The sequence below is a fragment of the Exiguobacterium sp. s64 genome (assembly GCF_018618035.1).
In the GTDB taxonomy this organism is placed as follows: domain Bacteria; phylum Bacillota; class Bacilli; order Exiguobacteriales; family Exiguobacteriaceae; genus Exiguobacterium; species Exiguobacterium mexicanum_A.
On the sequence record NZ_JACSLH010000002.1, the window covers coordinates 1 to 113704 of the forward strand.

The following is a 113704-nucleotide window of genomic DNA, read 5'->3' on the forward strand; positions in this document are numbered from 1 at the left end:
AAACGGCCTGAGTCCTGTCGAATACAGGTCTCAAGCCGCCTAGGTTGGTTTTCATTATTTACACTGTCTACTTGACGGGGAGCAGTTCATAGTGCGATTGGGCTTGTCTTTTTTTGTCGTCTTCATGCAATCGCACGAACATGAGCTTGAAGTTAATCATCTTTTGCGTGAGCACAAAAAAAGCATAGCGCGTGTAGGTCACACGGGCCATGCTTTCTCATGGACAGCATTGGGAGAGACTTTTGGGAGAATGATTGTGAACGTCGTTTCTCTTGGTTGGCTCGTCACGTGAATCTCACCCTCATGTAAATCGATGATGGACTTGGCGATGGCAAGACCGAGACCTGATCCACCAGTGTAATGCGCGCGTGACTGTTCCACTCTAAAAAATCGCTCAAACACGTAAGGAATGTCACGGGAGGGGATGGCATCCTCGCCGTAGTTCGTCATGTTGATAAGGACCGCTTCATCCGTATCGTCGATGAACATATCGATATACGTTCCGTCACGCCCGTAACGAATCGCATTCTCGAGTATATTCTCAAACACACGAACTAGCTTCAACGCATCCCCTTCCACGATGGGACGTTCGGCTGAAGAGCTGAATCGAGCTTCCATTCCAACTTCCGAGAGACGTAACGTCGACTGCATGATGAGCTGATTGAGCAATTCATCGAGACGGACCTCGCTTGTCTGGAGGGCGATCCGGTCGTTTTGTAGAAACGTATAGTCAAAGATATCGTTAATCAAGCCTTTCAGATGGGTCGCGTTCTCATGAATGACGTGAATGTAATGACGCAACTCCACCTCGTCCCGGTAACGGTCGCTGTGAATCAAGTCAAGATAACCCGTGATCGACGTGAGCGGGGAGCGCAAGTCGTGGGCGACGTTCGTCACGAGCTCATGTTTCAAGCGATCCGCTTGAAGCACTTCCTGCTCCGCTTTTGCCGCACTGTCCGAGATGGCGCGAACGGTTGCCATCAACCGGTCTAGCTCTGGCGGAACAGATCGTTCATCCGAATCACGGTCGAAGTGGAGTTCTTCGACAAGTGACGTCATCCGTTCAATGTGAAACTGTAAATATCGTTTGCGCTCATATTGATAAATCAACACGAGACAAACGATAACCACCAGACTGTAAAACATGACGATGACACCTTCGCGAAAATACGACAACACGATGATCAGACTCTCCACAAATCGTGATGACTCTTCAAAGTACCAGACGACAGGCAGCAACAGCATACCGCTCAGGGTGGCGACCCCGAAAGCAATCAATACATACATCAGACGTTTCCACATCGGGATGAACGTTATGACGCGCCATATATTATGTCTCAATTTTATATCCCACTCCCCACACCGTATGAATGATGACCTCATGTGGCACGACGGCATGTAATTTCTCACGGATGTTACTGATATGAACCATCACCGTCTGATTCGACCCGACACCATGCTCTTGCCAGACCGTCTCAAATATCTCTTCAGAGCGGAACACCCGGCCTTTATGTTTCGCCAGTAAATACAAGATCTCAAATTCACGTGCCGTCAATCGAATCGTCTGATCTTGCATCGTGACAGTGTGACTGGCTCGATTGATCAGGAAGGGGCCAGCTTGCACACTTGAGGACTCGCTTGGTCGGTTATAGTTTGAACGGCGCAGCAATGCTTTGACACGTGCCATCAACTCGAGCGGATTGAACGGCTTGATGATGTAATCATCGACCCCTGTCGTCAATCCCAATATCTTATCCAGGTCACCCACTTTGGCACTGACCATTAAAATCGGGATTTGGCTCGTCTGACGCACCCGCTTACAAAATTCAAGCCCATCCATCCGAGGCATCATCCAATCTAAGATGATTAAGTCAAACGGCTCTCGGTTGAACAAGGCAAGCGCCATTTCCCCATCGGTTGCCAGCGTCGTGAGATACCCGTCATTCTTTACATACACATCAATTAGTTCTGCGATTTGGACATCATCATCCACTAACAAGATTTTTGTCATGCCTGAAACTCCCTTACGAATTAAAGTTGGAAATTCTGATATAAACGTCGGAACGGGGCAAATTGGACGACGAAACGAACGAGTAGGAACCCTAAAAGTGCGCCGAGCGCATTTGCCAATAAGTCATTCACATCTGTGCTTCGTCCACTGCCTAGTGTCGTACGTACCAATAATTGAGTCAGTTCAAGGATCAGACTAAACTGAAATCCTAATTTAAGTACTTCTTTTTTCGTGATCGACGGTTTCAAAAATGGAAGATAACAGCCGAACGGGAGGAACATCACGACATTCAGCACAAATGAATACACATCGATGGTCAAAATCGGAATAAAATTAATCGTTCTCCACCACGGAACTTGATTCGCATACTTTCCTAAATTGACGTCAATCGGGAAAAACACGAAGTGAAGGACACCTAATAAGTATATCCCGAATGATAGAAGCAAAATAGTTTGTGCGGCTTTTACATGTTTCTTGCGAAACGACCAGACGAGTAACGTGATGAGTCCGAGGATGGCGAGTGGGATGAGAACGACTCCTGATTCGATTGTGAACATAACTGAATAATTCTGATTATACATGGGAATAAACCTCCTAAGAATTTGAACTGTCTTCAGTGTAGATGGCAGATTTAAAGAATTCTTAAAGGAGTCATAAATGAAATCTAAAAAAAGCAAAGCGCTTTGCTCTGCCTCGAACTGTTGAACAATCAATCAAGAAGCTTGCTCTCGGATCGATGTCTGGCGCCCAGATATCATTCGTCACGTCAACTTCACCGTTTTCGTGTTTCTGTTACTGAAAAATGGGAACAAGTATGGTATGATGCAAGTAGAAAGAGACCGGTGCTGGACACACCGGCCTCTGGCGTACAGGTTACCACTTTAAGAGTGGCCCAGCCGCCACAATGGTTAGTGAATCAGAAAGTGACCCATCTCATTGCGCCGAGGGGGTCATTTTTTTGTGCGTTCAGACGTTGCACGATCGGATGTTTGGTGTAACACCAAGTGAACGATAATCGGAGCGAGGATCGGGACGATCACATAATCGCCGACCCAGGTCCATAGTTGTTCCATCCGCACCACCGCCTTCCTCCATTGTGGACTTGGCGGCTGACCCCACTATTGCTGCGTTAACCTGCCTCTTCATTATAGCAGATTCTTGTCAAAAAAGATGATAAAAACAGGAACGTTTGTTCTTATTTTATAAAATGAACCTTTCGTCCGAATGGGTCTCATGACTGGGTCCAAAGATGGATTTGAACCAATAATAGCTTGTATGTCAGAGGTCAGACAGGATATAATCAATCTCGTGTGTATAACCACATGGGTGGGTGAGGGTGCCAATAAAGGATTGATTCCTATGGCAAAACAAACAGAATGGAAAACAGAAACATACGGGGGCGTGCTGAACTTTCTGGCGACAGCATACATCCCGGCCGTTCACGCGGCAATCTTGACACAAGCCGGACTCCCGTTCGAGGGAGCGCTCGTCGGAGCGATTTTGACAAGCATCATCGGAACGTTCATCGCAGGGCTGTTCAACTTGCCGCTGCTCCTGTTACCAGGGATGGGCATCAACGCGCTGTTCACGTACACGCTCGTCCTGCAGATGGGGCTGAGCTGGCAAGGCGCGCTCGCCGTCTCGTTCGTCTCAGGAGCGCTCGTCGTCCTATTGACGGTAACGAAAGTGGCGAGGAAACTGGCAAACGCTTTTCCGCCGATCATTCATGACGGATTGACGGTCGGGCTCGGCCTGTTCCTTATCTTGATCGGACTCGAGGCGGCGGGGATCGTCTCGGGCGGTGGCGGGGCACTGCTTCACATCGGAGACCTCGGGGAACGGCCGGTACAGGTCGCGTTCCTGTCGCTCTTTGTGGCCATCCTTCTCTTCTTGAAGATGGGACCGAGCAGTTTCCTATGGACGATTGCGTTCGGGGTCGGCTTGAGCGCCGTCATGGGAACGCTCGACTGGACCGGTGAGTTCGCGCTCATGCCGTTCTTCGAGTCGTTCGGCACCGTGTTCGGAAATGTCTCGTTCGCCGAGTCGGCGTCACCGATCTTCCTTGTCGCCGTCGGTGTATTGACGCTCGTCTTGCTGATCGAGAACATCAGCCTGATCCAGAATCAGACGCGCGCCATCGGCAAGGATGCGGATGCCCCGAAAGGGCTCGTCGCCCAAGGGTTATCGACGATGGCCGGTGCCCTATTCGGCTCGAGCCCGACCGTCTCGACGGTCGAGGTCGCGGCCGGCATCTCGGTCGGCGCTCGGGGCGGCATCGCCTCGTTCGTGACGTCAGGCCTGTACGTCGTCTCGCTCTTATTGTTGCCGCTGTTCGCGATCATTCCGGTGACGGCAATCGCGCCAGTGTTGATCATCATCGGCATGATGATGTTCCAGAACGTGAAGCATCTCCCACTCGACAATTGGGAGCATGCCTTCCCGGCGATTCTCGTCATCATCATGATTCCGTTCACGTATTCCATCGTCGATGGCATCGGGCTCGGATTCATCGCCTACACGATGATCGTCTTGTTCAAGAAGGGCTATCGGTCGCTCAGTCCAGTCGTCGGTGTCTTGACCGTATTGTTCTTAGTTTTCTTTTCTTTACCAGTCTGGCTATAAGATAGGGCGGTACCGTGTATACGGTACCGCTTTTTTGTATGATGAAACAAAGGAGGTGTTTGAATGGACCAAGCAGGCGGATTCATTTCCATCGGGATGGCATATCCGAGCCATTATCCGTTACTTGAACTTGCTCAAAATGTATGTGCGGAATTGTTAAGTAGCGGTGGGGAAATCATAAACGTGATATACAGTCAGGATGAGGCGGGCACTAGTTGGACGACAACGACAGATCCCGACTTTGCTCAGGTTGGGCATTACGGATCTATCCATTTACGAAGCAACTATTTTAGAGACGTGGACATGACGATGACCGTGTCCCTTCAAGAGATGGACACCTATGTCGGGATTCTCATCGATGTAAAGTGGAATGATGTCGTTTTACATCCTGCATCGAGAACTGCGTTCACACAGCAAATCGAACGACTGCTCGTTGACGTGTATCGCCATATGCCATTCTCGTACGCGCTTGCCGGGCACGAACTTGAGCTCGACTGGACACCTGATGCGTTTCCGACATCAGCGGACTGGTTGGATGCGTTTCCCCTTTCTATGGTCCCGTCACCACAAGGCGTGATGGTAACTTACGGTTCAATTTCAATCGACGGGATGACTCCTCAAACCAATAAAAAGAGGTCTATCCCTTTAAATGCATAAGTGAGGCTCAATCACCCCCACCAAGTATTCCTTGATTGACGAAGCTCAGAGATAAGCTGCCGGAACATGATACAATTTTCTTAGCTTATAACCGAAGGAGGACACTTTCATGACGAACACTTCAAACGTCATCGACGAGTTTGCATCCTATACAAAATGGCTTAACACGCTAACGGAATTGGATGAAACGACGTGGGAGAACTCGATTTCGACCAACAAATGGTCAATCAAAACGATCGTACTTCACATCGCCCATTGGGACAACCATCTGTTGAACGTCATCATCCCGGCCGTCAAGAACGGGGAAGGGATGATCTTCCCTGAGTTCGACTCGTTTAACGCGCGAGCAACCCAAAAATCAAAACGTCTCTCGGTAGAAAACGTGCTCCAATTAGCCAAAACAAGTCGGAGTTCGCTCGTAGAAGCGCTAACGTCACTTCGTCAAGAGACGCTGACTTCGCAGACGACGGCGAACGGAGCGACTCATTGCCCGCATCAAGGTGTCCCGTATACGCTTGCCTACATCGTCACCGAGTTCATCGAACATGACCGGCACCACCAGCAACAAGTCGACGCCATCTTAGGAAGAACATCTTGAAAAGACGAGCGAAAGTACGCGGTGTTAGACGAAGACTGAAACGGTTGCGCATGTATGTCGACGAACAGACCCATTCGTTCCCGACGACGTTCCACGACGGGTATTGGCATAACAAAATCCCAATCGATCAACCGTTCTTACTATCGGTAGAGGAGAACAGCCGAATTCAGAAAGCAATCATCGAAGCGATGGTTGAGGGTTCTTCACGTCTCGTACGTCTCCGAGAAGAGGAGCGGTTCCGGGTAGTCGTCTTGATCGACCTACCGTCGCTTTGGCAGTCCGAACTTCTCGTATTTGAGAACGATGCACGACTAAAGGCATTCATGGAACGAAATACGTCTGAGCAGACGTGGACGCCATTGTCCAAAGATTATATACTTCTGCAAAGACTCAACCTTCCGGAGGACGTCGACGTGCATCGGTTTCACGAGCTGATTCAAGATGAAGATTATATGCGTAGTGGGGAAGTCTGGTTGCTCGTTCAATGAACGGGGAATTTTTTTGTGATTAATTATTAAAAATGAGTACGACACTCAAGGTAAACGAAAAAAACGATTATGGCAGTCTCGAGTTACCATATAAGCATTCAGAAGGTGAATCGATAGAAAATATGGTACAATTTAACATATATGAGAAGAGTTATTTATATAACAAAACTACTTCTTACGGAGAGCAAAAAGCATCAACATGATAAAAACTTGATGGTTTAAAAAGAGACGGAGGCCGTTCAATTGAAAAAATTGACTATCATTTTACTTTGTATTCCTTTAATTCTGTTATCAGCATGTGTGGGTGATGAAGAAAATATAGAAATTGATAAAGAACGTATTGATATGCAACCTGAGACCATGAAAATCAACCAGGATAGTGAATTGAAAATTGTGCCACTTTACACACAATATCAAAAATATTTGGAAGCATCACTTGAGACGAATGATCCAGAACAGAAAAGAAAATTTTTTAGAGAATTCGTTCTTGATTACATAGAGGAGATTGGAGAAAAGGAGAAGTTCGGAACAGCGGATTTGAAAGGTAACTTTTTGATGAAATCGACATCCTATGAGCAAGAACTCCTAAATCGAATCGATATATTGATGGGCAAACATGATGAAATTGAAGAAACGATTATAAAAACCTACCTCGCTTCACATAAGGTACTTCCTAAAAAGAAAAGTACGATTTTCCTCGTACCAATCAATTCAGAATTTGCCTTTATCGGTGAGTCACTGGGTGGGGTTAGTGGAAATGCATATAAAGACTCTTTTGTCTTTTATCTGAATGAAGACTTCGATAAAAATATTCTTGCTTATGCGACTGCACATGAATATCATCACTTGATTCTTCGGGACACACCAAACTTTATGATTAGTTCGGTTTTAAATTCTGTCATATTAGAAGGGAAGGCAGATGCTTTTGCAGATCGAATTGTCAAAGGCGTATCACCTCCTTGGCATGAACCAATAGATGAGAAGACAAAGGAACATGTAGCGAGTCTTGTTAATAATTATGAAACAACATTTAACGATTTTATTGTCGGTAATGAGCAAAAGAATCTTCCTCGCTGGAGTAACTATATCTTAGGAAAAGACATCCTCAACCATTACTTAGAATCAAATCCAGAGCTTTCGATTCAAGATTGGACATTCAAAGAAGATCATGAAATCTTAGAAGGCTACAAATATCAAGAGATTCTTCAACAATGACGAAACAAGTTACATACTTTTCGAGCATCGCAGTTGTGATACCTGGTCCCCAATCAATTCGTTTTATTGGTTGGGGCTTTTGTTTGAAGTAAGGATAACTGAGGTGTGCTTATGAAGAGGGATGAGAGGAAGGGAGCAGAGATTGGCTTCTTATGAATCCGAATTCAATTGCGCTTGAAGTGAAAGCATGATCAACTTAAGAGCTGCCGAGCTCCACTGTTCATATTTACCAATTCAGGATTCAGGTGCTGTTTTGGCAAGTCTCGAAGCGTTTATTGCTCGGACTCCTTTAAGATAGGGCTGCTTAGCGGAATAACGACCTCTTCCTTCGCACCCATGAAATAGAGAAATAGTCGTTTCTTGTCTTCGCCTATGTTTTCAATCAAATCCCAAGCTCCGTGAGTGTCTCTTTTCATTACACGACTAACGGAATGGATATCGAGTCTGGTCTCATGAAAGTGCAACGTGACGTCTTTGGGCAATATGTTTTTCCTGCAATGAATATTACCTGACGTAAAACCTTGTTTGACTTGCATTTCCGATATGCTATAATCCTCCCAAACACTTTTTCCAAAAAAAGGATTAAATGGAATCGATGAATGAAAGGAGCCGTTGAATGGGATGCAGTCGAATCTACATATTCACATACGGGTCGTTACATGAGAAAAGCCAAAGTTCTGTTTGTATCAGCAGTCTTGATTTCTTTACTGGTTGTCGCACTTATTTCATTTTCAGGTCAACTTGCTTATACCTACTTCAAAGGGTTGGACATCTCTGGAAGCCCCATCACGAGTTGGGTCACGGACTGTCATGACAAGCGAAAGTTGTTTGGAATCATTGAGGTCGTCGATACGGATTTTTGGTGTGGAGATGGTAGTGACGTAGATTCCGGGCCCGGTATTTCTGAAGCAGGGGCGGTTGTTGGGCCATCAGATGATGAAGGCGGCACACCAAGGGAAGATGAGAATGACTCGTCTCCGTCATACGGCAAACCATCCACAAGTGAATCCGATCGCCTTTCCCTGTTACCTTACATCTTCAGCGCAATCCTTCTCTTGATTGGTGTATGGATGTGGCGTAGACCCTTCCACAAAAAGGGGAGGGAAGCCGTTCCGATAGACGAGAGGCTCCACTCAAGGCAAGAGACAGACGAAACGTTCGAAGAGGCAAAACGCTCCGCTCATCCGCTACCAGATTCCCCGTTGCGGCAACATTTGATTCAATTCGAACAAGCGCTACCGCCAGAAAAACGTCGACGGACGTTCGAGACGTTATCCGCCTGGGCGCGCCGTATCCAACTCGATGCTTCACTGCTGAGCTATTTAGAGACCCGTTACGACCAAGTCAAGGTCACGCCACATCGGGAAGAAGCGTTCAAGCAACAGCTTGATGCCTATTTACTTCGTTTAGAAAAGGAGACACCCTCATGACCATCAAACGTGTATTGGAACAATTGGACCAAATCTATCTCGGAAAACCTGAAATCACGCGCCTCTGCTGCACGGCGCTACTCGCGAACGGGCACATCTTGTTAGAGGACGTCCCGGGTACCGGGAAGACGCTACTCGCCAAAAGTATCGCCAAGAGCTTTGAAGCTGATTTCACGCGCATCCAATTCACGGCCGATTTGCTTCCGACCGATATCATCGGTTCTGACTTCTTCAACATGCAGACACAGACGTTCGAAAATCGGACGGGACCGATCTTTACCAACATCTTATTGATTGATGAAGTGAACCGAGCCGTCCCCCGGACACAATCCGCCTTGCTCGAGGCGATGGAAGAGCGGCAAGTCTCGATCGGCGGAGTCACGTATCAACTGCCGGAACCGTTCTTCGTTATCGCGACACAAAACCCGATCGAGTCGGCAGGGACGTTCGCCTTGCCCGACGCTCAACTCGACCGGTTCTTGATGTCCCTTCAAGTCGGATATCCTGAAGCAGGGGAGGAGCGACAGTTGATTCTTCAGACAATTTCTAAGACACGCCACATCGTTCATGCCCTCATGTCGTCCGAGACGTTTTTAGCAGCGCAGCGAGCAGTTGAGGAGGTCCGTATCCATGACGACGTCGTCACCTATCTGCTCGCCCTCATCCAAGAGACACGACATCATCCGCTCGTCGAAGTCGGAGCCAGTCCTCGCGCGACGCTCGCCCTCGTCAAGGCGTCTCAAGCTTACGCTTATATAGAAGACCGTCAATTCGTGACCCCGGAAGATGTCCAAGCCGTCGCGACGCATGTTCTGGCACACCGCTTGACGCTCACGCTCGAAGGGGACGTGAAATCGACGAAACGGGAAGTTCTCGCTGACATTTTGGAGCGAGTTGATGTACCGGTCGAGAAGGTGTGAAGATGCGACAAGTCGAAGTGAGCACACCGTCACTTTTAGACGACAAGCTATGGCCGGCCTATACCGGAATCCTACTTCTGTTCATATGGTTCCCATATGTGTGGCCGCTCGCTTATCTGTCTGGAGCAATTCTAGGATTGATGCTGATTCGGAAATGGCTGACGCAGAAAATTGTCGAAGGGACACGTTTATCGTTCCACCAGAAAGAGCAGTTGTTGTTCGTAAATGACCGTGTCTCGCTAAGAATGGAGGTGACAGGTGTCGAATGTCTCCAAGAACTCGGAATCCCGACATCGGTCCGCCTGGTCACGGGACACGGCTTGACGTTTGACGAAGATCAGCGCGTACATGTCATTCAACTTCGTGAGGAATCGACCTATTCGCTTCCAATCCATGCGAAACAGCGCGGGCCCGTCCAAGTCAATGAATGTACACTTCAGTTCAGGCTCCCGTTTTGGCTTGGCACCATCTTCGTCACAGATCATACGCTTCCATCCTGGATCATACTCCCATCCATCACGAGACAGAACAGATTTGACTCACGCCTGGTACGGATGGGGGACCGACTCGTCAAACATTCACCGCTCAACGACCCGTTGATGATTCAAAGCACAAAACGGTATGAGCAAGAGCCGGTCAAACAGATTGACTGGGTCGCTACAGCCAAGACAGGAAAACTTCAGGCGAGAGTGTATCAACGCCAAAACCTCGATACGTTCACGCTCGTGCTCGACTTGAGCGGTCCGCTAGGGAATGGCCTCCATGCACGTTACGAAGAGTTGATTCAACAGGCCGCATATCTGGTATCCTATTTAGTGAAGGAAGATTGTAAAGTCGAGCTGTTCATTAATCGGCTCGATGCTGATAATCATATCGACCACCTACGGATGAGTGACGGTCGCAAGCAGTTGCGGCTTGCGCTTGTGCGCCTCGCCTGGATTCATGAATCCGATCGATTCGTCGCTTCGAAACGGTTCAATCAAATCATCGAGCGACAGAAGCATCCGCATGCGGAACTGATTCGGATTGACGCGTCACTGCTCAAGCAGATGTCTGTCGGTTGAAAGGAGTAAAGATATGTTCCGCCTGATCAAAACATTCGCTTTAGCCGGGATCTTCACGTTCGGTGCTACGTCAGCAGCTGCCGCGCCGACTGAACGATCCGCGGAGCGTTTTGCTGAAAAACATTTCGAGTCAATCGTCCTCGACCATATCGAAGGTGACGACCCGAGTAACTATCATTTGACGGAAAGTCGCGCCATCTCGTTCGGTTCGCTCCATGAAGTGATGATTGCCGCGCAATCCTGTTATTCGTCGGACGAAATGTGTACGTTTGTCTCGAGCAAGGAGTACGTATCAGCCGTCCTACAAGATGGGGAGCCGAGAAATGTCATCGGCACGTACGAGCAAGAGCCGGGTGTCTTCGCCTTCTCCACGTTCGGGTATGGCGACGAGTTGGCCATTGCCTTAGCTGATGTGTCCGGTACATTGGTCCATTCCGCGCGAGAGAATGCCTGGTTTGACTATGATGGAAAGACGTTGACCGCCTTGACGACCGATGCGAAACGGTTCATCGGCGGAGACACGATCACGCTCGAGATGTATCAGAAACGCTTGGTCGAGACACGTTCAAACACTCAAAGTTCCGCGGAGGATGCCCTTACTAGTGGTTCTAGTGATGTTCAGACGAAAGAGCCGAAATCCTATTGGATGCTCGGACTCGCGTTGTTGGCGGTGCTCCCGCTCGCTTATCTTTTTTACCGAAGGCGATGGAGAAAGTGAAATGTAAACGTCAGTGATTGATTTAAAGCGAAAACCGCTCGTCTGAGCCATACAAAAACACCGCTCCACGCAAATCGCGTAGAGCGGTGTTTTCACATGTATGGTCCGTTCGCCTGAACGACGAACTGGGAGTGCTCGTAATGATACGTGATGCGTGAATAGTCGAACGGCTTTCCATTCGATAGATGGAAGATCGTCTCGATGCGGAGCGTCGGGTCCTCCGTCTGTAAACCTAGATAGCCGGCTTCCGTCTCGGTCAGTCGACCGACCTGCATGTACATGTCCGAAAAGCCGATCGTGACGCCGAGTGCGCCCTGTACGTAATCGAAGATCGAGTCGGCGACGATCTCTCGGTTCAAATACGGCACGATCGCCTTCACATAGTACGACTCCTCGTAACAGAACACCTCGCCGTCGACGAAGCGGACCCGCTCGACGCGATAGACGTCATCCGTCACGTCGATGCTAAGGTTCTGTGCGACCATCGCGTCCGGTTTCGTGACCGAGACGTCGAGCACGTCCGACGTCAACACCCGGTCACCAAGGTTGCTCTTGAACCCTTGTGTCGAGAACAGGCTCATATAGCCCGGACGGTTGTGGCGCCGGACGAAGATGCCGCTCCCCCGCAATTGAAAGATGACCCCTTTCCGCTCCAACAATTCGAGTGCTTTCGTGATCGTGCTCTTGCTGACGGCATATTGGCTCATCAACTGCTCGAGGACGGGCAGTTTATCTCCTTGCTTCAAATCATGTTGATTGATGTACTGTTCAATCTCTGCTGCCACTTGTTGATATTTAAGCACGCTCATCCCTCATCTACTTGAAAATGTTGCCTTCATTATACCACACACATGTCTACGAAACGTTCACAAACTATTTATTGTATCGCTATTGATTAATTGTACCGGTACAATTATAGTAAGAGTGTACAAAATGTAAGCGTTACATCAAAGGAGGGTGTTCAGTTGAGTAAAGTTCGGGATTATTCAAAATTGGCTCGGGATATTTTAGAGGCCGTCGGAGGGGAAGACAACGTCATCAATGCGGCGCGCTGTGCGACGCGACTCCGTCTCGTCTTGAAGCGGTCGAATCCGCAGGCGAAAGAACAAGTCATGGCGATGCCGGGGGTCATCACGGTCGTCGAAACGGGTGGCCAGTTCCAGGTCGTCATCGGGCAGCATGTCGGGGAAGTGTTCGATGAGTTCACGAAACTGGTGCAAATCGAAGGGACTGAGGTCGAAGACGGAAACAAGGGGACCGTCTTGAACCGCATCATCGCTACGATGTCCGCCGTATTCGCACCGTTCATCTATATCTTGGCCGCAGCCGGGATTTTGCAAGGGATACTCATCATCACGACATTGTTGTTCGACGGTTTCGCCGAGACGGGGACGTACGAAGTGTTCAGCTTCATCTCATGGGCACCGTTCACGTTCTTACCGATTTTCATCGCCATCACGGCATCGAAACACTTTAAGACGAACACGTTCATCTCCGTCGCAGCCAGTGCGGCCTTGGTCAGTCCGACATGGGCCGAGATGGCGGCTCGCATCACGTCAGGGGAGACGATCAGTTTCCTTGGTCTCGCCTTGACAGGTACGACGTATACGTCATCGGTATTACCACCGCTCTTCCTCGTCTGGATCTTATCCTACGTCGAGCGGTTCTTGAACCGACACATGAACGAGGTCATTCGTCCTTTGTTCGTACCGTTCTTCAGTTTGGTGCTCATGGTGCCGCTCACGATTCTCGTCATCGGACCAATCACGACGATGGGTGCGGTCGGGATTGCCAACGGCTACAACTTCTTAGCGGAGAACGCCCCGATGCTCGCTGGCGCAATTATCGGTGGTCTCTGGCAAGTCATCGTCATCTTCGGGGTCCATTGGGGTGTGACGCCGATGGTGCTCGCAAACTTCGACTTGTATGGCCGTGACTCATTCCAGGCATATCAGACGATTGCCGTCATCGCCCAAGTCGGCGCCGTTCTCGGTGTCATCTTGAAAGCGAAGAGCCAAGAAATCAAAAAAGTCGGTGTCTCGGCTGGGATTACTGGACTATTCGGAATCACAGAGCCTGCCATTTACGGGGTGACACTCCGCTTCAAGAAACCGTTCATCTTTGGATGTATCTCGGGGGCCGTCGGAGCCATCGTGGCCAGTTTCTTCAACCCGTATTACTTCGCTTACGCTGGTCTCCCGGGTCCGCTCACCCTTGTGAACGGAATCAGTGAAGACGTGCCGACCTCGATTTGGGGACTGTTGATCGGGACAGCGATTGCCATCATCCTTCCGGTCGTCTTGATTCAAATCTTCGGTTTCGGAGAAGACACGGCCAAACAAGTGACAGAAGTGACGGAAACACCTGCGACGGCAGAAGCGAGTGCGACGCTCGTCCAGGAAGAGACGATTGCTTCACCGCTCTCTGGAAAAGTCATCGCCTTGAGCGATGTTCCGGACGATGTATTCGCCTCCGGGGCGATGGGTAAAGGTTATGCCGTCGAGCCAGACGGGAATAAGGTCATTGCACCGTTTGACGGGACGGTCGTCATGGTCGCACCGACGAAACATGCGATCGGTCTCCGTTCGAACACGGGAATCGAGTTGTTGATTCACGTCGGTCTCGATACGGTGACGCTCGATGGGAAACCGTTCACCGTACACGTCAAAGACGGGGACAGCTTTAAAGCGGGCGATGTGTTGACGACGTTCGACCGCGACATGATTGCCGCATATAATATTTCAAGCATCACACCTGTCATCGTGACGAACAGCGCGACATACGCTGACGTACTCGTCCAAGCAAGTAATCATACAGACACGACGACACCAATGCTCACGATTGTTAATCAATAAGGAGGAACTACGATGAAGACATTACCAAAAGACTTTCTATGGGGCGGCGCCCTCGCCGCGCATCAATTTGAAGGCGGCTGGGACGCCGACGGCAAAGGGCCGAGCGTCGTCGACGTGTTGACGGCCGGCGCTCACGGCGTCGCGCGTCGCATCACGGACAAGGTCGAGCCGGACGAATTTTATCCGAACCATGAAGCAATCGACTTCTATCACCGTTATAAAGAGGACGTCGCGCTCTTTGCCGAGATGGGCTTGAAGTGTCTCCGCACGTCGATCGGTTGGAGCCGGATCTTCCCGAACGGGGACGATGCTGAACCGAACGAGGCAGGACTCCAATTTTATGACGACTTGTTCGACGAGCTGTTAAAGCACGACATCGAGCCGATCATCACGTTGTCCCACTTCGAGATGCCGCTTCACCTCGCACGTGAGTACGGCGGGTTCCGCAACCGTGCCGTCGTCGACCATTTCGTCCGCTTCGCCGAGGTGTGTTTCGACCGCTACAAAGACAAGGTCAAATATTGGATGACATTCAACGAGATCAACAACAAGATGGACGTCAACAACCCGCTCTTCCTCTGGACGAACTCCGGCGTCATCGTCGAAGAAGGGGAGAACGCCCGTGAAATCATGTATCAGACGGGCCATCACGAGTTGATTGCGAGCGCCCTCGCTGTTTCGAAAGGGAAAGCCATCAACCCAGACTTCGAAATCGGGGCGATGGTATCACACGTTCCGATTTATCCGTACTCGTCGAACCCGGACGATGTCATGCTCGCTGAAGAAATGATGCGTCAGCGTTACTTCTTCCCGGACGTGCAAGTGCGCGGGGTCTATCCGAGCTACGCCTTGAACGAATTTGAACGTGAAGGCTATTCAATCCCGTTCCTCGATGGGGACGAAGAGATTTTGAAGAATGGGACCGTCGATTACCTCGGTTTCAGTTACTATATGTCGACGACCGTGAAGAGTGATGTCATCGCCGATAACAGCGGCGACATCGTCAACGGTGGTCTGCCGAACGGCGTCGAGAACCCGTACATCAAGTCGAGCGACTGGGGCTGGTCGATCGACCCGGTCGGTCTCCGTTATGTGCTCAACCGATTGTACGACCGCTATCAAATCCCGCTCTTCATCGTCGAGAATGGATTCGGTGCTGTCGATGAGATCGTCGACGGGAAGATTCATGATGCGGCCCGCATCGACTACTTGAAGGCGCATATTGAGCAGTTGAAACAAGCGGTCGTCTATGACGGCGTCGACTTGATTGGTTACACGCCATGGGGCATCATCGACATCGTCTCGTTCACGACGGGCGAGATGAAGAAACGGTACGGCATGATTTATGTCGACCGTGACAATGAAGGCAACGGCTCGATGGAGCGGATGAAGAAAGACTCGTTCGATTGGTATAAGCATGTGATCGAAACGAACGGGGAAGCGCTCGCGTACGAGCCTTCGAAGTAAACGAAAATACCTCTTGAAGACAATTGTCTTCAAGAGGTATTTTTCTGTGCTTACGTCGTTTTCGGTTTGACCGCCACCCACACTTCGCTATAGACGTTGTCCGATGGGCCATCATGCTTCGTGAACGAGATGCTCGGTAAGTCTGCCAGTTCGTAGCCCGACGTCGGCAGCCATTCGGCATACGTCTTGGCCATCGTCTCCTGGAGCGTCTCCGGGAACGGGCCGGCATTCGGGAAAACGGCCCACAGGTTCGACTCGATTGTAATCTGTTCAAGGTCTGCATACGGATTATCTTGCGTCGTCGCGAAGCCAATCATGTGCGTGAGTGAACCCGTTTCGTCCAAATAGCCTTCATCGAAGTCGTACGACACGTTGAGCACTTGATTTGGATAAAGGTCCGCCAACTGATGCATCTCGCTTCGTTGTTCCTCCGTGATTGACTGCGCCAACTCGACGATTGCATTGTTCACACCTTCAAATTGAATCGGGACGTGTTTGGACACGCCGACGACGTTGAATGAAGGTTTATGTTCTAATTTGAATTCCATTGAAATTCCTCCTTTGATGTCGATGTAGAAAGTGAATTTCGGGAATGACTTTTGAATCTTGTTCTTGATCACTTCAGACGGTAAAAAGCCACACCAGTCTCGAAACGCTCGCGAGAACCCGTCGACGGATTGGTATCCATACGTATACGCCACGTCCGTGACCGATTTCCCATGAATCAAGTCCTTGTTCGCTTCTGACAGCCGACGATTTCGGATATATTCATTGAGCGTCATCCCGGCCATGTAGGAAAACATGCGTCGAAAATGATAGTCGGATACCCCGACGATGCGTGTGATATCCTCACTCGTGATGTCTTCTGTTAAATGTTGATCGATGTGGTCCATCAATCGGTTCAGTGATTCAAGCATCAGCATTCCCTCCTTTCTGCATTCATCATACTTCGAACATGGTAAGGGGACTCGATGATTTCGATACGGATGTCATCGGATAGCAGACGTCACTGGTTGTAGCCGATGAACGTTGTGAATAGGATCAGGATGACCGACGACGTCATGAGGAGGAATGCGAGAGAGCTCGCGAACACGAGAAATGCTTTGGAGAAGTGAAGACGTCGTTTCCAAATCGCGATGACAAACACCACGTTCAGCATGAGAAACAGTGCGAGCAACAGTAGCGGGAGGGCCCGGTCCTGCATCAATATAAGTAAGTCCATAACTAATTCCCTTTCTTTGCGGGTTTGTTAACAATGAAATCAGTGATGCTCGGTAAAGACGAGATACCAACAGTCGTGTCCTTGCCAGACGCGTATCGTCCAACAAGATCCGTTCGGAAAGTCGTCAAGAGAAAACGCATGATCAAAGGTGATCTGGTGTTTGAATGTCTTGTCCCACAATGTCTGTAGTTGGTCGAGTGGCTGTTCTTCTAACTGGATCCGCCGCGAAGAATGGTGTCGGGTGATCAAACACTTGATGGCCTCAGGACCAAACACCAACCGTTCGATGAACTCCAAAGTAAGCGGTTCAACTATCTCGTGTTCCGAAACAAGCAAATTCCCTTGATAAAGTTGTTCATTATTATTGTCGATATGAAACGGTGATAAGGTCAATGTGATGGTCCTTTCATTTGAACATTTTATAAATCAGGTTAGTTATCCTAATCCCTCCTATAATGAACGAGAATGGTAACGCATATCGTTTGTTACCTAGGAGGAAAACTATGAAAAAGCTACTTCGCGCGACCATCGCCGGCATCGCGTTGTTCACGCTGAGCGTCGCGCCGTCAGAAACCGTGGACGCCGCACCTAAAAAATTTAAGAATTGCACAGAACTGAATAAGACGTACAAGGGCGGGGTCGCCAAGACGAAGACGACGAAAAACAAAGGCGGCAAGACGAAGTACAAGCCGTATGTCAGCGCCACGCTGTATGAAGCAAACAAATCGAAAGACCGCGACAAAGACTTTATCGCCTGCGAACGCTAAGAGATGAGAGGACAGCGGTCCTCCGTCTCTTTTTTTAGTTGTTGAAGCGGTACGATATATCCCCTTCAGCATCGTAGCCAGTGATTGACTCAATCGACTCGATTTGGTCGACGAGCACGAACCAGACATCATTCCCGGCCTTTGTCTTCAACAGTTCCGGTTCGAATTTGTCTCCGTTCAACTCGACGACGACCCGGGTCGTCTCGCCGTGGTTCATCCCGTAAAGGATGTCGTATGGGGCACATGCTGACGTATCTCCGCACGATTGGCCGAAAGTCGACCACGTGAGACCTTCCTCGGACAGCGATTCAGATGTAATCGACTGAACCCGGTCGTCGACAGTAAGTTCAAGTCCTATGCCTTGCGCCACCGGTTCTTCACTCCATTCCTCGACGATGTAACTGTTCATGAAAAAGCGGAGACTCATGTCACGGTCATCGAGGGGGTAGGTGAGAATCGGTTCCGCTCCCTCGGGCAACTGTGGCTGCTTCGTCGAATCAAATGCCCAGACAACTCCGGATGATACCAAAAACATGAACACGAGAATGAGGACAATCTTTTGCTGACGGTTCATTAGAGACCGCTCGCTTTCTCAGTTTGTAAGAACTGTCGCACTTGTTCGATCGGGAACGCCGGATTCCAATGGACGAAGTGGCCGCCTGTCATGCGTATGTAAGTGATTGGCAACTCATGCCGTTGCAGCTCCGTGATGGCCGAACGCGTCAATCGAGCTTCTTTGTCGTCTAATCCGACAAAATCGCCGTAAATAAGCAAGGTTGAAACTTGCAGTGAACGCATGAGCTGCGGCATGTCAAGCTGATAAAAGCCGAACAACAGATTCAATCCGCCTCGTCCGAGCTTAGCCGGGTCGTCCAACGCGCGCCGAATCTCGTCTCGTTCAGAGAGGCCTGTCTGTGCGCAGAAAGTCTTAACCTGTTCCGCTGTAACTGGAGATGTACCTTCATCTGAAATGACCTTCGTCTCGATTTTCGGGACGAGTCGAGGTCCGAACAGACGATAAAGTCCGCTCAGGAGCGGGACGGCAAGGCCGAACACGCCATACTCTCTCAACGGAACGCGAGGGAACGCCTTATGGCCTTGATCGAGCAAGACGAGCCGCTCCACGTGCTCGGGATAACGCGTGGCGAAAGCGAGAGCGATCGCACCTCCAAGTGAATGCCCGATCACATGGACGGGTCCGATTCGATGTGTGACGACGTAGTCGTTGACCCAATCCGCCAACTGTTCGGACGTCACGACCTGCTTAATCCCTTCACTTCGCCCGAACCCTGGCAAATCCAGCAAATGCACCTCGAAGTCGTCGCATAGCACCTCAGCGAGTGAACGACCTTCTTCTCCGGTGAATCCTCCAGCCGGTAAAAATATAACGGGTGTCCCGCTTCCCATCACTTCTGCATGATAACGATTCAATTGAATCCCACCTTCCAACTCCCAATATCTGTATCTTTCCATTGTACGTGACTAGTGATTGGAACAGAAGCAGATTCTTTCAAACGGAGATACGTTTTCACCCAAATCCAGGTATAGACTAATGACACGTGAGCAGGTTGCACTTGTCGTTTTCTCTGTCGCTCTTGAGTTGTCTCAACAAGGAGGAATGCGGTGTGAAATTATCGGGTAGAACGGCAATTGTCACCGGGGCCGGGTCAGGGATGGGTCGGGCCATCGCCAAACTGTTTGCTGAGGAAGGGGGCACGCGTCGTCGCCATCGACATGAACGGGGACTCGGTCGAAGCGGTCGCCTCAGAGATTAAAGCGAGCGGCGGGGAAGCCGTCGGCGTCTCGGGGAACGTCACGAAACAAGAAGATATCGACAAGATGGTCGAGACGGCGACGAGCACGTTCGGCTCGCTCGACATCTTGGTCAACAACGCGGGCATCATGGACAACTTTTTGACCGTCGGCGAAGTGACGGACGAGATGTGGGACCGGGTCATCGCCGTCAACTTGACCGGACCGATGAAACTGGCACGGGCCGCGATCAACATCATGGACAAGCAAGAAACGGGTGGCGTCATCATCAATAACGCCTCGGTCGGTGGCCTGTTCGGGACACGCGGCGGTGCCTCGTACGTCGCCTCGAAGCACGCACTTATCGGCTTGACGAAAAATATCGCCGCCACGTACGGTACGTTCAACAAGATTCGGGCCAACGCCATCGCACCGGGCGGGGTCAATACGAATATCGGCGCCACCATCACCGCGCCGAGCGAACTCGGGATGCGAGCCATCCAAGGGGCAGGGGAGGCTCCGATGGGTGAACCGGAGCAGATCGCCAAGGTCGCGTTGTTCCTCGCCTCCGATGATTCGAGTTTCGTCAATGGCGACGTCTTGAAAGCGGACGGCGGGTGGACCGCCCGTTAACGAGAAAAAGCCGACACGATTGTCGGCTTTTGTTATGTCTGTCGCTTTCGGTACGCCAATGGTGTCACCGCATGGACTTTTTTAAACGATTGCACGAAATGGCTCACGCTCGTGTAGCCGAGACGATGCGCTAGATCGGCGATCGGTTCCTTCGACTCCTCGACGAGGCGCGCCGCACGATGCATGCGGACGTTCTGGACGTAAGCGAGCGGCGATGTGTCGCCCCATTTTGTAAAGTAGCGGCAACATTCCGCCCGGCTCAGACCACCCGTTGCTGCGATGTCTTCGAGCGTCAGTTTCATCGTGTCATGGTCATGTATGTAGGCGAGCATGAGACGCATCCGTTCCTGAACATGATGTTTCGTTCTGCTTTGCGGCTGTTGAATCCAATAGCGCCAAATGACTGCGAGCTGTAAGCTCGCATCGAGCAACGCGAACGAGGACTTCTTCTTCAGGCTGCGAATCACTTTGTCGATTATGTCGAGGACGGGCTTATCTCCTGGTTCACCGGGATGCAACACTTTACTACGCGACGTCTCGGCGTGCGGTGTCACGTACAACTCCGCAAGCGACGGAGAGAATAGGTCAAACGGCTCGACGGAGATCACGACCAAACGAAATGGCTCTCCTTTCGGTTCAACTTTCACGATTTGTCCACGGTCTAAGATCAACGCCATCCCGGAGCGGAGCCGAGACCGTGTCCCATTGACGAGCAGGTCGAGTTGTCCGTTCGTGATTAACCAGATTTGAAACAGCGGATTCACTTTGATCGTCGTCTCAATCGTCGTTTCAGTCCACTCTTGGATATCAATCAGATTTCCTTCAACCTTCATCCGAACACCTCAATAATTGAACATTTATTTCGTTTTAACACCGGATGGACACACTTCTTTTTCACCACGAAGCGTCTATCAAGACATTTTATCGGAATTTTCTACGTGGCGATTGAACAAGTTCCTTCTATATAATGGCGTCAAAAGATGAACCAACCGGTGACACCCGCATGCACTAAGATGGCGATTGGAACACCAATGCGGAATTTCGGTTTCAATGTCTTATGACGGAAGAACCGCATCGCGAGATAGGCCCCGAATGCGCCACCGATCCAAACGAGAATGAGTAACGTTTGTTCCGAAATGCGCCATTCCCCAGATTTAGCACGACGTTTATCGAGGTAAAATGACATAAACGCTAGGAAATTAGTCACAATGTAATATAGCAGTAATAGTTCCAAAGACTAAAACCTCCTTTCTCTTCTCTTTAGTATAGCTGAAATTGGCTCAACTAAGCCATTTGTATTTGGATTGTAAAAATTCAGATTCCTCTCATCTCGCTGAAAGCTTCTGTAACTGAACTGATATCACTCTCATATCAGCCTGTAACGGCAGTGAAATATACAGGTGTTACAGTAAGGGGGCGTTAGAAAAGGGAGGAATATTCTTATGAAAAAACCACTATTGACACTAACGGCACTCGCTGGCCTTAGTTTAGGAGTCGCTGCTCCAGCTTCGGCAGCATCAACACACACAGTTCAGTCTGGAGATACACTTTACCGTATCGCCGTGAACAACGGTGTATCAGTTAATGACATCAAACAAGCGAACGGCTTAAACTCTAATATGATTTATCCAAACCAAGTATTGAAGCTTGCGAAGTCAGAAGCTAAAGCTTCAAGCGCTTCAAAAACGTATACAGTAAAATCAGGTGACACGTTGTATCGCATCGCGACAAACAACGGCGTATCTGTCAAACAGTTGATGACATGGAACGGTCTTAATTCAGATCTCATTTTCCCTGGTCAACAATTCTCTGTAAAAGGTGCTAAAGCAGCATCGGTTGCGAACAGCGCACCAGCCGCTAAACCAAAAGCATCAACATCTGCACCAGTGACGAAACAGTCTACGTCTACAACGCAAACCCAAGCTCCGGCTTCAGGTAAGACGATGACTGTGGAAGCAACGGCTTACACACCATACTGTGCAGGATGCTCAGGAATCACGGCAACAGGAATCGACGTCCGCTCGAACCCGAACCAAAAAGTCATCGCGGTTGACCCTTCAGTCATCCCACTCGGCTCTAAAGTATGGGTTGAAGGCTACGGCGAAGCAATCGCTGGAGATACTGGTGGCGCCATCAAAGGTAACAAAATCGATATCTTGATGCCGACACGAGAGCAAGCGCTCAACTTTGGTCGTAAATCAATCACAATCAAAGTCTTAAACTAATCGATTTACCCTAAAAACACCGCAGGCGCGGTGTTTTTTTGTGTGTCTATCCCTTTACCTGTAAACGAGCATTTCATTCTTACGAAGAATGGGTAAACAAGAGACAAAAGGAGGAAATCGAGATGGTCACGACAGAATTCATTCTAGGCATACTCGGTATCGTATTGGTCATCCTCAACGTGACGTTTGCGGTCACCATCATCTTCTTCGAACGGCGCGATATCGGGTCGACGTGGGCCTGGCTACTTGTTCTATTCTTCGTGCCGCTGCTCGGATTCTTCATCTATATCTTCTTCGGACGCTTGATCAAATCGAATAACTTCTACCAAGTCGACGAGGAACGACGGCATGAATACGCGGAACACGTCCATAACCAGTTAACTGAGCTCGACGCCCATGGCGGCTTGTTCGCCAGTGATCCGCTCTTATCCAAGTATCGTCGCCTCGCCCGCTTGAACTTATCCTCCACGAATGCGCTCGTGACGTATCATAATGCAATTCAAGTCATCCATGACGGCGAGCAGAAGTTCGAGGCGTTGTTCCATGACATCGAGGTGGCAACAAAGGAAATCAACATCCAATACTATATCATCCAAAACGACTCGCTCGGTCAGGCGCTCATCTCGGCCTTGACGCGACGGGCCAAGGAAGGGGTCAAGGTCCGTCTGCTCTATGACGCCGTCGGCTCCCGCGGATTGCGACGTTCCCATTTTAAACAACTGCTCGCGCACGGCGGCGAGGTCAAATCGTTCTTCCCGTCACGCCTCGGTATCAACTTCCGCGTCAACAACCGGAATCACCGAAAGCTATGTATCATCGATGGGGAGATCGGCTATATCGGTGGTTTCAACGTCGGGAATGAATACCTCGGGACGAACCGTCAGTTCGGTTATTGGCGCGACGTGCATCTACGGATGAGAGGGGAGGCGGTCCGAGAACTGCTCGAGCGTTTCCTCCTCGATTGGAACCGTGCCGTACCGACGAAGCATCGAGCCGAGAAAGAGGATTTCATTTGGCCGTCCATCCTTATTGAGACGGCCCAATCACCGGTGCAAATCGTCACATCGGGTCCGAACTCATCGACCGAGCACTTGAAAAACATGCTCGTCAAGATGATCACCGAGGCGAAAGAGACGATTTACATCCAGACCCCTTATTTCATCCCTGACGCCAGCTTCCTCGACGCCTGCCGCAATGCGCTCATGTCCGGGACGAAAATCCGCCTGATGATCCCGAACAAGCCGGATCACATGTTTGTCTACTGGGCGACGTATACGAATGCGGCCGAGCTCGTCCGCTACGGGGCCGAGGTATATACGTATGAAGGCGGCTTTTTACACGCGAAGACGCTCGTCATCGATGGCGAGGTCGCCTCGATCGGCACGACGAACATCGACGCCCGCAGTTTCCGACTCAATTTCGAGATCTCGGCGCTCGTCTATGATGAGGTCGTGGCCCAGTCTGTCATCGATGCATTCGATCGCGACCTCGCATGTGCCGACAGGTTAACGATTGAGCGTTATGAGACACGAACGAAATGGATCCGTTTCAAAGAGAGCGTGTCACGCTTGCTCAGCCCAATTCTTTAAAAAAGACCAGTCAGACCGTCCGGGAGTGCCCGGCGAACTGACTGGTCTCTTATTTTTTGAGCGTCTGGGTGACATGTCGTTCGAACGCCTCGACGATTGGAGCCGGCGCTTCTTTCTCTCCGTACTCGGCCGCCTCCAGCCATGTGGCAAAGCGACTTCCTTCGGTAAATCCGATTCGTTCGAACCATTCCGAAACAGTCTCTTCGCGCTGGCGGGGATGGGCCTGTTCGAGACGTCTCCCGGCATCAAGCAGACGGACGTGCCGTGGGGCCCGTGTCGAGCGGCGAACCGAAGCGGCCGCTTGATGGCGTTGCTTCGGCACCGTCACATCCTCATGGATTTCTTTTCGGCGTTGCACATAGATGAATAAAGCGATGACGCTGACGAGAACGACGAGAAACGTGACGACCAAGAATAGCGATTGGTTCGTCGCCGATTCGAGTAACGTCTCGTTTGAAATCGTCTCGGCATCGATGTTCGGATTGTCCGGGACGAGGATACGGTTGACACGGTCGGACGGATCCAAGTTGAACCCATCGAACCAGCCCCCGATCCACACGAAGATGGGACGAATCCAGGCGACGAGGTTACCGAACAATAACTCTTTAATCGTCCGGATGATCACGGCCAGGCCGAGACCGATTGCGAGGGCGACGACGAGTGTCGACAGCATCCGTTTATAGTCACGGCGATAATACAGGCTCCGTTGCCAAAACAAGAACAAGAACGGGAAGACGATCATAGCCAGCGGCTGAGACGCCGGCGGGAACAACCAATCGACAATGAGGAAGAGCACACTTGCGATCGCGTAACGGTCCGTCCAATCGAGAGTTCGGATAAAGGCGTGGATGTACGTGAACAACAGTAGCGTGATGCTCATCTCATACGAGAACAAGAGCGCGGCGATGCTCAGGGCCGTCTGCACCCCGAGCTGCCAGTTGCGCGGCAAACGGAGCGTCAGCAGAAAGACGAGCGGAAACACGTGACCGACATAGAACGCGGCGAACACCCACCAGAGTAGTCTCATCGTCCGTCACCTCCCAGTCGTAAAATGGATTGGCTGCCGCCGTATTTGGCGACCTTCCGTTCGAATAGCGACCGGGCGAGTGGGAAATCCCGTTCCGACAGGCAGGCGAGCGTCGTCATGACCTTGCGGAAATGCGTCTCACCGCTTCCCGGGGCGAGGTCATAAGTGATGCCTTCCTTCGTCAGGGTCGGGACGATCAGCCCATAGCTCGCGTTCTCTTTCTCGAAGTCGCGGCATAGCGCCGCCGCCTGCGAGATCAACCGTTCCATCTGATGGGTGAGGGCGCGCCCGTCTTTCGTCAACAAGTCGAGCACGACGACATATTCGTTCGCCTGGACAGGTTGCTCGGTACGGGCGAGCAGTTCACCTGTCTTCGCGTAGGCCGACCAATACAGTTGCCGCATCGGCTGTCCGTGATACGGCGCCACCGACTGGAACGTCTCCGGGTCACGGTAGGCGCTATGACGGACCATCTCTTCGCCTGGTAACGTCGGCGGACGTTTCGGGATCGGATAAGGCAGGAATTCAGGGAACACATACCCGATACGGTCGAGCGGATCTTCTTTATAGAGTGAGAACATACGGAGCGGGTCCCGGATCTCCATGCCGATCGCCTCCATGCGGATCGGACCACGCTTGATTGCCTTGAGTGGAAGCGTGTAGGCGACGGCCGCCTCACGACCGACAAAGTTCTCTTGGCGCCAGAAGGCGTGCGCCTCCGACTCGACGGTCGGATGGAGATAACCCGACAATCGGACGACGCCAAGGGGCACGGGCGCCGTCGAAATCAATTTGAGCGTATATGTCTCTTCATCGTTCGGGAACAGCTTCAGTTCGTCAGTCACTTCGACGTGGACGTACTCAGCGAGTCGGAATAATAATTCCGGCATGATGAGCGCATACAGGCTGAACCCGATAATCACACTTGCGAGGAAGACGTTTCCGTATAGGGCGGTGAACACCCCGACGACGAACAAGAGCCACATATACCCGGACTCGAGGTAGCGAGGGCTGACGAGTTGCATGTCACACCTCTGACGGGACCGGGATGGTCTCCAGAACGGACTTGATCAATTTGGACGGCTTCGTCTTGAGCGACGCCTCGACCGTCAAGACGATCCGGTGGCCGAGGATGGGCAGGGCGAGCGCGCGAATGTCTTCAGGCGTGACGTAATCCCGTCCGTCCATATAGGCATGCGCCCGAGCTGCCATCGTGTAGGCGAGCGTCGCCCGCGGGCTCGGTCCGACCTCGATGTCCCGGTGATGACGGAGCGCCTCGACGAAATCGAGCAGATAATCTTCCATCGCATCGTGAAACAAGACGTCACGGACGGTTTGCTGCATCTCGACAAGCTCGGTCTGTTGCAACGTGAACGGAGCCGCACTCAAATGCTCATTACGCAGCAACCGGCGTTCCGACTCTCGTGACAGCGGGGCGAGTGACAGTTTGAATAAGAAGCGGTCAAGCTGCGCCTGAGGCAGCGGGAACGTCCCTTGCCCGTCGAACGGGTTTTGCGTCGCGATGACGAAGAACGGGTCTGGTAAACGAAGCGACACCTCGCCGAGCGTCACTTGCCGCTCCTGCATCGCCTCTAACAAAGCCGACTGCGTCCGTGGTGTCGTCCGGTTGATCTCATCGACGAGTAAAATCGACGTGAAGATTGGGCCCGTTCTCCGTTCGAACGTGCCTGTCGTCGGATTGAACAGTTCCATCCCTAAAATGTCACTCGGTAACGTGTCCGGCGTACACTGTACCCGTTGGAATGCGGCCGAGACCGAGGTGGCCAGGCTACGTGCGAGCGTCGTCTTTCCTGTCCCCGGTCGGTCCTCGAGCAGGACGTGTCCCCCAGAGAGGAGGGCAATCGTCGACAGCTTGATCGCCTTTGACTGCCCGATCACTTGATCGTTTAAATGTGTCGTCCATTGTTGCACCATAATAAAATTCCCCCGTCTATTTTCTGATAATTAAGAAAATCATAGCACACTCGCGGTCCGAGATGGAACGCTAAAGACCAGCGCTTCAAAATATGTACGTCACGTGTGGTCAATTTGAAGAGGCCGCCTTCGCTCTTTTCCGGCTCGGGAACTTAAAAACCAAGTAATAAAGGACAATCATACTCGTGTATGGGTTTAAGGCACTGACCCATGCCGGTCCATCGAACAAAATATACGTGAGTGTGATGAGGCCGGATGCGACGAATAATAGCTTTGAGAACATAGGTGATGTGTCTCCTTTGAAGCGAAATATAGAATAAGTTGACTATACCATGTCACTTTCGCGATAACCGCCCGACAAAAAAACTGACCTGCCTGTAGGAGGCAAGTCAGTCATCGCTTCGGTGTATCCAAATAGCGTTCAAAATGCCGTTCGAGCCAATCTTGGAAGAACGACATGAACGTACAGATGCCCCAGTAGATGAGGGCGACGACCAGATAGACGGTCATATAGTCGAACTCCCGGCCCCCGACGATCTTCGCCTTGTTGAAAATCTCCGGGACGGTGATCATGGCGGCGAGCGAACTCGCTTTAATCAAATCGAGGAACACGTTCGAAAGCGGGGGGAGCGCGATTCGCGTCGCCTGCGGCAAGATGACCCCTTTGAGCGTCAGCCACTTGTTCATCCCGAGCGAGCGGGCCGCCTCGACCTGTCCCGGATCGACGGCACGGATCGCCGACCGGATAATCTCAGCGATATAGGCCGCCGAGTTCAGACTGAACCCGATGACCGCCGCCGTCAGCGCCGCGAACTCGATGCCGATGAATGGAAACCCTGAATATAAGATGAACAGGATAATCAAAATCGGCACGCCCCGCATGAACGAGATATAGAACGTCGACGGGAACCGCAGCATCCGGGACGGTGACAGTTTCCCAAGGGCAAGCACGAGACCGAGCAACAAGCCGAAGAGCATGCTGACGAATGAGATCCAAAGCGTGTTCGGCAAACCGCCTAGCAGATAAGGGAACGAGCGCACAGCCAGGTCGACGTCAAAGATTGCTTCCCATTTCACACCCTCGAACATGACCGCTTAGTCCAATTCGACGATCGTCGCGTCGACGTCCGGTTCTACCGAGACATCGGCTCCGTTATAGAACGTTTCCGACAATTCTTTCACCGTACCGTCTTCAAGCATCTCGCCAAGGACGCGGTCGATGTTCTCTTGGAGCTCTGCATTCTCTTTGTCCATCAAGAACGCGACTTCCTGTGGGTTATAGGCGATATCCGGGTGGATCGTGATATCGAAGTCCGGGAAGAAGGCGAGGGCGAGTGTCTGAAGATAGTAGTCGTTCAAGATGACGTCGGTCCGTCCTGTCGAGACGTCACGAAGGTACTGGTCGTTCGTGGCGTTGTCATAGATGACTTCCTCCGCCCCGTATTGACGTGCTACGTCCATAAAGACGGTCGTCGCTTCTCCGGCGGCCTTTTTGCCTTTCAAGTCCTCAAGTGACTCGATGCCAGACAAATCGCTCTTGCGAACGATGGCCGTCCCGTACGTGTACTTGTATGGCGTCGAGAAGGAGAACTTCTCTTTACGGTCGTCTGTGACCGAGATATCGTTTGCGGCGACGTCAACTTGTCCGTTTTGAACGCTCGTCAACATGTTGTCGAACGCCATCTCTTTGAATTGGACCTCGAGGTCAAGGCGTTTCCCGATCTCTTTCATGAGCTCGACGTCAAACCCAGTCAATGTATCGCTATCTTCTTCACGGAACGAGGCCGGATAGAGCGTACCGGCCGTACCGACCGTGAGCGTACCGTCTTCTTTGATTTCGTCCCAGCGCGAAGTTTCGGCCTGATCGGTGCTAGAATCACCACACGCCGCGAGCGGGACAGCCAGTAATAGGGATGCTGCCAAACCTTTTGTCATACGTTTCATTCAAGTTCCTCCTTAAGTTATCATCTGTCTAAAAATAGCATGACATACGCTTACAGGCAACTCCTAAGAGCGGATGAACAGCGTTAAAGTTATTTTCGAAACATAAATCCATTAAGCGCTAACATATTGATGAATGAAGGATTCAATCGAATGACACAGTTTATTAATTGTGATGAAACAGATGAATGGATGTCGGTTTGAACAATACGGTTTAAGCGAAGATATCATCGTGTTGATCAGCCGATTCCCACGCATGTGAACGTCATTAATTAACGTATGATAGATAGTGAAGGATTATTTGGAACATATCAAAATGAGGAGAGGAGGGCACACATGGAGAAATGGGAAAGATGGACCGCCAATCCAGAGATACCGGATAAACTATATCTGCAGGCGCTAATTGATGATAAAGACGGATTAAGACTCATGTTTACCGATGCGCATGAAAAAATGCTATGTAGTTATTGGATGGAGCGGTCATTACATATGAAGGGAGAAAGATGCAATGGAAGAAGCCCCGAACATCTCGATCAAACCGTTAGATGAGTATTCCATCAGCGTCGTGAACGAAGCCAATAATCCGTTTCCAATCATCGGGAAAATCATTCCGAGCTTTTGTGACGGAGTTTGGACGTATGAGGAACAGTTATATGAGAAAGCCCGTGTGACAAGCTTTCCAGACGATTTGCTGGACTGGCATGAATACATCAACAGTGAAGACAAACAAGTATTCTTGGCGTTCGACGAGACGACATGTATCGGACAAATCCGTGTGGTGAAAGACTGGAACCGTTTTGCGTATATCGAGAACATCGCGGTCCGTAATAGCGATCGACACAGCGGGATTGGCCATTTGCTGATGCAAGTTGCAGAGACGTGGGCAAACGAGCACTCGTTGCTTGGATTGTCACTTGAAGCGCAGAACGATAACGTGATCGCGTGTCGATTTTATGCGAAAGAAGGGTTCGCGCTCGGCGGTGTCGATACGCTCAAACAGACCGGAAATCCGAACATCGATATGACGTTGTATTGGTACAAGCTATTCTGATTTTCTCGAGAGGAGAGACGTCACATCTGACATCGATTTTCTCTATTTTTTCTCTTAGTTAACATAACATATATTATCAGTAAAAATAAAACTCCGTCTCAATTCTTTAGTATACTTAAAGTAGTGAGACGGAATGTGAAATTTGACGAAAGGGATTCAAGTTCGCGTAAAACGGATCAATGTGACGCCCGGTTCGGGTTCAAACTCGGCACTCGGTTCGAACCCGAGCTTCGTGTACAGTTTCTTGGCCGGTCCGTTATGTTTGCCGGTGTGCACATAGACGAGTTTGTCCTCGTGCAAGCTGAGCACGTGTTCGAGCAACGTCGTCGCGAGCCTCGCCCTGAAATATCTAGGATCGATGCACAGTTTTGTGACCTCGACCGTGTTCTCAGCCGCTTCAATCGTGATAAAGCCAATCAACCGCCCGTCGTTATACAAACCGTAGCTCGTACCGGGCAGATTCTGGATCACCTCGACCGTCTCATAACGCGCTGGGATCTCATCGAAGCCGATTAGCTCGGCCTCGACCGCATAAGCGTTTCGTTGAATCTCGAGCATTTGCTCGGCCAGTTGATAATCTGTCGTCTGAATCTCGCGTAATTCCACCTGTGAGCACCCCCGGATTATCGTAAAAATAGACGTGCTTGCTTGCGTTTGGCCCGCTTCAGTGCCAAATAGAGCCGATGTGTCCCGGCGACTGGTTGTCCATGGCCGACGAACGTACGTTGCGGTGCGAGATCGAGCAACTTCTCCGCATGCTCTAACGCTGCACGCTTATCCCATGTCGCGATACCCGGCAGCGGGAACAACGGACGGACGTCCCCTGCCACGGCGACTCCCCCACGCGTCTGAAATGCATCTCCCGCAAACAAAATCCGCTCTTTCTCATCGAAAAAAGCAATCGAACCAGGGGTATGACCCGCTGCCGGATAGACCCGTAAGCCGAACAGCCGCTCACCTGGGTCAAGCAATTTATCCGGCAAGGAGTGGATTTTCGGGAGAGAACCCTTCAGTTTGAGAGCCCGCTCGTCCGAGTCAGTCGTCCGGTCCCCTTCAAGGAGACGGGCGTCGCGCCTCGAGACGTACAGCTCGGCATGAGGATGGGCTTTCAAAATCGTATCGACACCGCCGACATGATCTCCATGGGCATGCGTCAACAAGATAGCGAGAAGCGGGCGTTCGAACGTCTCGATATACGCTAAAATCGATTCCGCGTTCTGCGCGAGCCCTGTATCGATCAAGACAAGCCCGAGCTCACGTTCAATCAGTTGGACGTTGATTGGTAAGATGGGTGCGAAAAACGTCAGTTGATGGACGTGATCAAAACGTGTGACTTTCATGGAATCCCCTCCCCTTAATCGAATAACGTGGTCCAATCTTCTTGCCAACGGGCCTCAAAACACATATAGAGCTGCTCTCGCGTGTTCCGCGCAAGTGACAAAGGTGGTAAGGCGTCTCGTGTAAAGAACGCAACCTCGCTCGTCTCATGACTAATTTGCGCCTCTCCACCAATCAACTCGCATTCGATAAACAGTTTATAGTAATGCTGCGACAACGGCGGATGGTCGTGATGATGCATATCGAACAAGGCAAGCAGCCGAATCGGTGCGACGTCGAAACCGGCCTCTTCCTCGATCTCTTTGATGATGTTCTCTGCCGGGGACAGTCCGATCTCACAAAAGCCACCCGGAAGCGTCCAAAGTCCGTCTGACCTTTCCTTGACGAGTAACACTGCGTCATCCTTGAAGACGACGCCTCGGACGTCGAGCTTCGGTGTCGGATAACCATCGACGTGGGTCAATTCGGTGATTTCATGCAAAGCAAGATTAGATTGTTGCTCGAACATCTCGGTCGCGATTCGTTGGAGTTCGAGGTAACGTTCTCGATCGAACTCGTCTTTCGTAAACGTCAAGCCAGCCTGTGACAGCGCCTGTAGCCGCTTGGCCCAATCGAGCCACTGTGACATACGTATCCCCCCATGATTTGTCCTCCTGTCCCATTCGCCAAAAGGGATCGTTGTTCCTTTTAGAAATACCCGCTCCTAAGAGAAACTAATGTGACATGGAGTTGAAAAAATCAGCTGATGCCCCCGTGTTATACTGGATAGAGAATCAAATCGAAGGAGGTTGGACATGCCGATTTCACTGTTATCCCAGTTCAAAGCAGACTTGGACGGCTATACCGAGCGGCAGCTCCGTTATCAGGCAGCAGCAGACGTCTGGTCAATCGGACAGATGTACGACCATATCATCGTGGTGGCCGAGGAATATGCGGACGAGATTGACCGGTGTCTCGCTTCCACTGAAGAACAACCGCTCGGGAAGACCGAGTTCGGTGAACGATTGTTCCGGATGGGTGGTTTCCCACCGGTCAAAATCCGCTTACCTGATGAGATGAACCAACCCCCGAACAACACGGACAAGCGCGAGACGCTCGAAGGACGAATCGACGAGTTATCTGCACGCTTGAACCGCCTTGAACCGCTCGCCCGCGCGGCAAACCCTGACGTCAAAGCCCGACATGGCGGTTTCGGTTGGCTGAACGCCCAGGAATGGTACGACCTCATCGAGATGCATAGCCGTCATCATTTGCGCCAACAGGCCGATTTGGAGCGCTATCTGATAAAGGCGGAGCTTTGAATCCATAAGAAAAACCCTGTAGCAAAGACAACCGTCTCTGGTACAGGGTTTTGTTCGATCTCAATCGAGGTACACGTCCTCAATCTCACCGAACGTCTCTTCATCAAACACGAATGAGCCGTTGGCGTAGCGGTCCAAGAGCGTCAATTGCTTCGTCTTGACCGTCTTCGCTTTCTCTTTCCCAATGATGTGGAGCGTTTCATCGTCATGCACCGGGAGCACACGACGAATCTGGTGCGGTTTCGATTTGACTTCGCGGATGAGCATCGTCCCGCGCAAGTTGCGGTTCGTGCAGTCGAACTGATCCTCGAGCTTCATCTTCTTGACCGCTCCACGTTGCGTCACGAGGACGAACAGCGGCGGTGTGAAGAAGGCAAAGGCATCGGCGACCACATCGCCATCTTTCAAGTTCATCGCTTTGACGCCGGCGGCACGTTGGCCGACGACCGGAACGTCGTCTTCTTTGAACCAGAGGCCATAGCCGCGCTCAGAGACGAGGAACAGTTGTCCTGGACCGTCACTGATGCCCGCGAAGACGACCTCGTCGTCACCTTTTAACTTGAGCGCCATGAGCGCTTTCGACTTGCGTTGGGCGTCATAGTCACGGAGCGGCGTCCGTTTGACCATGCCTTCACGCGTGACGAACAGGCAATGCGCGTCGGTCTCGAACGTCGAGACGACATCGGCCGAGACGACTTGTTCGCCTTCGATCGGCACAAGGTTGGCGACATGCTGACCGGCGTCTTTCCATTTCGACTCTGGAATCTGATGGACCGGGATGAGCAAGTAACTGCCTTTGTTCGTCCAGACGAGCAAGTGGTCCGTCGTCATCGCCTGGGTGACGAGGACGGGACGGTCTTTCTGCTTCATCTCCGGCATCTCGTCGCTCGAGGCGCCATATGAGCGCATCGATGAACGTTTGACGTAACCGTCGCGGCTGACGAACACCATCGTCTCTTCGACGGCGATCATGACCTCTGTCTTCAGTTTCAACTCTTCGACCTCGGACTCGATGACCGAGCGCCGTGCGTCGCCGAACTCGTCACGGAGTGCGGTCAACTCTTTCGAGATGAGCTTCCGTTTCGTCGCGTCGACGTTCAAGATGTTGGCGAGGCGAGCAATCTCTTTTTGGAGCGCCTTCGCCTCTTTTTGGAGCTCGACGATATCCGTGTTCGTCAACCGATACAGTTGGAGCATGACGACCGCTTCGGCTTGACGGTCCGTGAACGAGAACCGCTCCATGAGCTTCTGTTTCGCCTCGGACTTGTCTTTGGCCGAACGGATGAGTTCGAGCGTCTCGTCTAGGACCGAGATGGCCTGTTCGAGCGCGTCGACGATTTCGGCGCGTTTCTTCGCCTGATCGAGTTCGAACGTCGTGCGACGGGTGACGACCTCTTCGACGTGCTTCAAGTACGCGTCGATGATCGACAAGAGTCCCATCTGTTTCGGTGTCCGGTTGACGATGGCGACCATGTTGTAGTTGTAGGCGAGCTGCAGATCGGTATGCTTCAAGAAGAAATGGAGCACACCTTCCGCATCGGCTTCCTTCTTCAACTCGATGACGACGCGGACGCCGGTCCGGTCGGTCTCGTCACGGACTTCGGCGACACCTTCAACTTTGCGGTCGAGACGGAGCTCTTCCATCTTCTTGACGAGGTTCGCCTTGTTCACCTCATACGGGAGCTCGGTGATTGTGATCTGTTCACGGCCGCCCTTAAGTGGCTCGATGACCGATTTGGCACGGATGATGACCTTGCCTTTGCCGGTCTCGAACGCCTTCAAGATGCCGTCTTTGCCCATGACGATCCCGCCAGACGGGAAGTCAGGTCCTTGCATATAACGGAATGCGTCATTCGTCGTCTCGACCTCACCTTTCAAGCGGGCGATGGCGAGGTTGAGCACCTCGGTCAAGTTATGCGGCGGAATCTCGGTCGCATAACCGGCAGAGATCCCCGTCGTCCCGTTCATGAGCAGGTTCGGGAGGAGTGACGGCAAAACGAGCGGCTCTTCGGTCGAATCGTCAAAGTTCGGCGTATAGTCGACCGTGTTCTTCGAGATCGACGTCAGCATGACGCCGGCAATCTTCGACAGACGGGCCTCGGTATATCGCATCGCGGCGGCCGAGTCGCCGTCCATCGAGCCGTTGTTCCCGTGCATGTCGATGAGCGGGTAACGCAACTTCCAGTCCTGCGATAGGCGTACCATCGCCTCATAGACGGAACTGTCACCGTGCGGGTGATAGTTACCGATGACGTTCCCGACCGTCTTCGCCGATTTGCGGTACGGTTTCTCGTTCGTGTTGCCTTCATGGTGCATCGCATACAGGATGCGGCGCTGAACGGGTTTGAGGCCGTCGCGTGCGTCCGGGAGGGCCCGGTCCTGGATGATATATTTCGAGTAACGCCCGAAGCGGTCACCAACGACCTGTTCGAGCGACAAGTTTAAAATGTGTTGAATCGTCGACATCGTTACATCACTTCCTCAATCGCTTTAGTCACGTGTTCATTGGCGATGATCGAATCATCTTCCTGGAGGCCGAAGGCGACGTTCTCCTCGATCCACTCCCGGCGATGGACGACATTGTCCCCCATGAGCACCGAGACACGCTTGTCGGCGACGGCAGCATCGTCGACCGTGACACGGATGAGCGTCCGTGTGTCGGGGTTCATCGTCGTCTCCCATAGCTGGTCGGCGTTCATCTCACCGAGACCTTTGTAGCGCTGGAGGATATAGCCCTTCTTATACACTTTGACGAGCTTCTCGAGCGCCTCTTCGTCCCAAGCGTACTCGAACTGTTCCGACTTGCCTTTCCCTTTCGAAATCCGATAGAGCGGCGGCAAGGCGACGAACACTTTGCCAGCCTCGACGAGAGGGCGCATATAACGGAAGAAGAACGTCAACAGGAGCACTTGGATGTGGGCCCCGTCCGTATCGGCATCGGTCATGATGATGATTTTGTCGAAATTGCAGTCCTCAAGGTCGAAGTCGTGGCCGACCCCGGCCCCGATCGCGTGGATGATCGTATTGATTTCCTCATTCTTCATGATGTCCTGAAGTTTCGACTTCTCCGAGTTGATGACCTTCCCGCGCAGCGGCAGGATGGCCTGGAACGTCCGGTCACGGCCCTGTTTAGCCGAACCGCCGGCCGAGTCACCCTCGACGAGGAACAGTTCGTTCTTGGCGGCGTTCTTCGACGTCGCCGGCGTCAGTTTTCCGTTCAAGATGCTCGAACGTTTCTTCTTCTTGCCGTTGCGCGCCTCTTCCCGGGCTTTCCGGGCGGCTTCGCGGGCCTGGGCGGCGCGGATCGCCTTCTTGATGAGCATCGTCGCCATCTGCGGGTTCTCCTCGAGGAAAATCGTCAGTTGTTTGGCCATGACACCATCAGCGCTCGTACGTGCCTCGGGCGAACCGAGTTTCGATTTCGTCTGTCCCTCGAACTGGAGGAACTCTTCCGGGATCCGTACCGAGACGATGAGCGTCAAGCCTTCGCGGACATCACCGCCGTCGAGGTTCTTGTCTTTTTCTTTCAACAATCCGTTCTTACGGGCGTATTCATTCACGATGCGGGTCATCGCCGTCTTGGCGCCGACCTCGTGCGTGCCGCCGTCACGAGTCCGGACGTTGTTGACGAACGAGAGGACGTTCTCAGAATAGGCGTCCGTGAACTGGAAGGCGAGCTCTAGCTCGATATCGTTCTCCGTCCCTTCGAAGTAGACGATCGGATGAAGCGTCGCCTTGTCGTCGTTCAAATATTGGACGAACTCGGCAATCCCTTCCTCGTAATGGAACGTCTCTTCTTTATCCGAACGCTCGTCCGTCAACGTGATCGTCAATCCTTTTAACAGGAATGCCGATTCACGGAGCCGTTCAGCGAGCGTGTCGTAGTTATATGTCGTCGTCGAGAAGATCGAGGCGTCCGGTTTGAAGTAGACGCTCGTCCCCGTCTGACGCGTCTTTCCGGTCTCGAGGAGCGTCGTCTGCGGAATCCCGCCGTCGGCAAACGTCTGCTCGAACACTTTGCCGTCGCGATAAATCGTGACGAGGACCTTGCTCGAGAGTGCGTTCACGACCGAGGCGCCGACCCCGTGGAGTCCACCTGACGTCTTGTAGCCACCTTGGCCGAACTTACCGCCGGCGTGGAGGACCGTGAAGATGACCTCTGGCGTTGGTTTCCCGGAGGCGTGCATCCCGGTCGGCATACCACGCCCGTGGTCGCGTACCGTGATCGCGTCATCTTTATGGATGGTCACGTCGATTTGGCCACCGAATCCGGCGAGCGCCTCATCGATCGCGTTATCGACGATCTCATAGACGAGATGGTGCAAGCCGCGATGGTCGGTCGAACCGATATACATCCCCGGACGTTTCCGGACAGCAGTCAGTCCTTCGAGCACCTGGATGGCGTCTTCATTGTAATTAAATAAGTCTGTTGACATCTTCGTCACCTCAATTTCGAACACACGTTCGTTTTTCTATCCTATTGTATAGCTGTTTTTAGATTCTGGCAAGCCTCCCTCCGCGAGCGGGGCTCGTGAAAAAAAGGAGACCTACCAAGGAGGTAGGTCTTAACCGAGAAGGCGGGCGTGCTCGACATAGATGCATCGATTTTCGATGTAGTCGAGTCCGGCATCGCGAGCGATCCGCTCGGCGTCCGGGCTGGTGAGCCCGAGCTGGTTGAAGACGAGACCGACATCCCCATGTCGGACGGCATCTTCGGCCACGCCGGCCAAATACTCATTGCGTCGGAAGACGTCGACGATATCGACGCGCCCCGGGATGCTCTCGACCGTCGGATAGACTTTGCGTCCGTTCCACGTCTCGAGCGTTGGATTGACAGGGATGACTGTGTAACCTTGCAAGATCAAATAGTCTGCGATTTGGTTCGCGGTCTTGTTCGGGTTCGCTGACACGCCGACGACAGCAATCGTCTTCGCCTCGGTGAGCCATTGTTTCAAACGTTGATCGTCCATCCTGAAATCCCCCTTTTGTTTACGTTCTCAGTGTACCTTTACCTGAATCACCGTTTCAAGCTTTATTTTCTTTTATCATACAACTGTAACTCTTTCAAATTTTTAAAACAAATCAATTGGTTCACCATAACTTATTATGTAAACCGGATTATATGACGTTATTTCTCCGGATCACAGGTCGATGTGTGTCTCGGATGAAAATGAAGTGTGAGCGAACGTTGCGTGAAATATCTATTTCACGCAACTATACGTGCGATTTAAAGGCGTTTGTGCGTGTCAATTTTAATCGATTGTTGGATAGGCATGGGCAAATGAGGATGGGTTCGGTATACTGAAAAAAGGAGGTGTTCGCGTGGGAACAGCTTATGAGGAACGTCGCGGTACACTATATAATTACCGCATCACTTTTTATGGGAACGTGTTCGCTTGGCTCATCCATGTCGTGTTCTTGATCACGTTTTGGCGACTTGACGTAACCGTCCTTGCCTGGTCGAACGTACTCAGCGTTCTCTATTACACATTGTCTTTTTATTTTGTACATAAACGATATTATCGGACGTTCTTCATCGGTCTCTTCGTCGAAGTCGTCTACAACGCCATCATCTCGACAATCGTCCTCGGCTGGGGCGCGAACGTCCACTACTTTATCCTCACGGTCGCCTATGGCGTGTTCTTCATGCCGAACGTGAGCCGGGCCATCCGAATCGCCTCGACGATGCTCGCCATGGGAATCTATGGCTATTTATATGTGAACGTGACGGACGGGACATCGCCGCTCGGCCCGACTTTCGAGCAAGTCATCGGGGTAACATGTTTACTCGCGACCATCGCCTTGATCGCCGGGCTGTCATTCATCTTCGAAGGGGCGGTCGTCGAGGTGACGTCCGAACTCGAACAGACGAACGAACGGCTACATACCCTCGCCTCGCGGGACGGTCTGACCGGTCTCTATAATCGTACGACCGGATACCGTTTAATCGAAGAGGCGATCCGTGAAGCGGTCTTGTCGGGACGCCCGTATGCGGTCGTCTTGGCCGACATCGACCATTTCAAGTCGTTCAATGAACGGCATGGTCACGACTGCGGCGACCTCGTGCTCAAACAAGTCGCCTCTGCGCTCACGCGGACCGACGGCATTGCCGTCCGTTGGGGCGGCGAGGAGTTCCTCTTGTTCTTGACGAACCAGTCAGAGGATGAGGCGGCGCAAGCAATCGACCACCTGAGACAGCAAATCAAATCTCTCGAGACGATTTATGAGGGACGACGGCTCAGCGTGACAATGACATTCGGTGTCACGACACACCGTGGGTTCAAGCCTGTCGACACGCTCGTCAAAGAGGCGGACGACCGGCTCCGGGCCGGGAAACAGGCCGGGAAAGACCGCATCGTCACGTCAATCCATCATTAAGCGAGGAGCGATTTTTTGAGTATATTCCGCCAGCTCGGCCAATCACCGACGAAAGTCGACGCGAGACGTTTCAACTTGAATGGCTATGAGCGCATGCCGGGCTTCATCCAACGGTTCTTGAACCACTTGGCCGCCAAACACTACTCGGAGCAGACCGCGCAGCGCTATCTGTATGATTTTTTGGATTTCTTCCGCTGGGTCGAGACCGCGAGTGCATCCGAGGTCGACCCGTCATCGGTCGAAATCGAATCGTTCGTCGAGTTCGACCATGCCGGGGCCGAGGCGTACGCGACGTACCTCGCCCTCGAGCTCGACAACGCACCGAGCGTGATCAACCGCAAACTGTCATCGATGCAGTCGTTGTTCAACCATCTGATCGAGACGGGCATCACGGCGCACAACCCGTTCCAGGCCGTCGAGCGACCGAAGCGCGCCAAGCGCAACCCGGTCTATTTGACCGAACAGGAATGGCTCGACTTCTCGACGCTCGTCCGCAGCAACGTCGGCATGTCCGACCGCGAAGCGAGCTGGTACGAACGCAATCGGGACCGGGACTTCCTGATGATCCAACTGCTCGGGTTGACCGGGATGCGTGTCTCTGAACTTGTCGGCCTTGATTGGAACGACATCGACCGAGAAAACGGGACAATCCGTGTCATCGGGAAAGGGAACAAGGAACGCGTCATCCCGATCGCCTCCCCGCTCGAGCCGCTCCTTGACGGATATCGTGGTCAAGGCGCAGGTCCCTTGTTCTGCTCCGAGAAAGGCAAACGAATCTCGGTCCGCACGGTGCAGCATGCGTTGAAAGGGCACATCGACCGCCTGAAGCCATATCTGCCATTTTTGACGCACAAGCAGGTCACGCCGCATAAATTGCGACACACGTTCGCCTCTCGTCTCGCCATGAGCGGGGTCGACGTCTTAACGATCCAACAACTGCTCGGACACGAGTCGGTGGCGACGACGCAAGTATATGCCCATATCGGTGACGAGAAGAAAAAACAAGCGTTAACCGGTTTACGATAACTTATTATGTAAACCAAGCTAAAACACCCGAATCTATCAACAGGATAGGCTCGGGTATTTTTGTCATAACTGTTTTGTCGAGAGGATGACAATCGTCTCATCGAGCACTGTATAGTAGGCGTCCTCGAACGTTTGACGTTCGTTCGTCTCGAGGTTGAAGATGCTCACGCCGCTCCCTCCTTCAGCCGATTCATGGATGAAATAGGTCGAAGCGAGTACGCGCTCGAACGGAGCCGTATCGAGGAAGCGGGCACCGGTCGTCGCGTCAATCAGTTCGGTGTGATCTTCTGATTCCTCGACTTTGATAAAGACCGTCGAACTGACATCATCATAAGTGAAGTCGATCGGTTCATAGGCCCCCCAGTCGACGACCGTGACCTCCCGGAGCACGTCCGGTGCCGCCAACTCATAAATCGTCTCCTCATTCGCTGCATCGACGAACGCAGAGAACCGCAGTTTCGCGTCCCGTTCCCCGAGATATTGGACCGTGTCCCCTTCCCCATGGAGCCGAATCAAGTCCTCGAACGGAATCTCCCCTTTTCGGTCCCGGATAGCCTCGACCGCCTCGTCGAGCGAACAGATGAGGATCGCTTCGGAGTGGTCGATCGCATCGTCTGGCGAGACCCGTCCGTCCTCGAGCGCCTCGTAATAGGCGAACTCGTCCAATCGGGCGTTACATACGATATAAGGAACCCCGTCCAGCTCGGTCGTGAACAGATACAGCTCGCGGAACTTACCGGCATGGCCGACGAGCCGTTCATCACGGATCCGTTCTTGGAACGACGTCTCGGCATCATACAACCATGCCTCGTCCGCATCTCCGAAACTCGTCAAGAACAGGAAATAACGATCGGCGAGTACCCAATAGAGCGTGCTGTTGCCTCGCTTCTCGAATGTCGCGAGCACAACCTCCTCTCCAGAGCGGTAATCGAAGGCGATCAGTTCCGTTCGGACGACCCCGGTCCGGTCCGGCGTCTCGTTCAAGAAATAGACGCGGTCCTTACTGACGAACAGCTTCGAGATCCCGTAGTCTTCATACACACGACGGCCGACCGGAGTGACGGAACCGTCTTCTTCGTCATAGCGGAAGATCGAGAAACTTGTCTCACTCGACTTTTCGCGGTAATAGACGGACGTCTCGGTGACCGCGATCAAGTCCTCATGGCTGATTGACATGGCACGTGCATCAACGATTCTCATAGCGCACCTCTCTCATAAGAAGATTCGACCGGTTCGACGGTGACGATACCGGGTGGTCGTTTCGGGAATGAAATCCGCAGATGTGCGAATTCGATGACAGACTGGCGAGGGTCGGCCTTCTCGATCCAGCGAATTCGTTGCCGGTTCGCCAAGGCATGACCGATTTTTTCTTCGATTTGGAACTGCGAGATGCCGCGATAGGCGACTTCCTGGATATATGTCGTCTCGTCGGCTTCGAACTGTTGCCAAATGCCCATGACGAGCTGCCCGAGTGCCGAGACGCGCTGTTCCGGTAATCGGACCGTCCGTAACGTCTGTTCGACTTCTTTCAAACAATCGAGAGGATCGTCAGCCACCGCGAACAATCGCTTCGCCGAGTTGTTCATGACCCGATAACGTCGTTTCCCGCTCTCCAGCCGGAGTACTTGCGCGTATGGCTCGACCGGTACCCCGTGAAAGAACGTGTCCACTCCACCCCAAGAAAATCCGAAGGCTGGATCGAACTTTTGGATCGTCTTCATGAAGGCGATCATGAAATCCTCGACCTCTCGACGCTCGAGCCGTAACCATTCGGCGAGCGCGAGCGTGCCTCGGTCTTTCTGAATCCGGTGCACCGGGAAGAACAAGTCACCCTCCGCCAGACGATGCGGTTTGAGTTCGGTCCCGTCGGCGCGATAGTCCGTCGCCGGACGGCCGCTCCGGCCCGCATAGACAATCCATTCGTCTTCGGTGCTCTCAAACGCGTAGGCTTGGTGCGCCCATGGCGGCGTCACGTATAATGCCGGATACTCTTCATACGTCTCTAGGTGCAGGTAAGAGCGGTCGGTCCACAGTTGTGCGAGCAAGCGGACGATTTCTCCGGTCTCCGAGTCCTTCGGTGCGATATAGTTGCCCGTGTTACCGATGTACGTCAAGACATGGAAGTCATAGGCGTGATACAGATGGCGGACGATGCGCTCGAACACGGCGGCGATCATGCGCTCGAACAGCGGATGGTCCTCGTTCCGGTCGACCGAGGTCGCATCGACGGTGCACATGAGCCATCCCATACGCACGTACAGCCGAATCCGGAGCGGATACGAGATCAACGGGGACGAAGATGCATGAATCTCCGTCAGACCAAGGTTGGCCATGTTCTCGACCTGTAACGTGAATCCGCTACGCCTCAGTTGTTCTTCCATCTTCTTTTTCCAATTGATCGTCTCCATCGCATTCACTCGCTTTCTGTTGCCATGTCAGCTTTGTGGCTCATTGTGAAATTTTTCCCGTTTCTTGATTCATACAAACGCTTTTCCACCGGCGTGTTCTGTCAGACGCTTGAGTGCTTCGTCAAGCACTGGTCGTGCCGTCCCGAAATTGAGCCGTTCGAACGTCCTCCCTGACGCACCGAACGGGAGGCCTGGTGACAAGAACAGACGGACTTGCTCGTGCAGCCACTTCTTCCGCGCTTCCGGTTCAAGACCGAGCCCCGCGAAGTCGATCCAGAGGAGATAACTCGCCTCGGGCATGAACGTCTTCAATTGTGGTAGTTCTTCCTGAAGCCGCTCGACGAGGTACGTCGCCTGCTCTTCGAGTTCGGCCGTCAACTGGTCAAGCCAACGCTCGGCGCGCGAATCCGTGTAGGCGGCAATGATGGCCGTGTTCGCGAACGGTGTCGGCAGGACGTGATGTTTGTTCTGGACTTGTATGATTCGTTTACGCATCGCATCATCCGGACAGATGATGTAAGAAGCGAACAGTCCAGCGATATTAAACGCCTTCGACGGCGCACTCACCGTGATGACCGAGTCATCGAGTCGATTGAGGGCAGTGTGCCGTTGTGACGGGTACGTCAAATCAGCATGGATCTCATCAGTGACGAGGATAACGTCATGGCGACGTGCCAGCTCGACGACTTGCTTCAGCTCGGACTCGGTCCATACCCGTCCGACCGGGTTGTGCGGCGAGCAGAGCAAGAACAGCTTCGCCTTGCGCATCTGTGTCTCGAGTGCATCAAAGTCCATCTCGTAGCGACCATCGACTTGACGAAGCGGGGCGTCGAGCAACTCCCGTTTCAACCCGGTGACCAGTTCATGAAATGGCGGATAGACGGGCGACTGGATGACGACCCCGTCCCCTTCCTCCGTCAACGCCTCGACGATATGTGTCAATCCTGGTACGACACCGTTCGAGAACAGGACGTGATCGGCATCGACCTTCAGCTTGTGACGGCGCCCATACCAGGAACTCACGGCAGCCTGCGCGTCTCTCGAGAACAGCGTATACCCGAACTCCCCGGTCGCGGCCCGTGCCGCGAGCGCCTCTGAGATGGACGGTGCCGTGCGGATATCGATGTCAGCGACCCAGAGCGGTAAGACGTCGTCCTTTAGACGGAACCAACGGTCGAGACCGTCCCATTTCACTGAATCCGTTCCCGTCCGATCAAGCGATTGATGTAAGATTGATTTCATGTTCATCCCTCCTATCTCTACTGTAACAAAAAAAGAGCGTGCGAGTCCGCAAAACGGTGGCGGATTCGGGACGCGTCAGCTATAATCGACCGAGATACTTCAAGGAGGTGAATCCGATGACCGTGACCGTCATCCGCCATAAACGCCGGAAACGGGCAGCCTTTTTCGTCACACCGGACGGGATCGAGCTGCGGATTCCGGCAAGGCTCCCGAACCGGGTCGTCGAGGCGATTTTAACAGATCATGCCGAGTGGATTGCGGAACGCATCGCGACATTACCGAAGCGTGACCTCTTGCCCGACGACAGGTTGCTCCTGTACGGGGAAACGTTGCCGCTTGTGAAACGCGATGCTGAGACCGGATTTCGCTTCGATGGGGAAAAATTCTATTGTCCGCTCGCGTGGGGCGAGTCGTCGCTACGGGAAGCGTACGAGGCTTGGCTCCGAGAGCATGCGCTCGCCCACGTCACCGAACGTGCACCCCACTACGAACGATTGCTCGGTGTGAGGGCGAAGCGGATTCGCATCGGTAACCAAAAGACGCGTTGGGGGTCGTGCAGTTCAACTGGGACGATTTCCATCAACGTCCGGCTCATGCTCGCCCCGAAAGAAGTGATGGATTACGTCATCGCCCACGAATGGACCCACCTCGTCCACTTTGACCACTCGAACGCGTTCTGGTCGACGCTCGCTTCGGTCTATCCGGATGTCACCGGCGCGATGGCCTGGTTGAGACAGCATGGCCATACGCTGCAAATCAAAAAAACCAATTGAACGTGTCCCTCGTACAGGGCACGTCCGATTGGTTTTTTTAGATGGCGGACGTGAACCGCTCGGCTGTTCCGTTCAGCGATTCGGCCGACTGTTCGATATGCACGAACCGCTCGAGCGTCTGTTCCATGATGCGCACACTCTCTTGAATATCCGTACTGGAGCGAGAGACACCGTCAACAATCGAGACGAGTTCTTTATTCATCCCGTCCGTGTTCGCGCGCACTTCGATGACGGCACGTTCGACGAGACGTGACAAGTTCCGCACCTCGGTCGCGACGACGTTGAAACCGAGACCATGTTCACCTGCTCGCGCGGCCTCGATGGCGGCGTTGAGCGACAACAGGTTCGTCTGGGCGGCGATCTCTTTGATTGTACTGGCGATCTTCGTGATCTCGGCAGCCTGCTCCTGCAAGTTAGCGAGCGTCTTTAAATTCTGATTTGAGTCCGCGTCGAGGCGTTCGATTGTCCGCTTCAACTGTTGACTCTCCTCCATGCCACGCCGGGCACGGTCGTCAAGGTTTTCTGCCATGTCACGGAACGAGCGCGCATATTCCTCGATCGTCTGTTGCCGACTCGTGATATCGGAGGCGATTTTGACGACGCCGACGACCTCGTCCTGTTCATAGATCGGCATATACGTCGCCTCGAGCCATATCGAATCACCCCGGGCGTCGATTCGCTCGATTTTGTCGGCCGAACTGAAGCCGTCGAACAGCTTGTTCCAAAATGCTTGATAGTCTGGGCTGCTGACGAAATTTGGCGTGCAGAACACAAGTGATGGTGCATCCCGATCATTTCGTCACACTTATATTTCATCACCTTGGCGAATAGGTCGTTCACATCGACGACGCGTCGTTGACGGTCGAATCGGATCATCGCCACGTTGGCCTCGAGGGCACGGAGCACGTCAGGGAATGAGAGGCTAGCGGTCTTTGTCAGTTCCATTCCGATTATTCCTACCTTCTTTTCTCGATTTCCTTTAGTGCTTTATTCCTGGAATGTAGCGGAGTTCTAGTGTACCCTGTGTGAAAAGTCCTGAATAGCGTCGGTTTTTGAAATCGAGTCAATATCTTGAATTTGAAGTGTTTTCCAATTGTTCTCTCTGACGCTGGTCATCAAAAAAAGGCCCATGCCAGGCACGGACCCTTGATTATTCCGATTCCTTGAAAATGGCTTGCAACAACGTGACTTGTGCGGCGTTAAGTTCACCGCGGCTATCCTTTGGATTGATGCCACCCATCATCTGTTCTTCGTACCAAATCCCGAAGTCGAGCGAACGCTCGGGCGCATCGTCCGGCGTATAGACGAACGTCGCTCTCACATCCGGGTCCCGCTCGATTGGAACGGGTTGGTCTTCCCATTCAACCTCATCCGTCGTTCGATCAAGCTGAGTAATCGTCTCAGCGTCGGTAATGGTGCGTATGGGTCCATAGGCACCATCCGTGTTTAACGTCTGATAGTCGATGCGAGACGGATCCAAGTCTTCCTCGCTACTGGCACAACCGCCAAGAAGCAGTCCCATACAGATGACACATCCTGACAACATGCGTTTCAACAGGGCATCCCTCCTCGATTTACGTCCAATCCATTCATTCGAACGCCTGCGGGAACAGCTGTTGGAACGTCTCCGCCCCGGCGCTCGACAGTTTGAACACTTTCCCGGTCTTCACGTCCTTCACATAGACATCGACTTTTTTCGACCGTTGCTGATAACTGACTTCGAACTGTTGACCGAGATTCCCACGCCACAGCGTCAAATACTTATAGTCTTTCGTCTCACCACTCTTCGTCGACGGGCGCGCGGTCTCGATGGCTTCGACCAACTGGTCATAAGCTTTGCCGCTCACGTTTACAGCATCAGGGTAAGGGAGCGGGACTTCCCGGTGATACGGATACTGATGGAGGTAAGCGACCGCTATCTCGTCTTGATCTGCAGAAACGGTCAAGAGAGGGCTCGTTCGATAGCGCATCGACACGGTTTTTGTTACGTTTTGTCCGTCCACGTCAATCGTGACGTCATATAGCGGATAGGCTGTCATCGGTTCCATCGTGCCACCGTTATGGATTCGACGGAAGGTTAAACTGTCAGCCCCGTTGAGCAAATCGGCATCTTGTAAAATGGAGGAGGAATAGCGAGCCTTGTCTCCACCATAAGACTGGAGCAGATGAGGCATGTTAGTGGCCTTATCTCGTCCTAATGCGATAAACACATCGGACGGTCTAAGGTTCGGCAAAAAGTGGAAAGATGGGGTAAAGTAGCCCCCTTCTTCAATCCCAATCTCGACCGTGCCACTAAATCCAGGCGAAATCCTCATAAGTGTGACCGGATACGGTTCGATGTCTTGTTCATTGTCATAGAAGGCGTCCGGCTTATGTAACGCAGCCCGTTCATTTTCGGTCGCGATATAGACGGTCGGAAGAGCAGACATTTCAGTTCCGACCTCGTCTTTCAAGTAGGCAGGTCTTTCTGCAAGCTCGACGGCCCGATACCCTTCCATCCCGTCCATCCGGTCTGATTTACAGAGCGCATAGATTGTATCCCCCTCGACATAGGTCACTTCATTAAAACTATATCCATAATAGTCATCTTTCATAAGCGGGGCCCGGGTCGCATACGCCATTCCAAGCACGGAAAACGTCTCTCCATTCAGTTCGGACAGGGGTTCACCGTCTTCACATTGGTTCAATATGGCTTCGGCATCCACTACAGGCTCCTGACTGTTCATCGTAACCCGCTCGGCCTGCCAATGTTCCTCGATATGACCATAACGGACGACGTCAATATCTTCCGAGCAGCCTGCCGTCAACCACAACAGTGACAATGTCATTAGCGTTCGTTTCTTCATGTTCAAGCCACTCATTTCTTCTTCAAATCCGGGAAATAGGACAAGAACGTCTCGGCCCCTTCGCTCGTCAGTTTGTACGTCTCCTCAGTCACTCGGTCGGTCACGTAAACGTCCAGCTTCTTCGAGCGCTGTTTATATGTCACCTCAAATTCTTGACCTTTAAGCCCGTCGACGATTGTGAGGTACGGATACTCCCCTGCATCGCCCGAGCGGTTGGTCGGCTCAGCGCCGTCGATTGCTTGAATCAGGTCGTCCATCTCGTTCCCAGACGCACGCAACACGGTCGGATACGTCAAAATCGATTCGTTGTTGAACGGTTTCTCGTGTAGGTAAATCAGTGGACCGCTCACAGTCGGCATATACTGCTCGTCCGGATTGTCCTTGAGCGCCTTTTGTTCGGAAGTCGTCAACAGTTCCTTGGCACGATATGTGATGGTCACCATCTCGGTCACCGGCTTTCCTTCACGGGTATAATTGAACTCGTACAGTGGATAGGACTTGTCGGGCAACAGTTCCGATTGGAGCGGCAGGCGTTTGACTGTCAACTCCTCATATAACCGTTCTTCATTCAACGGGTCGACGATTTCATCTATCGGACTCACCGAGAAAAACAGGTCCGCGAGATTCATCAACACATATGGTTTCTGTTCTTCAGGATGATATCCGATTGCGACTTTAATCTCGTCCATATGCGCCATCGTCGGGTCGAACATCACCAACGGAAATTGGACCGGTCGATCTCCAATCGTCAATTCCATCTCGCCGTGGACGGCCGGTGTGAACGTGACGAGGGTATCAAGAAAAGGTTCGACAGCATTGCTCGGATCCATTAATTCATCCGCATCGAGGAATGTTGCTTCGGCGCTCTCACCAGCAGGTTCGATGAACGGGATTCGCTGTATGTGGTTCCCTTTCTCAGTATTGACGAAGTGAGGGAACGCATCGATGACCTCGGCTTGGAAACGTTCCGAGAGCACGTCACGACAAAGCACATAATGCTCATCCCCTTTTATGTAGGTCACCGCTTTATAGGCATACTCTTCGCCGGTGTCTGTCATCGGATGGCGATTCGCAATGACCGTATCGTAAACCGTCAAGTCTCCCTTCAATTCAGTCGTCAATTTCCCGGTACAGGCCTGTAGCGTCTCACCGACCGCCTCAATCTCCTCAGGTTGTTCGAGTGAATACTTACTGACAGTCCAATGTGCGTTGACGTACGACAAGTTGACGACGTCTGGCTTTTCCTCCCTGCATCCGACCAATAACCCGGTGGATAACACAAGTAAACCGACTAACTTTTTCAAAACATCCGCCCCTTACCATCTGTTTGTACCAATTTTACCATTATATGACTTTAGGTGGGAATACGAAAAACCCGTCCACTTTCATGGACGGGATACGTGTATCAATTAGACGGCTTGATCAATCGCACGCGTCAATCGCGTCTCGACGTCACGGGCCACAGTTTGAAGCGATTCATCCTCAATCAGTTCGATCAGTTTCGTCGGCTTCGGCATCCCGACATGGGTCGCCCCGTCCTTTGTGAACACGGCAAGCTTACATGGGAGGAAATACCCGCCTTCTCGGTGCGCCGTGATGACTTTCTTCGCCTCTTTCGGATTGCATACCTCAAGGATACGATAGTCCCCCTCAATTGGCTGGCCTTTCTCTTCAAGCGTCTCACTCAAATTGAAGTCCCAGAGCACCCCGAACTCTTCTTCTTTGAGCGTCGTTTTCAGCTTCTCGACGACCGCTTCGACCGTCTGATCGGTCTTGACCGTATAATCAAACATGTGAATCCCTCCTCGATTGTAGTCTCTCTCGTCATGTACCCGAACTGAGGATCAACAAATCGTGAAAAAAGTATATGTGATTTGAAACATATTCGACGTCCATTACGTATGGATGAGAGAAAATAAAGAAGTCCATACTTACGTAAAGGAGAAGTGGTTGCCGTGACGGTCACCGTATTCACACATACAAGCTGCAGTTCTTCCCGTAAGACGATTGATTGGTTACGCGAACAGAACATCCCATTCATCGAGAAAAAATTGACCGATCAAGGGATGTCGTTCACCGAGTTCAAAGACATGCTCCGCCTCACCGAGAACGGGACGACCGACCTGTTGTCCATCCAAAAGAGCGTGTACAAACAAGCGGCGGACCAACTTGACGAGATGTCGCTCCGTGAGCTGTACAGCTTTGTGGCGTCGCACCCCCAAATCTTGAAGAGTCCGATCGTCGTCGACGACAATCGGATTCAAATCGGGTTCAGCGAGAAAGAGATTCGTACGTTCATCCCGCGCCATGACCGAATCGCCGAATTGAAACGATTGCTCGACAACAAATAAGAGCCCTGCCGAAGCAGAGCTCTTTTCTTATGCCTTCTTGAGTCGGGCCGCCAAGCGGTTACCGAACGATTGAATCGATTGGACGAGCAGGATCAAGACGAAGATGGTCACGTACATGACCTCCGGCTCGAATCGGAGATGCCCGTATTGATAGGCGATATCGCCGAGTCCGCCTGCCCCGACGAGTCCTGCCATCGCGGTCGCCCCGATCAAACCGATCGTCGCAATCGTCAGACCGAGCACGATCGAAGAGCGGGCCTCACGGATCAACACGTACCAGATGATTTTCCGGGTCGAGATGCCCATCGCCTCATACGCCTCGACGACCCCACGGTCGACCTCGAGTAGCGCCGACTCCATGAGTCGGGCGATATACGGTGCCGTGAACACGATGAGCGGCAACAGGACGCCTTGGACGCCAATCGTCGTGCCCATGATGAAGCGGGTGAACGGGAGGATGAAGAATAAGAGAATGATGAACGGGATGGAACGGACGACGTTGATGACACTTGATAACGCCCCGTAGAAATAACGATTGGCGAGCCGGCCGTTCGGTCGCGTCAAGACGAGAAGCGTCCCGAGCGGCAGTCCAATCAACGTCGAGATGACGAGCGCGATGCCGGTCATCGTGAGCGTCTGAATCGTCCCCGTCCAAATCAAGTCACCCCAATTTTCCCAAAACTGAAGCATGGTTCGTCACCTCCTTCACTTTCACACCGCTCGCCTCTAAGAAGCGGACGGCTTGATCGGTCTGGGCCTTATCGCCGTCCAAATGGACGAGCAGATTGCCGACGAGACCGCCTTTTAGCTTTTTGATGCCACCCCCGATGATATTCGGGAGCAAGCCGAACCGTTTCGTCAACTGGGCGAGCACAGCCTGTTCACTCTGATGGCCGATGAACGACAAGTTGACGAGCATCCCGTGCGTGCTCAACTCAACGACGACCTCTTTCGGGACATCGAGGTTCGTCTTCAAGAACTTGCGTGTCGTCGCATGCTGCGGGTCCGAGAACACGTCGAGCACGTCCCCTTTTTCGATGATCCGGCCGGCCTCGATGACCGCGACCCGGTCACAGATGCGCTCGATGACTTCCATCTCGTGCGTGATCAAGAAAATCGTCAGCCCGAGCTCGCGGTTGATGTCGAGCAAGAGGTCGAGGATCGACTCGGTCGTCTCCGGGTCGAGCGCGCTCGTCGCCTCGTCGCTAAGCAGGATGTCCGGCTCGTGCGCGAGGGCCCGGGCGATGGCGACACGTTGCTTCTGTCCGCCCGAGAGTTGCTCGGGATAATGTTTTCGATGGTCCGTCAAGCCGACGATGTCGAGGTATTTGTCGACGCGAGCGCGGATCGTTGCCTTGTCGAGACCTTCAAGCCGGAGCGGGATGGCGACGTTATCTTCGACGGTCGCCGTCTTGAGCAGGTTGTAATGTTGGAAGATCATTCCGATTCGATGGCGGAGTTTTGAGAGCCCACGTTTGTCGAGCTTCGTGATGTCCTGTCCTTCGATCTCGACCTGGCCCGACGTCGGGCGTTCGAGCAGGTTGATCATGCGGATGAGCGTGCTCTTGCCGGCCCCGCTTCGACCGATGATGCCGAAGATTTCGCCTTTCTCGATCGTGAGCGAGACGTCATCGAGTGCGGTGACGGCACCTTTGTTCACCGTGAACGTCTTCGTGATTCCTTTAAGTGCGATCATAGGTCCTCCTTAAAACGCCGGGACGATTGAGCCGTTGAACGTCTCTTCGATGAACGTCCGGACCTCGTCCGAGTGATAGTACGATTTGAGTGTCTCGACGACTTCGTCATCCTTGTTATCGGTGCGGACGACGACGTAGTTCGGATACGGGTTGTCGACCGTGTCTTCGTGGAACAAGGCGTCCTCATTGATCGACAGGCCGGCACCCATCGCGAAGTTCGTGTTGATGGCAGCGAGTGCGACTTCCGGGAGCTGGGTCGGGAGCTGCGACGCCTCGAGTTCGATGAATTCAAGGTTGAGCGGGTTCTCGGCGATATCACGTTTCGTCGCCTTGTCCGTCAATCCTTCCTTCAGCGTGATTAGTCCCGCTGTCTCATACAGACGGAGCGCGCGTAGCTCGTTCGCCGGGTCGTTCGGGACGGCGACCTTGTCACCTTCTTTCAAGTCCTCGATGTCGGTCAATTTCTCTGAGTAGAGACCCATCGGGAAAGCGACGGTCTTGAACACGTCGTCGATTTTATAGCCTTTATCGGACTTTTGCAGTTCTAGGAATGAGAGCGTCTGATAACTGTTCACGTCGAGGCTACCCTCGGCGAGCGCCGTGTTCGGCGTATTATAGTCGTTGAACACTTTGATATCGAGTTCGAGGCCGTCTTCGGCCGCGAGTTCTTTCACTTTCTCGGCGATCTGTTGGTGCGGCCCGCCCGTGACGCCGATCGTGAGCGACTCCGTGCTGAGCGACTCGCTCGCGTCCGATTGTCCGCATGCCGAGAGCGAGATGGCGGCGAGTAGTGACGTTCCTGCAAGTACTGTTTTCTGTTTGATGTTCATTTGTTTTCCTCCTCCAAAATGAAAGCCCGCTACTCATTCAGAGTGGCGGGCACGACAAGTCAAAGTCGGACACGCTCATCTCCCAAACGATATCGTCTGTTGGAATTAGCACCATGATCATTACGATCTGGTTGCCGGGTTTCACAGGGCCAGTCCCTCCACCACTCTTGATAAGCAATCGGTCTATTAAATTGTTATCATCTTACTTTTAATTCTTTTAATTGTAAATAGAAAATTGTAAATTTTCAAAAATTATTTTCAAAAAGTCTTTATCGAGTGGTTCCGGCAACTGTTGCAGTTCGGTTTCCGTCATGACGGAGTCGACCAGTACCGGGATGTCGCCCGACCCGACCCCGAGCGCCTCGAGCGTCGTCGGTGCACCGAACCGTTTCAACCAGGCCTCCAAATACGGAGCATCGGCCGAGCGACGCAACCGCTCCTGGACGATTAGGCCGAAGCCGACCTTGTCTCCATGCAAGAAAGAGTGGGTCGACTCGAAGCGGCTGAGCGCATTATGGACCGCATGGCCCACGGCGACGCGTGTCCCGGCGTCACCAAATCCACCGACGGCGCCGCCGATGGCGAGCACGTGATCGACCGCGAAGCGGACGTCGTCACTATACGACTCAAAAGCGTGCTCGCTCAATTCAAGTTCGACGAGACGCCCGCACTGCTCGGCCAAGACGAGTCCGGTGTTGACGCCGGCGTCAGCTGAGCTGTCACCACTCAAATAACGGGCCTCGTAAAACTTCGCGACCGTGTCGATGACACCGGCCCGAAAGTATTCATATGGTGAGCGCGAGATGACCCGTGAGTCAACGATGACCCGTTCGATGACGACGCGGAACATGTCGTAGCGGTCGTAGCTCCCGTCCTCCTGATAGACGACGCTGAGCGGTGTGAACGCCGCACAGTTCGAGGCGAGCGTTGGGACGACGATGAGCGGGACGTTCCGTTGATAGGCGACGAGTTTGGCCGTATCGACGAGCTTGCCGCCTCCGACGGCGATTAACACGTCGGCGTCCAACGGTTTGAGCCGTTTGACTTCCGAGTCCGTGCACTCCCCGCTGAACCTTGTTGCCGGATAGTCCGCGATGGCCGGAAAGATGGCTCGGACGACGTCATACCCGTTCTGACCGTGCAGGACGTGGGCACGTCGGCCGTCGACTAAGTCATCCAGACGGTCGAGCGCGTCATCGGCGTGGTCATATTCAAGGACGGCCTGACGAATCATGCGCGCACCTCCTCATAGGCGGCAAACAACCGCTCGATTCGTTCGACCGCCTCGTCAATCTTCGGTTCCGGTGAGACGAGACCGAAGCGGACGTATCCGTTCCCTTCCGAACCGAAGAAATAGCCCGGGGTGACGGCGACTCCTGCCTCGTACAATAACTTACGCGAGAACGATTTGGCATCGCCCTCGGGCACTTTCGCCCAGACGAAGAACGAACCCTCCGGCGGCTCGACGGCCCACCCGGCCCGGTTCAACCCATCGATCAGGCGATCGCGTCGCGCCTCATAGAGTCGGGCCAAATCGTCCCGGATGGAGCGTGGGGCCTCGAGCGCGGCGACAGCCGCCGCCTGGATGGCCGAGAACACGCTGACGTGGACGTGGTCCTGATACGTGTTGATCGCCTCGATGATGTCCGCGTTCCCGACGGCGAAGGCGACGCGCCAACCGGACATGTTGAACGCTTTCGACATCGTATATACCTCGATGCCGACTTCTTTCGCCCCTTCCGCCTGCAGGAAGCTAGGCGGGACGTGGCCATCGAATCCGATGCTGCCGTATGCGAAATCGTGGACGACCATCAAGTCCCGCTCCCGGGCGAACCGAACGGTGTCGTCAAAGAAGGCTGGCGTGGCAACGGCCCCCGTCGGATTGCTCGGGTAGTTCAAATACATGAGTTTTGCATTTTGCGTATCGAGCGTCTCATAGTCCGGCAAGAAGCCGTTCTCTTCCCGGAGGACGAGGTCACGGACGACGGCACCGGCGAGGCGTGCCCCCGAGATGTAATCAGGATAGCCGGGATTCGGTAGCAAGATCCCGTCGCCAGGTTCGAGTACGCATTGCGGCAACGTGATGAGTCCGGACTTGGAACCGATGAGGATCGCGACTTCCGTCTCGGGATCGACTTCGACGCCGTACTCATTCAAGTAAAACGTCGCCACCGCTTGTTTCAGACGGGCCTGACCGCGGAACGGACCGTATTGATGGGTCGAGGCATCAAGGAGCGCCGTCTGAAGTGCGTCGCAGATTGGGGCGGGCGTTGGCAAATCCGGCGTCCCTTGACCGAGTCTGATGATATCGCGACCGGCCTGTTCAAGTGCTGCGACTTCATCGGCGAGTCCGACAAAATGTTGGGGTGGTAAAGTTTTAAGTAAGTGTGAGCGTCTGTCAGTCATGAATAGTCCTCCTATGCAAAAAACACCCCTTTCCGCGGAAAGGGGTGTCGAGATACGGATGTATTCAAACAACCACCTTTCCATCTCTCAAGGTCACCTTGCTGGAATTAGCACAGTATTGAATCAATCTGTTGCTGAAGCTTCATCGGGCCAGTCCCTCCGCTTCTCTTGATAGAAAGTGTTTTATATGCGATTTGTCTTTTTGTAATATGTCACTTAGTTAACCAAACGTTACCAATCTTGTCAATCCTTTTTCGAAAATAGGTGTGGCCTATTGAATCCCGATAAAAAAAAGGTCATAGTACAAAGTGAACGTTATTCTACAAAATTTAAAAGATGAGGGGATGGACCTTTGGAATTAAATCGTCAATTGATTTGGAAGTTGAGCGTGATCGGATTGATTCTGCTCGTCCTATGGAAAGTCATCAGTGAACCGGACACGATTTCTAGTGTGTTGCACTACACGTTCCAGTTGCTGACACCGATTATCATGGGAATTGCCATCGCGCTGCTCCTGAATACCGTCCTGTCCTATATAGAAGAACGGTTTCAATTAAAACGCTATCAAGGTTTGCTGATCGTCTATATCGTCTTCATCGGGATTCTCGTCATCTCTGCGGTGACGCTGTTCCCACGCATTTATTCGAGCCTCGCCTCACTCATCGAAGAGCTCCCGTTCTACATCCGACAGATTGACGGGTTCCTCGCCCAGTTGAACACGTACTTGAAAGAGTACAACGCGACGATTGCCCAAGCCATCGATTTCAGCCGCTTCGAGGAACGTTACTCGGGCTGGGTCGAGACCGCCGTCTTGTCGTCGGTCAGCTACGTGTCGAGCTTCACGATGACGCTCATCAATTTCTTGATTGGGATCGTCATCTCGATCTATCTGTTGAAAGACAAAGAGGTTTTTGCCCGCATGTTCAAGCGTCTGTTGTATGCGATGTTCCCGGTCGCGTCGGCTAAGACGACGATCGACATCTTTCAAGAGATGGATTACATCTTCAAACGCTATATTATCGGGAAGTCGATCGACTGCCTCATCATCGGGGTGTTGGCCGTCGCCGGTCTGTTGATCATCGGGGCACCTTACGCGCTTCTACTCGGCGTCATCGTCGGCGTCTTGAATTTTATCCCGTACGTCGGTCCGCTGCTCGGGATGATTCCGGCGTTCATCATCACCTACTTCTATGACCCGTTCACGGCGCTCATCGTCCTCTTGTTCATCTTCTTGTTGCAACAATTCGACGGACTTTGGCTCGGCCCGAAGATTCTCGGCGACAGCGTCGGCATCACCCCGTTTTGGGTCATCACCTCGATCATCATCGGAGGTAGCCTGTTCGGTCTCGTCGGGATGTTCATCAGTGTCCCGGTCACGGCGATGATTCAAGTCGTGTTCTCTCGGTTGATCGACTACCGGCTCAGCCGAAAGAATTTGAACGAATTATTATGACACATTGACGATTTAGGTTGACACATTTCACGGAAATATCATAATCTTGAAGAGAAGACAGTCCAATGCAGAAAGGAGAGGTACCGATGTCAGTCATTCAACGCTCGCACGTCCAAGTTCATATTGACCGGCAGGCGCCTCTCCGTGATTTGAATCCGTGATGTCGCCTGCCTTCCGAGGCATGCCTAAGATCTTAGGGACGCGTATGCCTTTGAGCATGCTGCGTCCCTTTTCTTATTCTATCAACTAAAGCAGGTGACCTTAATGATTCAATCACTCAAACAGCTCGACCGTAACATTTGGATCCGCTTCCTCGGAGAGACGATCACCGGTGTCATGATGTTCATGATCGCACCGTTCCTCGTCCTATACTATAGCGACAAGCTCGACAGTTATATCCAGGTCGGGGTCATCATGGCGACCGGACCAATCATGGCGCTCATCGGATCGGTCGTCGGTGGACGGCTCGCAGACCTGTATGGCCGCAAACCAATCATGATGGCTGCCATTCTTGGCGACGCCCTTGCCCTCGTCGGTTTCGCCTTCGCCGAAACGTTTTGGCCGCTCCTTCTCTTGAACGCCATGCTCGGTTTGACGAACTCATTGTTCCACCCGGCCGCAAGCGCGATGGTAGCCGATGTGACCGAGCCCGAACAGATGAACGAGGCGTTCGGTCTGTTGCGGATGGGGCACAATATCGGGGCTGCATTCGGCCCGCTCCTCGGGAGTGCCGTCCTCTTTATCGACCGGCAGTATATCTTCTACTCGGCCGCTCTCGTCTTCGTCTTGTACGCACTCGTCCTCGGTCGCTTCATCCGGGAGTCGCTCCCAGAGACGACCGATGTCGACACGCCATCGAACCGGGATGTCCTGCGCGTGTTCTACAATGACAAGGTGTTCCTCGTGTTCATCTTTGCCGGTGTCTTCATCTCGATGGGCTTCTCGCTCATCGAGAGCATGCTGCCCCTCTTCTTGAGAGAGTCGATGCCATCGTACACCGATCGTGAGAACCCGTTCGCCTATATGCTCGCCTTGAACGGCATCATGGTCGTGTTGTTCCAGTTTCCGATCGCTTCGAAACTCGGCCGCAAGTCGTTCGGCAACGTCATGCTCGCCGGGGCGACCATCTTCGGGGTCGGCATGATTCTGATCGCCGTCATGCCGCGTCTCCTCTATTCACTCGGGACACCGTACCTCGTTCTCGTCAGCGTCTTGCTCGCGGTGTACGCCTTCTATACGCTCGGCGAGATGATCATGTCCCCGGTCCAACAGACGTTCATCGCCTTGATCGCTCCGGAGAACATGCGCGGTGCCTACAACGGGGCCGCCAGCATCCAATGGTTGATCGGCGGGGTGACCGCACCGATCATGGCAAGCTTGTTCTTCGACCAACGCGCCGGACATATCGCGTTGATCCTCGTCGGGGCGGCCAGTTGCGTGTCGGGACTCATCTATTGGCAACTTGGACGCCGCGTCAGCGCAGCCGAAGCGAAACAAAAGACAGCTTGACTTATAAAACCACACTGAACCTAGTCGTTTAGTGTGGTTTTTTATTTCGTTCGAATATCATTAAATTTTGAATTTTTCATTCGTTTATTCTTTACAAACATAATGATTCTTTTTTATGATGATACGGTTAAGGAGGGATCTTTCATGGAAAGGATCGATAAACAGAAAATTGTGGACAGCGTGCCACAAAAAGGTTTTTTCGGACAGCCTAAAGGCTTGTTCACGCTATTCTTCACTGAGTTTTGGGAACGGTTCTCGTATTACGGGATGCGCGCCATCCTCGTGTTCTACATGTACTACGAGGTATCTGAGGGCGGTCTCGGTCTCGACCAGAATGTCGCCTTGTCAATCATGTCGGTATACGGCGCACTCGTCTACATGTCGGGGGTCATTGGGGGATGGCTCGCCGACCGTGTCTTCGGGACGTCTCGGGCCGTCTTCTTTGGCGGAGTGTTCATCATGCTCGGGCATATCGTCTTGTCGATTCCAGGCAGCCTGACGTTCTTGTTCATCTCGATGGCACTGATTGTCATCGGTACGGGCTTGTTGAAACCGAACGTTTCAAGCATCGTCGGTGACCTGTATCACGAGACGGACCGTCGTCGTGACGCCGGGTTCAGCATCTTCTATATGGGGATCAACCTCGGTGCCTTCATTTCACCTTTGATTGTCGGTGGAGTCCAAAAGAGCTACGGCTTCCATTGGGGCTTCGCACTCGCCGCGGTCGGGATGTTCATCGGTCTCGTCGTCTTCCTCGTCACGAAGAAAGGCAACCTCGGTCTTGCCGGTTCATATGTGCCGAACCCGTTGACGCCGTCTGAGAAGAGAAACGCGATCAAGTATACGACGATCGCGGTCATCCTCATCGGTGGCCTGTTGGCCGTGCTCATCCCGCAAGGTTTGTTCACGATCAACACGTTCATCGGCCTCGTCGGTGTGTTCGGGATCGCCATTCCGACGATTTACTTCATTATCATGTATCGCAGTCCGAAAACGACGGAAGTCGAACGGTCACGGATCATCGCCTACATCCCGCTCTTCATCGCCTCGGTCATGTTCTGGGCGATTCAAGAGCAAGGGGCGACGATTTTGGCCAGCTATGCCGATAAGCGGACCGATCTTGAATTTTTAGGGATCACGCTCTCACCGGCCTGGTTCCAGTCGCTCAACCCGCTGTTCATCATCATGCTCGCACCGGTCTTCGCATGGCTTTGGGTCCGACTCGGTGACCGTGCGCCGAGCATCCCGACGAAATTCGCGTTCGGGATCTTGTTCGCAGGGTTAAGTTTCTTGGTGATCTTGCTCCCGGCCTATTTCGGAGGCCCGGACACGCTCGTCAACCCGCTCTGGCTCGTCCTTAGCTACTTCATCGTCGTGCTCGGTGAGCTCAGCCTGTCGCCGGTCGGTCTGTCGGCGACGACGAAACTCGCCCCGGCCGCTTTCTCGGCCCAGACGATGTCGCTCTGGTTCTTGTCGAACGCTGCGGCGCAAGGGATCAACGCTCAACTCGTCCGTTTCTATTCACCGGAGAACGAGATGCTTTACTTCGGGATTATCGGTGGCGCGGCCATCGTCCTCAGTCTGATCCTGTTCGCACTCGCCCCGGTCATCAAAAAGTATATGCGCGGCATTCATTAATCGTAAAAGCCCATTCCTCGGCCGAGGAATGGGCTTTTGTATGCTTTGCTTATTTACGGACTTGGATGAGCGACAAGTAGCGGTCGATCAAGTCATGGTTGAAGTAATCGTGGAACCGGTCCGACTTGAGCGATTGAATCGACTCATGGAAGGTCGCCGGGAGTGACGAGATGCCTTGACTCTCGATTTGTTTGGCCGAGTACTCAAACAAGTCGTCCTCGTTCGGTGATGACGGCTCAAGCTGTTGCTCAATCCCTTCGAGTCCAGCGTAAATCAGGGCCGCGAGGGCGAGATATGGGTTGGCGCTCGGGTCTGGGTTACGGACTTCGACGCGTGTCGCACTGCCGCGTGACGCCGGGATTCGAATCATCGAACTGCGGTTCGACGGGCTCCAACAGATGTTGACCGGTGCCTCGAAGCCTGGAACGAGACGTTCATATGACTCTGGGAGCGGGTTCGTGAAGATGGCCGTCGCACGGGCATGCTTCAAGATGCCTTCGATGAAATGACGGGCTGTGACCGACAGGCCGTAATCCGACTCCGGCTCTTCGAACGCGTTGACCGTCGGATTGCCGTCCTTGTCGTTCTTCCAGACCGAGATGTTGAGGTGCATTCCCGAACCGTTCACGTCGCGGAGCGGTTTCGGCAAGAACGACACTTTCGCGTTTTTCTCTTGGGCTGCCAACGTGACGATTTCTTTGAAGAACTGGATGTTGTCGGCCGTATGCAACGCGTCATCGTACTTGATGCCAATCTCGTGCTGGGCTGGTGCCACTTCATGGTGGACCGCTTCGATGTTGAAGCCGACATCGCTCAACCGGTTGGCGATATGTTGACGTACCTCATAGCCTTTGTCTTCTGAACGTGTCGAGAAGTATCCGGCCTCGTCATAGAACTCTCCATTCTCGTCGAAGATGAAGAATTCCGGCTCGGCACCGACGAAAATCGAGTATCCGTCACGAGCAGCGCGCTCGAGGGCATCCTTCAAGACGTTGCGCGGGTCGAACTCATACCGTTCCCCGTCTGGCGTGCAGACGTCACAGAAGAACGCGAGGATGCTCTCGTCCCCGTCCTGTTCGTAGCGTGGACGATCTAAATCCGGTCTCAAGAATAGGTCTGAGTTTTTGATGGAAGAAAAACCAGCGATGGATGAACCGTCAAACATCGTCTTCCCTTCAAAAACTTCCGGCAACAATTTTGCAGAGAGAGTCAATAGCTTCAAGTCTCCAAGCACGTCGGAGAAGTACATATGGATTTGAGTGATCCCTTTCTCCTGAGCCGTTTTTTCAATCTCTTCTTGCCTCTTCCTGTTGCCATCCTTGTCAGTTCCGAATAGATTAGCCATGATTCTAAAAAACCTCACTTAAGTTATTTGACAGATCAACACTGTCATGACGTACCTTGCGTACGCTTCTCCTTAAGTCATAACCCACTTTAAAAAATGTTAAACCCCTAATTTGAAACATCAGGCTGATAGTGGCTCATTCCGCCGTCGCTTGTTATGATGGGGAGAGACTGAAAAGAGAGGAAGAACGCTGTGAACATTTTTATGACCGGTGCGACCGGATTTTTAGGAGGACGGCTCGCCCGCGAGTTGATTCATCGAGGCCACACGTTATGTGTCCTCGCCCGCACGCCTGAAAAAGTGGAGGCGATGTTCTCGCAGGACGAACGCCGCTCGATGACAGTGCTGGCCGGGGATTTGACCGCCCCGTTCCTTGGAGCGGACGATGAGTTTATCAAAAAACATGAGTGGAGCTTCGACTTGGTGCTCCACATGGCCGCGCTCGTCAAATTTGACGAGGAGCTCCGCGATGAGCTGTTCGAGACGAACTTGACGGGGACGCAGCAAGCGCTTAACCTCGCGAAAGCTTTGCACTGCCCCCGCTTCTTCCACGTCAGTACGGCCTATACGCTCGGGGCACGCGAGATCGGAGATGAGACGCTGTATGCGACCGATCAGACGTTCCATAACCCGTACGAGGAGAGCAAGGCCCATGCCGAACAAGCCGTCTGGGAAGCCCGGCATGACCTGGCCGTCTCCATTTTCCGGCCCGCCATCATCGTCGGTGACTCGAAGACCGGCGAAGCCGATTCGAAGTTCACGATGTACGGCTATATGCGGGCCCTGGAAGTGTTCAAGCGTCGACTCGAACGTAAAGGCGCGCCTGTCGGTCCGATCCGACTCCTCGGCTCTGAGACGGGCACGTCAAACCTCGTCCCGGTCGACTATGTCGCCGACGTGCTGCTCGCGGCCATCGAACACGCCAAGCCGGATACCATCTATAACGTGACGAACGATGCCCCGCCGCGCAACGAGACGATGCTCGAATATATGAAGCAGGCGCTCGAGTTCCCACATTTGAAAATCACCGAGACGGCGACGTCCTCGTTGAGCAACGTCGAGCAGACGTTCAACGAGATGGTAAAAGTGTTCAACCCGTACTTGAACCGCAACATCTCATTCCAGGATGCGAACACGAAACGCCTGTTGCAGGACGCCGGGTTCAAACCGCTCGATTTGAACGAGCGCTCGCTGCGCCGGATCGTGAACGCCTATTACGAGACGAAATGACAACAGCCGGGACTGATCCGTATCAGTTCCGGCTGTTTTTATGATTTGTCGCAAACGAGGACGATCTTCCCGGCTTGGATTTCACCTTCGAGGGACTCGACCATCTCTTTCGTCAGACCGAGGCTCTCAAGCTGATCGATGCGGTCATCCGAGTTTTTCGTGAACTTCGACATGAGCGATTCCCACAATCCTTTTTCAGTGATGCGGTATGGTTGTACACCTGCTTCTGCGGCAAGACGCACCGTCAATTCTTCATCTTTGGCAAATAAGTAAATGTTCTCGTTGACACATCCGCCTGACACCATTCCATTCACTTCATGGTCGACCGAGGTCATATCCCGTACGATTCTTGTTTCTAACATATTCATCCTCCTAAACGTCCGCTGTTCTAAAATCGAATAATATACTATTCCCGAAAAATGAGTCGTAAAACCCATTTTCCGTCAGCGATTTGAAAAAGAGGGACTCAAGAAAACGTGGCGGTCCAGTCATCGATTCCAAAATGATCGACGATGCCTTGGATTCGTGCCCGTTCCTCCGGTTCAGACGAGACCCCTTCACGGCTGAGACGGACGATATTGACCCCGGTCTGCCAATCGATCTTCCCCGCCCGATAACCGGCCTGTTGCAACAGGCCGGCGACGATCTCGAGCTTCTCGCGCTCCACCGATTTCAATGTATGGCTCACTCTCACATGCGACACTCCTTCCCGTTCCAAGCCGTATTGTATCATAGGGACGGCAGACAGGTGCGACAGCGATTTCAATGATGCTATACTACTTATAATGAGACAAGGAGTGATGTAGATGCCGAGACAGGATATGAATACGATCATGCTCGACTATATGAATGAGAAAGAGGATTACGAGGCGTTCGCCGCCAAACTGAAGTCGCTTCTCAGTGAACTATTGAATGACGCCGGGATTCAGTTCCACTCGATCGTCGCCCGGGCCAAGGAAGCGGAGAGTCTATATGCCAAACTGTCCCGCAAACCGTACCAATACCGGTCATTGCGCGACGTCCAAGACTTGGCGGGGATTCGGATCGTGACCTATTTCCATGACGACGTCCGGGCCGTGGCCCAAATCCTTGAGGACGAGTTCCGAATCGACCGTGAACAGTCGATTGATAAATCCACCCTGCTCGACCCGAACGAGTTCGGCTACCTCTCGGTCCATTACGTCGTCGGTTTGAGTGACAAGCGGCTCGCCCTCGGAGAGTATCGCCGCTTCGAGGAGAAAGAGGCCGAGATTCAAGTCCGGTCCATCTTGCAACACGCTTGGGCCGAGATTGAGCACGACCTAGGCTATAAAAACCCGAACGCCGTCCCGCCGGAGATCAAACGCAGCTTCAGCCGTGTCGCGGGACTGCTCGAAATCGCTGATTCCGAGTTCGTCAACATCCGCAAGCAACTGCGGACGTTCGAGCAGGAGACGGTCGAACGGATCGTCGAGTCACCGGACAAAGTGACCATCACCCGGGACAACTTGAATTATTATATCGCCAATGACGTCACTGTCGAGAAGCTCGATAACGCCATCTTCCAGAGCGACTGGTTGCTCGACACCGACCTGTCGACGATCATCGAACTGACGCGCATGTTCCATTACGCCGAGATTCGCACGTTCCAGGACTTGAGTGACACGCTCGATCGTTATTTCAACCGGGCCATCCAATGCGCGACGCTCTTACCGTCGTCATTATTGCCGCGGCAAGGGATGGGCGTCGTCTACGCAGTCCTCGCCAAGCTGCTCGCCGAAGGGGATGACCAGCAGATCGAGTTCTTCTTCCGCCGCTTCTATCCGGACTTGAAACATTACGATGAAGTCATCCAAGAACTTCGCATCCGTGAAGAGCCATCATAACTTTACAGACTTCATGTTTTTGTTGTAGAATGTTTTTATGTTCTGAAATATATGCAAATAATGATATTTACCTAGGAGGTGCGCTTGAGGATGACAACGCCTGTACAAACAGCATCCCGCCGTCAGCTCGTCGCTGATGCTGAGCGAGGGATTCGCATGAACTATCGCGGAGTGAAGAAAAACCTCCGGTCGATGTTCTCTCAATACTTGACGCGCAACGAATTCTTCATCCTTCGTTCGCTTTGTCAAAATAGTCCTCAAATCGCCTCGGCCTTATCGAACGAGTTTCAGTTCTCGGCTTCGATGATTACGGCCCTCGCAGATGAGCTCACGAAAAAAGGGTTGATCTCACGCGAACGTAGCGAACGCGACCGTCGCGTCGTCGAGTTACAGGCGACCGAGGAAGGTCGTGCCTTGTTCGAGACGTTAGAAGATATGAAAATCGAGTACTTGATGGACGTGTTCGAAGACTTTTCAGATGACGAATTGATTCTTCTGTCCAAATTGCTTGATCGAATGGACGCATAAAAACGACTGGGCCCGATTCATTTCGGCCACAGTCGTTTTTCTTGTGTCGTCCTACAAACGAAGAACCCTCGGTCAAGGCAGTTGCCTTGTTCGAGGGTTCTTCGTTTATGCTTTGGCGATTGCCGTGACGACGATCCGGTCACGATATCCGTGTTCCGGGTCATACGGGCCCGCACATGTGATGAGCTGAAGCCGTGTCGCTTGGGTCGCCGCAAAGATCGAGGCGAGCGGAACGTCTTCGAGTCGGTACCGTTCGACGGAGACGACTTCATATTCGATCACCTTTTTGCTACGCTGGAGCGTCACCGATTCTCCGAGGCGCAGTTCGCCAAGGCTTGCGAAGATGGCCGGTCCGCGAAGGTCATCGAGATGACCGGATAGTACGACGTTACCCGTCGCACCCGCTTTGGCCCCGTAACGATACCATCCGACCTCATCAGCGTCTGTCGGCGTATCCATCCGGTCGAGTCGGTCTTTCCCGACCGGTTGGATGACAGCATCGACATCAATTGACGGAATCTTCAGTCGTTTTGGGACGAACGTCTCTGTGTGAAAAGATTGACGATCGATCTCGGTCGCTGACAAGACGAGCGGTTCGGCGAAACCGACGGTCGTCAGTTTCGAGTCCGCGTCCGGTGCGTCCGCGCCCGGTGCGATCATAAGGAACGATAGCGTTCCAATCAAGAGAAGCTTAAGCGTCTTGCTTCTGACGACGAAAGACGTAGAAGCCAGCTGCTGCTGCACCAAGGACCGCTGCTGCGAGCAACCAGTTCATTGATGCTGTCTGAGCGAGACCGCCTTGTCCTGTTTCTGGAGCTCCGGCCATTTCACCGCCGTCTGCTGCAAGGAGGACTTCAAACGCTGGTTCGCCTTCAAGGAGTCCGATGGCGAACGCCGTATAGTTTTTGCCGCCTTCGAGGGCAACACCGTCAAGTGCCTTCACGACGTCAGTCGCGCCGGCCGGACGAACTTCGAGGTCATACGTGCCAGCGTCGAGTGTGCCATAGTCGCTGACTGCTTTGAACTCAAGGTTCGAGAAGAGCGGGTCGCCACCTTTAGGGGCTACATCGACTGCCGGTGCGTCAGGTGAGAAGTGAGCGACACGGACTTTCGATTTACCGTCTTCAAAGTTCGCATCGTCTTCCATTGCTGCGATCTCGATGTTTTCAAGTTGGCCGATTGCTGCCGCTGTGTAGAACTTGCCTGCTTCGATCGAGAGGTCTGCCGCAACGACGACCGTCTCGGCATCACCTGCCGGCTTGATCTCAACATTGTAATCTCCAGCCGGGAGTGTCAAATAGTCGGTGAGCGCTTTGAACTCTGCGCCTTCGACTGCGACTTCACCGTTGACGTAGACATCTACCGCCGGTGCATCAGGTGAAGCATGGAGTACACGTACCATCGCGTTCTCGTGTCCATCCGCACTGACCGGTACGATGAGTGCAAACGCCAAGGCGAGTGTACCAAGTAAAGACATCAATTTCTTCATGTGAAATTTCCTCCTTTTTCTGCTTGGGTTGACCGATTGACTGCATACGACAAGTTTGATACGTGCTACAAAGTGTGCTACATCTGATTGCTATGTAGCTGGTGACATCTTAAATTTAAGACAACGGAGCAATGGCGTAAAGGTGACGGTGTGCTCTGAATATGCCGCTGGGCACATCGAGAAGAAACCGCTCTCTTTACATTACCCGCACTTCCCCTTCACCTTAATGTAAAAACCCCGCAACGCGTAACGTTACGGGGTTGAATGTGCTTTGGCCCAGTCGATGTCGTTTACGAACACCGCATCGACCCCGAGCCGGCGAAACCGTTCGAGGTCATGCACCGTCTTGACGGTATAGGGACGCACGGCGAGCCCTTTTGCTTGCAGCTGTAGGATTTCCTCATCGGTCATCGTCCGGACGTTCGGATGCACGGCGGTCGCCCCGACCTTCGCACAGTACGCCACAAGGTCATAGAGAGGTTGGGCCAAGAGCACCGCACACTCGATATCTGGCGCCAACCGTTTCAAACGTTTGAGCGTCGCATGATTGAATGAAGAGAACACGACTTGTTCAACAGGGACACGTCGGTTACGGATCGTGTCGACCAGGCGCTGCTCAATCCCGGGATACCGTTCGATATCGGTCTTGACCTCGAGGTTCAGTACCACCGACGTCCCTTGACACAAATCGAACAGTTCATCTAACGTCGGAATCTGCTCGTGGACCGCGAACGTGACGCCCGCGTTGACCGCTCGCAGTTCTGATAGCGTCATATCGGCGATCCGCCCTTGACCATCTGTCGTCCGATTGATCGTCTCGTCATGGATGAGGACGAGACGTCCATCTTTCGTCATATGAACGTCCGCTTCAACCCCATCTGCCCCGGCCTCGAGTGCAGCCCGGAACGCTGTCATCGTATTTTCGGGATGGCGGGCCATCACTCCTCGATGCGCGAAGAATCTCATCTGTATTCGCCTCAGTTCGTTTTATATTTGCTCGTCAAGTAGCGGACGAGCGGACGTACCGAGATGTCTTCCCCGGTCACTTGTTTGATCAATTCGTTCGGGGTGAGCGCCTTCCCATGACGATGGACATTGTCTTCGAGCCACTGTTTGATCGGGCCGAACTCGCCACTGCTGACGAGCGATTCAAACTCTGGATGGGCATCACGAAGCGCCTCTGTCAATTGGGCGGCATAGACCAAGCCGAGTGCATAGCTTGGGAAGTAACCGAATGAACCGCCGGCCCAGTGCACGTCTTGCAGGACGCCTTTCGCATCACTCGGGACATCGACACCGAGATATTCCTTATACAGCGCGTTCCATGCCTCTGGTAATTCCTCGACCGAAAGATCGCCTTGGATCAGTTTCTTTTCGAGCTCATAGCGGATGATGATGTGCAGACTATACGTCAACTCGTCCGCTTCGATTCGAATGAGAGAGGGTTTCGCCTCGTTCACCCCGGCATAAAACGTCTCGAAAGAAACGTCCTGAAGCGCAGGGTGTTCTGTTTGAAGACGCGGATAGACGCTCTTCAGGAACGCTTCGCTTCGCCCGACAAAATTCTCGAAAAAGAGCGACTGTGATTCATGGATTCCCATCGAGGCCCCGCCTCCGAGCCCGAGCTCGTCGAGTTCCGAGTCGATTTGTTGCTCATACGTGGCATGGCCCGCTTCGTGCATCGTCCCGAACAAGGCGTTGCGGAAGTCGGCCTCGTCATATTTTGTCGTAATGCGCACGTCGCGCCGGTTGATCGTAATCTCGAACGGATGGACCGTCGCGTCGAGTCGGCCCCGTGTCAAATCGTAGTCGACGACACGCATCCAATCCTCGCACAACCGCTGTTGGACCGACTTGTCCATCGCCCAGTCGAGTCCTTGTACAGGTTCCGGCAATTCGCGGATGAGCGGGACGAGTTCGTCCCGGAGCGTCTGGAACAATGCATCGAGTTGTTCGACCGTCATGCCAGGTTCATAGTCGTACAGCAAAGCATCATACGGGTGAGACTCGTAGCCGAAATACTCCGCGAACTTGCGTTGGAACCCGATGATCTTCTCGAGATATGGGGCGAACATGTGCCAGTCATCCTGGTCCTTCGCTTTCTCCCATGCCGTCTCGGCTTCAGAGACGAGCGTCACGTACGCCTGATATTCCGATGAAGGAATTTTAGCGTTCCGCTCATACTGTGTCTTGGCGACGGCGACCGACCGGACTTCAATCGGCGTCAATTCCTCGGTCTCGGTCATTTGCGCGAGCAAGTCTTTGAACGACTCGCTCGTCTGGCGCTTGAACGCCTCGGTCGACAGATAGCCGATCGTCTCGGCCCGAAGCGGTGCCGATTGTTCCGGCATCTGAGTGCGCATGTCCCAGTATAGTAAAGAAATTGCCTCATCGAAGGCACGCAATTGTTTGAAATGGTCACGCCACTGCTTTGTTAGTTCCATTCTGATTCCACCCCTATGACAGTTATATCGTTACTTCTTTACTTTAATATAAACGAAGGAAGTTGCCTATTCTTTCGACACATCGGTTTTCCGTTCATATGAGAGCGGCTTCGTCGCCGGCCCCTCCAATACGTTCCCTTTCGTATCGAATCGTGACCCGTGGCAAGGGCAATCCCACGAGCGTTCGGCGTCGTTCCAATTGACCGCGCAGCCCATATGCGTGCACCGTGTCGAGACGAGATGGCATTCGTTGTCGAGGTCTCGATAGGCACCGACCTTCTTTCCGTCGACTTGGACGATGCCTCCTTCGTCCAGTTGCAGGTCGTCGAGCGAACCGGGTTTCTCGAGTGAACCTTTGACGAACTGGGTCGCCGTGTCGAGGTTCGTTTTCAAGAACTGACCGACATCCGCCGACTTGAACTTGGAACGGAGTGGATTTAATAGTTCTCGGAAGCGATTGTCCTGACCGGTCAACAGATCAGCCAAGAGGAGCCCCGAGGCGATCCCGTTCGTCATCCCCCACTTGGCGAATCCCGTCGCGACGAACACATCCGGCTCCCGGCTAAACATCTGTCCGACATAGGGGAGATGGTCGAGTGTGATCAAGTCTTGTGAGGACCAACGGAAGCTGGCCTTCTTCGTTTCGAACACGTCATGGGCGAACCGCTCGAGCCGGTCATAACGCGAGCGTGTCTCCGTCACGTGACCACTCAAGTGACCCTCCCCTCCGACGAGCATGTACGTCTTCTCCCCTTCCTGAAACGTACGGAACGACCGACTCGGTGAATCGACGCTCAAATACATCCCCTCAGGCACGCTTTGCTCGGTCTCGCAAGCGACGATATAAGAGCGTTCGACCTCGAACTTCGAGAAATAAAGTCCCCGGATATCATTGAACGGGTAATGGGTGGCGACGACGACTTGGTTCGCCTGGACCCGCCGCCCCGTCGATGTCGTGACGATCGGTCGGGGTCCGGAGCTGATCTCAGTCGCCCGCGTCTTCTCATGGAGTCGACCGCCCGCCTCAACGAAACGATTGGCTAGCTCGTTCAAGTACTTGACCGGGTGGAATTGGCCTTGGTCCCGGATGACAAGGGCCTGTTTCACTTGGAGCGGTAGCGCGGCATTCACTTCCTCCTTCGCGTCCCCGCCTGCGAGGTCGAGCTGCTCATACGCCTCCCGTTCGGCGACGAGTTGGCTCGATCCGTCGATAGAATATAAGTAAGAATCTTTCGTCTCGTAATCGATGTCGAAACCGTCCGCGACCTGGTCCTGCAAATAGCGAAGGGCCTCTTGATTGAACTCATAATAAAGTCGGGCCGTCTCATGATTGAACGTTCGAATCAATTTGGAGTAAACGGTCCCGTGCTGCACGGAACATTTCGCCGTCGTATGACCGGTCGTCCCCCGTCCGACCTCGGCCGCCTCGAGCAGGACGACTTGTTTACCGCGTCGCTGTAGTTCGTAGGCTGTCACGAGCCCGGCGATGCCCGCTCCAATGACGACGACGTCACATGAGACCGAGCTTTCTAACTTTGGATACGGGACGGTCTCGTCGTGTTGACGCCACAGGGAATTGGTGAATGGATAACGATGCATGAAGGTGCCTCCTTTAGTGGGTTGAGTGTCTGTTATTGTGTATACCCATTACACTTCATTTCATACGCGTCAATTATTGACCTGATTCTTTATTTTGATGACGATTTCAATAGGCTCCATCCATTATGGTAGAAAAGTAAACAATGAAGGAGCGATTACATAGTGAAACGAAACCGAAGACACCGTAGAAAGACGTACATCATGAGGCGATTGACCGTCGGCCTCGCCCTGATCGGACTACTCGCCATCATCCCTGCCCTAATCGGCTTCAAGCAAGACTCAGAACCAAAAGCAGAACCATCCGCTCCGGTAGCCGTCCCCGTCAAATCCGGACCAACTTTCCCGGAGATTCCAATCAAGGAATGGACACATCAACCGATTGCAGCAGCCGATACACCGGATCTGCTCGTCGGGTCGATGGCGTTCGTCAATTTGACGGACGGTCAGATTTTAGTGGATAAGAACGCATCGGAACGCGTCTTTCCCGCTAGTACGACAAAACTGATGACCGCCCTCCTCGCGTATGAGACGGCAGTCGAAAAAGACGAGCTCGACAAAGACGTGGTCACCGTGAAACAGTCGACACTCGATATCCCGTGGGACAGTCACATCGTCCATCTCGCAGTCGGTGACCGACTCACTGTCCGCCAGGCGCTCTATGCGACGTTACTCGAGTCGGGGAATGACGCCGCCAATAGCCTCGCAGAATACGTAAGCGGTTCGACATCCGAGTTCGTCGACTTGATGAACGCCCGTTCGAAAGTACTCGGGTTGACCGGGACCCAATTTCGGAATGCGCACGGCTACTCCGACCCGGAACACTTTACGACTGCACTCGACATGGCTAAAATCACTTACGCGTTCGGCACGTATCCAGAGCTAGTCGACATCGCCGGGACGTACGAATACGAGGCGAAGTTTGTCGATCAGGACGGAGATTTGAAACGACGTTGGTGGTATCATCTCGGATCAGCCATCAACGAGCGGAGCATCCACTATTCAAAGCTTGTCACCGCAACGAAAACCGGATATACGGACGAATCAGGCTACACGATGGTGTTCTTGATGGAACGCGACGGCAAACAATACGCTTTGGTAACCATGCAGGCCAAGTCAGGACAGACGTTCCCGACGATGCGTACGGTTGAACAGATTGCTTTCGGCATTACTTATGAATAAATGGACATCAACCACCCGCTCTTCCCTGTACAGGGAAGAGCGGGTGGTTGTGTTAAAACATCAGAAAATAGACGAGTTATATGACAATCAGATGACACAGGGATAACACCTATATGACTAATTGTCAGAATATTTAAGCTTTAACCGTGAAAAATATCGGCCTTATCCATTGATACAATGCGCTTTAGAGCCATTTTTATGAAAAGATGCCAGTTTGCAATGATTGAGTAGGTCCGTTATGGTTAGTCACAAGTTCGCCGAGTCATTCAAGTTTGACGCATTTGTGTGAGATTCACACATGGTTGGACTACGATTGATAAAACGACAACAATTGAACACGTACAGGAGGTAATCAAATGTTATGGCAAGAATGGGTATCCATCGCGCTTTATCTCGTGATGATGCTCCTCATCGGATACGTCGCCTATAAGCGAACGACCGATTCATCAGATTATATGTTAGGTGGCCGTAAAATGGGGCCAGGTGTTACCGCCATGTCAGCCGGAGCTTCGGATATGAGTGGTTGGATGTTAATGGGACTTCCGGGCGCAATGTACGCTACGGGATTATCAGCGATTTGGTTAGCCGTTGGATTGGTCATCGGAGCTTACTTGAACTACTTGTTAGTCGCTCCCCGTCTACGCGTCTTCACGGAGATGGCAAATGACTCGATCACGATTCCTGACTTTTTAGAGAATCGGTTCCGAGATCACTCGAACTGGCTACGGATCCTGTCTGCATCCGTTATCATCATCTTCTTCACGTTCTACACGTCAGCCGGACTTGTGTCTGGTGGGAAGTTGTTCGCAAGCTCGTTCGGGCTTGACTATCAGATGGGCGTCATCGTGACGATTAGCGTCGTCATTCTTTATACGCTCTTCGGTGGTTTTACAGCCGTTAGTTGGACGGACTTTGCACAAGGTGTCATCATGTTTCTTGCGCTCGTCCTCGTCCCAATCGTCGCTTTGACAGACGTCGGTGGTGTTTCTAACGCCGTCAACACGGCCACGACGCTCAACACGGATTTGTTCGACCTCTTTAAAGGGACGTCGACGCTCGGGATTATCGGTCTCCTCGCTTGGGGACTTGGTTACTTCGGTCAACCGCACATCATCGTCCGCTTTATGGCGATCCGTGATGTGAAATCATTGAAGACGGCACGCCGTATCGGTATGGGCTGGATGACAGTCTCGATCATCGGTGCCGTTATGACAGGTCTCGTCGGAATCGCCTACTTCCGTGGTCAAGGGAATGCCCTGGCTGACCCGGAAACGGTATTCATCCGCTTCTCAGAAGTATTGTTCCACCCGTTCATCACTGGATTCTTGCTCGCTGCGATTCTAGCAGCGGTCATGTCGACCGTATCGTCACAGCTTCTCGTGACATCGTCAGCGTTGACAGAAGACTTCTATCGCAAGTTCTTCAATAAAGAAGCAAGTGAGAAGACGATGGTTCTCGCCGGTCGAATCGGTGTCTTAACGGTCGGAGTTGTCGCGACTCTCATGTCGCTCAGCCCGTCGAACACGATTTTGACGCTCGTCGGCTATGCATGGGCAGGCTTCGGTTCAGCCTTTGGTCCAGCGATTCTGTTGTCGCTCTATTGGAACAAGATGACGCGTCAAGGTGCCCTCGCCGGAATCCTTGTCGGTGCCATTACGGTCATCCTTTGGATCGTGACTGGACTCTCGAGCGTGATTTATGAGATGGTGCCAGGCTTCTTCCTCAGTATGCTTGCCATCGTTCTCGTCAGCACGTTCACGAGCCAACGTGAACAAAAACGAATCAACCGTGAATTCAGTGAAATGGAAGCTGAACTCGCCGTTGCGAAAAAAGAATAACATCAATCAAAAACGCGGGCCGAACGGCTCGCGTTTTTTTTGTTGCGCACGGTCACGTATCTTTACTCTAACGCGGCTTGTTTTATAGAACACCGTGAACAATGCATTAAAGAAAAGCCCGCAGATATCATATCTGCGGGCTTGAGACTCGATTACATCGCTCTCGCCATGAACCATAATTGAATGAAAAATGGTACCAACACAAGGACGAGCATTGCATTGCGCATCCATCGGTTACGGTTCCAATAGTACGCCATCAAGACGAACGGATGTAGCGCCGTCAGCTGATATGGGTTGAACCAGAACCAGGTGAGCATCAAGACGATAAAAAAATATAACACAGAGCGTTGTTTCGTGGTGCGCCATTCGCGCCACATGTCGAACGCCCCTTTGAAGAATACGATAAACGTCACGATCCAAAACACCATCACAATGATACTATTCAATGACTAGACCACCTTCATGAGACATTTTCAATATAGAACCCGCCCCAGTAAATATGTCGATACGTGTATTCTTTACCACTCTCTGCCGTGATGATGATTTCATCCTCTGTCAATACGAGCACATGGACTGGAATCTCACCTTTTCGTAACATCGGGCTAAACAGTTGAAACTGTTTGTTCAACCATTTCCGCTCCGAGAAGTCACGGTAATGATGCAAGGCGAGCGACGGATGAACCAAGAACACACCAATGATCAAAGCGATGGCTCCCGGTGAGGCGGCCACTTCAAGCATTAACGAGAGGACGAGCAGAAGCGATAAGACCGCATAACCGAACTCAAGGAGCTCCATCAAAGAGGCTCGACCGGCAATCACGTACTGCATGACGCGGAAGGCAACGTACAGTAACAGACTGACCATCACATACTGGGTGAACGGAGCGCTACTCATCTCAACGTCCAAATAGAACAAGATCGGCAGTAACATGACCCACTTCCATAATTGTAAGGCGAGGTAAAACAATGTTTGATCGATGAAACGACGATTGTGTACGAGCCGTTGCATATCCATGTTTCCCACCTCCGATTAAAAGATGTGATCTTATCGATATCATTCCCTGAATCAAAGATTGATAACAACGATTTACACGTCAACCGGATATTTCTTTTTGTTCGATGAGCGTGGCGTTCAGGAGTCCCCCGAGAAGGATGACCGAGGCCGCCAGGTAAAACCAGATCAACAAGATGATAAAGGCACCGAGCTGACCGTAAAACTGTTCATAGTTTGCATACTGTGAATAGTAGCTGAATACGTTCGAAACTGTCAAGATGCCGATTGTCGCAAAAGCCGCCCCGGCCCAGCTGTCTCGGAATGTACCGCGATGGCTCGGCAACCACTTATAGACGAGCAGGAAGACACTGAACAGGATGAGTGTCCCGATGATCCAACGGAAGTAGAACCAAATCTGGGCATATCGGGCGACGATGTCATCGATAAAGATGATATGGGTCGCCAACTCTCGTAGCGCCGTCTCGATGACCGGGACGAGCAACGAGAACGGCAAAACGAACATGAGCGCGAGCGTCACGGCGATGTCTTGCAACACCCCGCGCCAGAACGCTTTGTTTCGGATCAGTCGATAGGCGTCGTTTAAGGAGCGAACGAGCGATTGGACGGCCATCGAAGAGATCCAAAGTGCCGGTAAGATGCTGAGCGAGGCCAAGCGTAGTCTCGAATCATCAAAAATGGCCTCGATGTTCCCTTGTAACAATCGATAACTCGCCTCGGGCATCACCAAAGACAACGCCGAGATGACGTCTCCGCTCGAGAACGGCAGCCACCCGACGATACCGAGGACGAACAATAGAAATGGGAATGTGGACAGGATGAAATAGTAAGCCAACATCGCGGCTTGATCGAAGAATCGTTCGGCAAAAAATCGTTTGAATGTGTGAAGAAAGGGTTGTATCATGTCGTGCGCTCTTTTCTATTTTTATTATATAAATGCGGTACGTGAAATAAAAAGATTCAACAAGCAAAGGCAAGGCTGGCGCTGTACGTCAATCCTTGCCTTACGCTCAACTAATATTCTCTCGTTTCGCTTCCCATGCTTCGACGTGCTCTTTCCCTGGTAGCTCGACGTCGTCCCGATTGAACACCGGATCGCGCCCTGCTCGTTTCTGGGCCACGTAATCATCAAGCAACAGTTTTGCGACTTTACTGAGCCGGAAGATGGCGTACATGTTGACGAGTGCCATCAGACCCATGAAGATGTCGGCGATCGACCAGACAAGCCCGGCCGAACGGACCGAACCGAACAACACCATCCCGATGACGGCGATCCGGTAAATGACGAGATACACTTTCCGTTCCGAGATGAACTCGATGTTCGTCTCCCCGTAATAATAGTTTGCCAAGATCGAGCTGAAGGCGAACAATAAAATCGCGATCGTCATGAGCGATGTCGCGACCGGCCCGATCTCGGTGAGGAGCGCCTCTTGGGCAAGTTCGATGCCTTGGAAATCTTCTGAACCCGGCACGCCGGAGATGAGGACGATCATCGCCGTCGCCGTACAGATAAAGAGCGTATCGACGAACACGCTGAGTGACTGAATGAGACCTTGCTTGACCGGGTGACTGACCTCGGCGGTCGCAGCCGCGTTCGGGGCCGACCCCATCCCCGCCTCGTTCGAGAACAAGCCTCGGCGAATCCCTTGCAAGACGGCCGCACCGACCGCTCCGCCAAGCAGTTGTCGGAACCCGAGCACACCTTCTGAGAAAATGGCCGAGAATACGGCCGGGACGACCTCCAAATTCGTCAAGACGACCCACAGGGCGAGCAAGATATAACCGCCAGCCATGATTGGGACGATAATCCCTGACAGCGTCGAGATGGACCGGATCCCACCGAAGATGACGATCCCCGTCACGACAGCCAAAATAATTCCGATCCAAAGCGTATCGATCTCGAAGACGTTGTTGACCGACAAGGCGATCGTGTTGGCCTGGACCGAGTTGAATGCAAATCCAAACGCGAACGTGATCAGAATGGCGAAAACGACGCCGAGCCATCGCTGGCCGAGCGCCCGTTCGATATAGTAGGCCGGTCCGCCGCGCCACGCCTTGCCGTCATGCACTTTGTACACTTGGGCGAGCGTGCTCTCGACGAACGCTGACGCCGAACCAATCAACGCGATGAGCCACATCCAAAACACGGCACCCGGTCCCCCGAGTGCGATCGCGGTCGAGACGCCGGCGATATTCCCGGTCCCGACCCGTGCTGCCGTCCCGATGGCGAACGCCTGGAACGACGATACTTGTCCTTTTTCGTGCTTGATCCCTTTGACGAATAACAGCTTGAACATCTCAGGCAGCATCCGGAACTGGACGAACCCCATCCGAATCGTGAAATAAAGCCCACCGGCAATCAATACAAAAATAAGTACGTACGTCCATAACAAATCATTCGCCTGCATGACGAGCTCGCGAATGTCCATGCGCATCCCCTCCTTTTACGGAGTTATTACCCGCTCGACGGACCGCAGAAACGAGACGGTCAGCGCGAAGCCTCTTCTAGTATGCGTTCACAGAGCGCATGCGTCGTCAGACTATCAGCAGCGAGCACCGACTCGTTCGGTTCGCCGTTCAGTAACTTGATGAACGCATCGATCATCGTCGTGAAGCCGCGACGCATAAGGTTCGACTCCCACGGACTCAGAGCCCGCTCGAGCATGCCGTCGCGCGTGAAGTCATACACGCGCTCGACGTCGCGGGACACCCGCTTCAGACGCGGAGACATCACTTCCATCACTTCTTCCGTACAACCGTTGTCGCGGTTCATGATCCCGAGCGCTTCGATCCCACCCGCCGTGAATTGAATCTGCAACTGTTTCAGCGTCTCTCCTTCATAGCGCGTCCGCACCGACAAATTCTCAACCGGTGCGAGCCTCGTCAAGTAACGGAGCGTGTCGACGACGTGGACGAAATCCTCGATGATGAACTCTCGGAGCGTCGCCGGTTGATACGTGCGATTCTTTTGAATGAGGACGAGGTTTTGGTCCGTGACTTCCTTCAAGGCCGCCGTCGCCGTCGCGAAACGACGATTGAAGCCGGTGACGAGTTCGACCCCGTTGTCTGCCGCGAGCCGCACGAGCCGCTCCGTCTCGTCGAGCGAGAACGTGACCGGCTTATCGATGAACACATGGACGCCCCGCTCGAGCACGTAGCCGACCTGGTCCGCGTGGGCCGACGTCGTCGAATGGATCAACACGCCATCCACCTCATCGAGCGGCACGTCTTGTAACGACCGGTAATGGCCGCTGAATCGGTATTTGTCGACGAGCTGCCCCGCTTTCGCCTCATCTCTCGAGACGAGATAGACGTCCACCCCTTCTAATCCGGCATAAACCGGTAAATACGCTTTTTTCGCGACATCCCCTAACCCAACAACCACGATCTTCATTTCAACTTCTCTCCTCTTCGATGGACTGAACAAAACCCCATGGCGTACGCCCGGGGTCGATGGTTCACTTAATGGACGGCAAGAATCTCAAAACTCGTGATCGGCTTGCGAATCGCATCCGACACGATTTGATATAGGTCGGCGAGTTGCTCATTATCCTTTAAATCTGGCGTCCGGTCGAGCTCGACTTCACACGTTCGTGTCGTCTGTTCCTTATCTTGAAACGCATATTCAATCGTATATGTCTGCATGATATGTCTCCTCTCAAGCGATGTATACGTATGTATAGCCTGAAACGAAATGATTGAAACGCCTCGGGTGTGCGACTCAAATCGCTCGAGAGCCCCCTGTTCGACCCGTTCTCCCCCACTGTACCATTCTTACCTAGGGCGACGCCTCCCCCATCTGTGACAAAATCTGTCTCGTTTGTCGGAAGCACGATTAAAACCGCCTCCAATCCGTTTGCTTGAAAATGTGGGCGAAGATTCCTAGAATGGACAAGTATGCATCAAAGACATAGGAGTTTTAACATGAAAAACAATCTTACTTATCTTGCCTTCCCGCTGGCCATGCTGTTGTTGGCCGGTTGCACGAACGAGACAGAACCGAATCCCGAGTCGAAGACGGAATCTCAGGAACAGGTTACCGTTGAGACGGAGCCCCCTGACCAGACCGAAACGAACGATCACTTCACGGGCTACGACTTGATTGAAGTCGAGGGTGGAGATTTGTCAGGCGACCGCGAGCATAATGTCGTCGTCGATATCGGATACGGGGAACGCGAGTACTGGGCGTTCACGAACGAGCACGGACAACTCGTGAAAGTGCTCGCCGACGAGATCGTCTTGCAAGATGATGAGCTCGAGGACGTCACGTCTTCGGGTCGCTATTATTCAGACGAGGCGAAAGTGCCTGGTGTCGAGCATCGCGACCTCGACGAAGGGCACGTCATCGCCGATTCGCTCGGCGGCGTCTCGAACGCCTTCAACATCACTCCGCAAGACAGCACGCTCAACCGCCACGGGGACCAGGCGTACATGGAGAGCGTGATCCGGAGCGCAGGCGGCGCGACCGACTTCGAGGCCATCATCACCTATCCGGATACGGAGACGCAAATCCCTTCACACTATGAGTACACATACACTGTCAAAGGAAATGTTATTACCGATTCGTTCGACAACGTGAACCCGGACGAGGTGAACGAGTCGCTCGGGCTGACCGAGAGTGCGACTGAAGCCGAGTCCGTGTCTGAAGACGGTGACGTCGCGAGCATCGATATGAATGGGAACGGCCAAGTGACGATCCAAGAAGCAAAAGATGCCGGGTTCAGCATGCCGATCACAAGCGATCATTGGCTCTATCCTTACATGCATGACAATGATGGCGACGGGATGGTCGGAGAATAAGCTATCGGGATCACCCACAACGATATGAAAGAATCATCGACGTCACGCTCTTCCTGATCAAAGGGAGAGCGTTTTTTTATGGCGCGTCGATATGAGATTGAATTGTCGGCCCTTCGATATTGTAAAACATAAAATCAAGCAAAAAAAGGACCATAGACGAGTGTCTACGATCCTTCGACCAATTGTTATTTTGAGTCAGCCGACTCAACAGGACGTCTCGGCGGACGCTTGCCGAAAAACTGGTAGTACTGTTTATAACATTCCATCCGTTATCAATCACCATCTCTTGATATCCATACGAAGTAAAATGATTGGGTTGACACCATTAATTATCCACCTAGTCTGCAATGCAGTGTGCAATGCAATATAAATACGATTCTGTGCAATATGGTTTATATAATTTAATAAAACAAATCATTATCCTGTATTATAATAGTAACTCTATACTTAAACGATGCCTTTATACATAAACGCTAAATATCTTGGGTATTCGGATTTCATGGTGGAAAAGGGCTTATAAATCACCCTTCTCCAAATTCTTAATAAGTGTGGAAAAATTGACACCAAAGTTGTCTGTAATGTCGTGATCATTCACTTCATACCAATTGAAAGTATCGTATAACATAGCTTTATTGAAAGCACTTGAATTAAATTGTGGCTTACGCTTTTTATGGAGCTTCTCATTGAAAAGGATTTTGGCTCGTAAGGCATCAAACGAGTAACCTCTACCCATTCGCTCTACCTGCCTAATAATGCTGTTAATTGACTCCGTATAAGCATTAGTGAGCCTTTTATCAAAGTAGTTGAATATTTCGACATGCCAGTTGTCTACGGCTCTCACGAGGTCTTTCTATGCGTCTTTAGAGTTGCTGGACATGCAACGGTGTCTCCATTGACTATAACGAAGATGACCTTCATCTGGATCAGGAGTATCCCATATCCAGTAAAACTCTTCTTTGAGTTCATAGGCTTCTTTTAAAGCAGGAAGATTACCTAACCAAGTATCTAAGAGGAATGATTCACGTTCATTTAGATCGTGTTTACGCTTTAGAAGGATAAACCTTTCACGCATAAGGGTACGTCTTTCTTTTTGGCTTATATGGGCTTTCAAAGACTTTCTGACGTTATCTAAGGCTTGATTAGCCATTCTAACTACATGAAACTTATCTACGACAACTTTAGCGTGTGGAAGGATAGTGTTCACTGCGTCTTTGTAGGGCTTCCACATATCCATTGTGACGTACTCAATGTAAGTCCTGTCACTGATTTCTGAAAGACGTTGGATGACTGTTTCCTTGTTACGGTTAGGCTTGATGTCATAAATAGTCCTGCGTTCAATATTAGTCAATACAAGCCGAGGTCTACGGATAATATGTATCTCGTCTATCCCAAGCCACTTAGGAGTTTCAAACTGGTATTCACGTTCTTTGAGTGCCACATAGTCCTTAAAAACGTTCCTAATGGTTTTCTCGTCAACACCAACGCTTTCTGCGACTTCTACAAAGGTCTTAGACATGGATTGCTCTTGAATGGACTTTAAAAGCCTTTTGGTCATACTACGCTTTTCATCTACAGATATTAGGCGTTCCCAGAAGGTAGATCCGCATTCACGACACTTGTATCGTCTACGGTTCAATTGTAAGCCCACTCGCTTTTAACGAATGGGCAAATCCATAATTAGTTGATTTCTTGAACTGTGTTTGTACAACTTGTCAAAACCACATTCAGGACAACGTTCAGGTGGTCCGACTGCTTCAACTTTAAACATCATATCGGTTTCATTTTCTTGTGGCGGTTCTATTGTTTTAATGTCTGGTAGGGATAATAAGTCTGACATATTATTCATCCTTTATTACTCTGCGGTGTTAAGGTATCAATTATAGATTTGATGTCGAAATCATCAGTGTTAAATTATTTTTGTGACCACAAATGCACTTAGAAAATCCCTTAAAGCATTAGCTGGTTCACTTGAATAGGGAGTTGTAAAAAAGTTCCCTTAGCCTGCACAACAAGATAATTTCGAAATATCTTTATCGAACGTAAGTGCAGCTAATTTTAGCCCTTCAGCCATTGTTAAATATGGTGCTAGGGTTTCTGTTAAATCTTCTATCGTTAAGCCAAATTTAACAGCTAATGATGCTGCATAGATGACATCTCCTGCATTCTCAGATACAATATGAACCCCTAATACTTTTAGTGTTTCTGCATCTGCTACTAGTTTAAATACACCGGTTGTTTCACGGTTTACAATTGCTCTTGGAACAGCATCTAAAGGTAATACAGATGTCTTCACATCATACCCTTTCTCTTTTGCTTGTTCTTCTGTTAAACCAACCGTTGCAACCGTCGGATTCGTAAACGTAACAGCAGGAACTACCGATAAATCTATTTTTTTGTTTAATCCACCAATAGCATTATCAGTAATAATTCCACCTTCATAGGCTGCTACATATACAAATTGTGGTCCTAAAGTCACATCTCCTGCTGCATAAATCTTTTCATTACTTGTTTGACCAAAATCATTGATCAGGATTTCATTATTTTTTCCAGTTTCAACACCTGCTGCACTTAAATTTAAAGAATCCGTATTTGGTTTTCTTCCAGTGGCAACAAGTAACTGATCTGATTCAATGACTTCTCTACTGCCATTTACTGTTACGTAAACCCTTTTTATCTCTCCACTTTGTTCAACACGCTCAAAAGTTGCCCCTTTGACAAGGTTTATACCCTGTTCAATTAACGCTTTTTCAACTGACTCTGAAATCTCAGGATCATACTCCTTTAAAAGTCGCTCACTTCTTTGCATAAGCGTTATTTCTGAACCTAAATGATGAAATAGTTGTCCAAGCTCCATTCCAATGTATCCTGAACCAATTACAGTTAATCGTTTTGGTATTTTCTTTAACTCAAGAAGTGTTGTACTAGTTAAATAGTCCATTTTTTCAAGTCCTGAAATTTGGGGCAACGAAGGCGATGCACCTGTTGCAATTAAAAAGCGTTTTGCAGATAACTTTGCCCCATTGACCTCAACCGTACTAGCATCAACGAATTTTGCTTCACCTTTAATTAAATCAAAATTATATTCATCAATTAAATCCATATATTTTTGATTCCGAAGTTCGCTCACCAATTTATCCTTTTGCGTGATTAAACTAGCTAAATCCACTTCTCCAGCGGATGTTTGTAAACCTATAAACGGATTGTCTTTTGATAAATGATTGATTTCCCCTGCCCTAAGAAGAGTTTTTGACGGAACACAGCCAATATTCACACAGGTTCCCCCAACCGTTCCACGCTCAATCATTCCAACTTTTGCACCGTATTCTATAGCTTTAATTGCCGAAGAAAAGGCAGCAGCACCAGAACCAATAATAAGAAGGTCATAATTGTCTTCATTAATTAACGCCACGTTTTCTAGTGATGATACTTCTTCAATTTCTCCGGCTTGGTAATTTGCTTCATCAATCGCCTTTATTGCACTTTCAACCTCAATATCATCGGGCAGTTCAAATACTGCTTCACCACGACGATAACTAGACTCAATATTTTTAGCACCTATCTTTTCAAGTGCTGATTCTACGTGTTTTTCACAACCCGTACAAGTCATTCCTGAAATGTTTACCTTAAATTTATTCATAAAAAAGCTCCTTTCGTTAATTAATCTCTCATGTTAATGTTTTTATTATTGGACACGAATGTAATTGCTTTTCATCTGGACATCGTTGTTTTAAGTCGTCTAACATAGTTTCAATTCGTTTTAAATCCTCTATTTGTTTTTGCACTTCTTTTTGTTTTTTAGAAACAAATTCGAACATATCTTGACAACGAACTTCATCTTTATCTACAACACCAAGTAATTTATAAATCTCGCTTAAAGAAAAACCAAGTTCCTGTATTCGTTTAATAAACCCAACACGCTTAACGTCATCATATGAATATATCCGATAACCAGCTTCCGTTCGGTGAGGTTCTTGTAATAAATTTTTTCGCTCGTAATATCTGATCGTTTCTTTATTAACTCCACATTTATCTGCAAACTCACTAATGCGATAAATCATCTTATTTCACCCCATGAATATTATAAACCGTGTACCATAGTACACGGTCAAGTAAATTGGACTATTTTATTTTTTTCCCAAAGTATCACTCGTATGTGATTGATACTTTTATATAATATTATTGATTATCCTAACATCCCACCAGAAAATCCGATTTAAACACCAGTTGTTTTTAAACTATTAAGAAAGTAATTCCACTATATATTCCGAAGACCCCTTATTCCAAAGGAGTGAACATCATGGCAAACAGCAAGAAGAACGAGAAGACCGGCAAATGGGAGGTTCGACTCTCTCTGGGGTTCAACGAGGAAGGCAAGCGCGTGCAGCGCTACTTCTCCGACGAGCGAAAGAAGACGGTCGAATATTAGGTCGCCGACCAAATCCGAGCGCAGAAGGAAGGCGAGTTCGTCAAGGTACGTCCGAAAGGACGGGTCGGCGAGGTGCTCGATGACTGGCTCGAGTTTTACATCAAGACGACGATGGCCAAGACGACGTACCACTCATACACGAGTTTCGTCGAGAACGTGCCGGGTTGGTTCAAGCGCCTGAACATGGACAACGTGAAACCGCAGCACTGCCTACGTTTACTCCGTGAATACCTCGACTCTGGCTTACAGCCGAACACCGTCAACATTCGCCGGAGCGTCTATGTCGGCTTCTTCTCCTGGGCGCGCCGTCTGGGCTATTATAAAGGTGACAACCCGATGGCTGCCGTCGAGAAACTGTCGGAGGGCTTGAAAGAATACAAGACGCTCACGCCTGATGAGCTGAGACGTTACCTCGAGACGGCGGATGAGACGATGGCGAATGGTTATCGTACAGCGGTCCACCTGATCGCCTATACCGGCATGCGTGCCCGCGAGGCGACGTCCCTCCGTTGGTCCGACATCGACTTCGACCGGAAACAGATCACGATTGCCCGTACCGCCATCGAGACGAAGGGCGGCTATTCGTTCGAGCAGACCAAAGGGAAAAAGGTGCGGGTCGTCACCATCCCCGACCAGTTGATCCGCTTCCTCGAGAAGTCGCGGCTTCGTCAGAAGTATGACATGGTCAAGTTCGGATGGCGCAACGACGAGGACCTTGTCTGCCTCGGCATCAAGGGCGCCTATGTCTGGTATTCCGGATTGCGACGACGCCATACCCTGACCGTCAAAACGGCCGAGATTCCTGAGATCACGATGCGTGAGTTACGACATACCCATGCGACGCTGCTCATCAAGGCCGGTGTCCATGCGAAGGTCATCCAAGAACGTCTGGGGCATGCCGATGCCAAGACGACGGATATCTACGCTCACGTATTGCACACTACTCAGGGAGATACGGCCGAGCTCTTCTCCACCATGATCGAGGACGTAAAAAAACCGCTCTAGGGAGCGGTTTTCGTGTGTCTGCGGCAGAAAAAAAAAAAGTGTGCAATTAGTGTGCAATGGGTGATTACTTACCCTCTACAAACGTCTCTGTTGAGCGTCTTTTTGGACGTAAACCATAATACTGGTAGTATTGCGTCTCAATATTTCCGTTGTACAGCTTACGGCGTTTCGTCGCTGGACGGCCGTACGCTTTCTCGAAGTCCTCATAGCTCGTCAACATATAGACGCTGTAACCCGGATACTTGGCGAACTGTTGCCCGATCCGCTCGTACAGGTCGATAATCTCTTCTTCGGTCTGCAACCGTTCCCCATATGGCGGGTTCCCGATGATGACGCCGTACTCTTCTTTCGGCTTCAAGGCAGCCGCGTCACTGTGGACGAACGTGATCGCGTCACGGACGTCAGCGAGCTCGGCGTTGTCCTTGGCGAGCTTGACCATACGTGGGTCGAGGTCGATGCCGTAGATTTTGAGCGGTTTGTCCCACTCCGCTTTCTCGTTCGCTTCATTGATTGCCTCATACCAAGCTTTCTTCGGTACGCACGGCCAGTCTTGTGAACAGAACTCACGGTTGAGACCAGGTGCGATGTTGCGACCGATGAGCGCCGCCTCGATGGCGAGCGTCCCAGAACCGGTGAAGACGTCATAGAACGGCATGTCCGGCTTCCAGTTCGTCAGCTGGATCATCGCCGCGGCCATCGTCTCTTTGAGCGGTGCCTGTGAGTGAAGCTCACGGTACCCGCGACGGTGAAGCGCGTCACCTGACGTGTCGATCGTGATCGTCGCCACATCTTTCAACAAGGCGACTTCGATTGGATAGTACGCGCCTGTCTTCGGAAGCCACTCGCCCGGCTTGTCGTATCCGCGTTGCATCGCGTCGACAATCGCCTTCTCCGTGATCTTCTGACAGTCGCGGATCGAGAACAACTTCGACTTGACCGAGCGGCCGTCGACGATGAACCGGGCGTCCCACGGCATGAGATCCGTCCAAGGCAGTTCGACCACACCGTCGAACAGTTCCGTGAACGTCGTCGCTTTGAACTCGGCGACGACGAGCTTGACGCGGTCGGCCGTCCGGAGCCAAAGGTTGAGACGTGGAATGTCCTCCATCTCCGCGTCGATATAGACACGTCCGTTCTCGACCTCACACGTGTAGCCGAGGTCACGTACTTCTTTGGCGACGAGAGCCTCGATGCCCATCGCCGCGGTGGCGATCAGTTTACGTTTTGCCATACTATCCCTACTTTCTATAGTGTAACTCCTAAAATGGTCATGTAAAAAGGAGCTCAAGTAGGATTGCTTGAACTCCTGGTCAATGTTAAGTGAGAGACTATGCTGTCCTGTAAGCCATGTTCTGTACTCCGGTGCTCATAACGGTCTCCCTGGCACGATGGAGTGACAATCATCTATCTGCGCCGATTGGCGCCTTCCGTCCCGTTCGGTTCCAGTCAGGAAGTTCCCCTACCATAGTTTGGGTTTCTCGCTCGTGGGGTTTACCTCGTTCCACTCTGAACGTTTCCGATCAGACTCCGTCACTGTGGCACTTTCAAGAAGCTTGCACCATATCCGAGGACTTAGGTGCTTCTTCTGCCGTCAACTTGCGTTGCCTACACTTATCTTTTCGTGTAGCACGATCACTACAGCCATCACAGGCTGTGCGAGCATGGACTTTCCTCAAGACTTGCGTCCCGCGATTGCCCAGACCTCATAGTCACTTTACCCATTGTAGCGGATAACCCGCGAAATGACAACCGAGAACCTGAACTTGATTTTCATGGGCGTCAGCGCTAAAATAAGGCGTGTTCCATTGAACAAGGAGGGATTTTGATGCGTCAAGATGCAAAAAACGGTTGGATTCAACGACTGACCTATGTGATTGAAATCGATGACATTAAAGCGCTCCACCCGAACAACGGCGTGTTCGCCTTCTACCGGAATAATCGACTCGTTCGAGGATTCGAGCCGTTTGACATCAAAGCACCAAATGAATTGTCCAAACGTTCGTATCACTTCGACCATCATAACTTGGCCCACTTACAGGAACGTTTTCCTGAATCAATCCCGACGTTCGACGCGTCGACACAGACACGTCGCGCCTGGAGCGACGACGTCCGCGTCGGCCTCTGCGAGATCATCGTCGACGGGAAACTGAGTTTTGAACATATCGACGATAACGGCAACGTCTTAGAAGCGAATATCCGTTGGAGTGGTGAAGCCATCACGAAAGCATAAATCAACACCCGAAGCCAGCATTGGCTCCGGGTGTTTTTTTATGTCGATTCCGCCGAAGTGTCCGTCTCGACTTGAACCGATTGCGGCGCATATTTGACCGTCACCACTTTTTCAGTGACGTCGGTCGGCTTCAACAGCACCGTATAGGCCGATCCCGTGTCACCACGAACAGGGAACTTGCCCGGTACATGAAGCGCTTCATAGACGACTTTCTTGTTCGCGTCGAGCACGGTGACGACGCCTTTTCGGGACGTGGTCAACTCAAACGTTCCGGCATCGGCCGCTCTGACCGTGACTAACGGCTTGACGGCGTTCACATAGGTGAACGAACGATTGACCGAGCGTTTGTGTTTCCCGTCGGTGACGGTGGCATACAGGCAATATTTCCCGCTCGGTAACCAATCTCCTCCGGCATACATCGTAAACATCGATTTCCCGGCTGAGAGCGTCTTCACTTTACGCGTTCCTTGATACAACGTATACGTCGTCTTCAAGTTCGACTTTTTCATGACCGTCAGTTTCGCTTCTTTCACATAGCGGCTCTTGAGCGTCGATGGTGCGGAGAGCGCGACCGGTCGTGGCGTCGCATCGATCAGCCGCTTCGTGTTGAGCTCGGTATACGTCTTCCCGCTCGCACGTGGCATTTTTTGAAGCAAAGCATCGATGTCGGCCGGCGTCAGGAACGGATTGACCGATTTGACGAGCGCGATCCCAGCCGACACCATCGGCGCCGCCATCGATGTCCCGTCCATGTAGACGAAGCTATTTTTCACGCCGAGCGACAAGACATTCACCCCGGGCGCCACGATTTTGACTTGGCTGTCCATATTGCTAAAAGCAGCGACACGGCGGTTTGCGTCGATCGCCCCGACCGCGATGACTTCTTTCATATTGGCCGGGAACGACGTTTTCTTCTTCCCGTCATTCCCGGATGAGGCGACGATGACGACACCTTTGGCACGGGCGCGACGAATCGAGTCGGCGAGGACGCGGTCATAGTCTTGACCTCCGAGCGACATGTTGATGACGTTCGCCCCTTTCGCGACCGCCGTGTCAACCGCCTTGGCGACCGTCCAAGAATCCGTGTACTCCGAATTTTTGCCGTAAAAGACGTTATAAAAATGATAACGCACGTTTGGAGCGAGCCCTGCCATTCCGAACTTGTTGTGACGTCCGGACATGATGCCTGCCGTGTGCGTGCCGTGATAGTCGACACTATACGGGCCTTTCATCGAGTTGACGACACGCGGGACGTTATACAGCTCTTTATGACTCCGGTCGGCCGATGAATCGATCAAAGCGATGACGATGTCCGACGCCCCTCGGGTCGTATTCCACGTCAAGTCGGTACCCGTTTGCTTGATATAGTACTGATGACCGACCCTAGGCTCGGCCACGACATAGCCGTGCTTTTCCAACAGCACCGGTTTGGCCGCGTCCACAGACGTAGGGACAAGCAGCGCGAGCGCTGCTGCAATCATAATTTTTTTCATCGCCTTCCGCTCCAATCCACACTTCATAAGATGACCCCATTATCTCAAATCACGCGGTTAATTTCCCTTTTTTTCAAAAAATAGATTGTGACATTTTTGAGACGCTTACCAATAGTCCGGCTGGTCAGGGTCGTGCATCTCGTATTCAATGATTTTTCCGATCGTCAAATACGTGTAATAGCGCGCCAGCTCCGTCCGATACGGGTCAGGTGTGAATCCGTCCAAGTCCTCGCCAAGCGGTGAGCCGTCGATCGTCTCGAACTGTTGACAGAAGAACGATTCCGTCTCCTTGTCCCAGACGATATTGTCGCCGATATAGCCGCTCCCGAACCGGATATAATCGATGATGGAAGGCACGATCACCTCGGCCGGAAGCCGCTCACTCATGCGGCCGACCAATTCATAGCGGTCCCGATCGGCATACTCGGCTTGGTCGAGGGACGTACATTTCAAGACCTCTTTATTGATTTCAATCAAGACGACATAGTCCCCCGGATCAATCGATAGCTTCATCTCATCACCTCATCTTAACTTCCACATAGCTCTATCTTAACAAATATTCGGAACGAAACCGCGAAATCCTGTATGCCTGTAAAATTTTCCATCTGGTCGATTCATACAACATGACGAAATCTGTTTTTGGTATACTGAATGAGATGACATGAAGAGAGGAAGTGCAGTATGGCCAAACGCCCTTTGACCCCTCGCGAGAGTGAATTGATCGCCACGGCCTTGTTCGTCGTCGGGAACGTCCCTTACGTCGGGCACATCGACCGGCTCGAGTCGATCACGCTCCGGGATATCGCAGACGACTATTTGAGTGGAAAAAATTCCGTCGCCGACGCCGTCGAGGCGCTCGACCAATACATCTATGTCCGACGACACCGTTTCAAAAACGTCACGCCGAACAACCTTTGGACGCTTGACGATCGGACCGAGCAGGAGGCACTCCGCTATATCGTGCGCCGGCCTGAGCTGAAGAAAGGCGAGACGCTCAGCAAAAAGGATCAACCGTTCACTGTGGGCCAAGATATCGAGTTCAAGGTCGATAAACAGCTCGACCGCGGCCAGTTCCGGATTTACATCGGTAAACTGAACGGCTACACGGTGAAAGCCCAGTCGAAAGATAAGGAAAAACTCAAATCGGTCAAAGGATGGATCACCCACCTCGACCGGAAAGACCGACTCGTTTTTGTCAACATTTCCGAGTTCGGGCGCGAACCGATCGACCCGGACGCCAAAGTCCGGCTTGAGGCGATGAGCGCCGCGCTGCTCGGCTGGTTCGCCACCGCCACGTTACCAACCGAGGATGAAGCGATGACGGCCAAACAGATGATTGCCACGCTCCAGCGCCGTGACCAACCGTACTGGTTCACGTTGACTGTCGCGATGAACCATCCGAAGCCCGAGCACGTCAAGCGTTGGGGCACAGTCGTCAACCTGCTCGTCAAGGCGAGCGCCGGCGACGCTTCTGCTCTTGAGACACTCGAGGCGCAAGAAGACAAGTATTTCAAAGACGCCTTCTTGCGGGCGCTTCGGGCCTTGCATAAAGAACTGACCAAAACGACATAACATGCAGGTGACCTGCCACGGGTCACCTGTTTTCGGTGTCGTGATAGAAAGGAAGAGAGCGATGCACGTACTGATTGTAGAGGACGATTTGGCTATCCTTCACCTCGTTGAGACCACGCTACAACGAGCCGGACATACGGTGACAGCGGTCATGGATGGGGCCGACGCCGAGCGACTGTTTATGGCGAACCCTGCCGATGCCGCGATCATCGACATCTTGCTGCCCGGCCTCGACGGACGGACGCTCTGCTCACGTCTGAAGCAACTGACGGACATTCCCGTCATTTTATTGACCGCCCTCGGGGAATGGGAAGAAAAACGAAGCGGCTTCGAACAAGGGGCCGATGATTATATGACAAAACCGTTCATCCCGGAAGAGCTGCTGTTCCGCCTTCAAGCCGTCGCAAAACGTTACGCCAAAAATGCGGCCACACTCGTCACAGTCGGACCGCTCAAGCTCGACTTGCGCGATTATCGCCTTGAACTGAACAATGAGACGATCCACCTGCCGAAAAAGGAGTTCGAGCTGCTCTATCAGCTGGCGGCGTTCCCGGGCCGGGTGTTCACCCGGGATGAATTAATCGAACAAGTATGGGGCCTTGACTTTGAGGGCGATGACCGGACCATCGATGTGCACATCAAACGGCTCCGAGGCCGCTTGCATGACGACACGATCACGATTCGAACGGTTCGGGGCGTCGGCTATACGCTCGAGGTCTCGCCATGAAGACGCTCTATACCCGGATCGTCCTGACCGTGTTCATGATTTTGCTCTTGTCCGGCGCCATCGCCCTTCTCGTCAGCAATGTCGCCTATTACGTCTGGTGGCAGCCGTCCTACAGCGAAAAGACCGAACAGACGGCACAAGCCGCCCTTGACTACTTCGAGACGCATACGGACAGTGAGGCATCGGCCTTTTATCGATTGCTCGCTCAGACGGGCTATCAACTCCTCGTCGTGCGTCCTGACGGTGAGGTCGACCGCTATGGAGGTTCGTTCCGGGACGAGCAACTCGACGAAGCCGTCATCGCCTCGGTCCGGTCCGGCGAACGCTACGACGGGATGCGCGCTTATCCGTTCCACTTGTTTTGGCTCGGCTTGTTCGACAATGAAGTCGTCAACACGTATGGCTTCAGCCTGGACGGGGAAGATGCCGTCTTCATCCGCCCCGACCTTGGCGCCCAAATCCGAGAATTGCACTTGTTCGTCGGCTTGTTCTTTGCACTCCTGACCGGCCTCGCCTTCATCTTGATCGCCCTATCGACAAGCCTGATCGTCCGACCGGTGCGCACATTGACAGATGCGACCCGCTCCGTCGCATCCGGGGCCCGTCCGCTCGATCTCCCGACCGAGCGCAACGATGAGATTGGAACCCTCGCCCGTCGTTTCTCTGACATGGTCGACTCACTGGAGAAATCCGAGGGTGAACGGCGTCGCTTCGTCTCAAGCGTCTCGCACGAATTCCAAACACCGCTCACCTCAATCAAAGGCTACGCCTCGGAACTGGCCGCCCGAACCGAAGGGGACGCCTTGATGTATGCCGGGATCATTCGTGACGAGACGGATCGCCTCTCGGATTTGACAAAACAGTTGCTCCTGCTCGCCCGGCTCGACGAGTCGAACGTGTCGCTCTCCGAACAAGTTGATGTGAGCGCATCGATCGAGGACGTCATTCGTCGCCATGCTTTCCAGCTGGATGAGAAAGGGATCGCCGTTGCGACAGAGCTTGACACATCGCTCGTCGTGACCGGCGACCCGCTCTTATTGGCCCAAGTCTGGACCAACTTGTTGACGAACGCGATTCACGCCTCTCATGACGGGGGGCTGATCACCATCAAAGCGTATGCAGCCGATCGTCCGACCGTCTCGATTCAAGATGCCGGCGTCGGAATGGATGAGGCGACGCAGGCACGCCTGTTCGAACGTTTCTATAAAGGAGATATCTCTCGGACCGGGCGGGGCACCGGTCTCGGACTTGCTATTGCCCAAGACATCGTCCGCCTGCATGGCGGTGAGATGACGGTCGAATCCCGTCTCGGGACAGGGAGCACCTTTTACGTCCGGTTTTAGTCCCGTTCATATTCTGTTCATATCCGTCAGTTATGCTTCCTTCATCGCTATGAAGGAGGCTTTTTTGTATGAATTTAGCATTTAAAGAAATGTGGCGGCAAAAACGAAAATTTTCATTAATTTTTGTCATCACCCTACTCATCGTCTTATTGTCGACGTTGATCACCGGGCTTGCCGATGGGCTCGCCTATGACAACGGGGCCAGTTTGCGTGAACTCGACACCGAGACGTTTCAGTTGGCTGAGGATGCGGACGGGCAACTGACCCGCTCGTTCATCGAACTGCCGACGCCAGAAACACTTACACCGCTCGGGGTCAAACCGTTGACACTCGTCGATGGGACCGTGAAACAGGACGCCACGCTATTCACGTTACCGCGGGATTCTGACATCGGACCCGCCCTCGATCTCGCCGTCGGCGAAGTCCTCGTCGATCCAAGCTTTCTCGGGGACTTTAAACTCGGGGACACGATTCAAGATTTCACGACCGGCTACTCATTCACCATCGCGGGGACGACGGACGGACGTTACAGTCATGCACCCGTCATGTGGGCATCGATGGAGACGTGGGAGGCGTTCCAAGCAGACAGCGGACAACCCGAATACGTCTCGGCCTGGCTCGGAGAAACTGAGACGTCGCTCGCAACGCTCTCCAAACAAGACGTCGTCGAGGCCGTCCCGGGCTATACAGCCGAACAAGGCACGTTCACGATGATGCGCGGCTTCTTATTGTTCATCGGTGCGTTCATCTTGACCGCATTCTTTTATATGTTGACGCTCCAGAAACTGCCAGAACTCGGAATTTTGAAAGCGATCGGGATTCGCCCTCGTGTGATCGGCACGGCGCTCGTCACGCAAGTCATGGCAACGGTGCTCGTCGCGAGCCTGTCGGCAGCCGCCTTGACGGCCCTCGTCGCCTCGTTCGTCCCAACTGATATCCCATTCCGTTTCGATGCGGGACATGTGCTGCTCTACAGTGTGATCATGTTCGGGCTCTCACTCATCGGTACGTTGTTACCGCTTTGGAAACTGCGTCACCTTGACGCCGCCGACGCTTTAGGAGGGACATTACAATGAAATTGATGAACATCAGCCACGCCTATGACGGACAATCTGTGTTGCGTGGAATCGATTTGCAGGTCGATGCCGGGGAATGTATCGGCATCATCGGACCGAGCGGCAGCGGGAAAAGTACCTTGCTCCAAATTCTCGGACTATTGAAACGACCGGTCTCGGGACAGGTCGAGCTCGAAGGACGAGACTTGCTCGGTGCCACTGAAGAAGAGCGACGCCTCTTGAGGCTGAACGAAATCGGATTTGTGTTCCAGCAAGCACATCTCGTCCCTTACTTGACGGTCCGGGAACAACTCGAGCTCGTCCAGGCCGAGAGCGAGTCGAAACAAGATCCGATTCGGCTGCTCGACGCGCTCGGTTTGGGGCATCGTCTCGACCAGTTACCAGGGCAACTGTCCGGAGGCGAACGTCAACGTGTCGCGGTCGCTCGGGCCTTGGTCAATCGCCCCCGACTGATTTTGGCCGATGAGCCGACGGCGAGCCTCGATTATGAGAATGGCCGACGGGTGATGGAGTTGCTCGTTACTGAGGCACGGATGAGTGCGCGACGGGTCATCGTTATCACCCATGACGAACGGATGCTCGACGTCTGTGACCGGGTCCTCATGCTTCAGGACGGCCTGCTCCAACCGTCGCCCCGACATCAAAACAGGGAAGACCGCGATTGAGGCGGCCTTCCCTGTTGTTTGTCAGATGACGTGCGCGTGAAGTGGCTCCTCAATCGATGCACTTACGAGTTTTCCTAAATGATGCGTCAACCAGGCGTTGAAACCGATGATGAGTGTCATGTTCCCATGCTCGTCGATTCCGTCCGAATCGACCCGGATTAGTCTTTCCTCGATATGTTGCGAGACGAGAGTGATGCGGGCGAGCGCTAGGACTGATTGGAAGACCTCGTCCGCCGATGACCCAATCGCTTGCGCCACGTCCGACACGGACAGTTCGATCGGTCGTGCCGGCTCAAGCACATAGCGGTCAATCAGCACATCGAGTACCATCGCATGCTGACGATGGCCGTTGACCGGGGCACGATAGAAGGTCACCCCTTCGGCGGTCTTGTAATCCACCTGCCCCGTCAAGCACGCGTGCAGCAACTGATCCATCACCTCTCGCCCCATCGCTTCGTCTCCTCCCGCTTCACCTTGATGATTGTCTGGTTCCATCATAGCAAGACGATACTGCTCAAACGAACGGGACAATCATCGGTAAGTCCCTTGCTTAACGGCATGAACCCGCCGTCAAACTGACACTGCGCGTGAACTATCGTCACGTTTTCGGGTACAATAATGGAGAAAGGAGCGGTTCAGATGCAGAAGAGATGGAAAGTTGGACTTGCAACACTATTCACCGGCTACTATGCCATCAGTTATTATGCGTTCAAGCGCATGACGCGAGGCAAACGCAAGACACCAGAGATGCTCTTGGCCCCGTATACGAAAGAAGATCAATCGTTTTATCATGACGTGCCGTTCGAGCACGTCTCGCTCCGTTCTCAGGATGGCTATCGGCTGTATGGACGCGTCTACCGCAATGAAGGGTCGACGAAATGGATCGTGTTCGTTCACGGCTATACCGCCTCTCACAGTTTCATGGCCCCACATTTGGCGATGTTCCATCGCCTCGGGTACAACCTCCTCGCTGTCGACTTGAGATCGCACGGTGAGTCCGAGGGCGTATACGCCTCTTATGGTTACCACGAAAAGCATGACATCACCGATTGGGTCGACTGGTTGCGGGCCAATGAAGTGGTCACGGAAGTCGGATTGCACGGTGTCTCGATGGGAGCTGCCTCGATCTTACAGGCCGGACCGTTAACCGACGTCGACTTCTTGATCGCCGAATGTCCGTTTGACGACATGAGACAGCTCATGCGCCATCAGTTGAACGTGTTACACCGGTTGCCCGGGGACCTGCTCTTGCCAGGGATCAACTATTTCTTGTGGACGCGGGCCGGTTTCCGGATGCATCAAGTCCGGCCCAAATACGACCTCGCCGCGATTGACGCGCCCGTCTTGTTCATCCACGGGACGAAAGATGATTTCGTGCCGACGTGGATGTCGGTCGAGATGAACGCGCTCAACCGGCAAAACGAGTTAGCCCTCATCCATGGGGCTGAGCACACAAACTGTATCTTGAAAGATCAACCCGCCTATGAGGCGGCCGTCAGTCAGTTTCTGAATCGACGACGTGAATCGGTCCAGCGATAAGGTCGAGCAAGGCATGGACGACCATCACTGGCCATAATACCCCCATCGCCAAGTACAAATAGCCGAGTCCCCAGCCGACGATCCCGGTGACCAGAACGCCCCTGACGCCTTGATAAGCATGGGCCAACCCGAACAAGGCGCCGCCGATGAAGGCGAGTGTCAAGGATGAGACGTCAAGATAGAGACTGACGGTGTAGAGGAGCACACCACGGAATATGAATTCCTCGGTCACACCTGCCGTCCACGAGACAGCGCTCCACGCCTTCGCCTCAATATCCGTCCGCGGCAAGAGCAACCGCTCGATTTCGAGCTCATAGTACGGTCGTAACCGCCGCCGTAACCGAGACGAGGTTTTGACGAGCAAGTAAAACGCCAGCAGCACGGAGATGAGGATGGTCGTGAAAAAGAAAAACTTCCAAGCGGACATGTCCCTTTCGACCGGGGCGAATCCGAGACCGACCATGTCTGGCGGGACGCCGAACAAGAAGACGAGGGCGAGCAAAAGCAGACTGAGCCCCCACGACGACTTGACTGTCTGTTCATAGACACGTCCACGACCGAGCGTTTCGATCATCGGCTTCATCAACCGGGCGTTGAACAATTGAACGATCAACAAATACATGAGAATGATGGTAAAGACGGCCTGTTCGAGCATCTATATCCACTCCTGTCCTTCCTGTTAGCTATATGCTACACTATTCGGGTATTGTCTAGAAAGCTAGGAGGCGGAATCTTGAAACGATTGATTTTGCGACTGACCGGTCTCATGCTTGTGATCGTGCTGTGCCTCGGCGCAATCGGCTGGTTTGGTCAACATGATAAAGTGAACAACGCCCTGTACCGGGCCTATTACGGGGACCATGGCGTCCCGTCCGTCCATCGCGATGTGTATGAGGATGCCGCGGCCACGTATGACGTCGATTGGCGCTTACTTGCCGCCGTCCATCGCGTCGAGACGATTTTCTCCCATAGTTCATCGATGCGTTCATCGGTCGGGGCGATCGGACCGTTCCAATTCATGCCGCGGACGTGGCTCGGTTGGCAATATGACACGGATGATCAAAAAGGCGATGTCCCTGAGGACGAAGTCGATTTGACGGATCTCGCGCTCATCGAACAGTACGGCGGTCTCGGACGCGATGGCAACAATGATGGCAAAGCCGACCCGCACAGTCTCGTCGACTCGGCCCATACGGCCGCTTACTATTTGAGCGAGCACGGCGGGACGAAGACAGACACGACGGACTCGATTCGAAACGCCATCTTCGAGTACAACCGCAGTGAACAGTATGTCAATGATGTGATGTCGTTTTATGAGTCATATCAAACCGATGTGTCTTATTTACCGGATGACAAGGCGTCGGCAACCCAAAGTGTCGCGCGCTACACAATCCGCTACTTGGAATGGTTCGCAGGCTGGGTCTGACCCGGCACTATTTGATTAAAAGTGAGGAAACCTTATGAACACCCATATCGAGGAAGTGACGATTCGTGTCAAGTCGGTCTTCAATGAGGACAAGACGAAGCGCTACTTGCGTTCGTACGAATTCACAGATGTCGTCGACGGCGTCATCTGTGCCGTCATCATCTACTCGCCCCGGATGAGCGATGCTTTCTTGTCCGGTACGACAACGCAGCGGGCGTATATGCTCATGCGGAACCATCTCGATCAACCGATCCGTGAGATGCGCGTCATCAGCCTCGTCCCAACACTCGCCATCAATGACAATCTGCCGTACGTCGAATCGCAACTCGACGAAGTCAACTTTCATTACGTTGAGGAAACGCTCGACGAGGTCGAGGCGAGCGGAGGTATGATTATCGTCGGCTGGGGCTCTCCGGGACGCTTGATGCATCATGCCACCCCGTATAAGGCGCTCTTTGCCGATCATGAGGCGCATATGTTCTGTATCGGCACGACTTCCAAAGGCGAGCCGCAACAGATTCGTATGGCCAACGAGAACACCGTGCTCGAGGCGTTCAATAACGAATCGATCAAACCGAAATTTAGAATCGTAAAAGAGACGAAACAAGACGACTCCGAGTGAGTCGTCTTGTTTCGTTTATATGCCAATCCATACGCTCACTCCAAACAATAGGAGCAAAAGCGACGCCAACAGAAAGTCGTTCCTGGTGACGGGCACAACCTCGTACGTCGCTCGAGGTTCCCCCGTAAACCCACGTGCTTCCATCGAGAACGCGATTCGTTCCGCTTGGCGGATCGATCCAGCAAGAAGCGGAACGATTAATTTGGGGACGTGGCGGATGTGATCGAGTCTCGTCTCCAAACGTACGCCTCGTAGCGCATGCGTTTCATATAGTTGCATCAGTTCTTTTTTTAGAATCGGAAAGAAACGAAAACCGACGAAGACACTATATGCGATTTTTGGTGACAGCTTTCCTTGTTGCATCAAACTGTAGACGAACCGTTTCGGGTCCGTCGTCAGCGTGAACAGAAGCGACAAGGCTGTGAATGCCAACACACGCAAGGAGAGCGTCGCTGCTAGCATCACATTCTCGTCGGTCACATCATTGCCAAACAGCTTGAACACGACATCTCCGCTTGATTGCTTTCCAAAGACGAGCGTCGTCCACAATGTCCCGAGCGCGGTCAATAAAAATGGGATCATGTACAACCCCCATCTTCTCCAGCTCACAGCAGAGAATAGCGTTTGAAGTGTAACTGTACCGAGAAAAACAGCAAGCGGAGTCCAAGGGTTATACATGAAGGCGAGACCGAACATGAGACATGCCACGGTCAGAAATTTAATCGTCGGGTTCATCTCATGAAATGTCATCGCGATTCCTCCATCAATAAGCCGTGGGTGCGTAGTAATTCTTTTTCATCCCAGAGTGAAGCGTCATATGGCCCACTCAAGTCGCCGTCACACATCAAATAATATGTGTTCGCAATCCGCGCGAAGCTGAGGTCGTGCGTCACAAACAAAATCGTCTGGCCGGATCGTGTTCGTTCGACCATTAAGTCATATAGCGCACGAAGCGATACCTCGTCTTGTCCGGCAGTCGGTTCATCAAACGCAATCAGTTGTTTATTAGACAGCATCATCACTCCGATGGCGAGCCTTCGTTTTTGACCGTGACTAAGGGAGAGTGGATGGTGGTCACGCACTGATTCGAGCCCGAGCCGCGTTAAGACGTCCTCAATCGGGCGATTATGGCCATATGCGAGTTCTCGGGTCACATCATTCGTAACGAATAGATGCGCCGGTGATTGCGGGACGAGGCCGACTTCACGATGTTTCCGGGCTAGGCTTCGCAGCCATGTCGACTTTCCGCTACCATTTCGACCGAGCACCGCAATGAGATCACCCTCAGCGACCTTTAACTCGCTCGCTGCTAATTGAAATGTTTTTCGTTTTAAATCCGGTATGTGAAATAACATTTCCTTTCCTCGTTCAACTTTAATTGGAGAGAACGCATAATCTGGTCGGACGATGAACGGTCCATCATAGTCGATGCGCCCACTCACGAGCTTTATTTGTCGGTCAAAAAAATCACCCCATATGTATGGCCGATGCTCGATGACGACAACGTTTACGGTCTGTGCGACGCCGTCGAGCCAACGAACGAAATGATGGGCGGTCTCAGGATCGAGGTGAGCGAGCGGCTCATCGAGGAGGAGCCACTCGGGACGGCCAATCAAGGCACAAGCGACGGCAATTTGCTGCTTCTCACCCCCCGATAGGTCATGAATGGTACGGTGACGATAATCGGTCAAATGCAACGCCTCTAACATTGTGGTGACACGGGCCATCATCTCGTATCTCGCGACGGCAAAGTTTTCGAGCGTGAAAATCAATTCTTCTTCGACCGTCTGCATGACGAACTGACTGTCCGGGTCCTGAAAGACTGTTCCGACGCGCCGGTTTACTTCGCCAGCTTCATACGTATCATAAGAGCGATCGAACAAGTGCAATCTGCCCGTCAGGATGCCATCACAATTGTCCGGATAGAGACGATTCATCAAAGCGAGCAATGTTGATTTTCCCGAACCACTTGCCCCTGTAATGACCGTTCTCCCTTTTGTTAGACGTAGTGTGATATCCGTCAAGACATCGCATTTCTTGTTCGGATAACGAAATGTCAGATGTTCTGCCTCAACCATGCATACGGTCCTGTCGCGCGAGAGCATACCCATCAAGCGCGCCCGTCCGAAGCAACAAGTCGCTCAAAATCTTACCGCCCAGACCAGCAATCAACATCCCGCTCGTTGCGCGTAAAGCGAACATCGTAGCCACATATGTCGGACTGAGGGCATTGAGCCCTCCCATGACGTACGTATATGCGAAACTTGTCACAGCAGCACTGAATCCGGCGAGCATGAGCACCCAAAGATCATAGCGTTTATAACCCGTCAAAGCGAACGCCGCTTCGGCGCCGATCCCTTGAACGATCCCGACTAAAATGATGCGCGGTCCGATGGCGTTGCCAATCATCATCTCAATCGTCGCCGCAAGCACTTCGGACAAGAATGCAGCCCCAGGCTTGCGAATGATATAAGCTGCGATAATCGAGACGATGAACCATATCCCAAAAATCCATTCGTAGGCGATTGGTCCAATCAGACCGGCCCACAAGTTCCCAGCATGGACGAACGCCAAATAGACCACTGCGAACACGACCGATAAAATCGACAACAAGACGATCTCTTTTAACTTCCACGATTTAAGCATCCATACGTCCCTCGTGTGACGGACTGTTCACGCTGAACGTCACCGTCATGACGACGTGGCTTGTCTTCTGTCGGACGCGATCAAACGTCGCCTCATAGAAAGCGAACACCGGCTCGATGTCCCCATGTATACCTGAGGCGTAATGCATCGAGTCATTGAAGACACCTCGCTCTTTCGCAAAAGCGATTTCTTCGTAGATGATGTCCATATAGTCGTCATCACCGAGCGGATAGAGCGCGAACTGTGAGGAGACATATTGCGGACCGACGGGACCATTAAGCGGTTCGCTCGACACAACGAGCACTTCATCTCCGGCTGTATCCCCTGGACACCCGACCGAGAACGTCCCGCTCATCGACACATGTTCCCCTGTCTTTGTCGCGTGTGACAGCACGGCCTTAGCCACATCGAATACATGCTCACTTCGTCCACGGATGACCGTCGACACGTCATCGGTATGTCGCCAGACGTTTTGCAAATCCGTCTCCTTCAACGCCCCTTTGATGATGCTCACGAAATCAGTCGTCATCGGGCTCAGTGTAAAGCGGAACCCGACGAACGGGCTCGTTCCACATTGTTTGTTCATGTTCTATTCCCCCTTATTATGTGTACACAAAAAAGCCGCATCCATGAGAATGCGGCCACTCGTCCAATTTTAATCCATTAGAAAAAGTGCCACACTTCCTCACGCCGGTATTACCCGGATCGAGTCATAAGGGATTGGAGCCATGCTCACATCTCAGCCGAAGCACCCCTAGTGTAGTCCAATGTATGCGGTTGTTCATGCAAGAATCAGTATAGACGACCGCTTTCATTTTGTAAACGGTCTTATGAGAACGTGACGACCTCGTTCCCCGGAAGTGTGTCCCGGAGCGTCGACCAATCCAGCGCCATCTCCTCATCTGTCAGCAGACAGTGATCGAGCTCTTGTTCGATGATGGCTCGATCCATCCGCTGCCCAATCAAGACGAGCTCCGTCTGTCGGTCACCGTACGGTTCGACATAGTCGGCGGCGAGTTCCGGTTCGGCCGCGAACATGTGACGACGCTCATCTTCCGGAAGCGTCGCGAGCCAGCGCCCGGCATGTTCGAGCGTCGAGGCGTAGCCCGCTTGTGAAAACAGACAGGCGAGGTCGTTCCGGGAAGCAATCCATAAGAACCCTTTCGCGCGGACGATTTCTTCCGGAAACGCCTCAATCCAGGCATGGAGACGCTCCGGGTGGAACGGCCGACGCCGACGATAGACGAATGAACTGATGTCGTATTCTTCCGTCTCCGGCGTGTGCACATCTGTCTCAAGTTCTTGAATCCACCCGGCCGCACGCATCGCCTGTTCGAAATCGAACAAATTGACATCCAACAGCTCGGTCAATTCCACGTTCGCATGGACAGACGTCAACAGCTTCGCGGTTGGGTTGAGCGCCTTCAACAGTCCGGTCATCTCGCCGAGTTCGGTCTCGGTCACGCGATCCGCCTTGTTGAAGACGATGATATCGGCGAATTCGACTTGGTCGACGAGCAGGTCGACGACTTCGCGGACGTCCGTCGCCTCAATCGCCTGCTTGCGTTCATGGAGCGACTCGCCCAAGTTGAAATCTTTTAAGAACCGAAACGCATCGACGACGGTCACTATCGCATCAATATAGACTCGGCTCGTCAAATCGATGCCGAGGGCGTCATCGGCATATGTAAACGTTTGGGCGACCGGGATCGGCTCTGAGATACCGGACGACTCGATGATGATTCCGTCGAGGTCCCGGTCGTTCGCAAGCTCTGCTACCGCCTCGAGCAGGTCCTCACGGAGCGTGCAACAGATGCAGCCGTTCGATAGTTCGACCAACTTTTCGTCCGTCCTTGAAAAACCGCCCTGTTCAATCAATCGCTCATCGATATTCAACTCGCTCATGTCGTTGACGATGACGGCGTATTTCTTGCCCGTCCGATTGTTCAATATGTGGTTCAATAGTGTCGTCTTACCGCTTCCTAAATAACCTGACAGCACGGTGATCGGGATTCGTCTCATTCTACCCACTCATAAATCGTAATGATTACTTTTTAGATAATGACGGGTCGGTGACGTCTTGTCAAGAAAAAAACACGCCCGTTTCCGGACGTGTTCTCCTGCCTATTCTTCTAACGCCTTGCGTTCGGCCTCTGAGCGTGGATAGGCGTTCGCCTGCCACTCGGCTCGATAAATCGAGTCGAGCTGGGTCAGACCGACCTCATCCGCGTCCTTATCGGCATCCACACTCGGCGTCTCATCCCACCGCGGATTCAAATACGTATGATCGTCTTCCCGGTTCGCCTCCAACAGCTTTTGAATCCCGACCCGGGCGACCGCCGCGAGCGCCAAACCGATTCCCGCACGAACGAGCAATCGTTTTACCATCTTCGTACCTCCTTATCGACCAAACCGATAGAGCGGCATCCCTTTCACATCTGTATCAATTTTAAAGACCGAACCTGCGTCCGGATGGGCCTCGAGCGCCGCGTCATCCATTCCTTCGCGCGCCGTCGTGATCGCAAGTTGTTTCAAGTCATCACCGACGAAACAGCATGACGTGACGTTCGGGGCCGGCACGAGCACCTCGAGCACTTTTTCACCCGTCTTCGGGTTCCAGCGCGAGACGCGTCCGCCCGCAAAGTGGGCAATCCATAAAAAGCCGTCTTCATCGGATGTCATACCGTCCGGGAATCCTTCCTCATCTTTGAAATCGATGACGACTTCCCCATCCCCGAGTGTTCCTGTCTTCAAGTCGAACGGGTATTTGCGGACCGTCTCGGTCGGTGTATCGATATGGTAGAACGTCGAGTGGTCCGGAGACCATGTCAGACCGTTCGACAGCGTCAGTTCACTGAGCATGACCTCGGTCGTGCCGTCACGGTTCAAGCGATAGAGCGTCGCCTCGTTCTCCTCGTCGTTGAGATGAAGCGTCCCGGCAAAGATTCGTCCGTACGGGTCGGCCTTTCCGTCGTTGAAGCGAAGATCACCTTCCGGGTCATCGAGTTCGACGAGTTTATCGAGTCGCTTCGATCCCTCGTCCCATTCATAGATGCCGTCTTTCAAGCCGACGACGACGCCGTCTGTCACTTTCGGGACCGCAAACCCGATCTGTTGTCCCATATCGAACGATGACAGCTCGTCTTCCTTTTCGTCGTACCACCAAAGTGTGTGTCCTTCGATGTCGACCCAATAGAACCGTTTCAGTTCAGCATCCCAACATGGGCCTTCCCCAAGTGTATTTCTGACTCGAATCCATAACGCCGCGTTTACTGTCTCCATTGAATTGCCTCCACTCTCTACATTGATTTCAACTGACTATTCCCTGAGCGGATGAGGTCTATTCAAGATTTTTCAAAATCGTTCCGCAGAGTCGTGGGCGATGTCCGTTTTTTCCTTCGTCGGAGCGGCTCTATGAAAAAAAAACTCCTTGAATCATTCGATTCAAGGAGTCCACTTATTTCGCACCTTCGACGTTCATATGTTTACTGCGCAACTGGCCGCATGCCGCATCGATGTCAGTCCCGTGCTCAAGGCGGACACCGGTGTTGATGCCACGCTTCTTCAAGACATCATAGAACGCCATGATGTCCTCCGAGGTACTGCGCTCGTATTGGATATGCTCGTTGACCGGGTTATACGGGATCAAGTTGACGTACGACTTGTCCTTGATATCGTCGATGAGGTCCGCCAATTCCTCAGCGTGCTCCGGCAAATCGTTCACTTTCGACAGGAGAATATATTCGAACGTGATTCGTTTGTTCGTCTTCTCGACGTAATACCGGATGGCCGGCATGAGCTTGTCGAGCGGGAACGCCCGGTTGATTTTCATGATTTGCGTCCGTAGCGCGTCGTTAGGCGCATGGAGCGACAGCGCCAAGTTGATGCGCAAATCGAGGTCCGCGAACTTGTAAATCTTGTCGGCAAGTCCGCTCGTCGAGACGTTGATTTTACGCGGGGCGATCGCGAGACCGCGCTCGTCCTTGACGACACGCAGGAAGTCGACCAAGTTGTCAAAGTTATCGAACGGTTCGCCGATTCCCATGACGACGATATGGCTGACCCGGGCCCCTTCGCCGACTTCGTCCAAGTAGTGTTGCACGGTCATAATTTGTTCGACGACTTCGCCCGCTGTCAAATCACGTGTCTTCTTCAAGAGACCGCTCGCACAGAAGCTGCAGCCGATATTGCACCCGACCTGCGTTGTTACACAGACCGAACGGCCGTACTTATGTCGCATGAGCACAGTCTCGATATAGTGCCCGTCGTGTAGTTTAAGTAAAAATTTGACCGTCCCGTCGCCCGCCTCTTGTTTGACGAACAGGTCTTGCGTCGAGATGACGTATTCGGCGGCGAGCGCCTCACGCACCTCGGCCCGTACCGAGATGTCCTCGATTTGTTTCACTCGGTCGATGTAGAGCGAGTCCCAGATTTGTCTCGCATGGAAAGCGCTGTATCCCCAAGAGACACACGCTTCTGTCAGCTGATCGAACGTCAGCCCGTATATAGATGGTTTCATTGCTATCTGTCCTTTCTTCAATCCGCATACGTACCATTGTAGCGGACGTGGACGACGGGTGCAACGTTCTTATAACGGTGGAACGGGACGCGAAATATGTCGCTCGAACGCATACGCCAGACGGATCAAGTCACGTTCGGCATAACTCGTCCCGGTGAACGATAGGCCGAACGGCGCCCCACTCGCTTTCAAGCGATATGGGATCGTGATGGTCGGATGCCCGGCTTTTGCCGCCATGTCATAGTTCAAATCGTGAGGCAAGACGAGCGCGTGCAACTGTTGTTCGTTTAATAGGCGGTCGAGTCCGTCCGTCTTGGCGTCACGCACGTCATCGAGCCGGCGCGTCAAATAGGCCGCCTCGATGAGACGTCCCGACAATCTTTCCGCCTTTTCGAACGTCTTTTGTCCGTGCGGGATCGTCTCAGGATGTCTGTTGTTCCAGTCCATCAAATCAGACAACGTCTCGTATGGGAGTGTCGTCGTGGCCAGGTACGCCTCGATCCCGAGTTTGAACTCGTGGTACAAAATATCGCCTTGGTCGAGCGTATCATGGGCGGGCAGCTCGACTTCGACAAGGTCGATGCCGCTCTGTTTCAACAGCTCGGTCGCCTCACCGTATAATGCTTGTTCTTCTGCTGATAAATCAGCCTTGACGATCCCGACACGCATCCCGACCGCTTGGCGCTCGTCGAGGCACGTCCGATACGGCGGACCGGCCGGGAGGTTGAGTGTCGCCGGGTCCGCCGGGTCTTCCCCTACCATCACCTCAAGTGCCCTTACCGCGTCTTCGAGCGTTCGTGCCATCGGTCCCGCCGTGTCTTGCGACCGCGAGATCGGGATGATGCCACTCCGACTGATGAGGCCGACGGTCGGTTTGATGCCGACGATGCCATTGTGCACGCTCGGATGGATGATGGAGCCGCTCGTCTCGCTACCGACAGCGAGCAGTGTCAGGTTCGCTGCAACCGCAGAGGCCGAACCTGAGCTCGAACCTCCGACATCGAGCTTATCCCCATATGGATTGAGCGCCTGCCCACCGACGCCGCTCCAGCCGTTCGGCATGCCCTCGGTCAAAAAGTTGGCCCATTCGGACAAGTTCGCTTTCCCGAGGATGATGGCCCCGCTCGCTCGCAGGTTTTGGACGAGATGGGCGTCCCGGCCTGCGAAGTGATGCGCGAGTGCGACGGCCCCGGCCGTCGTCTTCATGAGTCCGGCTGTCTCGACATTGTCTTTGATCAAGACAGGAATGCCGAGTAGCGGCAAGCGTAGCCCGCGACGAAATGCCCGGTCAGCCGACTCGGCCTCGAACAAGACGTCCGGGTTCACTTGAATGACCGCCTTCAGTTTGTCGTTGAACTGGGCGATCCGGGTCAAATAATAGGCCGTCACGTCACGCGCCGTGAACGTTCCTTCTTTATATCCGCGATGGGCGGTTTCGATATCGAGTTCCATAAAATCAAATGTGTCAGTCATATTGATTCCTCCTTTGGTCACTCGATGGTATTCGCTATCGACATTTGATTTCCTGTTTTCGTTCGCCAACGAATGTGTAACTTGGTACACTGAAAGAAAAGGGAGGTTACTATGAACCGTTCGTACGTGCTCGTCTTGCTTGCCGTGTTCGCTCTGTTTTTCTTGCAACTGTATGCCGGCGACCTGCCGTTCGTCTTGCCAATCTCAATCGGGCTCATCGTTTTGATTATCGGTGCCACTTTGCTGAAACTCCGACGAAAATCAAATCGTTGACGTCACTTCGAGGCAGATGGTATGATGCTGTCACCAACTACATATCGATATCTTGAGTGAACGAGAGACCTGGCTCTATGACTTCACAGCAACCTGCTTCGGCAAGGTGCTACTTCCAGCAAGGCGTAAGCCTTGGCCGATATGACAGAGCGCTCATGTCGATGACATGGGCGCTTTTTTTTGGGAATTAACCTAAGGGGGACAAGATAATGGAGAAAGCAACATTCGCAGGTGGGTGTTTTTGGTGCATGGTGACGCCGTTCGAGGAACAACCTGGCATCGAATCGATCGTATCGGGTTATACGGGAGGTCACGTCGACGATCCGACGTATGAACAAGTGAAGACAGGGACGACGGGACACTACGAGGTCGTCGAGATCACGTTCGATCCGACGCTGTTCGCATATGAGCGACTGCTCGAACTGTATTGGATTCAGACCGATCCGACCGACGACGGCGGCCAGTTCCAAGACCGAGGCAGCCAATATGCGCCGGCCATCTTCTATCATACGGCGGAGCAGCGCATCGCGGCCGAGAAGAGCCGGGACGAGCTCGCGGCGAGCGGACGCTTCAAACAGCCAATCGTCACGAAAATCTTGCCGGCTGATGTGTTCTATCCGGCCGAGGAGTACCATCAAGACTTCCATAAAAAAAATCCGGCCCACTATAAAGAGGACCGGAAGAAATCTGGGCGCGACGCATTCATCGAGCAAGCCTGGTAAGCAAAAAGACGGGTCGCTGGACCCGTCTTTTTAGCTTTTCGCAATCCCGAGCATGAATCCGGCCACGACGATTAGCCCGATTCCCATAAAGACGAAGACACGTTCTTTCGTCGTCTTCTTTTCTTTCAATAGATAAATTCCGCCGAGTGTCGCCACGACGACGTTCAATTGGGATAAGGCGAATGACGTCGCGATGCCGACCTCACCGCTCGAGACGAACAGACCGAAGTTCCCGATTCCCCAGGCCAGACCGGCCAAGATGTTTTTGAACGTCTTCGGATCGAACTTTTTGACGTCTTTCTCACGCAGGCTGAACAACAGTGCCGCGATGAACATCCCGACCGATTGCGGCAAGATGGCCGTGATACCGTCGACCTCGAAATAGTTCGTCAAGACGGCGTACGTCACGTACCCGATACTCGACACGAGCAGGACGAGCAAGCCTTTTTTCAAGGCGCCGCTGCTGTCGCTGTCTTTCTTCTGTTGATACGACGTCAGCGCCGCCCCGATGATAATCAACACGAGCGCCGAGAACCCGAGCCACAGTTCGGTCGACGTCTGCCAATCACCGAGCACGATGACGCCGAACAAGGACGTCCCGACGAGTTGCATGCCGGTGCTGATCGGCATCGCTTTCGATACACTTAAAATTTGGAACGATTGGAACTGTAAATATTGACCAAGTGCCCAGAACACACCGGAGATGAAACCGGTCACGAGCGCGAGAGTCGTGAACTCCGGACTGAAGACGAGTGCGATGATGACCGCCATCACCATCGCCCCAATCGTCGTCCCAATCAACTGTTGAATCGGCTTACCGCCGACTTTTGAAACGATGAGCGGGATACTCCCCCACATCAAGGCAGGTAAGAGTGCGAGTAAAATCATTTCCATGGATGACACCTGCTTTCGTAGAATAATATTACTCATGATTTTCCCACGTTTTGGCCGGATTAAACTTTGTTCAAAAAAATTTAAAAATACCCATTGCCAAATGTTTTACTAGGATGATATAATAATTTTCGAACGGGGCATTAGCTCAGCTGGGAGAGCGCCACGCTGGCAGCGTGGAGGTCAGCGGTTCGAGCCCGCTATGCTCCATTATCGAAGTCACCACTCATTTGAGGGGTGACTTTTTTGCGTCTGTGCCCGGTTTAAGTCACCTGGTAGCGGGTAATGATTGTAAGACATCATTATTCTAAGGGGGACTTACTATGGATCGTGTCTCTGTCGAAGAGACCGTTTTAGCCGTCATCGACTGCATGCGGGCAAGCAATCACTGTTTCTCAAAATGTTTACAAGAAGAGGATTTATTGATGGTCGCCGAATGCATCCGGCTCACGAAAGAATGTTCGGAGGTATGCGCCCTCGCCTTGAACGCACTCGAGACGGATTCGGCCTTCATGAAACCAATCGGTGCACTCTGTGCGCAGGTGTGTGACACATGTGCCGTCGAATGTGGCCGGCACTTGCACGACCATTGTCAACGCTGCGCCGAGGCGTGTCTGCGCTGTGCCGAGGCGTGCCGGAACTTGGCAGCCGCATAATCGCTTTTTAGTCTAACGATATGTTAGACTTTTTTTATACTTGTTTTTAGAGAAAGGGACCGATTATGTCACATTCCATCCTTGCCATCGACGTCGAGACGGCCAACCGCGATAGTCGCAGCATCTGCTCTGTCGGCTGGAGCCTGCTCGTCGACGGTGAAATCATCGAGACGAACCAACTGCTCGTCAATCCAGAAGAAGACTTTGACGCTGGTAATATCCGCGTCCACGGCATCCGGCCAAGTGACGTCTGGGATGCGCCGGCGTTACCCGAGGTGCTCGAACAGCTCTATCCGACGTTCCGACACGTCGACCTCGTCATGGCGCACAACGCTTCATTCGATATGGGCGCTTTCAAAAAAGCAATCGCCAAATATGATTTATATACGTTCCCGACAATCGAGTACGGTTGTACCGTCAAGCTGTCGCGAAAACTATACCCCGGACTTCCGAATCACAAGCTGAACACGATGGCGGAATATTTGAACGTCCCGTTCATCCACCACGATGCGGCTGAGGATGCCCGCGTCTGCGCCCTGCTCATGCGTGACATGATGCAGAAGACCGGCATTGATGACCCGCGTGAGTTGCACCGGTATACGTCGGTCAAGCTCGGGAAGCTCGCCTATTAAACTACATGTACGTCAGACAGGCCAAGACAATCGTCTTGGCCTGTCACCGTTTAAAGATCCATCTTTTTTGGACGTAATAACTGAGGACGAACAAGAGACTGTCGACGAGCACTTTAATCCATACTTCCCCGTCCCGAATCACCAGGAACAATACATAGACGAGACCGGCCGACAATGCCATCTGTACGCCGACGAGCCCGAAATACTTCGGCATCGCCCGTCTCGCTTTCGAGTGGAACACGACTTTTCGGTTCACGACATAATTGAATAAGGACGAGATGATGCGGGCCAATACCGTCGCAATCAAGACATGGGTCGTCTCGAACCACGGATTCAATAAAAAGATGAATAAGGCATAGGCGCCGATGTCTAATAAAAATGAAGCGACCGAGGATAATGAATATGCCAAAAACATGCGATAAATCAGAATCGAGTCGATGACCGGACGAAAATGAGATGAGGCGTTCTCAGCCACATACACGGTTTGAATCGGGATCTGTTGAATCGGAACTTGCCAACGTCTCGTGAACGTCAACATGTTCATCTCGAACTCATAGCGGTTCCCTGGCACATCCAGCAACTGTTCCGCATAACGCAGTGGGACCGCCCGCAAACCGGTCTGCGTGTCTTTCAACCGGAGTCCGCTGCCGACGAGCATGACACCACGTGTCATCTGGTTCCCGAATCGGCTCCGAAACGGGATGTGCGCCCCAGAGAAATCACGGCAACCCATGACCAGATGATGCGGCCGATGAAGTCCCGCCTCATATACATGGCGGACATCTTCCGGCAGGTGTTGCCCATCGGCATCGACAGTGATGACCCCGTGCGTGTCCGGGAACTGTTCGACGACGTGACGGATCCCCGTCTTCAACGCTGCGCCCTTGCCCTGATTCCGCTCATGGATGAGGATGGACGTCACCCACTTCCCGACTTCTTCAAATACAGGCTGGGACGTCTCGACACTTCCATCGTTCACGACGATGACATGGACAAACCCAATCTCTTTCAGCTCACGGACAAGTGTGACGAGCGCTTGATCCGGATTATAGGCCGGAATCACGACGACATACTCATCTAAACGTTCCACAGAGTGCATTTGCATCGCCACCCCTCCTTCCCTCCTTCTATACCCAAGACGATGAAAAGTGATTCCTCGAAACCAAGTAAACAAAAAACACGGTGTCTCGGAGGACACCGTGCCAGATTAACCGATGAAGATGAAGTAAGACGAAGCGAAGTAGACGAGCACGACGAGCACTGACGGCAAGACATAGCGGAACTTTGATGTCACGTCTTTACGTAGGAGCGTATACATGACCAATACCGACAAAATCGTGATGCCGATTGCTGTCACCAAGTGAGACGCCGACACGTCGGCCAGAATCGAACCGTTGCGGTAAAACACGTCCGACATGGCGATGATGAGCATGTTGAAGATGTTACTTCCTAAAATCGAACCGAACGCCAAGTTGACGTTCCCAAGCTTCAAGGCGACGAAGACGGAGACCGCTTCCGGGAGCGAGGTCGTCGCGGCAATCAAGAAGCTACCGACGAAGCTCGAACCGAGGCCCGTGACGACGGCGATTTGATCACCCAACACCGAGAGAGCCGTCCCGGCCGCCATGATGACGAGGGCGGCGATGATGAAGCCGATGACCGCACGTTTGACCGTGATTGAACTCGTCGCGCTGGCGCCGACTTTTTGTACGGCCTCGTGGGCAGCCTTCCGCTCAACGGCAGGTTGTTGCGGGCGTTTTCCGATATAGTAAATCCCGATTCCGTACAATGCCGCAATCAACAAAGCATCAATCCCGATGCCGAGAATCGTGAAATCGATGCGCACGATCAGGGCAATCATCGTGACGAGCGTCAACATGAGACCGAGACCGGCCGTATAGAGATGATCTCGGTTTGCCTCATTGAACAGGCGTTTCTGACGATAGAACAGATCGAACATCGCCAAGATGAAGATGTTGAACAAGTTTGACCCGAGCATGTTCCCGATGGCGATATCCGGGTTGTTAATCATGACGGCCGAGACGCTTGTCGTCACTTCCGGCAACGATGTCGCACCGGCTAGCAACACGGTCCCGACCAGCATCCCGCTCATCGTCGACTTCTCACTGATGACGTCAGCGTAAGTCGAGAGTTTCATGGCGGCGTACACGGTGATGGCAGCGGCCAAGATGAAATAAATAAATACCATTTGAATAAATCTCCCCTTTTCATGAATTCAAAAAGACCTTTTTATGGACGCCGAAAAAAACATCCATAAAAAGGTCTTGCGGACTTGGTAAGAAGCTCGATGGACCGAGTGCGTTGCACCGTAATGACGACCCATCGACCACAGCTGTGGTCGCTACTCCCCCTCTTATGTTCACGACGAATATATCACGTTACAATTCATTTGACAATCATTTGACCTTTAAATGTCCGACGACATCATCGATGGGCATCGCCGTCCGGTAAGACAGTTCATCGATCGCTTGAAGCATCGGGAGCGGCAATGGTTCCCAGAGTCCCGCTTCCTTCAATTGAGCGGACAAGCCGTCAAGCTCTGGTTGATTGACGTCCGTACCGTGACGATAGCACTCGCGCATCGTCTCATGTATCTCGTAGGCGGTCTGACAGAGCGTCGTCGTTTCTTGGAGCCAATCCTCTTCGTGGAATCCTCGCTGGATGACGTCAAATAATTTTCCGAGTTTGGCGAACCGTTCGTCGGCGACGCCGTAAAACAATAAGTTCAACTCGGTCTCGAACGACTCGATGAGCGTCGTCGTCTGACGGAACGGTTTGAACGCTTGCAACAGCTCGTGATAATACCATGACTGGTCGCGGAGCGGTCGTCTGAACCGGTCCCACACTTGTCTCCCGGCAGACTCGACGTCGAGTCGTATCGAACGAAGATTATGTAGCTTGTCCGCCGCCAAGAGCGCCACTTCGTCGTACTGCATCGTCTGCACGTGCTGAACCGTCATCCGTTTCCGTTCCTCCCACGAAAGATGCTTCCCGGGTTCGGACACCGCTTCGACGAGTCGTCTCACTTCACTTCCGAACCGTTCCTCGATTTCTTCAGGGGACGTCAACGTGTCTTCGAGCAAATCATGGAGCAGGCCGGCCGCCACGACCGGGACAGGTTGTCGGTCTTCGACGAGCAGCATCGACACGGCGACGGGATGGGTCAAGTAGGGAATATTCGTTCCTTTTCGAAACTGTCCGTCGTGTTGGACGGCCGCGAATCGGAGTGCCTCTTCAATCAACTGGTGCACGGCGATTCCTCCTTCAATGGGTTCATAATATGTCCCCATCCTTTACCCGCGACTAGTCCCATCTACTCATATCATGAATTAAAACATAGGGTAATGGTCCTGTTTCTTCCGATTACGGCTCGTAAATCATCTTTTTCGTCATTCCGCCGTCGACGACGAGGTTATGCCCGTTGACGAAATCGTTCTGTTCATCAATTAAATAAGCGACCGCACGGACGATATCGTCCGGTTTTCCGACCCGGCCCGACGGATGTTGCGCATGGTCGATGTTACGGAGTGCCTCATCCGACGTGTGAATCCAACCGGGACTGATCGCATTCACCGTAATCGGGCGCTCCGCGAGCGATACCGCCATCGATTGGGTCAATGACACGATGCCGCCTTTCGACGCGCCGTACGCTTCCCAATCGGGCTCGTTTTGAAGTGAGCGCGTCGAGGCCAGGTTGATGATGCGGCCATATCCCGCTCCCTCGTTCAACGATAAGAACGCTTTGGCACAAGCGAACGTCCCGACAAGGTTGACGTCAATCACTTGCTTGAACGTCTCGACGTCAAGTTCGGCCATCGGTTTGACGAGCGAGGAGACGCCGCCATTATTGATCAGCACGTGAGCGACACCGACTTTGCGCTGAATGTCGGCGAATACGCGAGCGATTGCCCCATGGTCACCCAAATCCAGCTCGTGAAACGTCACTCCGTCCAGTTGCGGATCATCGCCTTTATCGAGTCCGATGACGTGATACATGTCGCGGAAATGACGTGCCAATTCATGTCCAATCCCTTGGCTGACACCTGTGATAATCATAACTTGTTTCATATACATCCCTCCTGCAAAATCACATACCCGGATTCGATGGATTTGATTCCTATCCGTTCGTCCAAAGCCGTTGGTCGGACGTCGTCACGACCGTCGCACCGGCCTCGAGGGCGGCCTCGACTTCCTCGGTCGACGAAATCAGTCCGCCGGCAAAGACCGGGATTCCGGTTTCCGCCTTCACGGCCCGGATATATTTCGGGACGAGACCCGGTAACACTTCAATATAGTCCGGTTGCGTCCGCTTGATGAGGCGATAGCTTCGCTCGAGCGAGCTCGAATCGATTAAAAACAAACGTTGGACCGTTTTGACCTGTTTTTGCTTCGCTTTTAAAATGACGCTTCCTTTCGTCGAGATGATGCCATAAGGACGATACGTCTGGCAAATATACTCGGTCGCATACTCATCTGCCTTCAATCCTTGAATCAAGTCGAGATGGACGAAGACGTGTTTATTGTGAGCCGCCAATAACTGAAACACGGCATCGAGCCGGGCGACGTGCACTTCGAGCAGGACACCGATGTTAAACGGGCCTTTTACAAATTTTTCGAGGTCTCGCATATCACGCAGGGCGGGTAAAATCGTTTGACCTTCTATCATCTGAACACGTCCTTTTTTTCATATCCTGGTTTCATTATTTGAATAACGCGGACCGGAAATCAAGGTTTACCGATTCAATATAGCGGGAAAATAATTTTAACTTGTGTACAGAGAGGAAGTAGCGATATGGTCAATGAAGTGGAAGTACGAATCGAGACACCGACACCGGAGGAACATCAGCGCCTGCGGGTCATCGCCGGGATGCCGAAACGTTCCGACTCGGGAACTGTGAAAGGGCTGGCCAACACGTTATATGGCGTTTGTCTGTATAAAGACGATCACATGGTCGGGATGGGCCGTGTCGTTGGCGACGGCGGTATGGTGTTCCACCTTGTCGATATCGTCGTCGACCCGGAGTGTCAGGGGCTC

Annotated in this window: 117 protein-coding genes, 1 tRNA gene, 1 other RNA gene, 2 pseudogenes and 4 riboswitches (1 of these 125 cut by a window edge); of the genes and pseudogenes, 48 read left to right on the forward strand and 73 right to left on the reverse strand. The window is 52.4% G+C overall.

The window, feature by feature from the left end; genetic code table 11:
- Positions 1–198: 198 nt before the first annotated feature.
- The 4 genes from KNP64_RS03560 to KNP64_RS14905 all read right to left on the reverse strand — a co-directional run bounded on the left by KNP64_RS03560 (position 199) and on the right by KNP64_RS14905 (position 3084).
- On the reverse strand, positions 199–1341 hold the full coding sequence (locus KNP64_RS03560; RefSeq protein WP_251126285.1) for a sensor histidine kinase: 1143 nt from the start codon (positions 1339–1341) through the stop codon (positions 199–201).
- Positions 1331–2011: a response regulator transcription factor gene (locus tag KNP64_RS03565; RefSeq protein WP_214761566.1), complete on the reverse strand. Its 681-nt coding sequence runs from the start codon at positions 2009–2011 to the stop codon at positions 1331–1333. Before KNP64_RS03565 ends, KNP64_RS03560 begins: the two co-directional genes overlap by 11 nt.
- Before the next feature lie 20 nt (positions 2012–2031).
- Complete coding sequence (locus KNP64_RS03570; protein WP_214792093.1) at positions 2032–2592, reverse strand: VanZ family protein; 561 nt, start codon at positions 2590–2592, stop codon at positions 2032–2034.
- A gap of 369 nt (positions 2593–2961) precedes the next feature.
- Positions 2962–3084, reverse strand: a complete 123-nt coding sequence (locus KNP64_RS14905) for a hypothetical protein (RefSeq protein WP_255417482.1) — start codon at positions 3082–3084, stop codon at positions 2962–2964.
- Positions 3085–3370: 286 nt separating this feature from the next.
- On the opposite strand from KNP64_RS14905, the gene KNP64_RS03575 reads away from it, so the two are divergent.
- The 9 genes from KNP64_RS03575 (at position 3371) to KNP64_RS03615 (ending at position 11723) form a co-directional block, all read left to right on the forward strand.
- Positions 3371–4633 carry an NCS2 family permease gene (locus tag KNP64_RS03575; protein ID WP_214792091.1) on the forward strand — a complete coding sequence of 421 codons (1263 nt, stop codon included), beginning with the start codon at positions 3371–3373 and terminating at the stop codon, positions 4631–4633.
- Positions 4634–4696: 63 nt separating this feature from the next.
- Positions 4697–5290: an Imm64 family immunity protein gene (locus KNP64_RS03580; RefSeq protein WP_214792089.1), complete on the forward strand. Its 594-nt coding sequence runs from the start codon at positions 4697–4699 to the stop codon at positions 5288–5290.
- A gap of 109 nt (positions 5291–5399) precedes the next feature.
- Entirely contained in the window at positions 5400–5888 is a 489-nt protein-coding gene (locus KNP64_RS03585) for a DinB family protein (protein WP_214792087.1), read from the forward strand.
- A complete protein-coding gene (locus KNP64_RS03590) occupies positions 5885–6376 on the forward strand; it encodes a DUF3916 domain-containing protein (RefSeq protein WP_214792085.1) in 492 nt (163 codons plus the stop codon). The genes KNP64_RS03585 and KNP64_RS03590 overlap by 4 nt, the downstream gene beginning before the upstream one ends.
- A gap of 243 nt (positions 6377–6619) precedes the next feature.
- Positions 6620–7591, forward strand: coding sequence for a DUF2268 domain-containing putative Zn-dependent protease (locus KNP64_RS03595; protein WP_214756613.1), 972 nt, complete (start codon positions 6620–6622; stop codon positions 7589–7591).
- A gap of 659 nt (positions 7592–8250) precedes the next feature.
- Complete coding sequence (locus KNP64_RS03600; protein ID WP_251126286.1) at positions 8251–9021, forward strand: hypothetical protein; 771 nt, start codon at positions 8251–8253, stop codon at positions 9019–9021.
- Positions 9018–9941 (forward strand): AAA family ATPase, encoded by a 924-nt coding sequence (locus tag KNP64_RS03605; protein ID WP_214792083.1) that lies wholly within the window; start codon positions 9018–9020, stop codon positions 9939–9941. The genes KNP64_RS03600 and KNP64_RS03605 overlap by 4 nt, the downstream gene beginning before the upstream one ends.
- 2 nt (positions 9942–9943) lie before the next feature.
- Entirely contained in the window at positions 9944–11005 is a 1062-nt protein-coding gene (locus KNP64_RS03610) for a DUF58 domain-containing protein (RefSeq protein WP_251126287.1), read from the forward strand.
- Positions 11006–11018: 13 nt separating this feature from the next.
- Positions 11019–11723 (forward strand): hypothetical protein, encoded by a 705-nt coding sequence (locus KNP64_RS03615; RefSeq protein WP_214792081.1) that lies wholly within the window; start codon positions 11019–11021, stop codon positions 11721–11723.
- Between the two features lie 92 nt (positions 11724–11815).
- Here the strand turns inward: KNP64_RS03615 and KNP64_RS03620 are convergent, their stop codons facing one another.
- Positions 11816–12526 (reverse strand): GntR family transcriptional regulator, encoded by a 711-nt coding sequence (locus KNP64_RS03620; protein ID WP_214792079.1) that lies wholly within the window; start codon positions 12524–12526, stop codon positions 11816–11818.
- A 162-nt stretch (positions 12527–12688) separates the two neighbouring features.
- On the opposite strand from KNP64_RS03620, the gene KNP64_RS03625 reads away from it, so the two are divergent.
- A complete protein-coding gene (locus tag KNP64_RS03625; RefSeq protein WP_214792078.1) occupies positions 12689–14578 on the forward strand; it encodes a beta-glucoside-specific PTS transporter subunit IIABC in 1890 nt (629 codons plus the stop codon).
- A gap of 12 nt (positions 14579–14590) precedes the next feature.
- Positions 14591–16045 (forward strand): 6-phospho-beta-glucosidase, encoded by a 1455-nt coding sequence (bglA, locus tag KNP64_RS03630; RefSeq protein ID WP_214792076.1) that lies wholly within the window; start codon positions 14591–14593, stop codon positions 16043–16045.
- A 50-nt stretch (positions 16046–16095) separates the two neighbouring features.
- On the opposite strand, the gene KNP64_RS03635 is transcribed toward bglA, so the two are convergent.
- Both KNP64_RS03635 and KNP64_RS03640 read right to left on the reverse strand, forming a co-directional pair.
- On the reverse strand, positions 16096–16962 hold the full coding sequence (locus KNP64_RS03635) for an AraC family transcriptional regulator (protein ID WP_214792074.1): 867 nt from the start codon (positions 16960–16962) through the stop codon (positions 16096–16098).
- An 89-nt stretch (positions 16963–17051) separates the two neighbouring features.
- On the reverse strand, positions 17052–17267 hold the full coding sequence (locus KNP64_RS03640; RefSeq protein ID WP_214792072.1) for a hypothetical protein: 216 nt from the start codon (positions 17265–17267) through the stop codon (positions 17052–17054).
- 503 nt (positions 17268–17770) lie between these two features.
- On the opposite strand from KNP64_RS03640, the gene KNP64_RS03645 reads away from it, so the two are divergent.
- Entirely contained in the window at positions 17771–18034 is a 264-nt protein-coding gene (locus KNP64_RS03645) for an excalibur calcium-binding domain-containing protein (protein ID WP_113926645.1), read from the forward strand.
- A 34-nt stretch (positions 18035–18068) separates the two neighbouring features.
- Here the strand turns inward: KNP64_RS03645 and KNP64_RS03650 are convergent, their stop codons facing one another.
- Both KNP64_RS03650 and KNP64_RS03655 read right to left on the reverse strand, forming a co-directional pair.
- A complete protein-coding gene (locus KNP64_RS03650) occupies positions 18069–18608 on the reverse strand; it encodes a hypothetical protein (protein ID WP_214792071.1) in 540 nt (179 codons plus the stop codon).
- Entirely contained in the window at positions 18608–19465 is an 858-nt protein-coding gene (locus KNP64_RS03655) for an alpha/beta fold hydrolase (RefSeq protein ID WP_214792069.1), read from the reverse strand. Before KNP64_RS03655 ends, KNP64_RS03650 begins: the two co-directional genes overlap by 1 nt.
- 194 nt (positions 19466–19659) lie before the next feature.
- On the opposite strand from KNP64_RS03655, the pseudogene KNP64_RS03660 reads away from it, so the two are divergent.
- Positions 19660–20419 (forward strand): annotated as a pseudogene (locus KNP64_RS03660) (glucose 1-dehydrogenase).
- A gap of 32 nt (positions 20420–20451) precedes the next feature.
- On the opposite strand, the gene KNP64_RS03665 reads toward KNP64_RS03660, so the two are convergent.
- A complete protein-coding gene (locus KNP64_RS03665) occupies positions 20452–21252 on the reverse strand; it encodes a helix-turn-helix transcriptional regulator (protein ID WP_214792067.1) in 801 nt (266 codons plus the stop codon).
- Positions 21253–21392: 140 nt separating this feature from the next.
- Positions 21393–21653 carry a DUF1294 domain-containing protein gene (locus KNP64_RS03670; RefSeq protein WP_232939616.1) on the reverse strand — a complete coding sequence of 87 codons (261 nt, stop codon included), beginning with the start codon at positions 21651–21653 and terminating at the stop codon, positions 21393–21395.
- 208 nt (positions 21654–21861) lie between these two features.
- Between KNP64_RS03670 and KNP64_RS03675 the strand changes: the two genes are divergently transcribed.
- Positions 21862–22644, forward strand: a complete 783-nt coding sequence (locus KNP64_RS03675) for a LysM peptidoglycan-binding and 3D domain-containing protein (protein ID WP_034777617.1) — start codon at positions 21862–21864, stop codon at positions 22642–22644.
- Positions 22645–22766: 122 nt separating this feature from the next.
- Positions 22767–24233, forward strand: a complete 1467-nt coding sequence (gene cls, locus KNP64_RS03680) for a cardiolipin synthase (protein WP_052090124.1) — start codon at positions 22767–22769, stop codon at positions 24231–24233.
- 49 nt (positions 24234–24282) lie between these two features.
- Here cls and KNP64_RS03685 read toward each other — a convergent pair whose 3' ends face one another.
- From KNP64_RS03685 to KNP64_RS03705, 5 genes are all read right to left on the reverse strand, one after another.
- Complete coding sequence (locus KNP64_RS03685) at positions 24283–25260, reverse strand: hypothetical protein (protein WP_214792065.1); 978 nt, start codon at positions 25258–25260, stop codon at positions 24283–24285.
- On the reverse strand, positions 25257–26285 hold the full coding sequence (locus KNP64_RS03690; RefSeq protein ID WP_034777619.1) for a DUF58 domain-containing protein: 1029 nt from the start codon (positions 26283–26285) through the stop codon (positions 25257–25259). Before KNP64_RS03690 ends, KNP64_RS03685 begins: the two co-directional genes overlap by 4 nt.
- A 1-nt stretch (position 26286) precedes the next feature.
- Positions 26287–27195, reverse strand: a complete 909-nt coding sequence (locus KNP64_RS03695) for an AAA family ATPase (RefSeq protein WP_138859427.1) — start codon at positions 27193–27195, stop codon at positions 26287–26289.
- Between the two features lie 393 nt (positions 27196–27588).
- Positions 27589–28284, reverse strand: coding sequence for an amino acid ABC transporter permease (locus KNP64_RS03700; protein WP_214707772.1), 696 nt, complete (start codon positions 28282–28284; stop codon positions 27589–27591).
- Between the two features lie 6 nt (positions 28285–28290).
- Complete coding sequence (locus tag KNP64_RS03705) at positions 28291–29139, reverse strand: transporter substrate-binding domain-containing protein (RefSeq protein WP_214792063.1); 849 nt, start codon at positions 29137–29139, stop codon at positions 28291–28293.
- Between the two features lie 333 nt (positions 29140–29472).
- On the opposite strand from KNP64_RS03705, the gene KNP64_RS03710 reads away from it, so the two are divergent.
- Complete coding sequence (locus tag KNP64_RS03710; protein ID WP_214792061.1) at positions 29473–29685, forward strand: hypothetical protein; 213 nt, start codon at positions 29473–29475, stop codon at positions 29683–29685.
- A complete protein-coding gene (locus tag KNP64_RS03715) occupies positions 29645–30187 on the forward strand; it encodes a GNAT family N-acetyltransferase (RefSeq protein WP_214792059.1) in 543 nt (180 codons plus the stop codon). Before KNP64_RS03710 ends, KNP64_RS03715 begins: the two co-directional genes overlap by 41 nt.
- Positions 30188–30343: 156 nt before the next feature.
- Here the strand turns inward: KNP64_RS03715 and KNP64_RS03720 are convergent, their stop codons facing one another.
- The 3 genes from KNP64_RS03720 to KNP64_RS03730 are packed head-to-tail and all read right to left on the reverse strand — an operon-like array spanning position 30344 to position 32153.
- Positions 30344–30793 carry a GNAT family N-acetyltransferase gene (locus tag KNP64_RS03720; RefSeq protein WP_214711375.1) on the reverse strand — a complete coding sequence of 150 codons (450 nt, stop codon included), beginning with the start codon at positions 30791–30793 and terminating at the stop codon, positions 30344–30346.
- Between the two features lie 17 nt (positions 30794–30810).
- On the reverse strand, positions 30811–31527 hold the full coding sequence (locus tag KNP64_RS03725; RefSeq protein ID WP_214707763.1) for an MBL fold metallo-hydrolase: 717 nt from the start codon (positions 31525–31527) through the stop codon (positions 30811–30813).
- 14 nt (positions 31528–31541) lie between these two features.
- The gene (locus KNP64_RS03730) at positions 31542–32153 is read right to left on the reverse strand and encodes an NUDIX hydrolase (protein WP_034777626.1); all 612 of its coding nucleotides are present in this window, start codon (positions 32151–32153) and stop codon (positions 31542–31544) included.
- A gap of 166 nt (positions 32154–32319) precedes the next feature.
- Here KNP64_RS03730 and KNP64_RS03735 point away from each other — a divergent pair, with 166 nt between their 5' ends.
- Positions 32320–32826 (forward strand): DinB family protein, encoded by a 507-nt coding sequence (locus KNP64_RS03735; protein ID WP_214711373.1) that lies wholly within the window; start codon positions 32320–32322, stop codon positions 32824–32826.
- Between the two features lie 60 nt (positions 32827–32886).
- Here the strand turns inward: KNP64_RS03735 and parC are convergent, their stop codons facing one another.
- From parC to KNP64_RS03750, 3 genes are all read right to left on the reverse strand, one after another.
- Entirely contained in the window at positions 32887–35292 is a 2406-nt protein-coding gene (parC, locus tag KNP64_RS03740; RefSeq protein ID WP_214711372.1) for a DNA topoisomerase IV subunit A, read from the reverse strand.
- 2 nt (positions 35293–35294) lie between these two features.
- A complete protein-coding gene (gene parE / locus KNP64_RS03745; RefSeq protein ID WP_214792057.1) occupies positions 35295–37262 on the reverse strand; it encodes a DNA topoisomerase IV subunit B in 1968 nt (655 codons plus the stop codon).
- A gap of 129 nt (positions 37263–37391) precedes the next feature.
- Positions 37392–37796 (reverse strand): CoA-binding protein, encoded by a 405-nt coding sequence (locus KNP64_RS03750; protein WP_021067467.1) that lies wholly within the window; start codon positions 37794–37796, stop codon positions 37392–37394.
- 352 nt (positions 37797–38148) lie between these two features.
- Between KNP64_RS03750 and KNP64_RS14960 the strand changes: the two genes are divergently transcribed.
- Both KNP64_RS14960 and KNP64_RS03760 read left to right on the forward strand, forming a co-directional pair.
- Positions 38149–39204: a GGDEF domain-containing protein gene (locus tag KNP64_RS14960; protein ID WP_214792055.1), complete on the forward strand. Its 1056-nt coding sequence runs from the start codon at positions 38149–38151 to the stop codon at positions 39202–39204.
- Positions 39205–39219: 15 nt separating this feature from the next.
- A complete protein-coding gene (locus KNP64_RS03760; RefSeq protein ID WP_214792053.1) occupies positions 39220–40230 on the forward strand; it encodes a tyrosine-type recombinase/integrase in 1011 nt (336 codons plus the stop codon).
- 63 nt (positions 40231–40293) lie between these two features.
- Here the strand turns inward: KNP64_RS03760 and KNP64_RS03765 are convergent, their stop codons facing one another.
- The 3 genes from KNP64_RS03765 to KNP64_RS03775 form a co-directional block, all read right to left on the reverse strand.
- Positions 40294–41430 (reverse strand): hypothetical protein, encoded by a 1137-nt coding sequence (locus KNP64_RS03765; protein ID WP_214792051.1) that lies wholly within the window; start codon positions 41428–41430, stop codon positions 40294–40296.
- Positions 41427–42638 carry a hypothetical protein gene (locus tag KNP64_RS03770; RefSeq protein ID WP_214792049.1) on the reverse strand — a complete coding sequence of 404 codons (1212 nt, stop codon included), beginning with the start codon at positions 42636–42638 and terminating at the stop codon, positions 41427–41429. The genes KNP64_RS03765 and KNP64_RS03770 overlap by 4 nt, the downstream gene beginning before the upstream one ends.
- A 69-nt stretch (positions 42639–42707) precedes the next feature.
- On the reverse strand, positions 42708–43880 hold the full coding sequence (locus KNP64_RS03775; protein ID WP_214792047.1) for a MalY/PatB family protein: 1173 nt from the start codon (positions 43878–43880) through the stop codon (positions 42708–42710).
- A gap of 116 nt (positions 43881–43996) precedes the next feature.
- On the opposite strand from KNP64_RS03775, the gene KNP64_RS03780 reads away from it, so the two are divergent.
- On the forward strand, positions 43997–44653 hold the full coding sequence (locus KNP64_RS03780; protein WP_214763145.1) for a M48 family metallopeptidase: 657 nt from the start codon (positions 43997–43999) through the stop codon (positions 44651–44653).
- 37 nt (positions 44654–44690) lie between these two features.
- Here KNP64_RS03780 and KNP64_RS03785 read toward each other — a convergent pair whose 3' ends face one another.
- The 5 genes from KNP64_RS03785 to KNP64_RS03805 all read right to left on the reverse strand — a co-directional run bounded on the left by KNP64_RS03785 (position 44691) and on the right by KNP64_RS03805 (position 49292).
- Positions 44691–45425 (reverse strand): methyl-accepting chemotaxis protein, encoded by a 735-nt coding sequence (locus KNP64_RS03785; protein WP_371815279.1) that lies wholly within the window; start codon positions 45423–45425, stop codon positions 44691–44693.
- A 378-nt stretch (positions 45426–45803) separates the two neighbouring features.
- Positions 45804–46208 carry a hypothetical protein gene (locus tag KNP64_RS03790; protein ID WP_138859411.1) on the reverse strand — a complete coding sequence of 135 codons (405 nt, stop codon included), beginning with the start codon at positions 46206–46208 and terminating at the stop codon, positions 45804–45806.
- A gap of 34 nt (positions 46209–46242) precedes the next feature.
- On the reverse strand, positions 46243–47499 hold the full coding sequence (locus KNP64_RS03795) for a hypothetical protein (RefSeq protein ID WP_214792045.1): 1257 nt from the start codon (positions 47497–47499) through the stop codon (positions 46243–46245).
- Between the two features lie 11 nt (positions 47500–47510).
- The gene (locus KNP64_RS03800) at positions 47511–48803 is read right to left on the reverse strand and encodes a hypothetical protein (RefSeq protein WP_214763147.1); all 1293 of its coding nucleotides are present in this window, start codon (positions 48801–48803) and stop codon (positions 47511–47513) included.
- Between the two features lie 105 nt (positions 48804–48908).
- Positions 48909–49292, reverse strand: coding sequence for a DUF302 domain-containing protein (locus KNP64_RS03805; protein WP_214751943.1), 384 nt, complete (start codon positions 49290–49292; stop codon positions 48909–48911).
- A 162-nt stretch (positions 49293–49454) separates the two neighbouring features.
- Between KNP64_RS03805 and KNP64_RS03810 the strand changes: the two genes are divergently transcribed.
- Positions 49455–49850, forward strand: coding sequence for a Spx/MgsR family RNA polymerase-binding regulatory protein (locus tag KNP64_RS03810; protein WP_214711362.1), 396 nt, complete (start codon positions 49455–49457; stop codon positions 49848–49850).
- 27 nt (positions 49851–49877) lie between these two features.
- Here the strand turns inward: KNP64_RS03810 and KNP64_RS03815 are convergent, their stop codons facing one another.
- The 5 genes from KNP64_RS03815 to KNP64_RS03835 all read right to left on the reverse strand — a co-directional run bounded on the left by KNP64_RS03815 (position 49878) and on the right by KNP64_RS03835 (position 54783).
- Positions 49878–50540, reverse strand: coding sequence for a methionine ABC transporter permease (locus KNP64_RS03815; RefSeq protein ID WP_071397545.1), 663 nt, complete (start codon positions 50538–50540; stop codon positions 49878–49880).
- Positions 50512–51546, reverse strand: a complete 1035-nt coding sequence (locus KNP64_RS03820) for a methionine ABC transporter ATP-binding protein (RefSeq protein ID WP_214792043.1) — start codon at positions 51544–51546, stop codon at positions 50512–50514. Before KNP64_RS03820 ends, KNP64_RS03815 begins: the two co-directional genes overlap by 29 nt.
- A 9-nt stretch (positions 51547–51555) precedes the next feature.
- A complete protein-coding gene (locus tag KNP64_RS03825) occupies positions 51556–52377 on the reverse strand; it encodes a MetQ/NlpA family ABC transporter substrate-binding protein (protein WP_214792041.1) in 822 nt (273 codons plus the stop codon).
- Positions 52378–52449: 72 nt separating this feature from the next.
- Positions 52450–52554: riboswitch (SAM riboswitch) on the reverse strand.
- A 40-nt stretch (positions 52555–52594) separates the two neighbouring features.
- The gene (locus KNP64_RS03830) at positions 52595–53611 is read right to left on the reverse strand and encodes an iron-containing alcohol dehydrogenase family protein (RefSeq protein WP_214792039.1); all 1017 of its coding nucleotides are present in this window, start codon (positions 53609–53611) and stop codon (positions 52595–52597) included.
- Complete coding sequence (locus KNP64_RS03835) at positions 53608–54783, reverse strand: aminotransferase class I/II-fold pyridoxal phosphate-dependent enzyme (protein WP_214792037.1); 1176 nt, start codon at positions 54781–54783, stop codon at positions 53608–53610. The genes KNP64_RS03830 and KNP64_RS03835 overlap by 4 nt, the downstream gene beginning before the upstream one ends.
- A 77-nt stretch (positions 54784–54860) precedes the next feature.
- A riboswitch (SAM riboswitch) is annotated at positions 54861–54961 on the reverse strand.
- A 174-nt stretch (positions 54962–55135) separates the two neighbouring features.
- Here KNP64_RS03835 and KNP64_RS03840 point away from each other — a divergent pair.
- The 3 genes from KNP64_RS03840 to KNP64_RS03850 all read left to right on the forward strand — a co-directional run bounded on the left by KNP64_RS03840 (position 55136) and on the right by KNP64_RS03850 (position 59383).
- Positions 55136–56236 carry an AI-2E family transporter gene (locus KNP64_RS03840; RefSeq protein ID WP_214792035.1) on the forward strand — a complete coding sequence of 367 codons (1101 nt, stop codon included), beginning with the start codon at positions 55136–55138 and terminating at the stop codon, positions 56234–56236.
- 264 nt (positions 56237–56500) lie between these two features.
- On the forward strand, positions 56501–57745 hold the full coding sequence (locus KNP64_RS03845) for an MDR family MFS transporter (RefSeq protein WP_138859402.1): 1245 nt from the start codon (positions 56501–56503) through the stop codon (positions 57743–57745).
- A 144-nt stretch (positions 57746–57889) separates the two neighbouring features.
- Positions 57890–59383, forward strand: a complete 1494-nt coding sequence (locus KNP64_RS03850; protein ID WP_138859401.1) for a peptide MFS transporter — start codon at positions 57890–57892, stop codon at positions 59381–59383.
- A gap of 49 nt (positions 59384–59432) precedes the next feature.
- Here the strand turns inward: KNP64_RS03850 and KNP64_RS03855 are convergent, their stop codons facing one another.
- Positions 59433–60728, reverse strand: coding sequence for a glutamine synthetase family protein (locus KNP64_RS03855; protein ID WP_138859400.1), 1296 nt, complete (start codon positions 60726–60728; stop codon positions 59433–59435).
- A gap of 192 nt (positions 60729–60920) precedes the next feature.
- Between KNP64_RS03855 and KNP64_RS03860 the strand changes: the two genes are divergently transcribed.
- Positions 60921–61958 carry an SDR family oxidoreductase gene (locus KNP64_RS03860; protein WP_214792033.1) on the forward strand — a complete coding sequence of 346 codons (1038 nt, stop codon included), beginning with the start codon at positions 60921–60923 and terminating at the stop codon, positions 61956–61958.
- A gap of 38 nt (positions 61959–61996) precedes the next feature.
- On the opposite strand, the gene KNP64_RS03865 is transcribed toward KNP64_RS03860, so the two are convergent.
- Positions 61997–62320, reverse strand: a complete 324-nt coding sequence (locus KNP64_RS03865; protein ID WP_232819557.1) for a YflT domain-containing protein — start codon at positions 62318–62320, stop codon at positions 61997–61999.
- Between the two features lie 104 nt (positions 62321–62424).
- Complete coding sequence (locus KNP64_RS03870) at positions 62425–62652, reverse strand: hypothetical protein (RefSeq protein ID WP_214792030.1); 228 nt, start codon at positions 62650–62652, stop codon at positions 62425–62427.
- 112 nt (positions 62653–62764) lie between these two features.
- Here KNP64_RS03870 and KNP64_RS03875 point away from each other — a divergent pair, with 112 nt between their 5' ends.
- Together KNP64_RS03875 and KNP64_RS03880 are read left to right on the forward strand one after the other, a co-directional pair.
- Complete coding sequence (locus KNP64_RS03875) at positions 62765–63823, forward strand: GTP pyrophosphokinase (RefSeq protein WP_214792028.1); 1059 nt, start codon at positions 62765–62767, stop codon at positions 63821–63823.
- A 90-nt stretch (positions 63824–63913) separates the two neighbouring features.
- Positions 63914–64351, forward strand: coding sequence for a MarR family winged helix-turn-helix transcriptional regulator (locus KNP64_RS03880; RefSeq protein WP_034777659.1), 438 nt, complete (start codon positions 63914–63916; stop codon positions 64349–64351).
- A 105-nt stretch (positions 64352–64456) separates the two neighbouring features.
- On the opposite strand, the gene KNP64_RS03885 is transcribed toward KNP64_RS03880, so the two are convergent.
- The 5 genes from KNP64_RS03885 to KNP64_RS03905 all read right to left on the reverse strand — a co-directional run bounded on the left by KNP64_RS03885 (position 64457) and on the right by KNP64_RS03905 (position 69883).
- Positions 64457–65095, reverse strand: a complete 639-nt coding sequence (locus KNP64_RS03885) for a class F sortase (protein WP_233004279.1) — start codon at positions 65093–65095, stop codon at positions 64457–64459.
- On the reverse strand, positions 65043–65840 hold the full coding sequence (locus tag KNP64_RS03890) for a DUF4397 domain-containing protein (RefSeq protein WP_034777661.1): 798 nt from the start codon (positions 65838–65840) through the stop codon (positions 65043–65045). Before KNP64_RS03890 ends, KNP64_RS03885 begins: the two co-directional genes overlap by 53 nt.
- Positions 65841–66092: 252 nt before the next feature.
- On the reverse strand, positions 66093–66806 hold the full coding sequence (locus tag KNP64_RS03895; protein ID WP_214792026.1) for a glycerophosphodiester phosphodiesterase: 714 nt from the start codon (positions 66804–66806) through the stop codon (positions 66093–66095).
- An 11-nt stretch (positions 66807–66817) separates the two neighbouring features.
- A complete protein-coding gene (locus KNP64_RS03900) occupies positions 66818–68284 on the reverse strand; it encodes a carboxypeptidase M32 (RefSeq protein ID WP_138859395.1) in 1467 nt (488 codons plus the stop codon).
- Positions 68285–68350: 66 nt separating this feature from the next.
- Positions 68351–69883, reverse strand: a complete 1533-nt coding sequence (locus KNP64_RS03905; RefSeq protein WP_214792024.1) for an FAD-dependent oxidoreductase — start codon at positions 69881–69883, stop codon at positions 68351–68353.
- Between the two features lie 201 nt (positions 69884–70084).
- Between KNP64_RS03905 and KNP64_RS03910 the strand changes: the two genes are divergently transcribed.
- Together KNP64_RS03910 and putP are read left to right on the forward strand one after the other, a co-directional pair.
- Positions 70085–71062 (forward strand): D-alanyl-D-alanine carboxypeptidase family protein, encoded by a 978-nt coding sequence (locus KNP64_RS03910; protein ID WP_214792022.1) that lies wholly within the window; start codon positions 70085–70087, stop codon positions 71060–71062.
- A gap of 356 nt (positions 71063–71418) precedes the next feature.
- Positions 71419–72900 carry a sodium/proline symporter PutP gene (gene putP / locus KNP64_RS03915; protein ID WP_138859392.1) on the forward strand — a complete coding sequence of 494 codons (1482 nt, stop codon included), beginning with the start codon at positions 71419–71421 and terminating at the stop codon, positions 72898–72900.
- A gap of 152 nt (positions 72901–73052) precedes the next feature.
- Here the strand turns inward: putP and KNP64_RS03920 are convergent, their stop codons facing one another.
- From KNP64_RS03920 to KNP64_RS03945, 6 genes are all read right to left on the reverse strand, one after another.
- The gene (locus KNP64_RS03920) at positions 73053–73346 is read right to left on the reverse strand and encodes a hypothetical protein (protein ID WP_233004283.1); all 294 of its coding nucleotides are present in this window, start codon (positions 73344–73346) and stop codon (positions 73053–73055) included.
- A 14-nt stretch (positions 73347–73360) separates the two neighbouring features.
- The gene (locus KNP64_RS03925) at positions 73361–73915 is read right to left on the reverse strand and encodes a hypothetical protein (protein ID WP_214792020.1); all 555 of its coding nucleotides are present in this window, start codon (positions 73913–73915) and stop codon (positions 73361–73363) included.
- A 79-nt stretch (positions 73916–73994) separates the two neighbouring features.
- Positions 73995–74816: a YihY/virulence factor BrkB family protein gene (locus KNP64_RS03930; RefSeq protein ID WP_034777670.1), complete on the reverse strand. Its 822-nt coding sequence runs from the start codon at positions 74814–74816 to the stop codon at positions 73995–73997.
- A gap of 106 nt (positions 74817–74922) precedes the next feature.
- Positions 74923–76341 carry an alanine/glycine:cation symporter family protein gene (locus KNP64_RS03935; protein ID WP_205729363.1) on the reverse strand — a complete coding sequence of 473 codons (1419 nt, stop codon included), beginning with the start codon at positions 76339–76341 and terminating at the stop codon, positions 74923–74925.
- A gap of 59 nt (positions 76342–76400) precedes the next feature.
- Positions 76401–77306, reverse strand: coding sequence for a Gfo/Idh/MocA family protein (locus tag KNP64_RS03940; protein WP_138859389.1), 906 nt, complete (start codon positions 77304–77306; stop codon positions 76401–76403).
- 68 nt (positions 77307–77374) lie between these two features.
- Entirely contained in the window at positions 77375–77557 is a 183-nt protein-coding gene (locus tag KNP64_RS03945) for a hypothetical protein (protein ID WP_034777673.1), read from the reverse strand.
- A 279-nt stretch (positions 77558–77836) separates the two neighbouring features.
- Between KNP64_RS03945 and KNP64_RS03950 the strand changes: the two genes are divergently transcribed.
- The gene (locus KNP64_RS03950; RefSeq protein ID WP_214711347.1) at positions 77837–78712 is read left to right on the forward strand and encodes a DNA/RNA non-specific endonuclease; all 876 of its coding nucleotides are present in this window, start codon (positions 77837–77839) and stop codon (positions 78710–78712) included.
- Between the two features lie 514 nt (positions 78713–79226).
- Here KNP64_RS03950 and KNP64_RS03955 read toward each other — a convergent pair.
- From KNP64_RS03955 to merR, 3 genes and pseudogenes are all read right to left on the reverse strand, one after another.
- Positions 79227–80549: pseudogene (locus KNP64_RS03955) on the reverse strand (ISL3 family transposase).
- A gap of 159 nt (positions 80550–80708) precedes the next feature.
- Positions 80709–82349, reverse strand: a complete 1641-nt coding sequence (gene merA, locus KNP64_RS03960) for a mercury(II) reductase (protein WP_002440486.1) — start codon at positions 82347–82349, stop codon at positions 80709–80711.
- Between the two features lie 28 nt (positions 82350–82377).
- A complete protein-coding gene (gene merR / locus KNP64_RS03965) occupies positions 82378–82770 on the reverse strand; it encodes a mercury resistance transcriptional regulator MerR (protein ID WP_214792018.1) in 393 nt (130 codons plus the stop codon).
- A 239-nt stretch (positions 82771–83009) separates the two neighbouring features.
- Here merR and KNP64_RS14910 point away from each other — a divergent pair, with 239 nt between their 5' ends.
- On the forward strand, positions 83010–83138 hold the full coding sequence (locus KNP64_RS14910) for a hypothetical protein (protein ID WP_256441032.1): 129 nt from the start codon (positions 83010–83012) through the stop codon (positions 83136–83138).
- Between the two features lie 72 nt (positions 83139–83210).
- Positions 83211–84143, forward strand: a complete 933-nt coding sequence (locus tag KNP64_RS03970) for a tyrosine-type recombinase/integrase (protein ID WP_214792016.1) — start codon at positions 83211–83213, stop codon at positions 84141–84143.
- 64 nt (positions 84144–84207) lie between these two features.
- Here the strand turns inward: KNP64_RS03970 and KNP64_RS03975 are convergent, their stop codons facing one another.
- Together KNP64_RS03975 and rnpB are read right to left on the reverse strand one after the other, a co-directional pair.
- Positions 84208–85374, reverse strand: a complete 1167-nt coding sequence (locus tag KNP64_RS03975) for a THUMP domain-containing class I SAM-dependent RNA methyltransferase (RefSeq protein ID WP_138859385.1) — start codon at positions 85372–85374, stop codon at positions 84208–84210.
- A 105-nt stretch (positions 85375–85479) separates the two neighbouring features.
- An RNA gene (gene rnpB, locus KNP64_RS03980) (RNase P RNA component class B) lies at positions 85480–85847 on the reverse strand.
- A 121-nt stretch (positions 85848–85968) separates the two neighbouring features.
- On the opposite strand from rnpB, the gene KNP64_RS03985 reads away from it, so the two are divergent.
- Complete coding sequence (locus KNP64_RS03985) at positions 85969–86373, forward strand: hypothetical protein (RefSeq protein WP_034777681.1); 405 nt, start codon at positions 85969–85971, stop codon at positions 86371–86373.
- 38 nt (positions 86374–86411) lie between these two features.
- Here KNP64_RS03985 and KNP64_RS03990 read toward each other — a convergent pair whose 3' ends face one another.
- Together KNP64_RS03990 and KNP64_RS03995 are read right to left on the reverse strand one after the other, a co-directional pair.
- Positions 86412–87893, reverse strand: coding sequence for a S8 family peptidase (locus KNP64_RS03990; protein ID WP_251126289.1), 1482 nt, complete (start codon positions 87891–87893; stop codon positions 86412–86414).
- Between the two features lie 78 nt (positions 87894–87971).
- On the reverse strand, positions 87972–88379 hold the full coding sequence (locus KNP64_RS03995; RefSeq protein ID WP_214763162.1) for a hypothetical protein: 408 nt from the start codon (positions 88377–88379) through the stop codon (positions 87972–87974).
- A gap of 168 nt (positions 88380–88547) precedes the next feature.
- On the opposite strand from KNP64_RS03995, the gene KNP64_RS04000 reads away from it, so the two are divergent.
- The 5 genes from KNP64_RS04000 (at position 88548) to KNP64_RS04020 (ending at position 93249) form a co-directional block, all read left to right on the forward strand.
- Positions 88548–89438, forward strand: coding sequence for a hypothetical protein (locus KNP64_RS04000; RefSeq protein ID WP_138859382.1), 891 nt, complete (start codon positions 88548–88550; stop codon positions 89436–89438).
- Between the two features lie 61 nt (positions 89439–89499).
- Entirely contained in the window at positions 89500–90165 is a 666-nt protein-coding gene (locus KNP64_RS04005) for a response regulator transcription factor (RefSeq protein WP_214792014.1), read from the forward strand.
- Positions 90162–91508: a sensor histidine kinase gene (locus tag KNP64_RS04010; protein ID WP_214711342.1), complete on the forward strand. Its 1347-nt coding sequence runs from the start codon at positions 90162–90164 to the stop codon at positions 91506–91508. Before KNP64_RS04005 ends, KNP64_RS04010 begins: the two co-directional genes overlap by 4 nt.
- A gap of 68 nt (positions 91509–91576) precedes the next feature.
- The gene (locus KNP64_RS04015) at positions 91577–92584 is read left to right on the forward strand and encodes an ABC transporter permease (protein WP_138859379.1); all 1008 of its coding nucleotides are present in this window, start codon (positions 91577–91579) and stop codon (positions 92582–92584) included.
- The gene (locus tag KNP64_RS04020; protein ID WP_138859378.1) at positions 92581–93249 is read left to right on the forward strand and encodes an ABC transporter ATP-binding protein; all 669 of its coding nucleotides are present in this window, start codon (positions 92581–92583) and stop codon (positions 93247–93249) included. The genes KNP64_RS04015 and KNP64_RS04020 overlap by 4 nt, the downstream gene beginning before the upstream one ends.
- A 21-nt stretch (positions 93250–93270) precedes the next feature.
- On the opposite strand, the gene KNP64_RS04025 is transcribed toward KNP64_RS04020, so the two are convergent.
- Entirely contained in the window at positions 93271–93699 is a 429-nt protein-coding gene (locus KNP64_RS04025) for a hypothetical protein (RefSeq protein ID WP_214792012.1), read from the reverse strand.
- A gap of 189 nt (positions 93700–93888) precedes the next feature.
- Between KNP64_RS04025 and KNP64_RS04030 the strand changes: the two genes are divergently transcribed.
- On the forward strand, positions 93889–94788 hold the full coding sequence (locus KNP64_RS04030) for an alpha/beta hydrolase (RefSeq protein ID WP_034777690.1): 900 nt from the start codon (positions 93889–93891) through the stop codon (positions 94786–94788).
- Here KNP64_RS04030 and KNP64_RS04035 read toward each other — a convergent pair.
- Positions 94745–95443: a CPBP family intramembrane glutamic endopeptidase gene (locus KNP64_RS04035; RefSeq protein WP_138859377.1), complete on the reverse strand. Its 699-nt coding sequence runs from the start codon at positions 95441–95443 to the stop codon at positions 94745–94747. The two genes, KNP64_RS04030 and KNP64_RS04035, sit on opposite strands and share 44 nt — an antisense overlap.
- 78 nt (positions 95444–95521) lie before the next feature.
- On the opposite strand from KNP64_RS04035, the gene KNP64_RS04040 reads away from it, so the two are divergent.
- Positions 95522–96214, forward strand: coding sequence for a lytic transglycosylase domain-containing protein (locus KNP64_RS04040; RefSeq protein ID WP_251126290.1), 693 nt, complete (start codon positions 95522–95524; stop codon positions 96212–96214).
- A gap of 34 nt (positions 96215–96248) precedes the next feature.
- On the forward strand, positions 96249–96836 hold the full coding sequence (locus tag KNP64_RS04045) for a DUF1643 domain-containing protein (RefSeq protein ID WP_034777694.1): 588 nt from the start codon (positions 96249–96251) through the stop codon (positions 96834–96836).
- 15 nt (positions 96837–96851) lie between these two features.
- Here the strand turns inward: KNP64_RS04045 and KNP64_RS04050 are convergent, their stop codons facing one another.
- The 9 genes from KNP64_RS04050 to KNP64_RS04090 form a co-directional block, all read right to left on the reverse strand.
- Entirely contained in the window at positions 96852–97586 is a 735-nt protein-coding gene (locus KNP64_RS04050; protein WP_214763165.1) for an energy-coupling factor transporter transmembrane component T family protein, read from the reverse strand.
- Complete coding sequence (locus KNP64_RS04055) at positions 97583–98914, reverse strand: ABC transporter ATP-binding protein (protein WP_214792010.1); 1332 nt, start codon at positions 98912–98914, stop codon at positions 97583–97585. Before KNP64_RS04055 ends, KNP64_RS04050 begins: the two co-directional genes overlap by 4 nt.
- Entirely contained in the window at positions 98907–99482 is a 576-nt protein-coding gene (locus KNP64_RS04060) for an ECF transporter S component (protein WP_034777699.1), read from the reverse strand. Before KNP64_RS04060 ends, KNP64_RS04055 begins: the two co-directional genes overlap by 8 nt.
- The gene (locus tag KNP64_RS04065; protein ID WP_214792009.1) at positions 99475–100068 is read right to left on the reverse strand and encodes a YkoF family thiamine/hydroxymethylpyrimidine-binding protein; all 594 of its coding nucleotides are present in this window, start codon (positions 100066–100068) and stop codon (positions 99475–99477) included. The genes KNP64_RS04060 and KNP64_RS04065 overlap by 8 nt, the downstream gene beginning before the upstream one ends.
- Positions 100069–100147: 79 nt before the next feature.
- A riboswitch (TPP riboswitch) is annotated at positions 100148–100248 on the reverse strand.
- 62 nt (positions 100249–100310) lie between these two features.
- A complete protein-coding gene (locus KNP64_RS04070; RefSeq protein ID WP_214792007.1) occupies positions 100311–101504 on the reverse strand; it encodes a GTP-binding protein in 1194 nt (397 codons plus the stop codon).
- A 102-nt stretch (positions 101505–101606) separates the two neighbouring features.
- On the reverse strand, positions 101607–101870 hold the full coding sequence (locus KNP64_RS04075; RefSeq protein WP_034777704.1) for a hypothetical protein: 264 nt from the start codon (positions 101868–101870) through the stop codon (positions 101607–101609).
- A 12-nt stretch (positions 101871–101882) separates the two neighbouring features.
- On the reverse strand, positions 101883–102764 hold the full coding sequence (locus KNP64_RS04080; RefSeq protein ID WP_034777705.1) for an SMP-30/gluconolactonase/LRE family protein: 882 nt from the start codon (positions 102762–102764) through the stop codon (positions 101883–101885).
- Between the two features lie 175 nt (positions 102765–102939).
- A complete protein-coding gene (rlmN, locus tag KNP64_RS04085) occupies positions 102940–104001 on the reverse strand; it encodes a dual-specificity RNA methyltransferase RlmN (RefSeq protein WP_214763169.1) in 1062 nt (353 codons plus the stop codon).
- A gap of 69 nt (positions 104002–104070) precedes the next feature.
- A complete protein-coding gene (locus KNP64_RS04090) occupies positions 104071–105474 on the reverse strand; it encodes an amidase family protein (protein WP_251126291.1) in 1404 nt (467 codons plus the stop codon).
- Positions 105475–105585: 111 nt separating this feature from the next.
- On the opposite strand from KNP64_RS04090, the gene KNP64_RS04095 reads away from it, so the two are divergent.
- Both KNP64_RS04095 and msrA read left to right on the forward strand, forming a co-directional pair.
- Positions 105586–105747 carry a hypothetical protein gene (locus KNP64_RS04095; RefSeq protein WP_214792005.1) on the forward strand — a complete coding sequence of 54 codons (162 nt, stop codon included), beginning with the start codon at positions 105586–105588 and terminating at the stop codon, positions 105745–105747.
- A 44-nt stretch (positions 105748–105791) separates the two neighbouring features.
- Positions 105792–105892, forward strand: a riboswitch (SAM riboswitch).
- A 64-nt stretch (positions 105893–105956) separates the two neighbouring features.
- Positions 105957–106469, forward strand: a complete 513-nt coding sequence (gene msrA, locus KNP64_RS04100; RefSeq protein WP_214792003.1) for a peptide-methionine (S)-S-oxide reductase MsrA — start codon at positions 105957–105959, stop codon at positions 106467–106469.
- A 30-nt stretch (positions 106470–106499) separates the two neighbouring features.
- On the opposite strand, the gene KNP64_RS04105 is transcribed toward msrA, so the two are convergent.
- A complete protein-coding gene (locus KNP64_RS04105) occupies positions 106500–107363 on the reverse strand; it encodes a GRP family sugar transporter (RefSeq protein WP_214792001.1) in 864 nt (287 codons plus the stop codon).
- A gap of 134 nt (positions 107364–107497) precedes the next feature.
- Here KNP64_RS04105 and KNP64_RS04110 point away from each other — a divergent pair.
- From KNP64_RS04110 to KNP64_RS04120, 3 genes are all read left to right on the forward strand, one after another.
- Positions 107498–107570, forward strand: a tRNA-Ala gene (locus KNP64_RS04110).
- A 113-nt stretch (positions 107571–107683) separates the two neighbouring features.
- Entirely contained in the window at positions 107684–108016 is a 333-nt protein-coding gene (locus tag KNP64_RS04115; RefSeq protein WP_214761383.1) for a four-helix bundle copper-binding protein, read from the forward strand.
- Positions 108017–108081: 65 nt separating this feature from the next.
- Complete coding sequence (locus KNP64_RS04120; RefSeq protein WP_214791999.1) at positions 108082–108648, forward strand: 3'-5' exonuclease; 567 nt, start codon at positions 108082–108084, stop codon at positions 108646–108648.
- 43 nt (positions 108649–108691) lie between these two features.
- Here KNP64_RS04120 and KNP64_RS04125 read toward each other — a convergent pair whose 3' ends face one another.
- From KNP64_RS04125 to KNP64_RS04145, 5 genes are all read right to left on the reverse strand, one after another.
- Positions 108692–109753, reverse strand: a complete 1062-nt coding sequence (locus KNP64_RS04125; protein ID WP_214791997.1) for a bifunctional glycosyltransferase family 2/GtrA family protein — start codon at positions 109751–109753, stop codon at positions 108692–108694.
- 102 nt (positions 109754–109855) lie between these two features.
- Complete coding sequence (locus KNP64_RS04130; RefSeq protein WP_214791996.1) at positions 109856–110857, reverse strand: sodium:calcium antiporter; 1002 nt, start codon at positions 110855–110857, stop codon at positions 109856–109858.
- Between the two features lie 208 nt (positions 110858–111065).
- Positions 111066–111920, reverse strand: a complete 855-nt coding sequence (locus tag KNP64_RS04135; protein WP_371815277.1) for an HD domain-containing protein — start codon at positions 111918–111920, stop codon at positions 111066–111068.
- A 112-nt stretch (positions 111921–112032) separates the two neighbouring features.
- Positions 112033–112737 carry an SDR family NAD(P)-dependent oxidoreductase gene (locus tag KNP64_RS04140; protein ID WP_214761373.1) on the reverse strand — a complete coding sequence of 235 codons (705 nt, stop codon included), beginning with the start codon at positions 112735–112737 and terminating at the stop codon, positions 112033–112035.
- 49 nt (positions 112738–112786) lie between these two features.
- Positions 112787–113335, reverse strand: coding sequence for a glycerol-3-phosphate responsive antiterminator (locus KNP64_RS04145; RefSeq protein ID WP_214761372.1), 549 nt, complete (start codon positions 113333–113335; stop codon positions 112787–112789).
- Positions 113336–113461: 126 nt separating this feature from the next.
- Between KNP64_RS04145 and KNP64_RS04150 the strand changes: the two genes are divergently transcribed.
- Positions 113462–113704 carry the 5' portion of a GNAT family N-acetyltransferase gene (locus tag KNP64_RS04150; protein WP_214761371.1) on the forward strand. It continues 177 nt past the right edge of the window, so only the first 243 of its 420 coding nucleotides appear in the window; its start codon is at positions 113462–113464; the stop codon falls past the right edge of the window.

Bases quoted from the DNA above. Each gene is read 5' to 3' on its own strand.
- KNP64_RS04030 (WP_034777690.1), top strand. From the start codon at position 93,889: ATGCAGAAGAGATGGAAAGTTGGACTTGCAACACTATTCACCGGCTAC.
- KNP64_RS14905 (WP_255417482.1), bottom strand. From the start codon at position 3,084: ATGGAACAACTATGGACCTGGGTCGGCGATTATGTGATCGTCCCGATC.
- KNP64_RS03950 (WP_214711347.1), top strand. From the start codon at position 77,837: ATGAAAAACAATCTTACTTATCTTGCCTTCCCGCTGGCCATGCTGTTG.
- KNP64_RS04080 (WP_034777705.1), bottom strand. From the start codon at position 102,764: ATGGAGACAGTAAACGCGGCGTTATGGATTCGAGTCAGAAATACACTT.
- KNP64_RS03615 (WP_214792081.1), top strand. From the start codon at position 11,019: ATGTTCCGCCTGATCAAAACATTCGCTTTAGCCGGGATCTTCACGTTC.
- KNP64_RS04055 (WP_214792010.1), bottom strand. From the start codon at position 98,914: ATGGTTGAGGCAGAACATCTGACATTTCGTTATCCGAACAAGAAATGC.
- KNP64_RS04145 (WP_214761372.1), bottom strand. From the start codon at position 113,335: ATGATAGAAGGTCAAACGATTTTACCCGCCCTGCGTGATATGCGAGAC.
- KNP64_RS04140 (WP_214761373.1), bottom strand. From the start codon at position 112,737: ATGAAACAAGTTATGATTATCACAGGTGTCAGCCAAGGGATTGGACAT.
- KNP64_RS04075 (WP_034777704.1), bottom strand. From the start codon at position 101,870: ATGGTAAAACGATTGCTCGTTCGTGCGGGAATCGGTTTGGCGCTCGCG.
- KNP64_RS04035 (WP_138859377.1), bottom strand. From the start codon at position 95,443: ATGCTCGAACAGGCCGTCTTTACCATCATTCTCATGTATTTGTTGATC.
- KNP64_RS03770 (WP_214792049.1), bottom strand. From the start codon at position 42,638: ATGGAGACGATCAATTGGAAAAAGAAGATGGAAGAACAACTGAGGCGT.
- KNP64_RS03975 (WP_138859385.1), bottom strand. From the start codon at position 85,374: ATGGCAAAACGTAAACTGATCGCCACCGCGGCGATGGGCATCGAGGCT.
- KNP64_RS04130 (WP_214791996.1), bottom strand. From the start codon at position 110,857: ATGGTATTTATTTATTTCATCTTGGCCGCTGCCATCACCGTGTACGCC.
- KNP64_RS04095 (WP_214792005.1), top strand. From the start codon at position 105,586: ATGAACCGTTCGTACGTGCTCGTCTTGCTTGCCGTGTTCGCTCTGTTT.
- KNP64_RS04060 (WP_034777699.1), bottom strand. From the start codon at position 99,482: ATGCTTAAATCGTGGAAGTTAAAAGAGATCGTCTTGTTGTCGATTTTA.
- KNP64_RS03765 (WP_214792051.1), bottom strand. From the start codon at position 41,430: ATGAGAATCGTTGATGCACGTGCCATGTCAATCAGCCATGAGGACTTG.
- KNP64_RS04105 (WP_214792001.1), bottom strand. From the start codon at position 107,363: ATGGAAATGATTTTACTCGCACTCTTACCTGCCTTGATGTGGGGGAGT.
- KNP64_RS04000 (WP_138859382.1), top strand. From the start codon at position 88,548: ATGGCCAAACGCCCTTTGACCCCTCGCGAGAGTGAATTGATCGCCACG.
- KNP64_RS03845 (WP_138859402.1), top strand. From the start codon at position 56,501: ATGATTCAATCACTCAAACAGCTCGACCGTAACATTTGGATCCGCTTC.
- KNP64_RS03610 (WP_251126287.1), top strand. From the start codon at position 9,944: ATGCGACAAGTCGAAGTGAGCACACCGTCACTTTTAGACGACAAGCTA.
- KNP64_RS03580 (WP_214792089.1), top strand. From the start codon at position 4,697: ATGGACCAAGCAGGCGGATTCATTTCCATCGGGATGGCATATCCGAGC.
- KNP64_RS03600 (WP_251126286.1), top strand. From the start codon at position 8,251: ATGAGAAAAGCCAAAGTTCTGTTTGTATCAGCAGTCTTGATTTCTTTA.
- KNP64_RS03825 (WP_214792041.1), bottom strand. From the start codon at position 52,377: ATGAACATCAAACAGAAAACAGTACTTGCAGGAACGTCACTACTCGCC.
- KNP64_RS03585 (WP_214792087.1), top strand. From the start codon at position 5,400: ATGACGAACACTTCAAACGTCATCGACGAGTTTGCATCCTATACAAAA.
- KNP64_RS03695 (WP_138859427.1), bottom strand. From the start codon at position 27,195: ATGGTGCAACAATGGACGACACATTTAAACGATCAAGTGATCGGGCAG.
- KNP64_RS04125 (WP_214791997.1), bottom strand. From the start codon at position 109,753: ATGCAAATGCACTCTGTGGAACGTTTAGATGAGTATGTCGTCGTGATT.
- KNP64_RS03775 (WP_214792047.1), bottom strand. From the start codon at position 43,880: ATGAAATCAATCTTACATCAATCGCTTGATCGGACGGGAACGGATTCA.
- KNP64_RS03715 (WP_214792059.1), top strand. From the start codon at position 29,645: ATGGAAGAAGCCCCGAACATCTCGATCAAACCGTTAGATGAGTATTCC.
- rlmN (WP_214763169.1), bottom strand. From the start codon at position 104,001: ATGAAACCATCTATATACGGGCTGACGTTCGATCAGCTGACAGAAGCG.
- KNP64_RS03645 (WP_113926645.1), top strand. From the start codon at position 17,771: ATGAAAAAGCTACTTCGCGCGACCATCGCCGGCATCGCGTTGTTCACG.
- KNP64_RS03805 (WP_214751943.1), bottom strand. From the start codon at position 49,292: ATGTTTGATTATACGGTCAAGACCGATCAGACGGTCGAAGCGGTCGTC.
- KNP64_RS03930 (WP_034777670.1), bottom strand. From the start codon at position 74,816: ATGATACAACCCTTTCTTCACACATTCAAACGATTTTTTGCCGAACGA.
- KNP64_RS04025 (WP_214792012.1), bottom strand. From the start codon at position 93,699: ATGGGGCGAGAGGTGATGGATCAGTTGCTGCACGCGTGCTTGACGGGG.
- putP (WP_138859392.1), top strand. From the start codon at position 71,419: ATGTTATGGCAAGAATGGGTATCCATCGCGCTTTATCTCGTGATGATG.
- KNP64_RS03865 (WP_232819557.1), bottom strand. From the start codon at position 62,320: ATGTTAGAAACAAGAATCGTACGGGATATGACCTCGGTCGACCATGAA.
- KNP64_RS03565 (WP_214761566.1), bottom strand. From the start codon at position 2,011: ATGACAAAAATCTTGTTAGTGGATGATGATGTCCAAATCGCAGAACTA.
- KNP64_RS03690 (WP_034777619.1), bottom strand. From the start codon at position 26,285: ATGCAACTCGTCAGCCCTCGCTACCTCGAGTCCGGGTATATGTGGCTC.
- KNP64_RS03820 (WP_214792043.1), bottom strand. From the start codon at position 51,546: ATGATCGCACTTAAAGGAATCACGAAGACGTTCACGGTGAACAAAGGT.
- KNP64_RS03665 (WP_214792067.1), bottom strand. From the start codon at position 21,252: ATGAAGGTTGAAGGAAATCTGATTGATATCCAAGAGTGGACTGAAACG.
- KNP64_RS14910 (WP_256441032.1), top strand. From the start codon at position 83,010: ATGGCAAACAGCAAGAAGAACGAGAAGACCGGCAAATGGGAGGTTCGA.
- KNP64_RS03795 (WP_214792045.1), bottom strand. From the start codon at position 47,499: ATGAAGAAACGAACGCTAATGACATTGTCACTGTTGTGGTTGACGGCA.
- KNP64_RS04120 (WP_214791999.1), top strand. From the start codon at position 108,082: ATGTCACATTCCATCCTTGCCATCGACGTCGAGACGGCCAACCGCGAT.
- KNP64_RS03905 (WP_214792024.1), bottom strand. From the start codon at position 69,883: ATGCATCGTTATCCATTCACCAATTCCCTGTGGCGTCAACACGACGAG.
- KNP64_RS04050 (WP_214763165.1), bottom strand. From the start codon at position 97,586: ATGACATTTCATGAGATGAACCCGACGATTAAATTTCTGACCGTGGCA.
- KNP64_RS03750 (WP_021067467.1), bottom strand. From the start codon at position 37,796: ATGGACGATCAACGTTTGAAACAATGGCTCACCGAGGCGAAGACGATT.
- KNP64_RS03575 (WP_214792091.1), top strand. From the start codon at position 3,371: ATGGCAAAACAAACAGAATGGAAAACAGAAACATACGGGGGCGTGCTG.
- KNP64_RS03925 (WP_214792020.1), bottom strand. From the start codon at position 73,915: ATGGATATGCAACGGCTCGTACACAATCGTCGTTTCATCGATCAAACA.
- KNP64_RS03890 (WP_034777661.1), bottom strand. From the start codon at position 65,840: ATGAAGAAATTGATGTCTTTACTTGGTACACTCGCCTTGGCGTTTGCA.
- KNP64_RS03990 (WP_251126289.1), bottom strand. From the start codon at position 87,893: ATGAAGTGTGGATTGGAGCGGAAGGCGATGAAAAAAATTATGATTGCA.
- KNP64_RS03635 (WP_214792074.1), bottom strand. From the start codon at position 16,962: ATGCTTGAATCACTGAACCGATTGATGGACCACATCGATCAACATTTA.
- KNP64_RS03730 (WP_034777626.1), bottom strand. From the start codon at position 32,153: ATGTCACAGTGGCTCGATTGGGCCAAGCGGCTACAGGCGCTGTCACAG.
- KNP64_RS03815 (WP_071397545.1), bottom strand. From the start codon at position 50,540: ATGCTTCAGTTTTGGGAAAATTGGGGTGACTTGATTTGGACGGGGACG.
- KNP64_RS04070 (WP_214792007.1), bottom strand. From the start codon at position 101,504: ATGAGACGAATCCCGATCACCGTGCTGTCAGGTTATTTAGGAAGCGGT.
- KNP64_RS03935 (WP_205729363.1), bottom strand. From the start codon at position 76,341: ATGGACATTCGCGAGCTCGTCATGCAGGCGAATGATTTGTTATGGACG.
- KNP64_RS03640 (WP_214792072.1), bottom strand. From the start codon at position 17,267: ATGGACTTACTTATATTGATGCAGGACCGGGCCCTCCCGCTACTGTTG.
- merA (WP_002440486.1), bottom strand. From the start codon at position 82,349: ATGAATAAATTTAAGGTAAACATTTCAGGAATGACTTGTACGGGTTGT.
- KNP64_RS04015 (WP_138859379.1), top strand. From the start codon at position 91,577: ATGAATTTAGCATTTAAAGAAATGTGGCGGCAAAAACGAAAATTTTCA.
- cls (WP_052090124.1), top strand. From the start codon at position 22,767: ATGGTCACGACAGAATTCATTCTAGGCATACTCGGTATCGTATTGGTC.
- KNP64_RS03900 (WP_138859395.1), bottom strand. From the start codon at position 68,284: ATGGAACTAACAAAGCAGTGGCGTGACCATTTCAAACAATTGCGTGCC.
- KNP64_RS03650 (WP_214792071.1), bottom strand. From the start codon at position 18,608: ATGAACCGTCAGCAAAAGATTGTCCTCATTCTCGTGTTCATGTTTTTG.
- KNP64_RS03700 (WP_214707772.1), bottom strand. From the start codon at position 28,284: ATGTTCGAGGGTGTGAAATGGGAAGCAATCTTTGACGTCGACCTGGCT.
- KNP64_RS03605 (WP_214792083.1), top strand. From the start codon at position 9,018: ATGACCATCAAACGTGTATTGGAACAATTGGACCAAATCTATCTCGGA.
- KNP64_RS04045 (WP_034777694.1), top strand. From the start codon at position 96,249: ATGAACACCCATATCGAGGAAGTGACGATTCGTGTCAAGTCGGTCTTC.
- parE (WP_214792057.1), bottom strand. From the start codon at position 37,262: ATGTCAACAGACTTATTTAATTACAATGAAGACGCCATCCAGGTGCTC.
- merR (WP_214792018.1), bottom strand. From the start codon at position 82,770: ATGATTTATCGCATTAGTGAGTTTGCAGATAAATGTGGAGTTAATAAA.
- KNP64_RS03735 (WP_214711373.1), top strand. From the start codon at position 32,320: ATGCCGATTTCACTGTTATCCCAGTTCAAAGCAGACTTGGACGGCTAT.
- KNP64_RS03780 (WP_214763145.1), top strand. From the start codon at position 43,997: ATGACCGTGACCGTCATCCGCCATAAACGCCGGAAACGGGCAGCCTTT.
- parC (WP_214711372.1), bottom strand. From the start codon at position 35,292: ATGTCGACGATTCAACACATTTTAAACTTGTCGCTCGAACAGGTCGTT.
- KNP64_RS04010 (WP_214711342.1), top strand. From the start codon at position 90,162: ATGAAGACGCTCTATACCCGGATCGTCCTGACCGTGTTCATGATTTTG.
- KNP64_RS04065 (WP_214792009.1), bottom strand. From the start codon at position 100,068: ATGAACAAACAATGTGGAACGAGCCCGTTCGTCGGGTTCCGCTTTACA.
- KNP64_RS04090 (WP_251126291.1), bottom strand. From the start codon at position 105,474: ATGACTGACACATTTGATTTTATGGAACTCGATATCGAAACCGCCCAT.
- KNP64_RS03880 (WP_034777659.1), top strand. From the start codon at position 63,914: ATGACAACGCCTGTACAAACAGCATCCCGCCGTCAGCTCGTCGCTGAT.
- KNP64_RS03855 (WP_138859400.1), bottom strand. From the start codon at position 60,728: ATGGCTAATCTATTCGGAACTGACAAGGATGGCAACAGGAAGAGGCAA.
- KNP64_RS04005 (WP_214792014.1), top strand. From the start codon at position 89,500: ATGCACGTACTGATTGTAGAGGACGATTTGGCTATCCTTCACCTCGTT.
- msrA (WP_214792003.1), top strand. From the start codon at position 105,957: ATGGAGAAAGCAACATTCGCAGGTGGGTGTTTTTGGTGCATGGTGACG.
- KNP64_RS03570 (WP_214792093.1), bottom strand. From the start codon at position 2,592: ATGTATAATCAGAATTATTCAGTTATGTTCACAATCGAATCAGGAGTC.
- KNP64_RS03685 (WP_214792065.1), bottom strand. From the start codon at position 25,260: ATGAGACTACTCTGGTGGGTGTTCGCCGCGTTCTATGTCGGTCACGTG.
- KNP64_RS03875 (WP_214792028.1), top strand. From the start codon at position 62,765: ATGCCGAGACAGGATATGAATACGATCATGCTCGACTATATGAATGAG.
- KNP64_RS03675 (WP_034777617.1), top strand. From the start codon at position 21,862: ATGAAAAAACCACTATTGACACTAACGGCACTCGCTGGCCTTAGTTTA.
- KNP64_RS03985 (WP_034777681.1), top strand. From the start codon at position 85,969: ATGCGTCAAGATGCAAAAAACGGTTGGATTCAACGACTGACCTATGTG.
- KNP64_RS03830 (WP_214792039.1), bottom strand. From the start codon at position 53,611: ATGATTCGTCAGGCCGTCCTTGAATATGACCACGCCGATGACGCGCTC.
- KNP64_RS03940 (WP_138859389.1), bottom strand. From the start codon at position 77,306: ATGAAGATCGTGGTTGTTGGGTTAGGGGATGTCGCGAAAAAAGCGTAT.
- KNP64_RS03850 (WP_138859401.1), top strand. From the start codon at position 57,890: ATGGAAAGGATCGATAAACAGAAAATTGTGGACAGCGTGCCACAAAAA.
- KNP64_RS04020 (WP_138859378.1), top strand. From the start codon at position 92,581: ATGAAATTGATGAACATCAGCCACGCCTATGACGGACAATCTGTGTTG.
- KNP64_RS03995 (WP_214763162.1), bottom strand. From the start codon at position 88,379: ATGAAGCTATCGATTGATCCGGGGGACTATGTCGTCTTGATTGAAATC.
- KNP64_RS03895 (WP_214792026.1), bottom strand. From the start codon at position 66,806: ATGAGATTCTTCGCGCATCGAGGAGTGATGGCCCGCCATCCCGAAAAT.
- KNP64_RS03910 (WP_214792022.1), top strand. From the start codon at position 70,085: ATGAGGCGATTGACCGTCGGCCTCGCCCTGATCGGACTACTCGCCATC.
- KNP64_RS03945 (WP_034777673.1), bottom strand. From the start codon at position 77,557: ATGCAGACATATACGATTGAATATGCGTTTCAAGATAAGGAACAGACG.
- KNP64_RS03705 (WP_214792063.1), bottom strand. From the start codon at position 29,139: ATGAAACGTATGACAAAAGGTTTGGCAGCATCCCTATTACTGGCTGTC.
- bglA (WP_214792076.1), top strand. From the start codon at position 14,591: ATGAAGACATTACCAAAAGACTTTCTATGGGGCGGCGCCCTCGCCGCG.
- KNP64_RS03710 (WP_214792061.1), top strand. From the start codon at position 29,473: ATGGAGAAATGGGAAAGATGGACCGCCAATCCAGAGATACCGGATAAA.
- KNP64_RS03835 (WP_214792037.1), bottom strand. From the start codon at position 54,783: ATGACTGACAGACGCTCACACTTACTTAAAACTTTACCACCCCAACAT.
- KNP64_RS03725 (WP_214707763.1), bottom strand. From the start codon at position 31,527: ATGAAAGTCACACGTTTTGATCACGTCCATCAACTGACGTTTTTCGCA.
- KNP64_RS04115 (WP_214761383.1), top strand. From the start codon at position 107,684: ATGGATCGTGTCTCTGTCGAAGAGACCGTTTTAGCCGTCATCGACTGC.